Here is a 115,343-nt window from a genome sequence, read left to right on the forward strand (position 1 = left end):
AGATGTTCGTATAGATACCAGAATTGCAGGAAAGAAAACGACGATAAAAGGAGACTTAAACTTAAAAGCAGATTTATCCTTACGTGATAATATTACGATTATAAGAAGTCTTGATTTATTTAGTAATCAAGTAACTGCCGGACAAACATTGTGGTCTTTAAAATTTACAGCTGACTATGCATTAAGTAAAAACTTAACAGCATTATTTTACTACGATCATACGTTCTCTAAATTTGCCGTATCTACTGCGTTTCCACAAACAACAATACGATCAGGTTTCACACTCCGATACAATTTTGGAAATTAACAATAATTGGAGTTGAAAACTTAGAGATAAAGAATTACATTTGCTAACACCATAACAAAAAATATACATAGTAAAATGAATATACCAGCAGATTTAAAGTATACAAAAGACCACGAATGGGTAAAAGTTGAAGGTACTGTTGCTACCGTAGGAGTTACAGACTTTGCTCAAAGCGAATTAGGAGATATTGTATATGTTGATATAGATACATTAGATGAGGAAGTAGCCAAAGATGACGTTTTTGGAACAGTTGAAGCTGTAAAAACAGTTTCTGACTTATTTATGCCATTGTCTGGAGAAGTTGCTGAATTCAATGAAGAGTTAGAAGATGATCCAGAATTGGTAAATACTGACCCTTACGGAAAAGGTTGGATGATTAAAATCAACATTACTGATGAATCACAAGTTGATGATTTACTAAGTGCTGAAGCATATAAAGAATTGGTCGGTGCGTAAGTACTTATTTTCGATTTTGGCAATCGTTTGGACATTAATTATTACATTCTTAAGTTTAGCATCACTTAAAGGTGGTCCGAAACTACCATTTTCCTTTGCGGATAAAATTATACATGGAATCATCTATTTTACATTCGCAATAAGTTGGTTTATAGCATTTACAAAAGGAAAAACAACTCCTTTTTTATCTAAAAATGCAGTATTAATTAGCGTTCTATTTGCAATAGCATATGGAATTATCATGGAGTTGATGCAGGAGACACTAGTCGAAAACAGACAAGGAGATTGGCAAGATGCACTAGCAAATGCTGCAGGAGCAATTGTGGCAGGAATTTTGATAAAGTATTTCATATCAAACACTTTTAAATTAAAAACGAAAAATTAATTGTTTTTTTTGCTAATAAATAATTAAATTAGCAAACATTAAAACTTATATTATTATGGAAGCAAAGAAGAATCCAGATGTTGATTTAAGAAAAAACAGTTTTTTTTACCTTGCTTTAGGACTTGCGTTAGTAACGTTCCTAATGTGGCAAAGTATAGAATGGACTGCTTACGATAAAGTACAACAGCAAGAAACAGCAGAAATGCTTGAAGATGATGAGGAAGAAATGATCATGACTCAGCAATTACAACAACCGCCGCCACCGCCACCGCCACCAGCTCCAGAAATTATTGAAGTTGTAGAAGATGAAGAAGAAGTGGAAGAAACTGTAATTGAATCTACTGAAACAACTGAAGAAGAAGTGATTCAGGAAGTTGAAACTGTAGAAATAGAAGAAGAAGAAGAAGTAATTGAAGACGTACCATTCTCAATTATTGAAGATGCGCCTGTATTTCCAGGATGTGAAAAACATGCAAGTAAGGCAGCGCGAAAAAAATGTATGTCTGAAAAAGTACAAAAACACGTAAATAGAAAATTTAATACAGATTTAGCTTCTGACTTAGATTTAGAAGGTGTTCAGAAAATATATGTAGTATTTACAATTGATAAACAAGGAAATATTACAGGTGTACGTTCAAGAGCTCCACACCCAAGATTAGCAAAAGAAGCTGAAAAGGTAGTAAAGAGTTTACCAAGAATGAAGCCAGGAAAACAAAGAGGAAAAACTGTAAAAGTAACATACAACTTACCAATCGTTTTCAAGGTACAGTAACATAACAGTACACATACACAAAATAAAAAGGAAAGTCTGAGCAATTTGCTCGGACTTTCCTTTTTTGGTATGCTTCTTGTGATTAACACTTCATTAACATTAAAACCGATTTATTATGAACAAAGTTAATCACAGTGAAAATGTGAGCGGAAAAGGTGTACGCGAAAGTCACCTAGCAAAAAAGGACGATCTCCGCATTCAAAAAAATCCTTTTTTAAGATTCTCAGTTAGCCTCATGCTGAGTTTATTTTTAGTATACACAGTATTTCAAGTACAAGCAGCAGTTCCGGTAGCGGAAGTAGCTGACTCAACTCTAGTTCAAGATCCAGATACGTATGTAATGGAAGATTTTAGAGTAGAGCAAAAGCTAGTTGAAAAAATCAAAGAGCCAGAGCCAAAAGTGGAATCTAAGATTGTATATGATAAAGTTGATCCAGTGGATGATGATACTGAAATAAAAGAGGAAGTAATCAAAACACAGGAAGATGCTAAAGAAGTTACCAAGCTTGTGGATACTAGTAATGTGGATGTAGCAGATGATACTGAGGAGATTGAAGAAATTCCTTTTACGATGATTGAAGATGCACCAATATTCCCAGGTTGTGAAAAGTATAAGTCTTCTAAGGCAAAACTTAAAAAGTGTATGTCTGAAAAAATTCAGAAACATGTCAACAGAAAATTCAATAAAAGCTTAGTTGATGATTTGGATCTTGATGAAGGTAGAAAAAGAATCACAGTATTATTTACAATTGACGAAAATGGAGTTGTATCTGAAATTAAATCTCGTGGACCACATCCAAAACTTGAAAAAGAAGCAGAGCGCGTTGTAAAATTACTTCCTAAAATGCAACCAGGAAAACAAAGAAGAAAAAATGTGAAAGTGAAATATACATTGCCAATTAATTTCATAGTAAATTAAAGCAAAAATACAAAGTATACTAAAAAAGGAAAACCGAGTTATTAACTCGGTTTTTTAGGTATACTTTCTGTGACATATCATTACATTAACATTAAAACCGATTATTATGAAAAATGTCAACTTAAAGTCTTTTGTAAATGTTACCAAGACTTACAAAGACGGTTTAATCAAAAAGTATATTGCAAAAGTACGAAAAACTAACGGACTCCGCTTTTTAAACAGCTAATTTCTGCGTATTATCGTTATATATTCGCTTTTTTAAGACTAATTGTTTCCTTTTTTCTGCCTGATCTTGTGTAAATTACCTTTTTTAGACTTTCAATATGGTTAAAAAACGTATCTCTTTTTATGTTTACAGCATCATAAATAGAATCAATAGATCAATTTTTGTCAAAATATAGTATCTTTCCAGCTCATAAAACCTCAAATATGTACCGACTTAAAACGTCTCTATCTATACTTGTTTTTTTAGTAGTTCAAATTGCCATTGGGCAAAAATCTACTGACAATTATGAAAAATATCCAGTATTTCCTGAATGCGAGAATGAAGACATTGAAAATTTAGAAAATTGTTTCAATACTACTTTGCGCACATTCATTAATGAAAATTTCAAGCTTCCTGAAATTGTAACAACAGAAAACTACACTGGAGAAATGGTGTTGTTATTTGAAGTTACACAAGAAGGAAAGTTCAAAGTATTATATGTTGATGCTGTATATGATGATATCAAAAAAGAAATAAAACGTGTTTTTAGTTTGCTTCCTAAGATTAAACCATCCACATATAGTGGACGTGCAACATATTTGCAGTTTACAATGCAATTAAAAATTCCTTTGGAAAGTATTGAAGAAATAGAAGTTCCAAAAACATTAGAAGAAAAAGAAGATGAACTTCAGGCTGCAGCCAAAAAAGAATTTGACAATGTAAATGATTCATTAGACACATATAAAGACGAATTATACAATAGCAACCTTAACGTGCCTTTTTCACATGATATGTATGCATACTTTGATCAAGCTGTTAATTTGGTAGGAACTAATAGTCATACAGCTTCAAAGCCATATTTATACAATACGGTTGCTTCATATTATGATTTTAATGCGCAACAATCGAAATTAAAAAAGAATGTTTCTTCTTGGACAGGCCGTAAGCTCTGGAATGAACATATGGTAACGGTTAAAGGAAAAGATTATTGGTTTGTGCTCGATCCTATTTTAGATTTACAATTTGGGAAAAATACAGGTGGTGAAGTTGATTATACATATAATAATACCAGAGGAATTCAAGTGCAAGGAGGTTTGGGTAAAAACTTAAACTTTTCAGCAACTGTATTTGAAAGTCAAGGACGATTTGCAGATTACTTTAACAGATATGCAGAAAGTATAAAACCTTCTGGTGGAAACCCAGCGATCATTCCAGGACGTGGAATCGCAAAAGAATTTAAAACAGATGCGTATGATTATCCAGTTGCAGAAGGATATATATCGTATGCGCCAAACAAAATGTTCAACATACAATTAGGACACGGAAAAAACTTTATAGGTGATGGATATCGTTCATTATTTGTAAGTGATGCTGCAAGTCCGTATCCGTTTTTAAAACTAAATACTTCTTTTTGGAAAATAAAATATACCAATACATGGATGTGGTTGCGTGATGTGCGTCCAGAAGTAACGGAAGATGGTGCATTTTTAACCAAGTATATCGCAAATCATTACCTGAGTTGGAATGTTTCCAAAAAGCTAAACATAGGTTTGTTTGAATCTGTAGTTTGGAAAAATGATAACAATCGTGGATTCGATTTTAACTACGTAAATCCAATCATATTTTACAGAGCTATAGAATTTTCAACAGGTTCAAGAGCTGGTAATGCTATTGTTGGATTGAGTTCAAAATACAAATGGAATGACAATGTAAATTTCTATGGACAATTTATTTTGGATGAATTTTCATTAAATGATATCAAAGCAGGAAATAAAAGTTGGAAAAATAAATTTGGCTTTCAGCTTGGTGCGAAATATTACAATGCATTCAAAGTAGATAATTTATTATTACAATTTGAATACAATCAAGTGCGTCCGTATACATATTCACACAATGAAGTAGCAACAAACTACGGTCACAACAATCAATCGTTAGCACACTTATGGGGCGCAAACTTTAGAGAAGTTATCGGAATTGCACGTTACAATTACAATCGTTGGTATGGAAGTGCTAAAATGATTTACGGACAAAGAGGATTAGACTTTGACCCTACGACAGATACGGCAAGTTATGGAGGTAATATTTTTGTTGACAATGATGAAAGAGCAGGAGATACAGGAGTTGAATTACTGCAAGGAAATAAAACAAATGTGTTCTTGGCTGATTTAAATGCTGGTTATATTGTGAATCCAAAAACGAACTTGAAAATATTTGCAAACCTAACGTACAGAAGCTTTAATCCTGATGCAAATACAGTTGTAGATTTCAAAGAAAATACAACTTGGTTTTCAGTTGGACTTAGAACTGATATTTTTAATTGGTATTTAGATTTTTAATGTTGAAATTCTCAATTTTTTTATTAAATTTGTAAGTATAGCCTCGATAAATACTAAATTCATAAGATTTACTCTTGTGTAGCCACCAAAAACCTATTTAAAGAAAATGATTAAGCCATTCTTTATTTTCCTAGCCATAATACCTTTTGTATACTTAGGATACAAATCTCTTGACGTTTCAGTACACAAAAAACGCAGAGGATCCAATTACATTGTAAAAGAATACCCTGTGTTTTTATTAAGTTGTACTTTTTTTGTAATTGCAGGATTAATTTTAATTAATTTCAAAAACTTACTTGATTTTCTGTAGACTACGATAGAATGTTTTTCTTAAAACTTCTCCAGAAATAAACCAATCACCATAATTTAAGTCATCGTACTTTTTTGTAAGTGAAGTGTTTTTAGTGACTTCCCCTTCAGATTTCCCTGCTTTAATTTCAGCAAGGATATTTTTTTCAATCTCTTCAAGCATTTTTAAATAGGCTGTTAATGCTGCTTTATCTGAAACATTTCTATGACCAGGAATAATTTTAGTATCATCATTAATAAGAAGTAAGGCTTTTTTAATTGCAGCAATATATCCTTGAGTGCTTCCGCCAGAACCTAAATCTATAAAAGGATACTTTCCTTGAAAGTAAGTATCTCCCATGTGTAATACATTACTTTTAGTAAAATAAACCATCGCATCTCCGTCAGTATGTGCTTCATGAACATGAAAAATAAAAATATCTTCATCGTTAAAATGAAAAGAAACATCTTTTGAAAACGTAATCACGGGCAAGGCTTCTTTTGGTGAAGCAGGTGTCGTACGATTTCGTTCTTTATTAAACTGATCAACACTCATGCGTTTTCTAACATTTTCATGAGCTACAATAACAGCGCCTTCTTTTTGCATATTTTCATTTCCACCAGTATGATCGCCATGCCAATGTGTATTAATCAAAAACTTTACAGGTTTATCTGTGACACTTTTAATAGCAGCTAAAATTTTTGGAGTTAACGGAGCAAACTGATCATCAATCATAAAAACACCATCTTCTCCAACGGAAATTGCAATATTCCCACCTTGTCCGACAAGCATATATACGTTTTCAGCAACCTTATTTACTTTAATTTGCACTTCTTTTTGTTGCGCAAAACCAATAAATGAATACAGAAGAAAGGTGAATACGAGTGTAATTTTTTGAAATTTCATATGATATAAATTTTAGATAATAGTCGTTTGTAAATCATCATCCTTTCCAAAGATAAAAATAGAATTATGATATCTATTTAGAAAAGCTGTAAAACTGTTTGAAAATCATTGCATACGAAGGATTTCTAGTTTATCTTTGCAGGAATTTAGAAAGGTTGATGAAAACTGCATTGAATACATTCAAAGAAACATACTCATTTGCTTCAGCACTAGAAGATTTTAAACAACTTACAAAAGTAGGATTGGCAATAAGTGTTGTGTTTTCTTCCTTAGCGGGATATTTGCTTGGTGTAGGCGCTGAAGGCGTTGACTTTAAAGTACTAGCATTATTAGCAATAGGAGGATATTTTATGGTTGGAGCATCCAATGCATTCAATCAAATCATAGAACGTGATTTAGATGCATTAATGGATCGTACTAAAGATAGGCCAATTCCATCAGGGCGCATGTCTGTCAATGTAGCGTTTACAATCGCAGTTATTCTAACGGTATTAGGAATAGTGACATTATATATAGTCAATCCGAAAACAGCAATGTTTGGTGCTATTTCTATCTTTCTATACACTTGTGTGTATACACCGCTTAAAACAAAAACACCATTAGCCGTATTTATTGGAGCTTTACCAGGCGCAATTCCGTTTATGTTAGGATGGGTTGCAGCAACCAATGATTTTGGAATAGAACCAGGAACATTATTTATGATTCAATTCTTTTGGCAATTCCCACACTTTTGGGCAATAGGATGGTTTCTCTTCGATGACTACAAAAAAGGAGGCTTCTTTATGTTGCCAACAGGAAAGAAAAATAGAGCTACAGCTTTACAGATAATCATGTACACTATATGGTTGATTCTTGTTTCTGTATTTCCAGCAACAGGACTTACAGGAGCGTTAAGTTTGTCAATTCCTGCTGCAATAATCATATTCATTATTGGAGTTGGATTATTATACTATGGAGTGCAACTATACAAAAAAATGGACAACAAGGCTGCAAAAACACTAATGTTGGCAAGTGTAGCATACATTACATTAATACAAATAGTATTTGTAATAGATAAATTTATATAACAACAGATGGATTTAACGCAAGGAACATTTCAAGAAAAACAAGCGCGATCAAAGAAAATGATGCTGTGGTTTGCAATGGTAAGTATGTTTATGATGTTTGGAGGATTGACAAGTGCTTACATTGTAAGTAAAGAACGTCCAGATTGGTTGAATGATTTTTCAATTCCAAGTGCATTCTACATCAGTACAGTTGCTATTTTGATCAGTAGTGTTACATTTCATTTAGCAAAAAATGCAATTCAAAAAGGATTACAAGAAACAACAACAATATATTTATTAATAACATTAGCACTCGGATTAGTGTTTGTAATTTCGCAATTTGCGGGATTCTCACAAATCATAGAAAGTGGTTATCATTTTACAGGAAAAGGAAGTACAGTAACAACATCTTTCTTGTACATTGTAACGGTAACACACTTGGCACACGTGCTAGCTGGAATTTTAGTATTATTAGTTGTAATTTATAATCATTTTAAACAAAAGTATAAACAAGGACAAACACTTGGTTTAGAACTAGGTGCAATGTTTTGGCATTTCCTAGATTTTCTGTGGGTCTACTTGTTTTTATTTTTATATTTCTTTAGATAAGAAAAAAACGTAAATTTGAACAATTTTTTAAAAATGTATACTTTTTATGGAAGCTACTGTTTCAAATACAGGTACAGAAGGTAAAGTCTGGGGAGGCGGCAATGAGCCGTTAAAAGCCAGCTATGGAAAAATGATGATGTGGTTCTTTTTACTATCTGATGCACTAACATTCTCAGGATTTTTAGCAGCATATGGATTTTCAAGATTCAAATTCATTGACTCATGGCCAATTGCCGATGAAGTGTATAATCACTTTCCAGGTTCACATGGAGACAATCCTATGTACTTTGTTGCCTTAATGACATTTATATTAATTGCTTCTTCTGTGACAATGGTGCTAGCCGTAGATGCTGGTCACCATATGAATAAGAAGAAAGTAACTTTCTATATGTTCTTAACAATCATTGGAGGAGCGATATTCTTAGGTTCTCAAGCTTGGGAATGGACAAACTTTATCAAAGGTTCTTATGGAGCTTTAGAAACAAAAGGTGGTCAAATTCTTCAATTTGTGGACACACATATGGAAGAAGGCGATGAAAAAATGCATCGAGTTTCTGTAGAAGATTTTGCAACTGCTTCTCACAAAGAAAGAGTACAGCATGAAAGTAAAGCAGGACTTTGGTTTGTAACTGAGTCTGCATTGCCTGAATATTCTGTGCAAGATGTAATTACTGGATTTAATCACGGTGATCATTTAGCTGTAAGAACGCAAGAGTTAATGCCAAACATAGAAAGATTAAAAGCTTCTGGTGATGCCGCAGATGCCGCAAAAGCAGCTCGTTTTGAATCAATGTATGTAAATGCAGATAAAACTGGGCAAAAAGGAGTATTAACAAGAGCAGAATCTGAGAAAGCATTGAAAAATGCAGTTGTATATGTAAAAGGTGCAAACCTTATCCACAACGAATACGGAAACAGACTATTTGGAGATTTCTTCTTCTTTATTACAGGATTCCACGGATTCCACGTATTCTCAGGAGTATTAATCAATATCATTATTTTCTTCAACGTCATCTTAGGAACATACGATAGAAGAAAGAATAACTACGAAATGGTAGAGAAAGTTGGACTTTACTGGCACTTTGTAGATTTAGTTTGGGTATTTGTATTTACATTCTTCTACCTAGTTTAATTTTTTAAAGAAAGATCATCATAGTATCATGGGACACGATAACACACATAAATTAGCAATATTTAGAGGGACTTTAAAGTTTAAGTCGAACGTTCAAAAAATTTGGGGAGTACTTATCTTCTTATCTATAATAACAATTATAGAAGTAGGATTAGGTATTGTAAAACCTACAATGTTTGTTGAGAACTATTTCCTTGGAATGAAGTTGTTAAACTGGATTTTCATCATTCTTACATTAGTAAAAGCATATTATATTGCTTGGGACTTTATGCACTTACGTGATGAGGAAAGCTCAATGCGAAGAGCTATTGTTTGGACAGGAATATTCTTAGTAGCTTATTTAATATTTATCTTATTGCAAGAAGCAATATATATTGAAGGTATTAAAACTAATGGTTTCGTAAAATGGAATTTCTAAGACATTAAAAAATATATACTAAAAAAAGACGGTTTTTAAAACCGTCTTTTTTTATACCCAATAATTACGAAAAGACATCTTTGACTAAAGAGATAAAATGAAGTTGTTAATTCTTAATATAAAAGTGAACTAAAAGTAAAAAAAACGCAAAAATATAGCGTGTAATCGCTGTTTGATTTTTATTTTTGCAGTATCAAAAAAATAGTTTCAAAATACAGCCATAAGCGTTTATGTTTCAAGCTATTTTATAACACTCCAGAAGATGAAAAAGAAGTCAGTATTAGCAGTTTTATTCCTATTACCAGTTTCTATTGTACTTATTCTTCTTTTTACAACACACAATTACGATCCATTACCAGTAATAGGTAAGCATACTGTAGCGGAATTGGTGAACTATAAATCTATTGAAAAAAGCGATGTTATTCAATTTGATGGAAAGATTACAATTCTCGGGTTTCTTGGCTCCAATGTAAAAGATCGAAAAATAAATGTTTTAAACTTAAATCAAAAGATCTACAAACGATTCAGCGGTTTTAAACATTTCCAATTAGTGATGTTAGTGACACCAGGGCAAGAAGAAGAGATTAAAGACTTAAAGTATGAAATCAGCCGTTTTGCAGATGAATTAAAATCTTGGAATTTTGTTGTAGTCGATGAAAGAGAACTAAGACGAATATATGATGAGTTAGAATCTCCTTTAGTATTAGATGGATATAATAGTTCTGACTATGTATACATTATTGACAAAGATAGAAACCTTCGTGGACGCTTTGATGATAGATCTACATCCGAAATTAAGGAAAAGAAGAAACCATATATGCTTTATGGATATAATACAATTTTGATTTCAGAACTTTCAGGGAAAATGACGGATGATGTTCGAATTTTATTTGAAGAATATAGAGGTAAATCGAAAAAAGAACAATCGCAAGACAGAAGGAGTGAAGGCGTAGGAGTTGATAAAAAGAAGAAATAATATGAAAAAAAATTATTCATACATAGGAATTGCTTTAGTCATACTCGTTTTTGGAATCATATTCATTCCAAAAATTGTTGATCGAGTACAAGAAGAAAGTATTGTTGAAAAAGATAGAATGAATATCGAGGGAACAGAACGCAATACAAAACTAATGTATTTAAAAATTGACGGGAAAGCCCGTAGTGTTCCAGACTTTATATTCACGAATCAAGATAATTTGCAAATCTCAAATGAAGACTTCAAAGGAAAAGTAACGGTCATGGAATTTTTCTTTACAACATGTCCTACAATTTGTCCAGTAATGAATAGTAACATGCGATCATTAGATGAAGAGTTTCATGAAAGAGATGATTTTGCAATTGCATCATTTACAATTGACCCGAAAACGGATACACCAAAAGTGTTGAAAGAATATGCAGAACGCTATGGTGTGAAATCACTAAACTGGCATTTCTTAACAGGTGATATGGAAGACATACACAATCTTTCAAATGTAGGTTTCAATATCTTTACAGGAATCAATCCAGAAGTAGCAGGCGGGTTTGAGCATCAAGGGTTTTTTGCGTTAATTGATAAAAACGGATTCATAAGATCAAGGAAAGACAATCATGGAAATCCAAAAGTATACTATCAAGGAACGGATGAGGCAGAAGTGAAAATGCTAAAGCAAGACATTCAAAACTTATTTGACGAAGAATAAAAAGTATAAAATTGTATGGAAACTACAAACGATATTGAAAAGAAATACAAGGTATGGATCATTATTCTATCCATAGCAATTCCATTAGTGGTAGCTGCTCTATTTGGTGTAAAAATACCAGATGCAACGCCATTAACGTTTCTGCCGCCAATCTATGCAGCAATTAACGGAATTACAGCAGTTGTATTAATTGCAGCCGTAATTGCAATCAAGAATAAAAAAGTAAAGTTGCATGAAAACTTGATGAAAACATGTATCGGTTTATCGGTTGCTTTTTTAGGAATGTATGTAGCGTATCACATGACATCTAGTTCTACTAGTTTTGGTGGAGAAGGTACTATCAAATATATCTACTTCTTTATCTTAATAACACACATTGTTTTGAGTATTGCGATCATTCCATTGGTGTTAATCACATATGTAAAAGCATTAGCTAAACGTTTTGATAAGCATAAAAAAATTGCAAAAATTACGTTTCCAATTTGGTTGTATGTAGCCATCACAGGTGTTATAGTTTATGTAATGATTTCTCCTTATTATGCATAATAAAAAACTAACATATATCATACTCGTGCTATTTCTACTAAGTGTTATTCCGCTTGAAGCACAATGTGCCATGTGTAGAGCTGTCTTAGAATCAGAGTCCGATCCTTCACAAGCAGAAGGAATTAATAACGGTATCGTATATTTGATGGCAATTCCATATATATTGATAGCTACACTCGGAATTTATATCTACAAAACATACAATAAAAAAACAACTGCAAAAAAAATCTAATATTTTTTGTAACGAAATCATTCTTGGATAGTCTTATTAAAAATAAGATTAACACAATATTAATAATAGTTGCACTGACAAATATGTAATATTGTGCAAAACTAAACTAACCAATTATGATTCAAATTAATGAATTACACAAATCCTATCGTATGGGAAGCAACGAGCTTCACGTGCTTAAAGGAATAAACCTTGATATAAAAGAAGGAGAATTTGTTTCAATAATGGGTTCTTCAGGATCAGGAAAATCTACACTACTAAACATTATCGGAATGCTTGATGAAGCTGAGAAAGGTTCATACGTATTAGATAATGTTCCAATTAAAAATCTTAGCGAAAAAAAAGCGGCAGTATATCGTAATAAATTCTTAGGATTCATATTTCAATCATTCAACTTGATTAACTATAAAAATGCTGCTGAAAATGTTGCATTGCCTTTATACTATCAAGGTATTCCAAGAAAAATTAGAAAAGAAAAATCGCTGTACTACTTAGAAAAAGTAGGATTAGCAGATTGGGCACATCACTTGCCAAGTGAACTTTCGGGTGGACAAAAACAACGTGTAGCAATTGCACGTGCATTAGCTTCGGAACCAAAAGTGTTACTAGCAGATGAGCCAACAGGAGCGTTAGATACAACAACATCATACGAAGTGATGGACTTTCTTCAAAGTATCAATGATGAAGGAAAAACTATTTTAGTTGTAACACACGAGCCAGACATTGCAGACATGACAAAAAGAATTGTGATGCTAAAAGATGGTAAAATCTTAGAAGATAAAAAAGTAGAACAAGTAAGAGCTTCACAATATGTTTGATTTAGATCGTTGGCGAGAAATATTCCAAACCATCAACAAAAACAAGCTAAGAACTCTCTTAGCGGGTTTTACAGTAACGCTTGGAATTCTAATATTTACGGTATTATATGGAATGGGGAATGGACTCAAAAATACATTCTACGAATTCTTCCAAGATGATGCGCAAAACACGCTATTCATATCTCCAGGATTTGCCACAAAACCTTTCAAAGGATTCAAAGAAAATAGAAGAATTGAATTTGAAAATGAAGACTTAGAACTCATCAAAGAAAAATTTGGTGATCGAATAGAGTATACAACTGCAAGAATTTACAAAGGAATCACTGCAAAATACAAAAGTGAATACGGTTCGTATAGTGTAAGAGCTGTACATCCTGATCATCAGTTTTTAGAAAAAACAATCATTGACAAAGGAAGATATATCAATGAATACGACATTAAAAATGATGCACGTATTGCAGTTATTGGTCGCTTAGTAGAAAAAGACTTATTCGGAAAAGAAAACGCAGTCGGAAAATTTATATCGCTAAACAAAATCATCTATCGTGTTGTAGGTGTATTTAGTGATGCTGGTGGAGATAGAGAAGAGCGAAACATTTACATGCCAGTAAGTACAGTACAATTAATATACAAAAACACAGAAGTAATTGATCAAATCAATTTGTCATACAATATGGAATTAGGCGCAGCAGGCGCGCTAAGGCTATCAAATGATATTGAGAGATTCTTAAAAGACAGACATAATGTTGCGCCAAGTGACCAAAACGGAATCTACATTGGTAGTGTTATTGAAGATTTAGAACAAAACTTAGCAGTTGCCAACGTATTACAAATCATTGTTACTTGGATTGGATTCGGAACCTTATTAGCAGGTATTATAGGTATCAGTAACATTATGGTATACATCGTAAAAGAACGAACCAAAGAACTTGGAATTCGGAAAGCATTAGGTGCAACACCGAGTTCTGTAATTGGAATGATATTACAAGAAACACTCATAATCACCATGTTATTTGGGTATTTAGGAATTCTCTTAGGAAACTACATACTAAATTCCACAGGTGATAAATTAGAAGATTGGTTCATTACCGATCCAAATGTGAGTCAAGGAACCATTATTTTTGCAACAATAATCTTAATATTTGCAGGATTAATTGCAGGATATATTCCGGCAAGGAGAGCAGCTAAAGTAAAGCCAATAGTAGCACTAAGAGACGAATAACTTGAAAAGAAAACACAAATGAAATTTATATTCACAAGAGATACTTGGCAAGAAATATTTGGAGCTATTCGCAAAAACAAAATGCGAACGGCAATTACTATCATTGGTGTATTTTGGGGAATTTTACTCTTCATCGTATTACAAGGAGCTGCGAAAGGAATGGAAAATGGGTTTGATGATGCTTTCAAAGGAATGGCTACCAATAGTATATTTCTTTGGGGACAACAAACAGGAATGCCATATGGCGGTTTCAACAGAAACAGACGTATGCAAATAGAACTAAGTGATACGTACAGAATTGCAAACCAAATAGGAGGTGTTGATTTTGTAGCGCCACGAAACGCAAAAGGAGTTTTCGATGGAGCTCCACCATTAGTAGTAAACAATGTAAAGTCAGGAAATTACAAAGTTTTTGGAGATTATCCAACAATTGACAAAATAGCCAAAAAGAAAATACGTAAAGGGCGTTTCCTCAATGATAAAGATATCAAGGACAGTCGTAAAATATGTGTAATTGGTGAACGAGTTGAAAAAGAACTCTTTGAAAAAAATGAAAATCCTATTGGCCAATACATCAAAGTTAGTAATGTATACTTTCAAGTAGTTGGAGTTTACAAGCAAAATACAACTGATTTCTTTGAAGGAGATGATTCTGTATTCATTCCATTCACAACATTCAAAAAAATATACAACTCAGGAGACCGTATAGGTTGGATGGTGATTGCTGGATATCCAGATGAGGACATCGTTAAAATTGAAGAAAAAGCGAAAGCTTTACTAAAAAGAAGGTATTCAGTGCATCCAGAAGATGAACGTGCTTTTGGTTCTGCCAACTTTGGAGAAATGTTTGGTAAAATTACAGGATTTGTAAAAGGACTAAAATTTACAGCACTTGTCGTAGGAATCGCAACCATACTTGCGGGAGTTATTGCAATTGGAAACATTCTATTAATTACGGTAAAAGAGCGAACCAAGGAAATTGGAATTCGAAGAGCATTAGGAGCGAAACCAGGAGAAATCCGTGGACAAATCATATTAGAATCTGTATTTCTAACTTTATTAGCTGGAATATTAGGTATTACTACAGGAGGTATTACTTTAAGGATAATTAACGCGGTTACGAAGAATATAGACGATTTCCCATTCCTCAATCCAACAGTAAGTTTAGAATATATTGGAATGGCACTGTTAATTATGATTACGCTTGGGTCACTCATAGGACTCATACCAGCGCAAAGAGCAGTTAGTATCAAACCAATAGAAGCATTACGAGAAGAATAACTATAACATCAATCAATATTAAATTATAATTTAAGAGTCAAAAAAATGAAAAAATTTTTATTAATACTATTTCTATTTCTATTTGTTGTAGCAATAGTTGCCGCTGCAGGTTACTTTATTTCATCAAACAAAAAAAGTGTTGAAGTATTTGAAACAGAAAAACCTTTTAGAACTTCAATCGTTAGAAAAACGGTAGCTGCTGGAACAGTAATTCCAGAAGATGAAGTAGAAATAAAACCGCAAATTTCTGGAATCATTGAAAAAATGTTTGTAGAAGAAGGTGATAAAATCCAAACAGGAGATTTAATTGCTAGAATCAAAGTAGTACCAAATGAGCAATCATTAAACAGTGCTAGAAACGGAATCAAGAATTTACGAATTGTACTAGATAATTCAAAGATTCTTTTTGATAGAAATAAAACGCTTTTTGACAAAGGAATTATATCTTCACAAGAATTTGAAAATGCACAATTATCATATAATCAAGCAAAACAGAACTTACAAAATGCGCAAAGTGATTTGCAAATTATCAAAAAAGGTTCTGTAGGAGGTTCATCAGCAAATACAAATATTAGAGCCACTGTGTCTGGAACAATATTGGTAATTCCTGTAAAAGAAGGAGATCAAGTAATTGAAAGTAATACATTCAATGCTGGAACAAGTATCGCTACAATTGCAGATCTTGGAAAAATGATCTTTGAAGGAAAAGTTGATGAAGCTGAAGTTGGAAAACTAAGACCAAACTCTGAATTGAAAGTGAGTTTAGGAGCTATTGAAAACAAAGAATTTGATGCAAAACTTACATTTGTAGCACCAAAAGGTGTAGAAGAAAGTGGCGCTGTACAATTCAAAATAAAAGCTGATGTAGCACTTGATGATGAGTTTTTTATCAGAGCTGGATATAGCGCAAATGCTTCTATAGAACTAGAGAAAAAAGCAGATGTCTTAGTAATAGATGAAGCGTTATTACGTTTTGATTCTAGAAATGATGATAAGCCATATGTAGAAATCAAAACTGGAGATCAGGAATTTGATAAAAAATACATTGAACTTGGAATCTCTGATGGAAAAAACATTGAAATTCTTTCAGGAATAAAAGAAGGAGATGAAATCAAAGTTTGGAACGTAAAAGCGATCAAAAAAGAAGATAAGAAGGCGGAAACTGAGGGTGAAGAAAATGACGAAAGCGAAGAAGATGAAGCCAATGATTAAAACAAAAAAAATACATTAACGAAAATAAACATGAAAAAAATTTTAATATATATATTACTAATTACAAGTTCTATTACTGCGGTAAATGCGCAAAAGCAATGGACCTTAAAAGAGTGTGTAGATTATGCACTAGATAATAATATTGCTATAAAGCAAGCGCAACTAAATCAGGAAGATTCTGAACTGAATAAAAGTGATGCAAAAGGAGCTTTTTTACCTACACTTAATGCATCTGTTTCACATTCATGGAATATTGGTTTGAACCCAAACCCTGTAACTGGACAAAACGTTACAGCAACGACACAGAGTTCTAGTGGAGGATTAAACGCAAATGTTACTATTTATAATGGATTGCAAAATATAAATCGTTTACATAAAGCAAATCTTGCATTATTGGCAAATCAATATCAAATTGATGATATCAAAGACAATACTTCATTGCAGGTTGTACAAGGTTTTTTACAAGTTCTTTTTAATAAGGAATTCTTAAAAGTAAACAAAGCACAGTACGACGTAACACAAAAGCAACTAAATCGCACCAAAGAATTGGTAAATGAAGGTGTTGTAGCTAAAGGTGATTTATATGAAATAGAAGCAACTGCAGCGACGCAAGAACAACAAATTATTAATGCTGAAAATGCATTGCGTTTTTCTAAAATATCTCTAGCTCAATTATTATTAATTACGGATTATGAAAATTTTGATATTGCAGATGGTGATTACATGATTCCTGCAACAACAATCATGAATAATACGCCAAAGCAAATTTTTGAAAAATCATTAGAAGTTCGTAATAATGTAAAAATTGCACAATCAAATATTGAATTGGCAGAATATGATTTAAAAATTGCAAAAGGAGCTAGGTATCCAAGTCTTTCAGGATTTTATGGATTCAATACAAGATATTTTCAAACAGAGTTATTTAGCCCAGCACCATTCTTTGAGCAAGTATCAGATAACAAAGGTCACTCATTTGGATTAAGCTTAAATATTCCAATTTTAAATGGATTTAGAGCGCGAAACAATGTGCGACGTAATATTGTTAACATTGAAAGAACTAAATTCAGTTTAGAACAAACAAAAATTAATTTAGAAGCAACTGTAAACCAAGCATACAATGATGCTAAAGGAGCTTTAAAAGCGTATGAAGCTTCTGAAAAAACATTAAAGTCACGTAGAGAAGCACACAGAAACTCAACAGAACGTTTCAGTGAAGGAATGATGAATTCATTCGACTTTAGTCAATCACAACAACGTTTAGAAAGTGCAGAATCTGATGTGGTTCGAACAAAATTTGATTATATATTTAGATTAAAAATATTAGAATTCTACTTTGGACTTCCATTAACGAAAATCTAAATAACGTGAGTTCGATATAAATATCTAGAGTTGTTTTTTTCTTTTCCGAAGTATAGCAGGGATTTTTCGTTAAAAATTTTTGAAGCCTTGGAAAAAATTTAGAAAAATAATTGCGGTTTTAATTTTTCTCATAAAGAAAATTAAAAATACCTCTGGAAAAGCGCACTTTCTTTTGTTTCTTTTCTTTGTGCGAGCAAAGAAAATGAAAAAGCTGAATTTTATATATATTTATGTTGACTTATATTAAATAGTTTATAACAAAATCATATAAAAAAAGCATCAATACTTTCAAAAAGGTTGATGCTTTTTTACTTTTGCACAAAATACGTTGAAACTAGATGGCATTACAATTGTACATAGAAACAGCAACGACAAACTGTTCGGTTTGTATTGCTGATGATGATAAAGTTTTATATTTCAAGGAAGAAAATGATAAAAATTATTCACATTCAGAAAAATTGCATGTATTTATCAAAGAAGCCTGCGAAGTAGCTAAAATTACACCAAACGACCTAGCTGCAATAGTAGTTGGAAAAGGACCAGGATCATACACCGGATTACGTATCGGCGTTTCTACGGCAAAAGGATTATGCTTTGCTTCAGATGTACCATTAATTGCTATTGAAACACTAGAAATTTTAGCACAATCTATCAAAATTACGGATGGTGTAATTATCTCATTATTGGATGCGCGCCGTATGGAAGTCTACTCAGCTGTATTTGATGCATCATACAAACAAACTAGAGAAACGAAAGCAGAAGTCATAACAGAAGCTTCATTTGCTGAATACTTAGCAAAAGGTAATGTATACTTTATTGGAAATGGAGCAGAAAAATGTAAAGGAATCATCACGCATGAAAATGCAGTTTTCTTTGATGAAATTTACTTTCCATCTGCCAAACATATGATTCCACTTGGAATAGAAAAACAACGGAACAACGATTTTGAAGATGTTGCATACTTTGAACCTTATTACCTAAAAGATTTTGTAATTACAAAACCTAAGAAGAAATAACTTTTTAAGTTAGAAGTCTTATAAATAAAAACGCCAGATACATTTGTATCTGGCGTTTTTTATAATATCGTTAAAGTTAAATTTAACCTTTTTTCTGTATCTCAACAGCATGTGGGTAAGGAATTTCAATTCCAGCTGCATCAAGTGCAATTTTTGCATCTTCTAAAACATCAAAATACACATCCCAATAATCTGCTGTATTTGTCCAAGGACGCACTGCAAAGTTCACAGAGCTATCAGCCAATTCTGAAACGGTTACCGCTGGCGCAGGATCTTTCAGTACTTTAGGATTATTTTGCATGACTTTCATCAATACTTCTTTTGTTTGTTTAATGTCTGCATCGTATGAAACACCAATTACATGATCTACTCTTAAAATACCTTCGGCAGAATAGTTAATGATATTTCCATTAGATAACGAACCATTTGGAATAATTGCCAACTTATTTGTAGGTGTATTTAATTTAGTAGTGAAAATTTGAATTTCTTTTACGACACCAATAACACCTTGCGCTTCAATTAAATCTCCAATTTCAAATGGTTTGAAAATCATGATTAAAACACCACCTGCAAAGTTTGATAATGATCCTTGCAATGCAAGTCCAATAGCCAAACCAGCAGCACCAATAACAGCTGCAAACGAAGTTGTTTCAACACCTAATTTAGAAGCAACAATTACAAATAATAAAATTTTAAGAGTCCAACCAAGTAAACTACCTAAGAACTTTTGCAATGTTGCATCAATTCCTCGTTTTTTCATGATTCGTTTGGACAACTTTACCACCATATTGATAACAAAGAGCCCGATGATTAAAATAGCCAATGCGGCTATAACACTAGGAGCATACTCAATTACAACATCTTTAAGTTGTGTAAGCCAATCTTTTTCAGCGACTACTTCAGTAGCATTTATCTGCATAATTTTTTAGTTTTTAATTTTGAGCAAAAATAAAGAATCAAATAATTTTTAAATCAAATAAAAATGTAAAAATATATAGTTTCTTTAAACTACATAAAAAATCGATTAATCAACAATATAGCAAGTGTAATAAATGCCGGCGTTCCTTGTACAATTAAAATGCGGTTACTTTTGGTAGAATACGCGCCATACAAAGCTGCAATACAAACACAAATGATAAAAAATAAACTTACAGAAACATCACCTGTGTACAAAGACCAGAATAGTCCGGCAGCCAAAAAACCATTATACAGTCCTTGATTTGCAGCTAGTGTTTTGGTTTCTTCTGCAAACTCTTTCGATTTTAAACCAAATGTTTTCATGCCTTTTGGTTTGGTCCATAAAAACATTTCTATGTATAAAATGTAGACGTGTTCTATCGCGACAAGCGCAATTAAAATAGTTTGTAAAATTTTCATTTGATCAAGGTATGAAAAATCTATAAGTATAAAAAAAGCGTTGTCAAATACTGACAACGCTCTTTTATATATGATAGGTGTGTGTTTAGTTTACTTGAAACGTAAGTTTTAGGTTTACGCGGTATTCAACTACAGCTCCATTTTCAACAATTGCACTTTGATCTTGAACATATACAGATTTAATGTTCTTCACTGACTTAGATGCTTGTTTTACTGCTTTTGCAGTTGCATCTTCCCAGCTTTTCTTTGAGTTCGAAAGAACTTCGATTACTTTCATTACTGCCATAATATTATGTGTTTTTAAAGGTTAAATAATAATTTAGACCTTCAAATTACGGCAATTCTTTCAATTATAAAAACAAGATTTACCCGTTAATTGCAACAACTTCGTTAACCTGTCCTTTTAATAAGTTCTTTAACGTATTTTCAATTCCACTCTTTAAAGTCATTGTGGATGATGGACAACCACTACAAGCTCCTTGCAGTACAACTTTTACGACTTTAGTATTTGGATTATAGGAATCAAACATAATGTTTCCTCCATCACTTGCAACGGCAGGTTTAATATACTCTTCTAAAATATTGACAATTTCTTTTGAAATATCATCCAATGCTTCAAAACTCTCTTCTGATAATTCAATTTCTTTTTTCTGTTCAACAGGAATATCTTTTGAAATAACTTCTTTTCCTTCTTGAATATAGTTGCGGATAAATTCGCGAATTTCCATCGTAATATCATTCCATTCTACCATATCATACTTTGTGATAGAAATATAATTCTTGTCAAGAAATATTTCTTTTACAAACGGGAAATGAAATAATGCTTGTGCTAACGGTGCATATTTTGTTTCGTCAATGCTTTTAAATTCAAGCATGCGATCAATAATTTTCTTATTAGCAACAAATTTCATCACTGTCGGATTTGGCGTGCTTTCAGCATAAATTGTAACAGGAACTATTTTTTTAGGAGTTGCAGATTCGCTAATCACTTCTTTTCCTTCATTAATATATGTTTCAATTTGCTCAGCAACTTCTTCTTGTACATCTGACCATTCCACAATATTATAACGTTCAATTGCAATAAAATTTCCAGAAATAAAGATTGTTTTTACAAACGGCAGGTAAAATAATTGTTGTGCTAAAGGAGAATCTTTTGCATCATCTATATTCTTAAACTCGTAACTACTATGTCTTGTTAAAAACGTGCTTGCTTCAAACTTTATAATTGCAGGATTACTTGTTTTCTCTATATGTATTGTAATACCACTCATGGGGTTATTTTTTTTACAAAAGTAACCATTATCGTTGTATTGTGTAACCGTATTAGTGGAATTTATGCAGGTTTGTAGTATACTTTAGAATAAATTTATTTTTTATGTTAAAATAATTAAGAAATAAATACGTTTTTAATAAATTGGCACCTCAAAATTGCTTGTTAAAGAAAATCGTTTTGTTAAAATGATAATCTTAGTGCTAACATTGAGGAATAAATTGAGATAAGAATTACATTCTTATCAAATAATTTATATATTTGACCAAATGTGTAACATTTTAGGATGTAAAAACACCTATTTCATGGTAGTATTGCATACAACTGACTGAAACACAATATTTAAAGGCCTCGTTATCAAATAATAAGTTGCATTGAATGCTCGGTATAGAAAAGAATGCCGATCATTTTTTACACAAAAAGATAAACACTAATGAATTTTAAAAAATACTTAGCTATTGTTGCCATCGCATTATTTGGAATGCAATATTCCTTTTCTCAAGATGGACTTCCTGTTTATTCAGATTACCTTTCAGATAATTTATACTTGATTCACCCTTCAATGGCCGGAGCATCATCTGCAGCTAAATTGAGATTGACAGCAAGACAACAATGGTTTGATGTTGAAGATGCACCTTCATTACAAACATTGAGTTTTAACACTAGAGTTGGTGATAAAGTCGGTTTTGGAGCTATTGTGTATAATGATGCCAATGGTAACTTTTCTCAACAAGGAGCTTATTTGACATTTGCGTATCATTTATTATTATCAAGAAATAGAGTAGATTTAAATCAACTCTCTTTCGGGATTAGTACAGGTTTTACACAAGGAACATTAGATGAAACAGGTTTTGATATCATAAACAATCCTGATCCAATTATTTCTGGAACACAACAAAATGCTACATATTTCAATGTAGACTTTGGAGCATCTTATTATTTCCTAGACTTTTTTGCGCATGTAACAATTAAAAATGCATTGCCTACGAAAAGAGATTTATTTTCAGAACAATTTGAATCACAAAATCAACGTCGTTATTTAGCATCTACAGGATATGTATTCGGTGGATATGATAGCGATTGGAAATATGAGCCTTCAGTTATGTTTCAGTATACAGATGAAACAAAAGAGTCTTCATTTGATGCAAACATGAAAGTGTACAAAGATGTTGACTTTGGAACAATTTGGGGAGGATTATCATACAGAAGAAGTTTAGATGGAGCCGAATTTGTAAACGGAACACAAGTAGACAATCAAAAATTACAATACATTACACCATTTGTAGGTGTAAATTATAAGAAATTTATGTTTGCTTATACATACTCGTATCAATCAAACTCTTTAGTATTATCTAATGGAGGTTTCCACCAGATTACTTTAGGGTATGACTTCGGAGACAGAAGAGATCCTTACGATTGTAACTGTCCTGCGATTAACTAAGAAAGTTATAAAAAACACATATAAAAAAGGCTTGCAATTAATTGCAAGCCTTTTTCTTTTCTTATCATTTAGAGTGAAATTCTGGAAGAATTTAGTGTCGAATTATAATTTAAAATACGATCTGTACTCTAAAAGCGAAGCGATCTAACCTCTAACAGTGTAGCGGTCTAATATCTAATGTATTACCAAACATACCCTTTACGTGCAGCTTGTGTTTTAATAGCTTTGATAATAGCACTTTCTAAATCTGATTTCTTAGAATCATCCTTCTTTTGAAGCTTAATGTATGATTTACGCTTTGCATCTAATTCGCGTATTTTACCTTGAATCTCTTTTCGAGTCTCACTTTGTTTTTTTACATATGCAGTAATCTCTTCTTTTGATTTGTTCTTTAATTCTTTTGGTAGTTCAGATTTGCTCAATTCTTCGATTTTTACTTCGTCATTCTCAACAGCATCTACTAAATCCCAAGATGAATTTTTATACAGCGAAGAACTTTTAGAAACCGCTCTTTCTACCGCAATTTCTTCATCAACCGAAATTGCATTCACATCTTGAGCAGATTGACGTACCGTATTCACCGTTCCTAAATTACCATAACCAACATACGTTTTGTTCAATTTTGTATTGTATTGCATAATTTGCTGATCGTACGGCGTTTTTACATGTACAATACTTTGTGTGTGCGCAATGGTCATATAATCGCCTTTTCCTATTACAGCACCATCTTTCCACATTCCAGAAATTCCTTGTTCATAACCACCACAAAAAATAGTGTTTACAACAACGTCTTTTTCAAGTGCGTTAGTAATAGCATCTTTATAATTGATTCGTCCTTGTGTAAAAGGCTCGTTACCGGCGATAAAAAGAAGTTTCAAATCTTTTTTATTATTGCCCCAATCTAATTGATCCATGGATGTTTGAATTACATGTCCACAAAACTCACTTCCACCACGTGTAGTCAACGAAAATAATTTCTCTGATATTTCATCCAAATCACTACTAAAAGCCAATACTTGTCGTATATAACCTTCTGCGGAAGATAAATTGTCGTTTCCGTATTCATACAAAGCAATTTCCAAGTTAGGTTTTTCATTATCACATTTCGCATATGACAATTCATTTACAATTTCCCACAATTGTGCTTTTGCTTGATGAATTAATCCATCCATACTATTACTAGTATCCAATAACAAGGCAACTTTAATTGTATTACTTGTTTTAGTTTCTAAAACAGTTGTTTCAATAACTGTTTCCGTTGCAGTATTTTCTAGTAATGCAGCGTCTTTTTTTGAATTTCCTTTACAAGACATTGTCAATAACAATGCGCTTGCCAAGATTAAATTTAGTTTTTTCATCTCTTATTCGTTTTTAATTTTTAATTCAAATCTGGTTAAAACAGTGGTAGTTATGTTAATTATTTGTATTCAATTCTTTTACGTCAATTTTTCCATCTGGCGAAATCACATAATACTTGTGTTCCGTTTTAATCTCTGTTTTTGGTGTTTGTTTTTGCTCTTTTGGTTTTGGAGAATACACTAACTTTATTTGCATTCCAACTTGTACAACAGGTTCTAAAATGGCAGGATTCATTACGATGTCATAGTTTTCATATGAAATAGGTTGATAATAATATGAAGTTTGCTTTTTTGCTTTCGTCACGCCTTTGTTTTTATTTAAAGCTTCAAAAGAAATACTATTGAATGCTTGATAGCTTTTGTAAAAATCTTTTGGGAAATAACAATACTTATCATCTGCCATCACTACATTATAGTCTGTAAGGTCAAAACCTAAAAGCTTGTAATATTCTTTTTTCTCCTGAATCAATTTTATTAATTCATCTTGTAGTTTTTTATAGACTTGTTTTATGTTTTCGATGAAATAATCAACCTTCACCAAGTTGTAAATTTCGTTAGAAGCACACGCCGCTAATATTTTTTCAAATTGTTGTGTATTTTTAAATTGAATGTGAATGTTCTGTTGCAGTTCAAAACCTTTTGGAACTTCATTGTATTTTGTGCTAAAAAGCTTTTTGGTTACTTCAATTTCATACACAGGAATAAAAGAAATCACATCAATAACAATATCCGTTTCTTTAATTCCTATCGTCAGTAATTCTTTTTTAATATTCGTAATACGTTCGTTCATTAAAGAACTTGCTGCATCCGCAGATGGGCCAATTTGCGCTACATTAAAAATAGCGGTATACGAACTAGCTTTGGCATTAAAAAGTGCATGAACATCAATAGTAATTGCCGAACTTGGATTTACGTTTCTTCTAGGATTAGAAGTTTGTGGTCCATAACGTTGTGCATTTCCCATTTTGGTGGCAACAATATTTTGTCTGGAAATTTGTGTATTTACATCATAATTCCCTTTGTGTTGCGCTACAATAAATTGTGTTATAAGGAAACACAACAATACTAAACTTGTTTTTTTCATGACTACTTTTAAATTTCAGCTAAAATACTGGCAACAAAAGCCGTAAAAAATGAGCAATGAGTTAACAGGTGTTATGAATGAGTGTACTTGATACATTATTGAGAGAAGTGTTAAAAAATACACGAAAAATTGAGTGAAATAGCGGTTTTTAACAAGCTTGCATTTTAGTATATCATTGAAAGTACGTATGTTTATCATTCTTAAGCATAAAAAATGAAGCAACTCACATACATATTCTTACTAGTATGCCTCTTTTCATTTCAGGAATTTTCTGCACAAAATAAATCTGAAGACAAAAAAGAAAAGCGCACTACTATATTTACAGTTAGAGGTGAAGTGAGAGGCGAAAAAAATAGAACTCCAATTCCGAATGCTACTATTCAAATACTTGGAGGAGAAAAAACGAAAACAAATACGTACGGGCACTTTTCTATTCGCACAAAAATAGGAGATCAACTTATTATAGAACATCCAAGTTTTGGAAAAGAATTTCATACTATAATAAATGACGATAAGATAGAAGTTGTTGTTGAAGGATACGAAAAAGATTTACTAAGTAGTATTTCTAGAAAGAAAAGAAATGCAGAATTGCACGGTGTTTTACTAGATTCTGCTATTATGTTTAAGAAAAAAGATATTGACAAAAGTATTCAATACATTGAAAAGTCTTTAGAGAATTTATACGATAGTACAGACGATAAAAGATTGTCAGATTCGTACACAGTTTTAGGAGATATTTATGGATATTGGAAACAATACGACTTGGCAATTAGTAACTATCGTATTGCTTTAAACACCTATAGTACAACGCGTTTGTGGATTGCTATTGGGACTACACAATTATTAAATAAAGAATATGATGAAGCGATAGTTTCGTTTAATACTATTCTGAGAAACAACTTATCTCGTTATCAGCAAACTATTGTTTATGAAGGTTTAGGTGACGCTTATAAAGCGTTAAAGCAGTATGACAAAGCGCTTGAAAATTATAATAAAGGATTAGCAATAGCGCAGAAAGATTTAATCACACCTAAAATTACAGATTTAAATTCTAAAATTGCTGAAAATTATGCAGCACAAGGTGATGTGCAAAAAGCAAATAACTTATTTTCAAATTCGTTAAACCTTGCGCTCAAGCAGAATGAAAGTAGAGCAATTGTAGAGCAAAATAGAGTCGCAGATTTTTACAATAAAACGAATTCTTTTGATAAAGAAATTGAATTGCGAAAACAAAACTTAGTCGATTTAGAAAAATCTGGATTTGAGACAAAATCAATTGCTGGATTGGCAATAGATTCTAGCGCAATTACATCTCAAAAAATTAATTATAAAATTGGGAACGCCTTTTTGTTACAAGAAAAATATGATGAAGCCATTCCGTATTTTGAGAAAAGTATTTCTGAAGCAGATAAGAAGGAAGATTTAATCATTAAAAAAGATGCAACGCGAAAACTCTCTGAAAGTTTAGAAAACATTGGCGATTTTGATCAGGCAAAAAAAGTATTTGAAGATTATGTTGAAGTCGTAAACGAATTGGTGTTACGAAGAGAACAAGAAATTTCGCAAGCTAGCCGATTTGCCAAACGAATTCAAGATAATGAATTGCGCATTCGCAGTTTGAAAGCAGATAGTAAATTGCGCGAGACGCGAAATAAAAATAATATCATTCAAAAAGAATTTGCAGAAGAAAGCAACAGACGTCAGAAATACACTATTTATTCGTTAATTTTTGCTATGTCGTTGCTCGTTTTTACCATTTATTTACTCTACAGAAATAGTAAGCAACAAAAATTAGCAAACAACTTGTTGGCGTTAAAATCATTGCGAACGCAAATGAATCCGCATTTTATTTTCAATGCGTTGAATTCTGTAAATAATTATATCGCTATCAATGACGAGCGAAATGCAAACCGTTATTTATCTGAGTTTTCTACCTTAATGCGAACTGTTTTGGAAAACTCTGATGAGGATTTTATTCCACTAGCAAAAGAATTGGAATTGTTAGAACTGTATGTGCGATTAGAACATATGCGCTTTCAAGATAAATTTGAATACACAATTGATGTGGATGAAAAGGTAAAAGTGTCAGACTTTCAAATTCCGCCAATGTTGCTGCAACCGTATATTGAAAATGCTATATGGCATGGATTACGATATAAAGAAGAAAAAGGAATGCTAAACATTTCCATCTCTAAAAAAGATGATGAAACACTTCAAATTGTGATTGAAGATGATGGAATAGGGCGAAAGCGATCTATTGAATTAAAGACAAAAAATCAATTGCGTCAAAAATCAAAAGGAATGGGGAACATTAAAAAACGTATTGCCATTTTAAATGATATGTATAAAGATAAAGTAGATGTTACGATCGCTGATTTATCGGAAGACGGACAAGGTACAAAAGTAGTATTAACACTTAAAAAAGACTAAATGCAACTCCAAACTATTATTGTTGAAGACGAAGAAATTAGTAGAGAAATCCTCAAAAAATATGTTGGAAAATATTGTCCAAATGTTACTATTGTAGGGGAAGCATCAAACATTGAAGATGCGTTAGTGTTGATTCGAAATCATGAATTAGATTTGGTTTTTTTAGATGTAGAAATGCCTTTCGGAAATGCCTTTGATTTACTGGAAAAAGTAGGTGATCGTTCGTTTGAAACTATTTTTGTAACAGCGTATGATCATTATGCGATAGAAGCGCTCAATAGTCATGCTTCTTACTATTTATTGAAACCGATTTCTATTGATGAATTGATCAAAGCAGTTGATCATGTAACGGCAATAAAGACAAAAGAAGATAGTTTGTCTGATACAGTGCTTTCGCCAAAAATAGAAACGATTAATGGTAAAATAACCATTCCTCAACAAGATGGTTTTGAAGTGTTGAATGTTGCCGAAATTGTATATTGCAAAGCAGACGATAATTACACAGAAATCTACATTAACAATTCTAAAATTGTAGTGAGTAAAACATTAAAATATTTTGAAGAAGCGCTAAGTCAATATCCTTTTGCACGTGTGCACAAATCGTATTTAGTAAATGTAAACGAAGTTGTAAAATACAAAAAAGGAAAAGGCGGAAGCGTTGTTTTATCTAGCGGAAAAGAAGTAATGGTTTCATCTACCAAGAAAGCGAACCTATTATCGTATTTTAAGTAATACGATTCGTCAGATTGAGTGAATTTGTGAAACAAATTAGTATCGAAATCTATTATGAATTTCAAAGTTGTTCTCGATACAGTTTTCTTCATTTCATTACGAAAACCACTCGAACTGACATTTTGAATTAACAAAGGAGCAAAGCGACTAAAACCCAATAACCTAACACCCAAAAACCTATGATCATAAGACCTGTAAACGGAAAACATCCACAAATTGGAGAAGATTGTTTTATTGCTGAAAATGCTACTATTGTTGGAGAAGTAAGCATGGGAAATCAATGTAGTGTTTGGTTCAATGCAGTTTTGCGTGGCGATGTTCATTTCATTAAAATGGGCGATAAGGTCAATGTTCAAGATGGTGCTGTCATTCATGCTACGTATCAAAAATCACCTACGACAATAGGAAATAATGTGTCTATTGGACATAATGCAATTGTACATGGTTGCACGATTCATGACAATGTTTTAATCGGAATGGGAAGTATTGTAATGGATGATTGTATTGTAGAGAGCAATAGTATTATCGCTGCTGGCGCTGTTGTGACTAAAAACACACATGTTGAATCTGGAAGTATCTATGCTGGTGTTCCTGCGAAAAAAGTAAAAGATATTAGTAAAGAGTTAATCTCAGGCGAAATCAATCGGATTGCAGATAATTATGTTGAATATTCGAGTTGGTTTAAGGAAGACTAAAAATCTAATTTAGTTACTGGGAAATCATGCTGTAAAATATCAGTTAAAATCTCAGGATTTCCATTGCTATAGAATGTACATGTTCCTGATTCAGTTTCAGGACTTAATAAATCATGATGTTTTAAAACTGCTTCTGTTTGTTTGGCGGCGGCAATTCCTGAATCTATAATAGTTATATTTTCTGGAAGTAATTCCTTTAATTTTGGAATCAAATATGGATAATGACTGCATCCTAAAACCAAGTAGTCAATATTTGCAGCTAACATTGGTTGTAAATATGTGTTTAATAAATCTTCCATTTCTGGAGATTCAATTTGTCCATTTTCAATAAGCGGAACTAACCCTTCACCAACTTGCTCAATTATTTTCACGCCGTTAGCGTACAAATCAGACGTTTTGTGAAACAATTCGCTTGATAAGGTTCCTTTTGTTGCCAAAATGCCAATCGTGTTGGATTTCGTTTGTAAAGCCGCTGGTTTTATCGCTGGTTCAATTCCTATAAACGGAACATTGTAGGTATTTCTAAGATGTTTTATAGCATTTGTAGTTGCTGTATTGCAGGCAACAACAATAAGTTTGCAGTCTTTGGCAAGTAATAACTCTGTGTTTTTTATACTTAGCTCAGTAATTTTTTCTTTTCCTTTTGGTCCATATGGTGCATTTTGGCTGTCTGCCAAATAGATGGTGTTTTCGTATGGAAGCAATTTGTGAATTTCTTTCCAAATAGAAGTGCCACCAATTCCTGAATCAAATATGCCAATAGGAGAAGTATTCATAAGTGTAAAAATAGGGAAAAGTCAAAAAAGATCACGAATAAATAAAAGAATCTAAGCTTTTGAGTTTTAGAAATTATAATTGTTTGTAAAATCATGCAAAATGTACGAGCGCAGAAATTAATGTGTCTGTTATATTTGAAATAACATTAACCGCATAAACTTATACATCATGAAAAAAAAGAAATTGAGTAGTAAACTTTTATTGGGGAAAACAAGCGTTTCAAATTTAGGAGAAGTTACTGGAGGTTATATTACATTTTATTGTCCAACTAGAAATTGCGGCACTAATAATTGTGGAACATACAATTGTGGAACTGCAGCATGTGGAAGTAATAATTGTTTGACAAATAACCATCCATTAAGTGATCCTTTACATTGCCGTACGTGTCATGGTGGATGTTAATAACGTTTAGGTTTTAGGTGAAAACAAAAAAGCTTCCAATTTGGAAGCTTTTTTTATATTCTATAGTATTAGTAGTAATTACTGAATACCTAATTCTTTCTTTACAGCACTCATTAAGTTCGTTCCATCAGCAAGTAATAAACCTGAACCAGGAGTTTCATCTAGTACGTAAGCAAATCCTTGTGCTCTAGCAACTTTTTGAATAGCAGCTAATGCTTTTTCCTGAATAGGCTTTGTTAAGTCGATATACTTTTGCTCAGCAGTTTTTTGTGCAGCAGCTTGAGCTTCTTGAATTCTAGTTTCTAACTCAGCTAATTCCTTTTTTCTACTGTCGTTTTCTGCGTCAGTTTTTGTTGGTGCTTCGTTTGTGTACTGCGTTAATTTATTTCTGTATTCTGTAACTGAAGCTTGAATGTCAGCTCCTAAAGATTCTTGTAATTTGTCGAATTCTGTCTTAGCAGCTTTCATTTCCGGCATTGTGCTAATCAATTGTTGCGTGTTAATATGAGCAACTTTTGTTTGTGCATTTGTAAAACTTACTACTCCAAAAAATAAGACTGCTATAGCTATTAGCTTTTTCATTTCTCTCATGATTTCAATTATTTACTTTAAGTGTTATTTATATTAATTGTTATTATTTTCCATTTCCAGCGCCGCCGCTTTCATTTTCTTCTTCTTTATTCTCGTTCTTCTTTTCTTCTCGCTTCTTTTTCTTGTCTTCAGCTCGTTTTTTACGTTTTTCTTCTGCAGCTTTTTTCTTTGCTTCTCTATCAGCAATTAGCTTTTTACGTTTTTCTTCGTATGCTTTCTTTTTAGCTTCACGTTCATCTAAACGTTTTTGTTTACGTTCATCTAGTACTTTTTGACGTGCTTCCTTTTTCTGTGCAGCTTCTTCTTGTTTTGCTTCTACTGCTTCTTCTCTCGCTTTTTTCTTAGCTTCAGCTTCAGGGTTTACTGCTTTTTCACTGTCATCAAATTTAGACTTTTCACTTGCTTTTTTAAGCTTGTCTTTTTGTCCTTTTCGTTTTACTTCTCTATTAATAGTTCTTAAAACGAGGTCACTGATGTCAAATTTCTTAGCAGAATAAAGCATTACAACATCTGCTGATTTGTCAAATACGAAATCGTATCTTCTTTTCTTTGCAATATCTTGAACAGCGTTTAAAACTTGATCTTGAATTGGTTTTACTAAATTTTGACGTTGAATCATTAAGCTTCCATTAGGGCCAAAACGATCTTGCTGATATTTTACTAATTCTTCTTCTAAAATTTGTATTTCTTCCTCACGTTCATCTGCCAATTCTTTTGTAAGTAATACACGTTCGGCGCTGAGGTTTTTTTTCATTTGCTCAATCTCACCTTGCTTTTTTTGCATTTCTGTTTTCCAGCGTTGTGCTTTTGATTCCAATTGTGTATTTGCTTCTTTGTATGCGTCTACATTTTCTAATATGTACTCCATATCGATGTAGCCAACTCTTGCACCATTTACACGCTGCGCATGTACGGTTGATAGTGCTAGAAGCATTGTTAATAATAAAAGAACTTTAGTTTTCATACTGTGTCGGTTTGTTAATAGAAAATATCGTGCCAAAAATAAAATGACTTAAAATTGCTGCCCGATTATGAAATGTGTTTCCCATCCATTTCGTTGTGTTGTTCCTGGGATTGGATCAAATCCGTACCCAAAATCAATACCTAATAATCCGAAAGCTGGCATAAATATACGTAATCCTGCTCCAGCTGAGCGATTTAACTCAAACGGACTATATTCTTTAAACGAATTAAATGATCCACCAGCTTCCAAAAATGTCAATGCATAAATAGATGCAGTTTGTTTCAAAGTAATCGGATAACGTAACTCTAACGAAAATTTATTGTAAATAGTACCTCCATCTAAATCAGAAAGTGATTGATTTGGATATCCACGTAGTGCAATTGCCTCTCTACCATCCAAACTAAACGTTCCTAAACCATCTCCACCAACAAAGAATCGCTCAAAAGGAATGATTCCTCTGTCATTGTTATATGCGCCTAAGAAACCAAAGTTTGCTTCTGTTTTTAACACTAATTTATCTACGATGTTTTGATACCAAGCACCTTTAAATTTAATTTTATAGAATTCTAACCATTTAAATTTTTCTTGATCTATTTTTCCTCTGTCTGCAATTGATACTTCTCCATCATCTAATGTAGGACCTAAGTTTGCAGGTTCTCCAGGTTGTGCTGCATTTGCGTTTAAGAAGTTTCCGTTTGCATCTTTTAATTGATATTCATCTTCGTTTTCAAGGTTACCATAATCTACATTATTAAATAATGAGTATGGTAATGAAAGTTTTGCACTTATCGAAAAATCAGAACCAGACATTGGATAAATTGGGTTTGGACCTGATGAGTTTCTACTTAACGCAGCCGTGTACGAGAAGTTGTTTGAGAATCCATTACCAAATGTAAATAATCCAGTGTTATAATTTTTTAAGTTATAGTGTTGAAAACTTAATGCTTGCGATAATACAAAGTAATCATCTGGTTCAGCTAATCTTTTTGCTAATCCTACAGATAAACCTGTAATTAAGAAACGTCTGTCCTTATCTGCATTGTTTGTTTGTGGATTGAATAAGAATTGAACTGTATGTGATAACGATGTTGTAAACTGTACAGGTTTTTTTCCTCCTAACCATGGTTCTGTGAATGAGAAGCTAAATGTTTGGAAAAATCTACTTGCTTGTGCTCTTAATGCTAGTTTTTGTCCATCTCCAGTAGGAAGTGGTTTATAGGCATCACCATTAAATAAATTTCGAATAGAAAAGTTATTAAATGATAGTCCTAAGGTTCCAATGAAACCTCCACCACCATAACCACCTTGTAGTTCTATTTGACTTCCTCCACGTTCTGCAACTGCGAACTCTACATCAACAGTTCCACTATTTGGATCTGGGTTTTTAATTTCTGGCTTAATTTGTTCTGCATCAAAGAAACCTAATTGACCTAATTCACGAATTGTACGGATAATTTTGTCTTTACTATATAATTCTCCTGGTTTCGTTCTGATCTCACGATAGATTACGTGATCATTTGTTTTTTCGTTTCCTTTAACGGTAATGTTATTAAAATAAGCAGGTTTACCTTCTATTATACGAATTTCAAAGTCAATGGTATCATTCTTTGCAGAAACCTCAACTGGGTTAATGTTAGAGAATAAATACCCGTTGTTTTGATATTTATTTGTTAAATCATTTGCATCAGGATCTGTTTCGTCTGCAATACGCTTTTCAAGTAATACACCATTATAGGTGTCGCCTTTGTTAATTCCTAACAGTCTTTTTAGTTCATCATCTGTGTAGACAGAATTTCCTAAGAACGTAATGTCTCCAAAATAGTATTTTCTTCCTTCTTCAAGTGCAATGTCAACATTAATAGTATTATCATCATTCCAACTAATAGAATCTTTTGTTACTCTGGCATCACGAAATCCATTTTCTTTGTATTTAGCAATGATAGAGTTTAAATCTTCTTTGTAATCTTCAGGAATAAATTTTGAAGCTTTAAAGATACGTAGTAGGAATTTTTGCTTCGTATTTTTCATAGCTTTACGTAGCTTTCCATCTTTGAATTGCTCGTTTCCTGTAAAGCGAATTTTCTTCACCTTTACTTTTTTACCACGATCTACATTTACAATCATTTTCATTGCATTCTTAGATTCCGTATTTGTAGAATCTTGAATCGTAGTGATATCAACTTTAGTACTGTAGTATCCTAATTTCTTGTACTTATTTTGAATATAGTTTTTTGTATTTGCAATAAAACTTTCTGTAATCTTCTTCCCTTTTTTAAGTTCAGTTTCTTTGATAACAGTAGCTGCTTTGCTTTCTTTTAAACCTCTAACTTCCACTTCAGAAAGTGTTGGCAATTCTTTGATGTCTAACTCTAAGAATACTTTTCCATCTTCTACACGTTCTATGTAGAAATTGATATCGCTAAAAAGCTCTAGTCCCCAAAGTTTTTTGATGACAGCACTAATTTCTTCACCAGGAATTAAGATTTCCTGTCCTTCACGTAATTGAGTGTATGTTACAACGGTTTGCTCGCTGTAACTTTTTAGTCCCGTAACCTTAATGCCACCAATGGTGTATTTCTTTCCTTTATCAAAAGTCGTCTCCTGCGCATGTGTTGCGATACTGCAAAACAGTAGTGATACTAGTAAAAATAATTGTAAGTACTTTTTTTGCATTAAAATTCTAATTAATTTGTTCGCTTGTTTTTCCAAATCTTCGTTCTCTATTTTGATAATTAATCAACGCTTCGTATAAATGCTCTTTGCTAAAATCTGGCCATAATACATCTGTGAAATAAAGTTCAGCATACGCTATTTGCCATAACAAAAAATTACTTATACGATGCTCACCACTGGTGCGTATAAGTAAATCTACATCGGGTAAATTTTGCGTGTAAAGATGCTGATTAATAATTGATTCATCAATAGTTTCTAAAGAAATTATATTATTTTTAACTTTATGACATAATTCTTTAACAGCATTTTTTATTTCTTCTCTTGAACCATAGCTGAGCGCCAGTGTTAGCGTCATGCGCGTGTTATTTTTAGTCTTTTCAATGACTTCATATAACTCCTTTTGAGCTTTCTCAGGAAGCGAATCTAAGTTCCCGATAGCTTGTAATTTTATGTTGTTTTTAACAAGTTTTTTTAATTCTTTTCGCAATGAAGAGACTAGTAATCGCATTAATGCTTCTACTTCCAGTCGTGGACGATTCCAGTTTTCTGTAGAAAAAGCATATAAAGTTAAATGTGTAATACCGAGTTCACCACAGGCTTCAATAGTGCGAGCTACTGCTTTTGACCCGTTTTCATGCCCAAATACACGAAGCTTCCCTTTTTGTTTTGCCCAACGCCCATTTCCATCCATAATAATGGCTAAATGTTTTGGCAAAAAGTCTTTTTGTATTTGATCTACTAAATTCATTTCTATGTTTGCGTACTCTGCTAATAGCAGAAGCAGGGTTTTTTTCCAAAGGTATATGTTAGGGTAACCCCCATAAACATATACCAATCATTACTATTTATATTTCCAAACTTTAAATTATCAAAGTCTTTTTTATCTTTTACAGGATTACTTCCATCCAAATCATCTGTAAAGGTATAACGCGCGCCAACTTCTACACCTAAAATCATGCTAGGTGAAATTGTAGCTTTATATCCAATTACCATTGGAATGGCAAATGTACTATCATCTCCATAAGGAACAATGTTTCCATCGTCCAAAAATAATGTATCGTAGCTAAAATAAGAAATTCCAGAATACAAATATGGAGTTCCTTGCGGATCAAGGTCATGTAGGTTGAATTCCCAAAAAGTAAATTCCAATCCTACAGACAACTCTGTAATTGTATTTGTAAACTGTAATCCTCTTGCTTGTCTAGACGGATCATCCGAATTGATATCCTTTCCTTCTAGCATTGTTCTTGTAATAGAAGCTCTAAACGAATGTCTTTCACTTCTATTCCATTTGTAAATAACTCCATACGCCAAATGGTTTGGATTGATGTAGTTTGTTGAACCAACATCACCAATAAAATTACTGTACCCAACATACGCTCCAATTTCATGGAGTTGTGCATTAGCTGTGTGGGTTAAAGTAAAAGCAACCAACATTAAGACGAGTCTCTTCATAGTATCAAAAGTTTGCAAATATAGTATTCTCTTTTGTTATAGGCAATTGTAAAAATCAACCTATGGCATTTAAACATAATTTGCAGGGTTTTATTGCTTTTAATTTCGTTTATCTTCTCCCCAAAGGAGCTTTTTTCGGAGTGTTTTGAGGAAACTCTGTCCTTGAAGTTCTACAAGTTTAATTGTAAACGGCGCTTTTTTTACTGTAATTATAGTATTTATGTTCACAGTTGCAATCCTAGAATCTAACGAAATTAGGTGCTTATCTTCGCGTCCGGAAACTTCAAGTTGTATATTCATATGATCGGGAATTACTAACGGACGTGCATTTAAATTATGCGGAGCAATAGGTGTTAATACAAAATTATGACTATTTGGTGTAATAACTGGTCCGCCACAACTTAGTGAATACCCTGTAGAACCTGTAGGAGTTGCTACAATTAATCCATCTGCCCAATATGAATTTAAATATTCATCATTCAAATGCGTTTTTACTGTAATCATCGATGTTGTATCTTTTCGGGCAACCGTAACTTCATTTAAAGCAAAGTTCATGTTTTTGATGTCTTCATTTTCTGGCGAAGTTTCAACAGCTAATACACTTCGTTCAATTACTTTAAATTCTTTGCCTATGATTTTAGAAATGGCATCTTTTATTTCTTCTTTCTGAATTGTTGCCAAAAATCCAAGTCTTCCCGTGTTGATTCCTAAAATGGGAATATTTAAATCTTGCACAAGTGTAATGGTTCTCAAAATAGTTCCATCACCACCTAAACTCAAAAACAAATCATATGAATTGTCTAAATCTTCATAGGAGCTAAATGTTTCGTAAGTTTCTGTAATATTTAATTTGGAAGAAAAAATTTCGTAAAAACGTTGTTCAATATGAATTTCTATCCCAAATTGATGTAGCGCTTTTAGCAAATACATAATGTATTCGCCTGAATCTTTATGATAAAATTGACCGTAAATACCAACTTTCATGATTTCGTATACTATATATTAAGGTATTTGTCTAAATAGTCAGAACGTTCCTTTAAGTTTTGCATGTATGTATCTTCTGCAAATTCTGATACTATATTATAACTATATCTTCTGAACGATTGTACTATTTCATTCAATCCAGCATTGTTCAACTTAATGGTAACTTGAACAACATCGTTTTCAGTTTTGGAAATAAACGCACCTAACAATCGTGCATTATTCGATTCTACAATTTGACTAATTTCACTAAACGAATAATCTTTAATGCCTTTTTCAACAACTAAAACACTTCCAAGCTCATGCAAAAAAGGTGTGTCATTAAAAATATTGATAATATCATTCAATTCATAATAACCAACATAATCGTTCTTTTCGTTCAAAATTGGCATCACATTCGTAGAGTTTTGAGCAAATGCTTCCAGTACATCAATCCAATTGGTTTGTGTACGTACAAAAAATTGCTCTAAAACATAGCGGTATTCATCAATAGGTTTGTCTGCTTCAAAACAATGTGAATCCGTTTCAGACAAACAACCTATATATACTCCATCTTGTGTAATTGGAACGTGTGAAAATGTAAGTTGATTAAATACCAATTGCGCCTCTTTTACCTGATCTTTTACAGATAATGGAGTAACATCATTTAAAATGTATTGTGCAATATTCATAGAACAAATGATTTGTGGGCGCAAATTAATTAAAAATAACTACTTCTAAGCATGCTAACTTTGTATTTTTGCACTCAGTTTAAAAATATAACGCAATGACGACGAAACTTAGTGTAAACATTAATAAAATTGCCACATTACGAAATGCTAGAGGTGGCGATGTGCCCAATTTGGTAAAGTTTGCAAAAGATGTGCAAAATTTTGGAGCGCAAGGAATTACAATTCATCCACGACCAGACGAGCGACATATACGCTATCAAGATGCAAGAGACTTGAAGCCTGTTGTACATACCGAATATAATATTGAAGGAAATCCTATCAAAAAATTTATGGATTTAGTGTTAGAAGTAAAACCTACACAAGTAACATTAGTACCTGATGCTGTTGATGCCATAACATCAAATGCTGGTTGGGACACCATAAAACATAAAGACTTTTTAACTGAAGTGATTACGGAATTCAAAAACAATGGAATTCGAACTTCTATATTTGTAGATCCTGTGGTGGAAATGATTGATGGTGCCAAAGAAGTTGGAACTGATCGAATAGAATTATACACAGAAGAATTTGCACATCAATATAGTTTAGGGAATGAAAAAGCGATACAGCCGTACGTAGATTGCGCTGTTCGTGCCAATGAATTGGGAATTGGGATCAACGCTGGACACGATTTAAGTCTAGAAAATATAGCATTCTTCGCAAAAGAAATTCCAAGCTTACTAGAAGTATCTATTGGGCATGCATTAATTGCAGAGTCTATATATTTAGGAGTAGACAATGTTGTAAACATGTATTTAAACAAATTAAAATAATGATTTTACATTCAAATATTATTGGAGATGTTGGGAAACCGTTATTAATACTACATGGTTTCTTAGGAATGTCTGATAATTGGAAAACACTTGGGAAGAAATTTGCGAAGCAAGGATATCAAGTACATTTAATAGATCAACGAAATCATGGACGTAGTTTTCATTCGGATGAATTTAACTATGACGTGCTTGCGGACGATTTGAAACGCTATTGTGATCATCATATGTTGAATTCAATTTCGCTTATTGGTCATTCTATGGGAGGAAAAACGGCAATGTTATTTGCGATGAATCATTCTGAACTACTTGAAAAACTAGTCATTGTAGATATTGGACCTAAATTTTATCCAACACATCACGAACAAATATTAGCAGGTTTGTCTGCATTGGATGCGGAAATGCTTGCGAGTAGAAGTGATGCAGAGGATATTATGAAAAAATTTGTACCAGATGTTGGTACACGACAGTTTTTGCTGAAAAACTTATACTGGAAAAAAGATAAAACACTCGGTTTACGTGTCAATCTAAGTGTATTAATCGATACTGTAGAAGAAATTGGAGAAGCACTTTCAGGAAATACGATATATGAAAAAGAGACTTTATTTCTAAAGGGTGATAAATCTGAATATATTCAGGTTGGTGACGAAACATTAATTCATCAATATTTTTCAAAAGCAATTATTCAAGAAATTTCAAATTCGGGACACTGGTTGCATGCGGAAAATCCTACAGAGTTTTTGGAAAAAACGCTTTCTTTTTTGAATTCTTAAAAATTAATCCAAATTTACTATGAATGCATAATAAATTCGTTTAATTCTTGTGTTTATCATATTTTATGCTAATTTTGATGCACTGATTTTACAAATATTTAACCTTAAATCAACAATTTTTACAATTATGAAAAAACTTTTATTGGTATTGACCATCGCATTTTCGGCGTCGGTAATGTATGCTGGAGGATATAGAGTCGGAGTTCAAGGTCATAAACAATTAGCTATGGGGCATACGGGAGTTGCTGTAGTAACAAGTGCTGAATCAGCATTTTTCAATCCAGCTGGTTTAGTATACTTGGATGGAAAGCTAAATGTATCTTTAGGAGCTGCAGCCGTATTATCAAATACATCATATCAAAATAGAGAATTTGGATACAAAGCAGAAGCAGACAATCCGGTAGGAACACCTTTTTATGCGTATGGAGCATATAAAATAAATGACTGGTTATCTGTTGGTTTGGCAGTGTATACACCTTATGGAAGTAGAGTAGAGTGGCCAACAGATTGGGAAGGCTCTCACTTGGTTAATAATATTGAATTATCTGCAATCTTTATACAACCAACAGTTGCTATTAAAATTAATGATAAATTAAGTATTGGTGGTGGACCAATCTATGTTTCTGGAGCTGTAAACTTCAATAGAAACTTATCTAGAAGTTTAACAGATGAAACTGGAGCACGTTCTAATGTAACAATTGATGCGTCAGGAATCAACGCTTGGGGATATACTATAGGAGCAATGTTTCGTCCAACAAAAGACTTTAACATTGGTTTCAACTACCGTTCAAAAATTGACATGAATGTTGAAAGAGGAGATGGAACAGCAGATTTTGAAAACTTACCAGGAGCATTAGCGCCAGGTTTTGCTGATGGAGATTTCACAGCATCTTTACCTTTACCAGCAGAATTAACATTAGGAGCTTCTTACAAGCCATCTGAAAAATGGTTAGTTGCTTTTGATTATACAAGAACATTCTGGGATGCATATGAATCATTAGACGTTCAGTTCTTTAACTCAGCAGGTTTATCAAGAAACCCAAGAGCATACAAAAACTCTTCTATATACAAAATTGGAGCACAATATGAAGCAACTCAAAAAGTAACTGTAAGAGCAGGTTTCTACTTTGATGAGTCGCCAATTAGAGATGGATTCTTCGCGCCAGAAACGCCAAGACCAGATTCAGTAAACTTTACAGCAGGATTTTCATATAGTTTAAACAGTAAGTGGGCTATTGATGCTTCTGTGTTATATGTACATTCTAATGAAATTCAAAATTCGTATGACCATTTCAGAGAAGCTGGGCAACCATTAACTTTTGGAGGAGAATACAAGTCAAATGCTATTGTAGCAGGAATCGGAGTGTCTTACAAATTATAATATTAAAGAGCAGAAGAAAGATGAAAAACAATATAAAATATATAGCAATATTAGCTTTAGGATTATTTGCCTGTGAACCAGAATTTGATAATCCAATTGACGAAAGCGGAGCATACACAAGCGGATCAGCAGATTTTTCAACATACGTAGCTGTTGGAAATTCATTAACAGCTGGTTTCATGGATGGAACTGTATTTAGAAGCGGTCAGCAAAACTCATATCCTAACATCATGGCAGAAAAATTTGCTTTTGCAGGTGGAGGAACGTTTACACAACCATCTTATGAAGATGATGTAAATGATTCAGGAGGATTTTTATTAGGAGGTAATCCGTTACCAGGATTTGGAACGCGTTTAGTAATTGATGCAAGTGAAGGCGGACCAGAACCGTTAAATGTATCGCCTACTATGGAATTGTCAAATCTACAAGCGACAGCTTACAATAATATGGGAGTTCCAGGAGCAAAATCATTCCATTTAGGAGCACCAGGATATGGTAATATTGCAAACTTAGCAGTAGGAGCAGCAAACCCTTACTTTGTAAGACACGCAACAAGTCCTGACATTACAGTTATAGGAGATGCGGTTTCATTAAATCCTACATTCTTTACATTATGGATTGGAAACAATGATATCTTATCATATGCAACTTCAGGTGGAGTTGGAGTAGATAGAACAGGAAATCCAAATGTATTATCATACGGATTCAACGATATTACTGATCCAAGTGTATTTGCATTTACATACCAAGGTTTAGTAGATGCGTTAACAGCAAACGGAGCAAAAGGAGTTGTAGCTACATTACCAGATGTAACGTCTATTCCTTACTTTACAACAGTACCTTACAATCCAGTTCCTATGGATGCAGGAACAGCAGCCTTTGTAAACAATGCGTATGCAACATACAACGGAGGATTGCAATTTGCAGCGGGTAATGGTTTAATTACTGCGGCTGAAGTTGCGCAACGTACAATACAATTCTCAGCAGGTCAAAATGCAGTTGTAATTGTTGATGAGGATTTAACAGATCTTACAGGGTTTGGAATTCCAAATTACAGAATGACAACAGTAAATGACTTATTAGTATTGCCTTCTTCTGGATTTATCGGAACATTAGTAGATCAAAATGATCCTACAAGTGTAAACGGAGTAGCGGTACCTTTAGCAGATAACTGGGTTTTAACAGCTACAGAAATACAATTAGTAAGAAATGCTAGAACTGCATACAATAATGCAATTGTAGCGATCGCAACTGATAAAGATTTAGCAATTGCTGATATGGCTTCTACATTAGAAGTGTTAGTTTCTGGTTTGCGTACGGCTGATGGACAAATTTATACAAACAACTACTTTGATGGTTCTTCTGATGCTATCTCTACAACTGTATTCTCTTTAGATGGTGTACATCCAAACTCAAGAGGTTATGCAATTGTAGCTGGCGAATTTATTAGAGTAATTAATGAAAAGTATGGTTCTGATGTACCTGGAGTTACTGCTGGATATTATCCTGGTGTAACTGTAGTTCCAACAAACTAAACAACACAAAATATATTGAAAAAAGCACTGAGAAATCAGTGCTTTTTTTATGCAATAACATCTTGGAAACAAACAGTTTTAAAAGTAAAATCAATTATTCCAACTAAAATGACAATCAATTTCTGTAATTGCAGTAAAAAGAAACTGATACACAATTGATTAAATAACTTGATTCGTTTTTAAAAATAACGTACTTTTGCACTCCAATTTTCATATTACAAAACGAAGATGAATATAACTAGAGAGAATATAGACGAGTTAAACGCAGTGGTAACAGTAGAAATTGCGGAAGCAGACTACAGCGACAAAGTTGCTAAAATCTTAACAGACTATAGAAAAACAGCTAATATCCCAGGATTTAGAAAAGGTCATGTACCAATGGGATTAGTAAAGAAGCAGTACGGAAAAGCAGTGCTTGTTGATGAGGTAAATAAACTTTTACAAGAAGGATTAAACAAATATTTAGTAGAAGAAAAACTAGATATACTTGGAAATCCATTGCCAAGAATGCAAGAAGAATTCAACTGGGATGCTGAAAATTTCTCTTTTGAATTTGAATTAGGATTGGCTCCTGAGTTTAGTGTAGACTTAAAGGGAAATGCAATCACACAATACGATATTGTTGCAGATGACAAAATGATCGATGGTCAGGTTGAAAACATCAGAAAACAATACGGAAAATTAATCAGCCAAGATGAAGTTACTGAAGAAGCTGAGGTAACAGGAGTTTTTACAAATGAAGAGGCTGGAATTGAAAACAGTACAACATTTGGTTTAGACAAAATCAAAGGGAAAAGAAACCTTGGTAAATTTGTCGGAGCTAAAGCTGGAGATACACTTACGTTAAAAACAAAAGGATTATTCAATGATGATCATGATTTAGTGAACTTCCTTAAAGTTCCTCATGATGATGCACATGGTTTAGATATTGAAGTTTCTTTCAAAATTAATGAAGCAAATACAAGAGAATTAGCAGAATTGAACCAAGAATTATTTGATAAATTATTTGGTGAAGGAAATGTAAGTTCTTTAGAAGAAGTAAAAGAGAAGATCAAGGAAGATGCAGAAAAGCAATTTATGCAACAATCTGATCAACGTTTACTAAATGATGTTACAGAAGGATTAATTGAAAACACAAAATTCGATTTACCAGCTGGCTTCTTAAAAAAGTGGATTCAATCTGCTGGAGAGCAAGAATTAACTGTTGAACAAGCAGAAGAAGAATACGGGAAATCTGAAAAAGGATTACGTTACCAACTAATTCAAGACAAATTAGTAAAAGAAAACGAAGTTCAAGTTCAGTTTGAAGACTTAAAAGAATTTTCTAAGCAAATGATCAAAGTGCAAATGGCACAATTTGGACAAATGAATCCAAGTGATCAAGAGTTAGAAGATATCGCTGCAAGAATCTTATCAAACGAAGAAGAAGTTCGTAAATTAACAGATCAATTGTTAAGTCAAAAATTATTAGAACTTTTCAAAGAAAAAGCGAATCTTAAAAAGAAGGAAGTGACTTACGAAAACTTCGTTAAAGAAGTGTACGGAGATAGTCATTAAGAAATAAAATACTTATATTTAAGGCGTTAAAATCAACATTTTAACGCCTTTTTTAATCAAAAAATACTAAGACACGAAATGAATTATAAAAAAGAATTTCATAAATACGCGACTAAACATCACGGTATCAGTAATATGTACTACGACAAAATAGTAAGTCGTATGTCTCCTTCAACGTTTACGAACCCAGTAGGAATGACGCCTTACATCATTGAAGAACGTCAAATGAATGTTGCACAAATGGACGTATTCTCTCGATTAATGATGGATAGAATCATTTTCTTAGGAACTGGAATTGATGACCAAGTTGCAAACATTGTACAAGCGCAACTATTATTCATGGAAAGTGTAGATTCGTCTAAAGACATTCAAATCTATATCAACTCTCCAGGTGGTGGCGTATATGCAGGTTTGGGAATCTATGATACAATGCAATTTATCAAACCAGATGTAGCAACAATCTGTACAGGAATGGCAGCTTCTATGGGAGCCGTATTATTATGTGCCGGTCAAGCCGGAAAACGTTCTGGGCTAACGCATTCAAGAGTTATGATTCACCAACCATTAGGTGGCGCACAAGGACAAGCAAGTGATATTGAAATCACAGCAAGAGAAATCTTAATATTAAAAGAAGAATTATATAAAATCATTTCAAAACACTCTGGACAATCATACGAAAAAGTATATGACGATTCAGATAGAGATTATTGGATGAAAGCCGATAAAGCAAAAGAATACGGAATGATAGATGAAATACTTGTAAGAGAATAAAAAAATCTCCACAAGTAAAACTAATAAATAATGGCGAAAGAAGAATTAGAATGTTCATTCTGTGGTAGAAAAAAACCAGAAACAAATCTGTTAATTGCAGGTTTGGATGCACATATTTGCGACAGATGTATTGAACAAGCGCATGGAATTGTTTTAGAAGAATCAAAACAAGCAAATACTGATGAATTATCATCAGAATTGGTATTGCGCAAACCAAAACAAATCAAAGAATTCTTAGACGAATTCATCATTGGGCAAGGAGCTACAAAAAAAGTAATGTCGGTTGCTGTGTACAATCATTACAAACGATTATTACAACCACCATCAAATGATAGTATTGAAATTCAAAAAAGTAATATCATCATGGTTGGGCAAACTGGAACAGGAAAAACATTAATGGCAAAAACAATTGCTCGTATGTTAAACGTTCCGTTAGCAATTGTAGATGCAACTGTGCTAACTGAAGCTGGTTATGTAGGAGAAGATGTAGAAAGTATTCTAACACGCTTATTACAAGCAGCAGATTATAATCTAGAAAAAGCAGAACGAGGAATCGTTTTCATTGATGAAATAGATAAAATTGCGCGTAAAAGTGACAATCCATCTATAACACGTGATGTTTCTGGAGAAGGTGTGCAGCAAGCACTGTTAAAACTATTGGAAGGAACTGTTGTAAATGTTCCGCCAAAAGGTGGAAGAAAACATCCTGATCAAAAATTCATCGAAGTAAATACAGAAAACATCTTATTTATTGCTGGTGGAGCCTTTGATGGAATCAATAGAGTGATCACAAAACGATTAAACATGCAAGCGGTTGGTTACAGTGCTTCCAAAGAAGAAGAAGCATTTGACGCAGACAATCTATTACAATACATCATTCCAAAAGATTTAAAAGACTTTGGACTGATTCCTGAAATCATTGGTCGTTTGCCTGTATTAACGCACATGGATCCATTAGATGCAAATACGTTACGAGCAATCTTAACAGAACCTAAAAATGCAATCATCAAACAATACAAAAAATTATTCTCTATGGATAATATTGAGTTTGATATTACAGAAGGCGCATTAGAATTCATCGTAGAAAAAGCTATTGAATACAAACTTGGAGCACGTGGACTACGTTCATTATGTGAAACAATTTTAACAGATGCAATGTTTGATTTACCAGGCTCTGATGAAACAGAATTAAAAATCACTAAAGCATACGCTGAGAAAAAAATATCTAAATTAGCGATCAAGAAATTAAAGGCAGCATCTTAAATCATCGATAGTTAATGCAGATAAAAAGTTTTTATATCCAATCAATTCCGAAACAGTTATTGGTTGGATTTTTTATTGGACTTTGGTTATTTATGTTCTTTTTCTATGTGGAGCCGTTTGATATGTATCAACTTCCTATTGTTGAACGAAGGTTGGCAACATTTGGATACTCAATAGTTGGAGTATTAACCTATCTAATTACAATTCCAATACAAAGATTACTATACAATTATTCAAAAAAATGGACAATTATTGCCGAAGGGTTATTTACACTGGCTTTGGTATTAATTTCGGGTGGAATCGGATATGTTTTCTTCAAATTTATCTTGCTCGAGAATGATCCGTATGCGCATAGTTTCTCGTATTTCTTTCTGCAAAATGTAATTCCAACAGTATTGCTCATGCTACCAATGATGATCTTTTTACGTTGGATGTTTGGTGATAAAACTGTTTCAGAGACAATATCGGTCGAGCCGAAAGAAACAACCATTGTTATCAAAGGAGAAAACAAAGCAGAAGTATTACACATTAAAGCGTCCGAATTGGTTTTTGTTGAATCGGCAAATAACTATATAAAGGTTCATTACCTATTGCAAGACGAATTGAAAAATGAACTCTTCCGAAACAAAATATCTGTCTTGCAAAAAGAATTTCCTTTCTTGTTAAAAACACATCGTTCATTCTTAATAAATCCAACACACTTTTTAGAGTGGAAACGTGAATCTTCACAAACAATATTAATACTAAAGCCAAACGTAACAGAAATCCCTGTTTCTAAAACGTACAAAAAAGCATTGGTCGAAAAATTCATTAACCCCGCAGAATAAACAGTTCGCCAAAGCGAAAAAATTCTACCACTCAAACCGTTCCATTCGCCACAAATACTTGTAAACACTCACATAAAGTCGGAATATTGAATTGTCAAACACTAATAACAATTCAATATGAAAAAGTCACTATTTAAAGTATTCGCACTCACATTTATCGTAATTACTGCATTATATTGCGAAAGTTGCACCATGATTTATAGAACAGTTCGTCACAGGCAAGCAGACATTACAGATAATGAATGGCAGCCAAATGTTACGGTTGAAAAAGGAGCAGAAGATTTTATGTTTGCAGCAAAAACGGATACAGAATTAGCTTCATTCTTAGATGAAACTTTAGAAGGAACAAATACAAATGCTTTTATGGTCATCAAAAACGATACGATCATCTATGAGAAGTATTTCAATGAATACAATGAAAACTCATTACTAACGTCGTTCTCGGTAGCAAAATCGTTTGTATCTGCATTGGTCGGAATTGCACAAGAAGAAGGTCTATTAGATGAAAACGCGCCAATAACAACCTATCTGCCTGAATTATTAAAACAAGATAAAGACTTTGCAAAGATTACAGTAAAGCACTTGTTGAACATGCAAAGTGGAATCAAGTTTGACGAATATCCAAGGTTAAATCCATTTACTGGAATGGCGCGTTTATATTACGGAACCAATATTCGTGGAAAAATTACTAATGGGATGAAAATTGCAGAAGCGCCAGGGCGTTTCAACTACAGAAGTATTGATACGCAAGTATTAGGTGTTATCTTAGAGCGTGTTACAAAAATGCCTTTAGAAGAATACCTATCTCAAAAAATATGGAAACCGTTAGGAATGAAGTCTGATGCTACGTGGACAGTTGATAGCGAACGTAACAAAATGGTAAAAGCGTTCTGTTGTTTAAACGCCACTGCGGAAGACTTTGCAAAGTTTGGAAGATTATATTTAAACAACGGAAAATACAATGGAGTTCAGGTTGTGCCGGAAGCTTGGGTTGCTAAAACCAACAGCGGGAAAAAGATCAACAATCATTTTGGGTACAAAAACAAATGGTGGACAAGTTCACACTATGATATTTTTGATACTGCTGAAGAAGGAAAAGCATTTGCGAAAGCAAACAATAAAGAATATATAAAATCAAAAAAACTAAAAAGCGGTAGATATGTCTCATACTTTCAAGGAGACGATTACAACGCATTAGGGATCCTTGGGCAACATGTGTATGTAAACCCAGCAGAAAACATCGTAATAGTGCGTCTAGGAGATTCATGGAGAAACAAAAGGTTCTATCTTTCTGAGCTAATCTACACCTATGTTGGAAACGGACGTTACAAAAAAATGTTGAAGAAAGAAGCGAGTAGTAAATAATAGAAAAGCAATACTTATATATAACAGTCAAAAGTAATTAGTTCGCTATTGCTTTTGGCTGTTTGTTTTTAATCGTTTTTATCAAATAGTGTATCTTGAAATAAGATTCAGGTTTTATATCGTCTATAGAAAACACTTTCATTCACAAACAGATTAGGCATACTAATTGCACACATTTTAAAAATATCATTTCATGAAATTTCTTCTTTCTTTATTGTTGCTATTTTTTGTGTATACATCAAATGCGCAATTGTCCAAAAGTAAAATCACTAAGAATATTAAAAATTGGCAGGTTGAAAACGTTGAAAAATACGCTTTAAAGTTAGAAGGTGAAAATGTCTCTTCAATAATTACACGCTATCATCCAGAGCGACCTCAAGAACAAAACGATCTAATTGAAATTTCATATAAAGGCATGAAAATTCAATTAAAATTTACAAAGCCTATAAAAGAAATTACAACACACAAAGACAGTCTTCAAAAATACATTAGCTATGTATCCTTTGATAAAATCTACAACAATATATCTTCTAGTGGTTGGAATGTTTATCCAGAAACACCTTCAAGTAGTTTGCGAGGAAAAGGTGTTGTGTTTACATCTGAAAACGAAGAATTAAGTCTCGCGATTCATTGGTCTATATATGCAATCACTGGCTATAAGAATTCTAAAAAATGCAATGAAGAACAAGAAATGCAAGATATTGGTCTTTCAGAAGAATGTTATGTTCACAGTGCAAAAAAGATTCCGCTTGAAATTTCAATCACCAACGTATTTTTAGAGTAAAACGAATTACATATAAATTCTCTTTTGAATATTTCTTTTCTACTTCTATAAACATCTTTTTTTAAAATGTTAAGATAAAATAATTGGCTTTACTTGATGAAATGATTAGAATGTAAAGTAGTCTTAGAATATAGGCATAGGAAATCACATTGTTCAATTATAATAATTATCTTATATTTATATATGCTAAATAACAAATTTAGATGTTAGTTACAATATAAATAATATATGAAAGCACTTTATTCTGTAAATACGTGGCTTGCATTCAAAATTTCGGAAGTCTATTATCAAGATAGTCATTATGTTTGGTGTGCCCCATTTTTTAATGCTAATGGAGCTAATCCGCCATCTTCTGATCCTTCTAAGATATATAATATTATTGCTGAAGATGTATTAGGTAAAGATAAACATAGTTCAAAAATATCTCAAAATAGAGCAGGTTTAATAAAGGGTGCAGATTCTAAATTAAAAGAAGGAGTTATTAATGCAGAACAATATAAAGAAATTCTTGAAATAGCAAATAATGCAGAATTTCTTGACTTTAGACCGCTTGTTTATGTTATCCCATATTCTTTAGTCAAAGACGTTGCGAAACCAGCCTCAATAGAAATAAAAGCAAATTATTTCTCAAAAGAATTTATAATTGAAGATCTTAAACCTGAGCAATTTGATGTATTAGACCTAATGAAAATTTAAGAAAATGTATAAATCACTAATAAATAAGAGGATAGGTGTAAATGACCTGACTATTGTTGTTCATTATGTCATTGTAATACTGAATAAGTACAAAAGCAAAGAGAATAGTGAGATAGATATTAGAATGATCCATAATAAGCCGATAGGAAGTAATCTTAAAATTGCTGAAGAACTGTTCTTTGAAATAAATGCATCATCACTTATTAATAACAATCTAGAGTTAGATAAGCATATTAATAGTTTATATGATTATCTAAAGAGTGTTCTTGAGGAAAAATTAGATTTGGACAATGAAAAAGGAAAGTCTTTATTGAAGAAATTAAGAAATCAAGATGAAAATCCTTCGGATTTTGAAGAAGAAATAAGTATTACAGAAGTGTATTCGCCTCCAAAAAAAATGGAAGTCAATTTTGGTATGACACCAGTTTTTTCGGATCATTCAGATAATGTGATTAGCGGGACAGTGAAATTTTTTAATGACACTAAAGGTTTTGGATTCATAACAGAGGAAGGTACAAATACAGAGCATTTTGTGCACATCTCAGGATTGATTGACGAAGTACGTGAAGGTGATGAGGTTGAATTTTATTTAGAAGAAGGGAATAGAGGATTAAATGCGGTAAATGTAAAAGTTATTTAAAAATAACTATGGTAACCAAAAAAAGCGCCCGTTTTCACGAGCGCTTTTGGCAATATATCAGTTTATTACTAAGTACTACTCAACAATAACAAACTCAATTCTACGGTTTGTTTCATGTTGCGTTTCTGAACAGTTAGCACCACACTTTTCAATTGGTTGTGTTTCACCGTATCCTTTTGAAACTACACGACTTGCGTTAATTCCATTTTGTATTAAATATGCTTTTGCAGCAGCAGCTCTTTTGTTAGATAACTTATAGTTATAAGCATCTCTACCTCTTGAGTCTGTATGTGCATTAATTTCAATAATCATAGCTGGACTATCTTTTAATACGTCAATTACCTTGTTTAAAGATAATGTAGACTCATCTTTAAGTGTCCACTTTCCATAATCGAAATAGATGTTTTCTATTTTGATCATTAATTTTTCTTCAACTTCTACAATTTCAGCTTTAGCTTGTGGTAGTTTAATTGTTAACTTGTGTGTGAAATCATCACCTCTAAACGATTCGAAATCTTCGTCAGTTTCAATGAAACCATCTTTAGAAGCATGTAAAGTATAAGAATTGTAAGGAATCACGCTTGTTGTGAAAACTCCTTTATTGTTAGTTTTGATTTTATCAACAACACGACCATACGTATCAACTACTGTTACCGTAGCATTTGGTAATACCATGTTCGTTTTAAAATCTACAATTGTTCCTTGTAATTGTTGTAATGTCTTTTCTCTTTTGAAATAGTAAATATCATTTCCACCTTTTCCACCAGCTCTGTTTGATGTAAAGAATCCAGAGTTAGATTGATCCATTAAGAATCCAAAATCATCTTCAGGACTGTTTAAAGAACTTCCCATGTTTACAGGGAAATTGAATTTTCCGTCAATAACTTTACTTTCGAAGATGTCTAAACCTCCTAAGTTATAGTGTCCGTTTGAAGAAAAGTATAAAGCACTATTATCTCCCATGATGTATGGAAATCTTTCGTCTTTATGTGTATTAATTTCACTTCCTAAATTTTTAGGAGCTTCATATGTTCCGTCTTCGTTAATAGTTACAGAGAATAAATCATATCCACCTTTTGATCCAGGAATGTTTGAAGAAAAATAAATTGTCTTATCATCTGGAGATATAACTGGATTTTCAATTGAATATCCTACTTGATTGAATGGTAACATTTCAAAGTTTGTCCATTCGTAGTCAATCATTTCAGCTCTAAATATTTTTAAATTTGATTGTCCGTTTTCTTCAATACTTCTTGTGAAGTAAGCAACATCTTGTGCATCTGATAAAGAAACAGAACCTTCATGATTTTCTCTTGTATTGATTGCTCTTGAGAAATTTACTAAGTTTTTAATGTCTCCTTTTCCGTTTAAATCTCCACAATATAAATTGTAGAATCCATCTTTTTTACTGCTAAATGCTCCGATTCTTTTTGAAGAAGAAACAATTATCTTATCTCTAAAGAATGCTGTTGCATGCTCAGAGTATGGCGTATTGATGTTGAGGTTTTCAAAGTCATACATAAATCCATTAGGATCTAACGCTTTGATGGCTTTGTTTTCAAAATCTTTTGTATTGGTCGTTTCTGTGAAGAAAGTACTGTTATCAATCGCTTCTGCCGTTGGCCCTTGTGCAGTTACGAAAGTTACAGTAAATGTCGCTAATAAAAGCAACATTGTAGGTGTAAACTTTTTCATTTTAAATTTGGTATTGTACTCTAGTTAATAATCTGATAACCCAAATATAAAGCAGCAAATTAGTTACCTGTGTTTTATTGGTTAAAAGACGCGGAAATTCGATGAGTGGTAATATGGGTAAGTTAAATGAAATAAAAAACAGGTATTTTCCCCTGTAAAAAAAGCTAGTTAATTGATAGACAATATGCTAGTTTATTTTATTCATTTGAAGTAATTCGTCCAAATAGATACGTTGATTTGACAATCTTGGGATTTTATGTTGCCCGCCAAGCTTATCATTCTTCTTTAACCAATCGTAAAATAATTGTGGTCGTGCAACGTGTAATTTTAAATTATTTAACGTTAAATTATTAAAGCGTTTTGCTTCATAATCCGAATTTATATTCTGCAAAGCTTCATCTAATAAAAAGGCAAATTCACTAATATTTTCTGGTTCCTTTTTAAATTCAATGATCCATTCGTGCGCGCCTTTTTCTTTATTTTGCATGAAAATAGGACCAGCTGTATACTCTACAATTTCAGATTTTGTAGCAATACAAGTACGTTTTAATGCATCTTCTGCATTCTCAATAATCAACTCTTCGCCAAAAACATTAATATGATGTTTGGTGCGTCCGGTAACTTTAATTCGATATGGATTTGTAGATGTAAATCGAATAGTGTCGCCAATCATATATCGCCATAAACCTGCGTTTGTGGTAATAATAACAGCATAATTTCTTCCAACTTCAACGTCTGATAATGGTATTGTTTTTTGTTCTAATGTATGAAATGTTTCCATCGGAATAAATTCATAAAAAATACCATAATCAAGCATTAACAATAATTCATCAGAATCATTTCGATCTTGAATCGCAAAGAAACCTTCCGAAGCATTGTAAATTTCATAATATTTAAAATCTTGTTTTGGTAATAAGTTGCGATATTGTTCTTCGTACGGCACAAAACTTACGCCACCATGAAAATACACTTCCAAATTCTCCCAAACTTCAAACAAATGTTCTTTTTTCGTTTGCACGATGACTTCATTCAACAATACTAACATCCAAGAAGGAACACCAGCCAAACTCGTCACATTTTCTTTTAATGTTTCGGCAATAATAGCATCAATTTTTACTTCCCAATCACCCATTAAAGAAACCTTGTTGCTTGGTGTACTGCTAAATTCCGCCCAAAGCGGTAAATTATCTATTAAAATAGCCGATAAATCACCGAAAAATGTTCCGTTTTGTTCATACAATTCTTTGCTTCCGCCTAAGCGTAAACTTTTTCCATTAAACAATTGCGAACCTTCATTATTGTTCAAATACATACACAACAAATCTTTGCTAGCTGCATAATGACATAACTCTAAAGAATCATCACTTACGGGAATAAATTTACTTTTAGCATTTGTAGTTCCGCTCGATTTTGCAAACCAACGAATTGGTTTTGGCCAAAAAATATTGTTCTCTCCTCTACGTGAACGTTCAATCATTGGCTGAATTTCCTCATATCTAGTTACAGGAACTCGTTCGGTAAAGGTTTTGTAATTGGTAATCGTTGGAAAATCATATTGCTTACCGATTTCTGTTTTTTTGGCTGTTTCAATCAGCGACATTAATAATTCTAATTGTACTTCGTGTGGATTGTTCAAAAAAAGCTCTATTTGATAGATGCGTTTTTTTAAAAACCATGAAGCGATAGAATTAACTAATGGTATCGACATTATGTATGAATTATTCGGTTGTTTTTTAGTTGATAAAATATGGTTGCTAGTGAAAAGTTTTTTACTTTCGTTAACGATTCGCTTTTAAAGCAATCAGACTTTAAGTGAATAAAAATAGCAAAAAACTTTAATGATGTATCAAGGTGTTTTAACAAAAATGCAAACAGAGTTCGGAAAACCAATTCAATATTATCTAAATTTTGAAGATGATTTCCTGAATATGAATCAATTACTAAATAAAACACTCACATTAAATTTTGAAAAGTTTGAATGCTTAAATTGTCATTTAAATAAGCAAATTTACAGACAAGGATTTTGTAAAAGCTGTTTTTTTGAAATTCCAACTGCTGGCGATTGGATTATGCGTCCTGAACTAAGTACTGCACATTTAGGTATAGAAGATCGCGATTTGGAGTATGAGAAAAAAGTACAATTGAAACCACATATTGTATACTTGGCATTATCAAGTGAAGTAAAAGTTGGTGTAACGCGTAAAGGGCAAGTGCCAACACGTTGGATAGATCAAGGTGCTGTAAAAGCAGTGGAAATTGTAGAAGTTCCAAACAGATATTTAGCAGGAATTACGGAAGTTGCGTTAAAATCATTTGTATCTGATAAAACAAATTGGCGAAAAATGCTTCAAAACTTAAATGAAGATGCCGATTTATTAGCCAAAAAAGAAGAACTACAACAATTCATTCCAGAAGAAGCAAAAGAATATTATTTAGCGAATAGAGAAGTAGTAGAACTAGATTTTCCAGTACTTTCCTATCCTGAAAAAGTAAAAAGCTTGAACCTTTCCAAAACACCTAATTATTCAGGTGTTCTTAAAGGAATCAAAGGGCAATATTTAATTTTTGAAGACAATACGGTATTCAATGTTCGTGGAAATGAAGGCTTGGTTGTGAGTTTAGGAATTTCTTAATTTGAGAATTGTATTGTCATTCCTGCGGAGGCAGGAATCTATTTGCTGCATGAATGTTAAAATAAAGAAGTGAAAATTTCGTTCGTTTGTTATGACAAAAACAAGCTGCATACTCTTTTTTTTACTTCTTATAAACTATTCCTTTTCTCAAGACGTCAAGATAAAATTTCCAGTAAACAACTATATATATGCTAAGATTGATAATCCAATAGAAATAATTGGATGTGTTAATTTTAGTGACATTGAAGTGACTGCAAAAAACGCTGAAATCCTTGGAGAGAAAGGTGTATATATATTGAAAGCAAAAGAATCCGGAGTTGCTCATATAAATATCTATAATAAAAAGTCAAAAGCTACGCAATCCATGCCTTTAAGAGTCAGAGAATTTCCAATTCCTACAGTGCATTTAAATAGAAATTATGATGGACTTAATGATAAAATAGCCCTTCAGCGTTCTACACGGTTGAGAACTAAAAATAATGAATTAGGATGTTGGAATGTAAGTGAAGTTATTATTTTTGACTTAACCGTAATTCATTCAAATAAAGTATACGATTTTAAAGATCAAAAGAATAAATTTTCAAAAGACATTAAATCGTTGTTTGCTACTTTAGCAAAAGATGATTTAGTTGTTTTTTATAATGTTAGATTTAAAATGTTTGGAAGTGAAGATTTGATTTTGAGTGATTTAGTCTATAAGATTGAATAAAAAGTATGCTACGCTAACATGTATTTCACTAACTGAATACTTCCAATTGCAAACAATAATACGGCAATAACTTTATTAATCATGGCAGCGATATTTTGCACTTTATTTTTGATTAATATGCTAAATCTACTATATCCATAAAGCGTCAACAATTTGCCCAAATATACACCTGAGAAGAATACAAACAGAATGGTTAATGATGTATTCATGTTCAATTGAAAAGCGTTTTTATTCAAATATGTAATTATAAAAATCCAATACACTAAAACTGTCGGATTCAATAACCCTAAAAGTAAACCTGTAATGTACTTTGAGGTTTTGCGCTTTTTTTCGGATGCACCTTCTTTCTTCTTTTTGAAGAATAAAATTCCGCCAACTAGAAATAATAAAACGGCAATCGCAATTTGAATCCACTGATTCATATCTATAAAATCAGCAACCACCATACTGCAATGCAATGCATAGAATGATAGTATAATTTCGGCAATACCAGCTGTTAGTGCAATTTTCATCGCGTTACGTGCATCAACACGTAACGTTGTATTAATTACCGAAATATTGACTGTTCCTAAAGGAATAGCACCTAAAAAAGTAACCAAAACACCAACCGCAAAGTATATTAAAAATTCCATGAGGTATTGGTAGGAAGTTTTTCTAAATCATTACAAAATGTTGAAAATGAAATTGAAGCTGAAGAAATAAATTAACTAAAAACACATTAATTCACAGAATCCTTCTTCTTAACGTCTTTTTTCTTCTTACGATTTCCAAACAAATTTCCCAATCCACTTTTTATATCATCAATAGGAGAGTTTGGAGTTGTTACGGTAGAATCTTTCTTTGTATTACTTCCTTTAATCAAACCGCCTAAAATGTTGTCAACAGCTTCGTTTCCTGTTTTGATATTTCCTAGAGCTTCTTGTGCTTTCACCTTAGCTAGTTTAACCGCTAAATCTTTGGAAGCACTCGCCAAATCAGTAGTGAAATTTGGACTTGTAAAGTTTCCGGTAATCTGAGTAGATACAGGAACTGTAATGTTTTTTGCCTCTTCCGATTTTATCTGTGAAAGCAAGGTAGTTACTTCTGTTCCTAAATATTTTGCTGGAATTTGAAAAGTAGCATTGTAATTCAATGATTGATCAAAACCGTGACTTCCATCAACAATGATTTCAATATCTTTATAGTTGAATGAAAATGGTTTTACATTCACTTTTCCATTGTCAAAAGATAACTTTGTTTTAATATCATCAATATTTATCTTATTCAGATCGATAAAAGAAAGTTTGTCATTAATTGTATTGAAGAAATCTATATTTTGAGACTTCAATGTTGTCGTGATCAATTCTGCGAAAGCGTTCCCAGAAATCGTTTTTAAATTTGGTGTATAACTTTGGGTTAAATCGCCTTTTAAAGAAATAATTGAATTCAATTTTCCATCCAATGCTTTAGCAACAGGCGCAATAGTTTGAAGCAACTCTAATCCGTTAAATGATTTTGAAACATCAAACTCGTCCATATTTAAATCCATGGCAAACGTTGGCGTGTCTGTTTTGGTAGAAATTAATCCAGACATTTTTATTTTTCCATCAAATACTTCTGAACTTACATCTTTTAAAATTGCTTCTCCATCTTCTAATGATAAATTTCCTTTTACATTGTTTAATGTAATATTATCGTAATATACCATGTTTGAGTTTACATAAATATTACAATCTAAAAATGCAGGAATTTTTAATGCTTCTCCTTTTTCAACTTCCGTGTTTTCATTTTCGCTTCCTTCTTCGCTTGCCACCATAAAATCGCTTACGTAAAAGCTGTCTGAGTTTACTTTGAAATTTCCTTTTAGTTTATCTTCTTTAAATAAGAAACCAATTAAGTTTTCAATTGTTCCTGTAGCGTTAAAGTCACTTTTTCCGCTGGTAGCATCAAACTTTTTTAAAGTGATTCTTCCTGGAGTAAAATCAATTTTTGCTTCTGAAATTGCTAATGGATTTACAACATCTTTTGAAGAAAACAAAAAGTCAGAAATTTGAATGTTTCCATTATTTTTAACACGTTCATAATGTTCATTTTGAATGGAGTTCATGTCAAAATTTGTTGTCAAATTTGCATCTAAAATTCCGCTTAATTCTTTGTTCAATTCAATCGGATATGCTTTTGAAATATTTCCTAAGTTCAACTTACCAACAATTGAAGCATTTACTTTCGGATTGGTTGTTAATTGTGAAATAGTTCCGTTTCCACGAAATGAATCTTCATCGATTTTAAAAGCTAAATTTCCAATCTTTACATGTGTGTCTTTTACGTTTCCTGTGGTGTTTTTTAATTGCACATCAATATTAATATTCTGAACACTTTTTGGTAAATCAGGATATTTGAAAGACGCATTGTTTGACACAACTTTTATGTCAATTGTTGGAATGGTAGTTTCGGTTACAATTCCTTTAATTGCTCCAGAAACTTCAAAATTTCCAGATGTTTGTACGGTTGAAATATTCTTAGCATATGCTTTTGGAATTACACCTAAAAAGTTTTTAAAGTCAGAAGAAGGTGTTTGTAAGGTTACATCAACTTCTTGTGAATCTGGATTAATTTTTACAAAACCATCAAATTTCAATGGCAATTGATTGATTAATGCTTCGTTTTCTAAAAATGTATACTTTCCATTGGTTAAGTCCATTCCAATCAACGCTTCTAGTGCAATTTGTTGTTGCTCAACGTAATTCATACCATCAATTCCAAAAGAAACTAATGCATTTGTTGTGGTATTCAATTCGGATGCTGCTAATGAAAAATCGCCAAAACCTTCATGCTGTAAATTAGTTACCGTTAATTCTGTTTTGCTTTTTGCATCATAGTATTGAATGTCTGTATTAAGAATGTGATAATTGTCTATTTTAAACTTAAAGTCTGAAGTCTCCGAAACATTCTCTGCAGTTTGTGTGGTTTCACTAGGTTTTGCAATGTCGTAATTTGCGTTTCCATTTTCATCAACCTGAATGTTTAGCTTTGCAGTGTCGATTGTGAAACTATAAATTTGAATAGCTTCATTTGGACCTTTAAAAAGCTCGCCAATTGCTGTGGTGACTGCAACTTCTTTTCCATAAAATAACGTGTCATTTTCAAAAGGAGCATTATTAATTACTGAAATATCTTCTAAAACGATAGACGCTTTTGGAAAACTTCTAAAAAAACTCACATCGGCATCAGCAAAATCAACGCGTGCATTTACATTTTCATTGATGGTTTCTTTCACCATTGCAATGATTTTATCTTTAAATAAATAAGGCGCTGTAACTAATGCAATAATTAATACAAGGAGCGTTATTCCAGTTATTTTTAATACTTTTTTCACTTTCATGAGTTCCATTTTTTTGGATTACCTAATAACGTGAAATTTCAAAAAATCACTGTTAAGAAGATGATAAATTTTCGGGATATTCGTCTAAGTCTATCTCTTCTCCAATTTTTAAGCCAAAACGCTTTCTGAAGAAATAAACTATTAAATATAAAAATGGAGTATCAATAAAAGCAACGAGTATTTTAAAAATAACACCAGCAACTATTAAGCCGATATACTTATCCCAAGGTATGATTTCAAAAAAGCAGAGTAATGTAATTACTGAAACTGTATCTACAAACTGAGAAGCAAACGTAGAGAAGTTATTACGTAGCCATAAATGTTTTCCCTTTGTCAGTTTTTTCCAAAAATGATATAACTGAATATCTATAAATTGCGCAAAAAGGTATGCCAACATGGAAGCAATAACGGCCAAAGGTGCATTCCCAAACACATGTGTAAACGTAGAATCATTTACATGTGACCATGAAGTTGCAGGAACAGCTTTTGAAATATAAATAATTCCTAACGAAAAAATAGAAGCAAAAATTCCTGCAATTACAACCTGATTCGCCTTCTTTTTACCATAAATCTCTGAAATGGCATCTGTAATTAGAAAGGTAAGCGGATATGGTAAAAGCCCAACAGAAATTTCAAAAAGATTTTCGCCAAATATTTTCATATCAAACGGATACCAATAAAAGAATTTCTGGAAAATTAAATTTGAAACAACTAAAGAAGTAATAAAGAGCGCTGCTAAATATAGATATATTTTAGAAGCAAGTTTTTTGTCTGCGATGGTCATAATGTAAAGATACTAAACTTTCTTTTTACAACATTTTCTTTGTGATAAAATACATAAAACGAATTCATAAATACATAGTTTGAATTTATAAATGCAATGATAGACTGTTTTTTTAATCAATTAGTCATAAGTAGTTTAGCAGCATTAGAACATACCAAAATTAATTATTTATTAATAAATTAAAAACTTTATATCATGAAGAAAAAAACATTAAAAGGACTTTCGTTAAACAAGAAGTCAGTTTCAAATTTAAATCAAGAAACAGTTATTGGAGGAAGATTCTCAGAAGGTTGTACAGATGGTTGTACACCTTTTCAAACAGCTTTAAATTGTACAAATGGAAACTGTAGTCAAGATTGTGGTAATGGATCTAATGGTATCTGTGCACCAATTGACGCACCTTTAAACTAGTAGTATTTAATATGATTTTTTAAAATCGTGAGCCTTTCCTGTAGTATAGGAAAGGCTTTTTTTGAATTTAAATAAATCATACTCGCCATATATAAATAACGACTCGTGATTTATAAATGGTTGATTATAAGTGTTTTGATTTGGGTGGGAACTGAATTAGTTTAGCCTCAGTATTAACAATTAAAACTTTTATATTATGAAAAGACAAAAATTAAATTCATTAGTATTGAACAAAAACAAAGTTTCTAATTTGACTGAAGGACAATTATTAGGAGGTTCATCGTTACCAGCTACACATCTTTGTACGTATATAAGTGTAACATGTACTGCAGACACTCAACCAAAACCTACGGATGATGCGTGTAATATGAAGTAATTTTTCACTAATGTAATATATTATTACATAGTAGAGGCTGTCTATATTTTTTAGACAGCCTCTTTTTAATTTGGTGAAGCATCTTTAAAGGTTATTTAAACAGGTAATTCTCTTTGTCTTAAATTTTATTTAACCTCAATTCAATTAGCAGTCGGAATATATAAATAACGACTCGTTATTTATATATAGTTGATTATAAGCACTTTGTTTTTAGGCTTCTATAATTTAGCTTCAATATTAATAATTAAAACTTTTATATTATGAAGAAACAAAAATTAAGTTCATTCGCATTAAACAAGAACAAAGTTTCTAATTTGACAGAAGGATTATTATTAGGAGGAAGTACTTCTAGTGGAGCTAGTAACACAGGATATCCAACAAGTACTGCACTTTCAATATTAGGTTGTACGTTAGCATGTGGAGGAGGAACAACTGGTCCTGCACCTTCAGGAGAAGGAGCATGTAACAAAAAATAATGCTTAATTAAAAAATGAAAAGCCTTTCCATGAATAACGGAAAGGCTTTTTTAGTGATTAATAACTAACAAAATTATTTAATCTCTATTTCGTATGGTAACAATAATTGTGGTCCTTCCATTTGTGTCATTTTCTTCATTTTTTGCAACATCATATAATGTTTGTCACCTAATTCTTCTCTCATAATAGCTTCTTTTGACTGAATAAATCCACCTGTATATTGATCTAAGATATTTTGAAAGTCTTTTTCATAAATTGGTAATTCTTTAATACGATACTCTTCAATATCAGCTGCAGTTGCGGCTGCTTCGATTGCCATATCTAATCCTCCAATTTCATCTACTAACCCAATTTTAATAGCGTCATTTCCTGTCCAAACACGTCCTTGTCCAATAGAATCTACAGCGGCTTGCGTCATTCCACGTCCATCAGCAACACGTTGTGTAAACAAGTCATAAATATCTTCAATACCTTCTTTAATTAAGGCGCGTTGTTCGTCTGTCATTGGTTCAAAAACACTATAATCAACAGCGTTTTTATTGGTTCCAACTTGTTCAGCATTAATTCCTAAATCTTCAGCCAATTTGTGCATATTAGGAACAGTTCCAAAAACACCAATACTACCTGTAATTGTATTTGCTTCAGCAAAAATTTTGTCAGCATTACATGCGATGTAATATCCGCCAGAAGCGGCTAAATTCCCCATAGAAACAATCACGGGTTTTGTTTTCTTTGTCAATTCAATTTCTCTCCAAATCAATTCACTAGCCAAAGCACTTCCTCCAGGTGAGTTTACACGTAATACAATAGCCTTTACATCATCATTTTCACGAGCCTCTATTAATGCCTCGTTAATAACGCCTTGTCCAATAGTAGCTTCATCTCCTTTTCCATACATAATTTCACCTTGCGCATAAATAACTGCAATACGATCACTACTTTTTGATGATTTTGGCTTTTTACCAGCATATTCTGAATAATCATAAATGTCAATTTTATTTACATCACTATTTTGACCTAACGCATTTTGAATTCCAGCTTCATATTCGTCTTGGTATCCAATTTTATCTATTAATTTAGATGCTAATGCTAGTTTTGCAGTTCTTCCAGCTAATTCATCTGCCAATATATTTAACTCATCAGAAGATATGTTTCTGCTTTCCGAAATTTCTTTTCGCATTTCATCCCAAATTGAAGTTAAGAAAACAGAAATTTGCTCTCTATTAGCTTCACTCATTTCTTGATTTAAATATCCTTCAACAGCACTTTTATATTTTCCGTGACGAATCACTTCCATCTTTACACCGTATTTTTCTTGAAAATCTTTATAATACATACGTTCCATTCCCAATCCTTTAAAGTCTAAAGCGCCAACAGGATTTAAATAGATTGTATCAGCAACAGAGTTTAAGTAATAGTCTTTTTGTGATATATAATCTCCGTATGCAACAATAAATTTACCAGATTCTTTAAAATCAACTAACGCATCACGAATTGCTTTTGTTTGCGCCATTCCAGCGCTGATGCTATTATTTGAAATAGAAATTCCTTTAATCTTTGCATCATTTTTTGCATAGTGAATTGCATCAATAATATTGAACAAACCATCGTAGTTTGGTTCGTTTGGAAAAAATGTTAAATCTCCATAATCAAACTTTCCTGCATAATCATTAATAGGTTGATCTAAGTTTAATTCTAAGACAGTATTGCTCTTAACAACAACTGTATCTGAATCAGATCCGCCAGAAAGCGCAATTAAAATAATCAATAGAAAAAATGAAATTATGAAGAAAACTCCAATTCCAACAACAGTTGAAAGTACACGTTTTAAAAAATTCATAGTGTTTGTGTTTTGTAAATTTTTTGGTAAAAATATCAATTAATTGAATAACTATGAAGTAAGTGTGCTTTTATGACAAAACGTTACAGTTTTTTGTGGAATTAATGCATGTTGAAGTTTTCAAACAAAAAACCAAGCTAGTTTTTATAATCTCGAACACAATTAAAAAGATAGGTAATCATATATTTTTTCGTAATTCGATCCATATATTTTAATTATATTTGGCGGATCAATTTTGAGCATACAAAACCTTTATAATCTCATCCACATTTGTTACAAACTACATATATATCTATAGGAAGTAATGTTGGCGATAAACGTGCGCATTTGCAAAATGCTGTACAAAAGCTTTCTACGGAAATTGGGCGTGTTTTAAAAATATCGGCTATCTATGAAACGCCTTCTTGGGGTTTTGAAGGTGGCGATTTTTATAATGCTTGTTTGTGTATAAGTACCGAATTATCTCCTGCCGAAGTGATGACAAAAATTTTGGAAGTAGAAGTTTCGCTTGGACGTGTACGAAGTGACAAAAAAGGATATCAAGATCGTATTATTGACATTGATATAATTTTTTATGAACATATAACTATTGATTCAGATTTGGTCAAATTGCCACATCCATTAGCACATGAACGCAAATTTGTGATGCAACCATTGTGTGATATTGCACCAAGTAAAATTCATCCAACATTTAAAAAGACAGTTTCACAATTAAATGAAATACTTTCGTCTGACGGAATTGAAAAAAGTGATGAAACTTTACATAATCCTGATGCTCAACAAGATTTATCTCGATTCAATTACATTGCGATAGAAGGAAATATTGGTGCAGGAAAAACATCGTTAGCGACAAAAATTGCAGAAGATTTTAATGGAAAGTTGATTTTAGAGCGTTTTGCTGACAATCCGTTTTTGCCAAAATTCTATGAAGATAACAGTCGCTATGCATTTCCGTTAGAAATGTCGTTTTTGGCAGATCGGTATCAACAAATTTCTGACGATTTAGCACAATTAGATTTATTCAAAGATTTTATTGTGTCTGACTATGATATTTTCAAATCGTTGATATTTGCAAAAGTAACGCTGCAGCGCGAAGAATATAAGCTTTATAGAAAGCTGTTTGATATCATGTATAAGGAAATTCCAAAGCCCGATTTGTACGTATATCTCTATCAAAATACAGAACGTTTATTGCGAAACATTAAAAAACGTGGACGCGATTACGAACAAAAAATTCCTTCTGAATACTTAGACAAAATCAACAATGGATATTTGGAGTTTATCCGAACACACAAAGACTTAAACGTAAAAATCATTGATGTTTCTGATTTAGATTTTGTTGCCAACGCAAACGATTATCAGAAGATTATTTCTGAAATACATAAAGTTATAGTTTAGAGATCGCTTCGCATTTGGATCGCTTCGCATTTGGATCGCTTCGCATTTGGATCGCTTCGCATTTGGATCGCTTCGCATTTGGATCGCTTCGCATTTGGATCGCTTCGCATGGTTCTTAAAAATTCTAAAACCGTCAGTTCGCGTGAATTTGTGTAACAAATTTGTATCGAGAAGTACTTTGAAAATGATGTTGTCATTCCTGCGAAGGCAGGAATCTATTGATATAATCTAAAAATATTTTCTAAAAGTTGAATTGTTTTTTAATAGAATGACTAATAATAAAACTAACAATCCAAGGAGTCTAACGTTCTAACATTTCTAAAGATCCAACTTAGAAAATACATCCCAAATTACAACACCAGCACTTACTGAAATATTTAACGAATGTTTGGTGCCAAACTGTGGAATTTCAATCACATAATCACTTGCAGAAACTACATCTTGTTGCACGCCTTTAACTTCGTTTCCAAAAACTAATGCATACGTATTTGGCTTTTCAGGAGAAAACTTATTCAACATAATAGCTTCTTCAGCTTGTTCAATGGAAGCAACTTTTACGCCATTTCCTTGGAGCTCTTTTACCAATTCAAGCGTGTCTTCACGATGTTCCCAAGCAACGGATTCTGTCGCGCCTAAAGCTGTTCTGTGAATATCTTTATGTGGCGGTTTTGCTGTAATTCCACATAAATATACTTTCTCAATTAAAAAGGCATCACTTGTTCTAAAAACCGATCCAATATTATTTAAACTTCGAATATTATCCAAAATAATAATAATAGATGTCTTTTCGGATGATTTAAATTCATCAACGCTTAATCGGTTTAGTTCACTATTTTTAAGTTTTCTCATAGGTAATTCGTGAGATTTCCTTGAATTTATTTAAATTCGCAATTCAACAATTTCTGCAAAAATAACATTAAAAATAGCAAACATTGGCAAAAAGCACAGCGAAAAAAGTAACTCCTTTAATGAAGCAATACAATGGTATCAAAACTAAGTATCCAGATGCTTTGTTACTATTTAGGGTAGGAGATTTCTATGAAACTTTTGGTAAAGACGCTGTAAAAGCTGCCAATATTCTAGGAATTGTATTGACGCACCGAAATAATGGAGGCGAGAATGTAGAACTTGCAGGCTTTCCACATCACTCGTTAAATACGTACTTGCCGAAGCTTGTAAAAGCAGGTGAACGTGTTGCTATTTGTGATCAGTTAGAAGACCCAAAACAGACAAAAAAGATTGTAAAACGTGGTGTTACGGAATTGGTTACGCCAGGAGTTGCGTTTAATGATGAAGTGTTACAAGCCAAAACGAATAACTTTTTGTGTGCAATTCATTATGGAAAAAAACTCCTAGGAATTTCTTTTTTAGATGTTTCTACAGGAGAATTCATGACAACGCAAGGTTCGGAAGAATACATTGATAAAGTATTGCAAAACTTTAAGCCGAGCGAAATTTTAATTCCAAAACAAAAAAAGATAGCATTTGCAGATACTTTTGGAACCAATCACCATGTATTTTATTTAGATGATTGGGTTTTTAAAGATGATTTTGCGCAGGAAAAACTTATCAATCATTTTGATACAAGTTCGTTAAAAGGGTTTGGAGTTGAAGATTTACGCGAAGGAATTATTGCTTCAGGTGCAGTTTTACATTACTTATCTGAAACACGACATAATAAATTACAACACATTACATCTATTGCACGAATTGCAGAAGACGAATATGTTTGGATGGATCGTTTTACGGTTCGAAATCTAGAATTATACGCTTCTACATCGTTCAATGCAATTACATTAATTAACGTAATTGATAAAACCATTTCACCAATGGGCGGACGTTTATTAAAACGTTGGTTAGCGTTACCATTGAAGAATAGTCAAAAGATAAAACAACGACATGAAGTTGTAAATTATTTATTGCATCAAGGTGACGAATTAGGCAAAATTCAACAACACATTCGTCAGATAAGTGATATTGAACGTTTAATATCTAAAGTTGCCACGGGAAAAGTTTCGCCAAGAGAAGTTATTCAATTAAAAAACTCGTTGGAAGCCATTATTCCGATCAAGCAAATTACAAGTAATAGTAAAAATGAAGCATTAAAAGTAATTGGTGATACGATTCATGAATGTGAATTATTGCGTTCAAAAATTAAGGAAACTGTCAACGAAGAAGCACCTGTTAATATTTTAAAAGGAAACACTATTGCAAGTGGTTTTTCTGATAAGTTAGATGAATTGCGCGGAATTGCTTTTTCAGGAAAAGACTATTTAGACAAAATGTTAGAACGCGAATGTCAGGCAACTGGTATTCCGTCTTTAAAAATAGCTTCAAACAATGTATTTGGCTATTATATAGAAGTTAGAAATACGCACAAAGCGAAAGTGCCAGAAGCATGGACACGAAAGCAAACACTTGTAAATGCTGAGCGTTACATTACGGAAGAACTTAAAGAATACGAAACAAAGATTTTAGGCGCAGAAGAAAAAATAATGCAAATAGAGCAGGAGTTATTTGCAGATTTAGTCGTTTGGATCAATCAATACATAAAAGCAGTTCAGCAAAACGCAAACATTATTGCAAAGCTCGATTGCTTGTGCGGATTTGCGACTTTGGCAAAAGCAAACAAGTATATCTATCCTGAAATTGACGATTCATTTGATTTAGATATCAAAAATGGTCGTCATCCTGTAATTGAGCAACAATTGCCAATTGGTGAAAGCTATATTGCCAATGATGTGTATTTGGATAGAGATGGACAACAAATCATTATGATAACAGGTCCAAATATGAGTGGTAAGTCTGCTATATTGCGTCAAACAGCTTTAATTGTACTCTTGGCTCAAATGGGAAGTTTTGTGCCCGCAGAAACCGCTAGAATCGGTTTGGTTGATAAAATATTCACCAGAGTAGGCGCAAGTGATAATATTTCGATGGGAGAATCGACGTTTATGGTTGAAATGAACGAAACTGCTTCCATTTTGAATAATATTTCTGAACGTAGTTTGGTATTGTTGGATGAAATTGGACGTGGAACAAGTACCTATGATGGAATTTCGATTGCGTGGGCAATTTCAGAATACTTACATGAACATCCATCACGTGCAAAAACATTGTTTGCGACACATTATCATGAGTTGAATGAAATGACTGAGATTTTTGATCGTATCAAGAATTACAACGTTTCTGTAAAAGAATTAAAAGACAATGTATTATTCTTGCGTAAATTGGTAAAAGGTGGAAGTGAGCATAGTTTTGGAATTCACGTAGCTAAAATGGCCGGAATGCCGCAACAAGTAATTCACAAAGCGAATAAAATTTTAAAACGTTTAGAAAAATCACACTCAAGTGAAGAACTCGCAGATGATTTAAAAAGTGTAGAAAATGATATGCAATTGAGTTTCTTCAATATGGATGATCCATTATTGGAAGAAATAAAGCAAGAAATTCTCCTGACAGACATTGATACTTTAACACCAGTTGAGGCATTAATGAAGCTCAATGAGATAAAACGCATGTTACAACGTCAAAAAAAGTAATTGATTACGAGCGCATTAAAAAATAAATTATTCTTTTTCTTCAAAACGTTTTGGTATTTGAAGAAATGTTTTAAATTTGCATCCGCAATACAGTAGTAGTGTTGCACGTTCTTTAATAAAATTGCGAAAATAGCTCAGCTGGTAGAGCGTAACCTTGCCAAGGTTGAGGTCGCGGGTTCGAGCCCCGTTTTTCGCTCAATATAAAATCCACGCTCGAGTGGTGGAATTGGTAGACACGTTGGACTTAAAATCCAATGGCCCTTGGGCCGTGCGGGTTCAAGTCCCGCCTCGAGTACAAAAGCCCTTCTTAATCTTTTTGATTTTGAAGGGTTTTTTTATGCGTTAAAGTTTTCATGTTAGATAATATCTTGGTTATTTCGGGAAAATTTCAACATAGAAGATTTCTTCAGACTTATTTCTTACTCAATGCATGTTTGTTTTTTCTTTTGAATATTCAGATTTTTATTACTTTTAGATGAATTAGTTAGAAATCAATTATCATGTATGGAAGCCTAGAAAATTTACTTGCCTTAATTAGGAAGTTTTTTTTGAATTACGGAATAGAGATCGGAACTGTAGAAACGTTATCTGGATTGATAGCATTGATATCACTTTCATTTATTGCTATAAAAAGCATTATTAAAGGAATTAAACATATAAGTGATAAACGAAAGAATAAAATATTAGCAAGAGATTTACATCCATTTTACACGCCAGGAGAAATTGACAAGGCTACTAAATATTATATCAAGACTAATTTTCAAAATGTTCCACCTTCGGAAGATGATGAACCTGGAAGAAGTTATATCGCGGCTGCAAAACAACCATTAATACCTTTGTTTATTAATAAGGTTTTTGGAAATACTACAAATGATCATAAGTACTATTTAATCTTAGCAGATTCAGGAATGGGGAAAACTACATTCATGATTAACCTGTATTTATCATACAAATTTCATAAAAAATGGTTTAGGCAATTGCCCAAATATGATATTAAACTTTTCCCATTAGGAAATACTGAGACATACGAGAGAATCAATAAAATGGAAACTTCTGAAAAGGAGAATACTATTTTATTGTTAGATGCTTTCGATGAAGATAATGATGCAGTTATAGATTATGAAAAACGAATGACAGAACTTGTTGACTTGGTTTGGAATTTTAGATATGTTGTCATTACGTGTAGAACACAATTTTTTCCTTCTAGCAAAAGCGAACCAACAGAAACAGGTAAATTTAAATTTGGTCCCGACTCAGGAAGTTACCATTTTCAAAAATTATATGTTTCAATACTTTCTCAATCGGATATCAAAAAATATTTAAAAAAACGATTTAAACCTTTTCTTTTCTTTAAGAAAGAAAACTATAAAAAAGGACTTGAAATTGTGGCAAAAAGCCCTAATTTAATGATGCGACCAATGTTGTTGAGTCATATAGAAGATTTAACTTCAGAAGACTTTACTATTAAATATAGCTTTCAGATTTATGAAATTTTGATAGAAAAATGGTTGGAACGAGAATCTAATAAACCCGGAATTATAAAAAAATACGGAAGTGATTATAAGAAATTATTAGAAGATTTTTCAAGATCATTGGCACGTCATTTATATAAAAGAAGAGTTGAAAATGGAGAGCAATTTAAATTAGATGTTAATGAAATTATTGACAACCCTGATGGATTACAATTAGAAGATATTGAAGGAAATATTGTCAATATTGAGAAATATGACCAAGGAAGCAGGTCTTTATTAAATAGAAATGCTTTAGGAGAATATAAGTTTTCTCATAAGTCGGTGCTTGAATACTTTTTGGCGTATGAAGTAATTCATAATCTATCATTTAGAAAAGAATTTCAGTTAGATGCAGATTTAGATGCGACCAAAATGTTTATTATAGAAATGATAAAATCTCATAAATATAACATTGAAGGACTTTCAGCTTTTATGTTGTTAGATTTAAATTTATCAGTAAAAGAAATCATTGACTTGGTGAGAAGTTCTCCTAGATTAAAAAACCTTACGGGAGTTTTTACTTCGGATGCGTATTATAAAGATTATCGAAATGATATTAGTATCAGTTTTTATGATGATGATTCTGATTACGTAATTGTAGAAGAAGTAGTCAGTTTTATAGTTATAGCTAAGAAAGGACATGTTATTGAATTTGAAAATAAATTGAATCGAACTAGTGAAATAGATGAGGTAACAAGTTGTGACATTATGGTGATTAAATATATAGATAGTAAACCAATAAAGGTTATTGATTCTTCAGATGCTGATCAACTTCGCACTAGATATGCAATTACATCAAAACTTGGTTTTAAGATTATATCAGAAGAAGGAATTGGTTTCGTCACAATAAAGGCAAAGAAAATATTCTCATTAGAAGCAAACCCGCAGGCATTAAATTTCAAATTTGACAATATTATTGATAAGCTTAACTTTACAATTAATCATTCTAAAACAATAGGAATCGAAATTGACACTTCTTCATTAAACAAAGATTTATTGATAAATAAGGAAGATAGAATGCATGCTAATTCGTTACATGTAGAATATCAACATGCGATGTTGACGGGAAGTAGAATTCATCTAAAACTGAAAGATTTAAGAGAAAAGAATTTATAAATCTTGTGTATAAGTAGTTCTTTCAATCTTTTTGATTTTGAAGGTTTTTTTTATACTAACGATATTTTTTATTCAATACAGTGAAAACACCTTTTAATAGTAATGCATTCCCATACTTTGTATCTGATTTCTAATCTTACATTGGGGAATCTAAACTTTAAAAATAGAAACCATGAAAAAAAAGAGTCTAAAAAATTTAAGCTTAAACAAAAAGTTAGTGTCAAATCTAAATGATGCTGTAGGTGGAGCAGCAGGAAGCGGAAACATGATGTGTGTAACGAATGGTTGTCCTACAAACACATTAATCGCAGCTTGTTCAAACCACATGTGTGACTCTCGTTTAGGAGGTTGCCCTTCTTATTATTACTGTCCACCAGCACAACAAGCGCCAATGGAGCCAGGACATATGGAAGCTCCAGTTCAAATGGATTTTTAGTAAATTAACTAAAAAGTGAAAAATTTATCACATTTATATTAAGCGAGCTCTCATGCTCGCTTTTTCTATTTTGTATAATTACGGTTTTACCGTAATCGACAATTCCGTAATTAGTCAAATCGGGTCTATTTTTTAGCTAAAAAGGGAATATTTTATGAAATACATTCAAAAAAGAACTTTTTTTAGAATTTCAACTACCTGTTAGTTAGTGGTTTGTGGATTTTTAAGACTAAAACTTATTATAATTACGGTTTAACCGTAATACAAGTAGTGTTTATTCGTAGCGTGCTTTGTAGATATGTTTTTATTTTAGCATCAAACATATTGAGGTTTAGGGGAATCTCATTATAATAGTATTATTCTATTAGATAAAAGGGAGATCATTCTTGTGATTACTCCCTTTTTTTTAGTGTTGCTGAGGAAACTTAGAGAAATATAAAAGTTAGTTATATATTAAATTGAGAAATTAGGGGGTCTCATTTAGTAGTTAAAATAACTTCCTTAAACCTAAAAAGGGATTTCCCAAACTTTTGAAGTTTTGAAAATCCTCCTAAAATTTTCTACACAAAAATCAAACTGTTTTATTTAGATTAAATTTAAATAACTATATTTGCACTCGAAATATATTATATAACAGTCGTTTATGTCTTTATTAATTGATATAGAACAAATTCAGAGGAAATCAAAGAAACGCGCTATTAAGCCTGTTAAGAATTGCAAAAGTAAATGTTGCAAAAAATATAAAAAGGACAAACGTTGTAAACGCTGTCCTTTATTTGATTTATTAAAAAAAGCTTCTTAAAGCTTTGGTTTTTTTTATTTAAAAGCATTCAATCCAGTAACATCAAGTCCTGTAATTAATAAGTGAATATCGTGTGTTCCTTCATAGGTAATTACACTTTCTAAATTCATCATATGTCTCATGATTGAATATTCACCACTAATTCCCATTCCACCTAGCATTTGACGTGCTTCACGTGCAATTTTGATTGCCATTTCAACATTATTTCGTTTTGCCATAGAAATTTGTGCGGAAGTAGCTGTGCCATTTTCACGCATCACACCTAAGCGCCAAGCGAGTAATTGTGCTTTTGTAATTTCAGTAACCATTTCGGCTAATTTCTTTTGTTGTAATTGAAACTGACCAATTGGTTTCCCAAACTGAATACGTTCCTTGCTATAACGTAAAGCTGTATCGTAGCAATCCATAGCTGCTCCAATTGCTCCCCAAGCAATACCAAAACGCGCTGAATCTAAACATCCTAGTGGAGCACCAAGACCAGATTTGTTTGGTAATAAATTTTCTTTAGGAACTTTTACATTGTCAAAAATTAACTCTCCTGTTGCAGAAGCTCTCAATGACCATTTATTATGTGTCTCTGGTGTAGAAAACCCTTTCATACCACGTTCAACAATTAATCCATGAATTCTTCCTTCTTCATTTTTTGCCCAAACAACTGCGATTTGACAAAATGGAGAATTTGAAATCCACATTTTTGCACCATTTAAAAGATAATGATCGCCCATATCTTTAAAATTAGTTGTCATTCCACCAGGGTTTGATCCATGATCAGGTTCTGTAAGACCAAACGATCCAATCCATTCACCAGAAGCTAATTTTGGTAAATACTTTTGACGTTGTTCTTCATTTCCATATTTCCAAATAGGATACATTACTAAAGAAGATTGTACAGAAGCCGTAGAGCGAACTCCAGAATCTCCACGTTCAATTTCTTGCATAATTAGTCCGTAGCTAATTTGATCCAATCCAGCACCACCATATTCCTCTGGAATATAAGGTCCGAAAGCACCAATTCCTGCCAATCCATCTACAATTTGTTTTGGAAACTCAGCACGTTGTGCATATTCTTCAATAATTGGAGAAACGTCTCTTTTTACCCATTCGCGGGCAGCATCTCTCACTAATTTATGTTCGTCTGTTAAAAGCTCATCTAAATTGTAATAGTCTGGAGCTTGGAATAAATCTGGTTTCATTGATTGTAATTTAATAGCATTTTTTAATACCTAAATTTACGGAAAGTTCGTAAATCCAGATAACAAAAGTAACTAATGAAATCTCACAAAACAAAGACAAATTGTTATAATTTTAAATAAAAGTCTTTTGTCAATGAAATGTATGCTTCTGTGTATTGATGTCTTTTGGTTTCGATAACTAATTCTTCTGTAGTAATTTTAGTTTTTTCGAAAGAAAAGGATAGTAAGCTACGTTTAAAGTCTGCTGTCGGATTTCCTTTTACATGACATATTTTAGTTGGAAATAATCCATTGGCTTCCGCCAGATTAATAAAATGTTCCTGTTCTTTATAAGGAATAATAGTGCAAAATGTTCCAGTTGGCTCTAATAATTTTGAAACGCCATACACAAGTTCGTCAAAAGGAAGTGCGTCTGTAAAGCGAGCAGTATCACGTTGAGCATTATCTGTTTTGTAATTTTCGGTATAAAATGGTGGATTTGAAACAATTAAATCATACTGATCTTCAATTTCATCTACAAACTCATCCAAACCAGCGTGATAACAAAACAAGCGATCACTCCAAGGAGAGTTTTCAAAATTTTCTACGGCTTGTTCATATGCATTATCTTCAATTTCTATCGCATCAATAACTTCCGCTGCTGAACGTTGTGCTAATTGTAAAGCAATTAAACCTGTGCCAGCACCAATATCTAAAATTGCAAATGGATTGTTTTCTATGGAAGCCCAAGCGCCTAGTAAAACACCATCAGTACCAACTTTCATGGCGGTTCTATCTTGGTTAATTGTAAATTCTTTAAATCGAAAAGGTTTGCTCATAGTATTTAGTTGAGTATGTTGAAAACAAACAACTATTTTTTAATTATTTTCTGAACTTGTTTGTGATTTTCCGTAGTTGTGATTTCTAAAAAATAAATACCAAGCGATAAATTATGAAGACTTATTTGAGTGTTAGATATACTATTTTTTTGAGTAATTGATTTTATAAGTTTTCCGTTGATATCATAAATATCAATGCTATTTATAACGTTTTCTCCAACAATGTTTAGAATGTCACTACTTGGATTAGGGAAAACTGCAAAACTGTCTAATTGATTGTCTACTACAGATAAAACATCAACGATGGTTGTAGTTACAGTATTCGTAATTATTGGAGGATTAAAATCAAAATAAATATCAGCTGAGTTTTCAAATACATCTCCAAGCGCAGCATCATTTTTCGGTTTTATTTTATACGTAATATATCCATGAGAATTAGGTTCGTCAGAAGTGCTGTCAGATAAGTTAATATTATTAAAAATAAAATCTATTTTATTTCCATTTTTGATTTCTACGTGTCCTTCATGACTAAGACTTTCTAGTCTAAATGTGCTCCAATCTAGGTCAGTATCTAATACATTTGTAACATTCACATTAATTGCGCTTGCCGTTCCAGTATTTTGAAAACGAATAATATAATGTAAATATTCATCGGCATCTTCTACTAGAATCTCATCTCCTTCCAACACCTGAATATCATTTGGATCATACGATCCAATCACTATTTGGCTATAGTTAAAAATGTTATCTTCTGAAAAGGCATCACCAGAGATGGGATTTATGGTAGTCGTAAAGTTTAAAATATCATCAATATTTGTTGTTGGAGGCGGGAAAATATTAAAATCAACAATAATTGTTCTTGTTTCAAAAGGGATTAAATCTATATAGTTAAACGTTAGTGAATTACTCGTAGAACTACTTACGGTTCCGTTTGCAGTTAAAAATTGCATTTTACTATTGTCATATTCAAAAGTTATGTCGCCACTTTGTAAGGTTGTTCCTGTATTTTTATATACGATGGCATAGGAAATATCAAAACCAGGTCGAGCAGAAAATAAAGGGTAAATGCTAACGGATACATCATTAGTAGGTTGTATTGATGTTACACAAAAATCGGCAGTCTCCTCATTCCCAACACCAGTAAATGTTGAAGAAACACTTGAAGGGTTGATCAAAAATGAAGACGATAGTTCTGGCGCAATAAGTGTTGTTGTGTATGTTCCTGCTTCATCAATAGCAATCGAGAAGCTTCCGTTGGCTTGTGTAAAAGTACTATAGGTTGTTGTTCCGTCAGTTGCTCGAACCAATAAATTAGCGGCCGCGTAGGTGGAAGAATCACAGCCATTAGTATCAAAATCGTACACTATTGTTCCTGTGACTCTGTTAATAGTGCTACAGTCTACTGATACATCCTGAGGACCTACGCTGTAACATCCTGTAAATATTTCAGTCGTTCTTATATAAAAAGTTATAATTCCTTCTGCGTTTGCATCATTTACATTTGCAATATAGGCGCTAGGATTTGCTATTGGATTTGTTTCTGCTTCTGCATCAGGAAAATTTCCATAAACGACAAACGAAAGTGGTAAAAAAGGAGGTGGAAAATTTTGAGTTAAATCTACTAGAGAAAAACCATCCATGTCATCATCGCAAGCATAAATTATGGGATAACTTTCTGGACTTCCGGGTGTTGTTAATACTCTTATCGTTTGAGTGACGATTGTTTCGCAACCATCTATATTGGTAATTTTAATAAGAATGTTTTCAGGTGAAATTGTATTTTGGTATGCAGTTGGTGTTGCAATAGGAATGTCATTAGTTAAATCACTTGTATTTCTATAATATTCTGCAAGCAAACCACTATTTCCACCAATAATTAAATTGTAATTCGTTGTCAAATCAAATGTGGATATTCCATCATTTATGCTTCCACTGGCTTCATCGTCACACAATTCAAGAGCATCAGGCTGAGTTATCGTTGGATTTTGAGAAACAAAAATATCAAAACTAGTAGTATCAAATATTCCTGTAGATGAGTCTTCTATACGCGCAAATATAGTTTGCGGATTAGAAATATTGCAAAATCCTGTAACAGGAAGTGTAGCTGTACTTGTAATAGCATCTGTATTGGTTGCATGAAGAGTGACGACTAAACTAGAAGGGTCTTGAGTTCCTATAATTTCTAAAATTGAATTAGAAAAATCGAAATCACAAGAAATACCAGAATCATCAGCAGTACATGCGGAAACATTACTAGCTGGGTTAGCTATTTGCGCAATGCAAAAGTTTACAAAAAAGAAAAATAATAGAAGTGAGTACTTTTTTTTCATGGTTTGGTTTCAATGGTTACCATAAAAGTATCCTTTTTAACTTAAACGATACATATAAATAGATGAATCCTTTGGGAATTATTGCAAGAATTATTTTTTAGAGTTTTGACTTGTTGAATACAAACTCTTTAAATCGAAAAGGTTTGCTAATATGTTAAAAAAAATAAAACTCGGGTAACAAGCGATAAAAGTAAGAACTATAAAATATATAAATCTAAAAAACTTTAATATCATGAAAAAACAAATCAAGAAACTAACGTTAATAAAAGAGAAAATCTCAACACTAGACGCAGCTACTGTTTCTGGAGGAAGAGCGCCCGACAATGGAGGAGCTAATCCAGCAGGTCCAGATAAAGGGCCAGTAACATTTTTACATGAAGGTTGTGGACTTTCTGTTCATCGTCCAATGTGTGAAGCACAGGCTAGCGGAAGCGCACAAGATTATTAACAAAGAATTTTCTACTTAAAAAGTGATAAAAACAATAACCATTAAAAGTTTAATACCATGATAAAACAAATCAAAAAGTTAACATTAGTAAAAGAAAGAATTTCAACATTAGATGCGGCTACTATTTCTGGAGGAAAAGCACCAGATAATGGGTCAACTGTCCCAGCTGGTCCAGACAAAGGACCTGCTACTTTCTTAGTAGAAGGATGTGGGCTTTCTGTACATCGCTGTTAACTAGGTATTTGTGTTGAAAATTGAAAAAATATTTTTAAAAAAGAGTTCTTTGCAATGTAAGGTGTAAAGAACTTTTTTACTTCTTATAACTTGAGTGATTTCATGGAAGAAATTGTAATTCCATGTTGTGTAAGTGTATTGACTTTCTTCTCGTTATCTGTCAGCATTGTAATCGAATTTACTTCTAAAGCCTTTAAAATTTTGGCTGCAGCCGAAAAATCACGCGCATCTTTTTGAAAACCTGCTGCTTCATATGCTGCTGCTTGTGGCATGCCTTCGCGCTTAAAAGGAATACTTTTTAGCAATGCATAATGTCCATTTCCTTTTCCTTCTTGCTCTAGCCAAATAATAATTCCGCGACCTTCTTTCTGAATCATTTGTTGTGCAATTGCCATTTCTTCTCTGCATTCACATTCAATACTATTAAAAATATGTGCATGAATACATGAAGAATGTACTCTGCATAAAACATTTTCTTGATCAGAAATATCTCCCATATAAAAAGCAATTGCTTCTTTCTGTCCATCATAAAAAAGTACTTCATGGAAAGTTCCGTACTTCGTTTTCAAATCAATTTCTGCCATTTTTATCATTGCGAAATAGTTTTAGATTATTGTAAATACAACTCAATTAAACCTTCCGGTGCATCAATATGAATCGTTTTATTCTTACGATCTACCTTTTTAATAATAGCATCATTAATTGGAATCAAAATTTCAACAGTTTTACGCTCAATCTCAAACAAAGGTTGCGATGTAGTATCATTAACACCAGTAATTTTTCCAACGGTTCCAAAAGAAGCATCTTCAACTGTAAAACCAGTTATTTCATGGTAGTAAAACTTATTCCCTTCCAATTTTGGTAAAAATTCTAAAGGCAAATACAACTCGCACTTCAGCAATTGATCAGCTTCTTCTTCTGTATTAACATCTTCAAATTTCAATCGTAACAAATCTGATTTGTGTAATGATGATTTCTCGATAAAAAAAGGCAAAAAATTACGACCAAGTTTTATAAAAACAGCATCTAAATTATCGTACAAATCTGGCTGATCTGTATCTAACTTTGCTAACAATTCACCTTTAAAGCTATATTTCTTAACAATCTTTCCTAAATAAAAACAATCTTCAATTCTCATATCAATATCATAAAAAAAGCCTAGCAAATTTAGTATTTACTAGGCTAAAAATTATATGTAACAACTTATAATTTATTCTTCTTCACTTGCAGGAGTTTCTCCAGCATCTTCAGCAGCATCTTCTACAACAGGAGCATTAGCGGCAATACGAGCTTCGTTTACTGCTTTTTCTGCTTCAAAAGCTTTAGCTTTAGCGTCAGCATCTGCTTTTGCTAAATCCTCAACTTTACCTTGTACAAGTCCTTCTTTTTGCGCAGCCCAAGCATTGAATTTTTCATCAGCTTGTTCTTGTGTTAAAGCACCTTTACGAATACCACCAAGTAAGTGATTTTTGTACATAGCACCTTTGTAAGATAAAATAGCTCTCGCAGTATCAGTTGGTTGTGCACCATTTTGTAACCACTCTACAGTACCATCAAGGTTTAAGTCAATAGTTGCAGGGTTAGTGTTTGGATTGTAAGTACCTAATTTCTCTAAGTATTTACCATCTCTTTTTGCACGCGTATCAGCGGCAACAATCCAGTAAAAAGGTTTTCCTTTTTTACCGTGTCTCTGTAATCTAATTTTAACAGGCATAATAAATTAATTTGTGAGGTTCTCGACCTCTATTATTAATAAGGCTGCAAAGATACTACTATTTTTTAATTTTCAACATATTGTTTGCGCTGAAAATTAGATAATTACAAATAGATGCTTCTAAAAGAGTAAACATACAGGCGCAGTAGTTTCATAAGAGTGTAAAAAAGTGAGTTTTCCTGTGTCAGCGTCTATGCGAAAAACACTTATATTATTGCTGCGTTGATTGGCAGCGATTAAGAATTTTCCAGTTGGATCTAATGTGAAATTTCGAGGCCAATCACCTTGAACATTGATGTTTTGAATTTTCTCGAGCGTTCCATCTTTTGTATTTCTCTTAAAAACTACAATTGAATTTTCACCACGGTTTGAACCATATATAAAGCGCTCATCTTTAGATAAATGAATATCTGCGCAACTATTATCGTTTTTATAATCACTAGAAAGTGTTGTTTTTTGATCTATTCTTTGATAGCTATCTTTTGTTTTCTGAACAGAAGTGATTGAGTTTCCATATTCATTAATGATGTATAAAAATTTGCCGTTTTTAGTCATTGAAAAATGTCGTGGACCCATTTTTTCATCCATACTCACAATAGAAGTATCTTTTAAAATATATGATTCTTCATTAAATTGATAGTTGTAAACTGAATTTCTTCCTAAGTCAGCTACAAACAATTGATCTTTAAAAAACTGTGCTGAATGTGCGTGAGAAGGTTCATCTTTATGAGTGTGGTCAAACACTTGAGAAGCGTCGCTTAAACGACCATCATCTAATACAGAATAAATTGAAACAGTCCCGCTTGTATAGTTTGAAACGACAACTTTTTGACCAGATTCATTGATTGAAATGTGACATGGATGCGCACCATTTGCAGATACCTTATTTAAAGAAGACAATTGTCCGTTTTTTTCAACTTTAAAAGCAGATACCATTCCGTCTTTGTCTTCATTTACGGCGTATACGTATTTTTTATTTGGAGAATATGTTATGTAAGAAGGATTGCTAGTAGTTGCAACTAATTGTTTATTGCTCAATTTTCCTGTGTCGGTATTAAATGTAAACTGATAAATTCCGTCGCTATTTCCATTTGTATAAGTGCCTACGAGTAATGGAATTGTTGGTTTTGAGCAATCTAAAAAACTAAGTACAATCAATAATAAACTAATTTTAAATTTCATTTAAAAAACTTTAAGCTGCAAAATAGAGAAAAATTACGGATAAAGGCAACTTAAATATTGTTCATAACTGTTGATAAAAAGTAGGCTTGTAAAAGCCAATTATTATGTATTTTTATACTTTGAATTTCCTCTATACAAAAGCAACATATGTACTTAATATTTGATACCGAAACTACGGGATTACCAAAGCGATGGGACGCACCTATTTCTGATACGGACAATTGGCCTAGATGTATACAAATCGCTTGGCAATTGCATGATGAATTGGGTAACCTAATCGAACATCAAGATTATTTAGTACAGCCAAATGGTTTTAATATTCCATATGATGCAGAAAAAATTCATGGAATTTCTACTGAACTTGCTGCCGAACAAGGAATTTCGTTAGAAGAAGTATTAGAGAAGTTTAATGTTGCACTTTCCAAAACAAAATTCATTGTTGGTCAAAATGTTGGCTTTGATGTCAATATTATGGGCGCAGAATTCTACCGTGAAGATGTAGCGAATAAATTACAAGAATTACCAGTATTAGATACTTGTACAGAGGCAACGGCAAGTTTGTGTGAATTGCCAGGAGGACGATTTGGTAAATTCAAACTACCAACACTAACAGAATTACATCAATATCTTTTTGGAGTTGGTTTTGGTGAAGCGCACAACGCAACTGCCGATGTAGAGGCGACTACGCGTTGTTTTTTAGAATTAATTCGTAGAAAAGAATATACGACTGAGCAATTAGATGTATTGCCAGATTATTTTGAACGTTTCTCTGAAAAGAATCCGCAACCGATTCAAATGATCGGATTGAAACACATTAATCTGAAAGCGGCTTCTGAGAAAATTCGTAAACGTTTAGAAAAAGAACAAGGTGGAAGCGGTATTTCAAAAGAAGAAATTGCTGAAAACCTTCAAGCACTTCAAGATGCCGAATTTGTTCATTTACACAATCATTCACAATTCTCAGTATTACAATCGACTTCCAGTATTCCCGATTTAGTAAAAGCAGCTAGCAAATACAATATGCAAGCAATTTCCATTACGGATCATGCAAACATGATGGGAGCGTTTCACTTTGTAAAAGAAGTTGGAAACTATAATAAAGGTGTAAAGGCGCGTATCGCGGAAGCAGAAGAAAAGGGAGAAACGAGTACAGAGCAAATTTTAAAGCCTATTATTGGTTGCGAATTTTTCGTCTGTGAAGATCATTTAGACAAAACAAGAAAAGACAACGGATATCAAATTGTGTTACTTGCTAAAAATAAAAAAGGGTATCACAACTTGGCAAAAATGTCGTCAATTGCATACACAAAAGGATTTTACTACGTACCGCGAATTGACAAAAAAGTAATAGAAGAATATAAAGATGATTTAATGGTTTTAACGGGAAATCTCTATGGAGAAGTCCCAAACAAAGTATTAAACATTGGAGAAACACAAGCAGAAGAAGCATTAATTTGGTGGAAAGAAACCTTTCAGGATGATCTCTATATGGAAATTATGCGTCACGATCAAGAAGATGAAAACCGTGTAAATGGTGTCTTGGTTAAGCTTGCAAAAAAGCACGAGGTACAATTAGTTGCAACAAATAACACCTACTACATTGCGCAAGAAGATGCAAATGCACATGATATTTTATTATGTGTAAAAGATGGTGAAAAACAAGCAACGCCAATTGGACGCGGACGCGGATATCGTTATGGTTTGCCAAATCAGGAATACTACTTTAAGTCACCTGATGAAATGAAAACCTTGTTTAAAGATTTGCCAAACGCAATTCTTTCGATTCAAGAAATCATTGATAAAGTTGAGCCTTATGAGTTGGCGCGTGATGTATTATTACCTGCATTTAATATTCCAGAAGAATTTCAGTTTGAAGAAGATAAAGTTGACGGAGGAAAACGTGGAGAAAACAAATTCTTAAGACACTTAACGTACGAAGGAGCAAAAAAACGATACGGGGAAATAACACCAGAAATTGAGGAACGACTTGATTTTGAATTAGCAACGATTGAAAAAACAGGATATCCAGGATATTTCTTAATTGTAGAAGATTTTATTCGAGAAGCACGAAACATGGACGTTTCGGTTGGTCCAGGACGTGGATCTGCCGCAGGTTCGGTAGTTGCGTACTGTTTGTGGATTACGAATATTGATCCGATGCTATACGATTTACTTTTTGAGCGTTTCTTAAATCCTGATCGTGTATCCATGCCCGATATTGATATTGACTTTGATGATGAAGGACGAAGTCGTGTCATGGATTATGTAATTGATAAATATGGTTCCAATCAAGTAGCACAAATTATTACCTACGGAACAATGGCTGCAAAATCTTCCATTCGTGATACAGCGCGTGTATTAGATTTACCGTTGAGTGATGCGGACAGAATTGCTAAGTTGATTCCAAACACGAAACTGGCAAAGATTTTTGGAAAATCAGAAGCTGAACTCAAGCAAAAATTCCGTTCAGAAGAAGTGTTATTGATTAATGAATTAGTAAACATTTCGGAGGAAGATGATTTAGCAGCGGAAACTGTTAACATGGCGCGCGTTTTAGAAGGTTCTGTGCGTAATACCGGAATTCACGCGTGTGGAGTTATTATTACTCCAGACGATATTACAAAGTTCGTTCCTGTTGCGTTGGCGAAAGATTCAGAAATGTACTGTACACAATTTGATAACTCAGTTGTGGAAGATGCAGGTCTATTAAAAATGGATTTCTTAGGTCTGAAAACGCTAACTTTAATAAAAGATACCGTAAAGCTTGTAAAATATAAGCATGATGTTGATATCGATATTGAAAATATATCGCTAGAAGATGAAGAAACCTATGCATTATTCCAGCGTGGAGAAACCGTAGGAGTGTTCCAATATGAATCACCTGGAATGCAGAAGCACATGAAATCGCTCAAACCTACAACGTTTGCCGATCTTATTGCAATGAACGCATTGTATCGTCCGGGACCGATGGAATATATTCCAAGTTTCATTAGAAGAAAACACGGTGAAGAAGATATAGAATACGATTTAGATGCCTGTGAAGAATACTTAGAAGAAACGTACGGAATTACAGTATATCAGGAGCAAGTGATGTTGCTTTCGCAGAAATTGGCAGACTTTACAAAAGGTGAAGCCGATGTATTGCGTAAAGCAATGGGGAAAAAGCAGAAAGCTGTTCTTGATAAGATGAAGCCTAAGTTTATTAAGCAAGCATCTGAAAAAGGACATGCGGAAGATCGACTAGAGAAAATTTGGAAAGATTGGGAAGCATTTGCAGCCTATGCCTTTAACAAATCGCACTCTACATGTTATGCTTGGATTGCGTATCAAACGGCGTATTTAAAAGCACATTACCCTGCTGAATACATGGCGGCTGTACTTTCTAACAACATGAATGATATTAAAACGATTACCTTCTTTATGGAAGAATGTAAACGTATGAAATTGGATGTATTAGGTCCAGATGTAAACGAATCGTTCTATAAATTTACCGTAAATGATGAAGGCGCTGTTCGTTTTGGAATGGGCGCAATTAAAGGGGTTGGACATGGCGCAGTAAAGACAATTGTAAAAGAACGAACAGAAGGAAAATACAAGTCTGTATTCGATCTTGCAAAACGAATAGATCTTCGCGCAGCAAACAAAAAAGCTTTTGAAAATTTAGCCTTAGCTGGCGGATTTGACTCTTTTGGAGGAACACATCGTGCACAGTATTTTCACACCGAAAATGATACCATTACATTTTTAGAGAAAGCTGTAAAATATGGCTCAAAATTTCAAGAAAATCAAAACTCTTCGCAAGTTAGTTTATTTGGAGAATCAAGTGAAGTACAAATAGAAGAACCAAAAGTTCCGCCATGTGAAGAATGGGGAACTATGGAAAAATTAGCGCGTGAAAAAGAAGTTGTTGGAATCTATATTTCGGGGCATCCATTGGACGATTTCAAAGTAGAAATAAAATATTTCTGTAAAGGAGATTTGTCGTATTTCAATCAAATGGAAACGTATGTAAATCGTGAAATTCCTTTTGCAGGAGTTGTTACAGATGTACAGCACAGAGTTTCTAAAAACGGAAAAGGTTGGGCATTATTTACAGTTGAAGATTATTTAAATTCATATGAATTTCGAATTTTTGGAGAAGATTATTTAAAGTTCAGACACTTCTTTGTGCCAAATTCATTTGTGTACATCAAGGCATTCATTAAAGAAGGTTGGGTAAATAAAGATACCGGAAAACGTGGCGATCCTAGAATTCAGTTCAACTCGATGCAATTGTTGCAAGATGTTATGGAAACGACAGCTCGAAAGTTGACTATTCAATTAGATGTGAATAAATTAAAAGAACAAAATCTTGATTTTATTAGCGAAATTTTAGAAACGCATAAAGGAGAAAAATCATTGCATTTCACCTTATATGAAGCAAAGGAGAAAATAAAACTACAGGCGCCAAGTAAAAAACGAAAAGTAAATATTACACAAGAATTGTTAGATGCGTTGGAAGTTGAAAATGTAAGGTATCGGATTAATTAGGGAAAACTCTATTTTGAAAAGTGTTAAGGACGTCATTCTGAACTTGATTCAGAATCTCAGCATGTTGATTTTTAGGTATTATGTGAAACTGAATCAAGTTCAGTTTGACGAATTTCAGCAATTCAATAGCATAATTTTAAGTTATGAAAAAAGAAAACCTACTCGTTTTTGATATTGATGGAACCTTGCTTGATAGCGAAAATGTACATCAGACTGGGTTTGTAAACGCGTTACATGCAATTGGTGTAGAATTCGTGGATACCAATTGGGAAAGTTACACACATTTAACGGATAGTTATATCGCGAAAGTAAACTACGAAAGTGATGTGAATCGTGGATTTTCAAAAGAAATGTTGTTGCAGTTTGAAGCTGAATTTATGAAGTTGATTCATGATTGTAGCGTCGCGCAAATCGTGGGAGCAAATAGCTTTTTGCAGAAAATCATCACGGAAACTAATTACGCTGTTTGTTTTGCGACAGGTTCTATGTTGCAACCTGCAATTTTAAAATTGAATCGTGCTAAAATAGAATACAATCAGGAAGTGTTGGAAGCTTCAAACAATTATTTTACACGTGAAGAAATTGTAACTTCAGCAATCGCGAAAGCAAAAAACTACTTTAACGTCAACCAATTTAACCGAATCATTTCTCTTGGAGATGGAATTTGGGATGTAAAAACGGCACAAAATTTAGGCTTAGAATTTATAGGAATTGGGAAAGGAAATCGTGAAAAATTAGCTTCAAAAGGTGCAAAACATCACTTTGTTAATTATGATGAATTCGATATAAATTTATTGTAAATCAAAAAGATATCACGCTAAAAGTTGTAAATTGTATAAAAAATTGCATTCACTCAATCAAAGTGTACGTTTACTCAATGTAGTTTTTCTATGAAAATTTCTAATTATAGATTTGATAAAAATAAAATATTTAGCATTATGAAGACTCAATTCACAATTTCACAAAAATCATGGTATGTTGCCATGTTGTTGGTTGCTATTTTTGCGTTCAATCCAATGTATGGACAATCAAATACAGCAACTTCACAGAAAGGAAAAACCATTAAAGGTATTATTAGTAATGAAAGTGGACCTGTCCTTGGAGCAAATGTTACGCTAAAAGATTCCAATATGGGAGTTGTAACAGATGAAAAAGGAGAATTTACATTTCCTGTTGCGCTTAAAGTTGGTGACGTTTTACTAATTAGTTTTGTAGGTTATGAAAATAGAGAAGTGAAAATTAAAGAAAGTACTACGTTCATTAAACTAACAATTTATGAAGCAGTGTTTGAAATTACGGGAAGTTTAAATTCTAACAAGCGTTACAAATCTAAACGCAAGAATTAGTTGCTGATACCGTAATTACTTGATGAACATACTAAAATATATTTTTATATTCATTTTTGTATTTCAGGTCAATGCACAAATATCTGATTTTGAAAATATTAATTTTGAAAAAGCAGATGAAATTGTACTGAAATACAAAGGTGAAAACCTTTCCAATTTACCTAAATTAGCGTACAATCTTACTGCTGAGTTAACGACGGATGTAGAGCGTTTTAGAGCCATTTTTAAATGGGTTTGTGACAATGTCGGCAATGATTATAGTATGTATACCAGAAACATGCGAAAACGTCGACGTTACCAAAATGATTCTGTAAAACTTGCAGCTTGGAATGATAAATTTAGAAAAATTGCTTTCCGAAAACTCTTAAAAAAAAATAGAACCATTTGTACTGGTTATGCATATCTCATTAAAGAATTGGCAAACTTGGCTAATATTGAATGTGAAATGATATATGGACATGCGCGTACAAGCATGATAAATGTTGAACATTTAACTATTGATGCGCCAAATCATTCATGGAATGCTGTAAAATTAAACGGAAAATGGTATCTCTGTGATCCAACTTGGGCAAGTGGAATTCCAAATCCTATTACGTATCACTTTCAGTTTGAATTTAATGATGGATTCTTCTTATCTGATCCAAATATATTTTCAGTAAATCATTATCCCGTAGGTGAAAAATGGTTTTTGTTAGATGGTGAAAAACCAACATTTGATACATTTTTAGAAGCGCCTGTTATTTATGGAAAAGCCTATAAATATATTAGCAATCACATACAGCCCAGAAAATTAGACAATACTGTAAAAGAAGGTGAAGTTGTGACATTTCGTTATCAATTACTAGATGTTATTGATAAAAAAGATGTCTATTTTATTATTGAAAAAAATAAAGGCGAAAAGAAAATACATCCAAAACTGATTGCAATTCAGCAACAAAATTTAATAATAGATTACATGTTTGAATCCAAAGGATATTATGATGTTCATCTGTATATAAAAGATAATTTACTAGCTAGCTATTCATATAAGGTAGAAAAAATAGTTCGTTAACTATTTTTTGAATCTAAATAATTACCTAAATCTTGTAAAGAATCATCCCAGAATTGTTCATAAAACTTCAGCCACTTCGTTACTTCTTTTAGTGGATCTGTATGTACATTACAAAATCGTTCGCGACCTTTACTTTCAATCGAAACTAAACCAGCCTCTTCAAGCGTTTTAATGTGTTTTGTAATTCCTTGTCGTGTAATTTCAAATTGATTAGAAATCTGTGAAATTGATAACGCAGAACTTGCAATCACCAAGGCGTGAAAAATATCACGCCTTGTAGGATCTGCAATTGCTTTAAACAAGCGTGTAACTTTATCTTGCATGTATGTGTTCTTTTAAATGTGCTGCTAAATTAGTAATACAATTGTCCCATCCACCATTAAAACTTTCAAACATTGCAATGGCTGTTTCTCCTTTATAATTGGCAATACCTGAATGTTCTAAATGAAGTTTTGTTCCTTCTGCTATTGCTTCTAATTTCCAACTTACTGTGGTTTCAACATTTGTGTCAGCAACTTCCCAAGTGTAAATTAACGTGTAAGGAGTTGCACTTTTTATTTCGCCAGTAATAGCTTCACAACCTTTTTCTTCAGTAGGGAAGAAGGTGTAGTGAAATCCTTTTTCTGCTTTAAAATTAGTTTTAATAAACCAAGTAGATAATTCTTCTGCTTTTGTGATCGCATTCCAAACAACATCAATTGGATGTTGAAATACGGTTTCTTTCTGTAGTACGTCTTTCATGATAAGTGTAAATTTAATTAATATGCAACTAATGAGTTGCTAAAATACGAATTAAATTCAAACACGCAACTTTTTGGTTGCATATATTTTTTTATGATCCATGTATAATTTTTAAAAATTTATATAAAAGAGTTTAATTCAGTATCTTCGTCATCTATATGAGTTTAAAATAGATACATAAAAAAAACCAATTGTTGTATAGTCAAAACTAATACTTGTGGTGTAAGTTTTGGTAGAATATTTGACTAATATTGCATATTAACAAAAAAATAAATTAAAAAAGATAAATATTATGGCTTTAGAAATCACAGATGCTAACTTTGAGGAAATAGTAATGAATAGCGACAAACCAGTAATGGTTGACTTTTGGGCAGTTTGGTGTGGACCATGTAAAATGTTAGGTCCTGTAGTAAATCAAATCGCTGAAGAATATGAAGGGAAAGCTGTTGTTGGAAAGTTAGATGTTGATGCTAACCAAAAATATGCTGCTCAGTTTGGAGTTCGTAACATTCCAACGGTATTAGTTTTTCAAAACGGAGAATTGGTAGGACGTCAAGTTGGTGTTGCTCCAAAAAGCACATATACAGAAGTTATTGATAAGTTATTAGCTTAATAGTTAAAAAAATATACTTAGAATACAAAAGGTTTGGCAATGTGTCAAACCTTTTTTATTTTGTGTAAAATTCAAAAGTACTAACACGTAGTGCTTTACAACCTCATATGCTTTTGTGAAGAAAAGTGTATGTAACAAAAAGAAAAAACGCTTGTGAACTTACAACAAGAATTCAATAAGACTGCTGGGTTTAAAAATCTGGAATTACTTGCACAACAAGTAGTTGAAGGATTTATATCAGGAATGCATAAAAGTCCATTTCATGGATTTTCTGCAGAATTTGCTGAACATAAAATTTACAATTCAGGCGAAAGTACTAAACATATCGATTGGAAACTATTTGCGAAGACGGATAAATTATACACCAAAAAATATGAAGAAGAAACCAATTTACGATGTCACATCATTGTAGATAATTCATCTTCTATGCATTATCCAGAAGTAACTGAGCCAGCAATTGATAATCTAAATAAAATTGCATTTTCAGTATTGGGAACGGCTTCGTTGATGAATATTCTTAAAAAACAACGCGATGCTATTGGTTTAAGTATTTATTCTGATAATTACGATTTTTATGCACCTGAAAAAGGAAGTGAACGCCATCATCAATTGTTATTAAATGCATTGGATAAAACAATCACTACAAAGCAAATTAACAAGAAAACAGAAACATATACATATCTGCATCAAATTGCGGAAAAAATGCACCGTAGAAGCCTTATTTTCCTTTTTACGGATATGTTTCAAGATGGAGTAGAAGATGAAAAACTATTTGAAGCATTACAACATCTAAAATATAACAAGCATGAAGTTATTTTATTTCATGTATTTGATTCAGAAAAAGAATTAAACTTTGATTTTGACAACAAACCAAAACGATTTATTGATGTAGAATCTGGAGAGCATATCGATTTGTATGCAGATTCTGTTCAAGAAAATTATCAAAAGGCGGTTGAAGATTATTTTTCTCGATTAAAAATGAAATGCGCACAATATAAAATCAAGTATGTTGCTGCAGATATCACGAAAAATTTTGAAAAAATATTAGTCACGTATTTGGTTGAAAGACAAAAGTTTGCATAGTTTGATGAAAAAAAGTTTAATTTTTTATTAGAATATGTTTGCATAAATAGAATTGTGGTGTATATTTGCAACCGCAATAAAGCAACGGTTTGGTAGTTCAGCTGGTTAGAATACATGCCTGTCACGCATGGGGTCGCGGGTTCGAATCCCGTCCAGACCGCTAAAATTGCAAAAAAGCTTCTCTTTAGTTGAGAAGCTTTTTTTGGCAAAATGATTTAGTTGTGTTGTTTAAGGTAAGTCCTTGATTTACCTTTGGTTTAGTAGTTAAACCAATGAAAAGCTTTCCTTTTTTCTATATAGAAAATTGGGATGCTTTTTTATTTGAATGAAACTCACTTTTCAAAAATCCGAAGGATGCATAGAAAATTGTAAGTTGAATTCATCCCAACGTAGGTTGAGATCTTATCAAGTTTATCAAATAGATTTCAATTCTTCATAATTTCCTCAAAACTCACTTTTTCAAATCATAACTCTTCCACTTCTTGCAAATTCCAAATACTTGCCTGCGAATCCTCTTTTAGACTTTATAGTTACGGTATCTCAGCATATTTTTAGGTTTATTAATTTTTTAAATAGTAAACCATGAAAAACAAAAAAATGTCTCTAAAGAATTTAAAATTCAATAAAGAAAAAATCTCGAATCTAAATACCAAACAAATTATTGGTGGTACTGGATATACGTATAGTTGTAATACTTGTAATCCTATCTATTGCGATCATGGCGATATGTATCTTAGAACAAAACTTCTTAAAGATGAAGATGGTAATGTTAGTGGCTGTATTCCTAGGTCATACATTTTGGCAGAATGTGGAGAACCATCAAATACAAATCCTAGTGATACAGTATAAAATTTTGAATTGTATACGTATTAATCAATAACACCATAATAATACGGTATCAGTTGGAACAATAGTAGAAGAAACAAGTCCAGAAGCAGGTTGTTATCCTATATCATCTCCAGATGAAGCTTGTTAAGATGTGAAAATATTAGTTAGATATAAACGAAAGTCGATTTAAAAAATCGACTTTTTTTCGTTGTGATACTGCTACTTTCGATCCGTCTTTTAATATAATGTCGCCGCCTTTTCCTTTTACATATTCTTGCACATAACGTAAGTTGATGAGGTGACTTTGATGCACTCTGCAAAAATCTGATATACATAATTGTTTTTCAAAATCAGCTAATGGTTTGGTGACTACAAACTGTTTTTTATTCTCTAAAAAGATAATCGTGTAATTATTGCTAGCTTCACATCGGACAATTTCAGAAATAACTAATCGTTGATAACCACGTGAAGTAGGAATGTCAATAAAATCGTTAGAAGCTTTTTTAATTTGTACTTGATTTATTTTAGCTAATAAAACTTTCTGGACAGTATTTACAAATTCAAGCTCATTAATTGGCTTTAAAAGATAGTCTGTAGCGCTGTGTTTGATTGCTTCTATTCCATATTGATCATATGCAGTAATATATATTTTTGTGGCGTTAGAACGCTTTAAGAACTGTGATTGAAAAATAGTTTTGTTTTTTAATTGAATATCTAAAAACAAAATATCAACCGAATATTTTTTTAAAGCGACATCAACATCCAAAACTGATGCAGCTTCAAATACAATATCAATTTGTGGAAATTCATTTTTTAATAATAAGGCAATAAATTCGCGCCCATTGGCTTCGTCATCTACTATTCCAGCTTTAAATCGCATGTGTATTGTTTATTTTAAGTTGAACTTTGGTTCCCTTTTCATCATTTTCCATCAAATTGATAAGAGAAAGGGTAATAGAAATATTGAAAATTTGTTGATATAATTCTATTCGTCTACGAATTAAATCAATTCCTTTTGATTGTTTTTTTTGTATTGATTTTGAAAGATTTTCAATGCCAATACCATCATCTTGAATGGTAATTTCAATCGTTTCATCAGTGTATATTTGAAAATGAATACGTATCGTTCCTTTTTGAGAAGGCGTTTCTACAAAGGCATGTTTAATCGCATTCTCTACAAAAGGTTGCACTAAAAATGATGGGATTTTAAGATTTTCAATTGTAGAATCGTGCGTAATTATATAGTCGAATAGTTCTCCAAAACGTAATTTTTCTAGCTCTAAGTAATCATTGAGGTAGGTGATTTCGTCCTTAATTTTCACAAATGTATTATTGGAGTACATCATATTAAAACGCAACATTCTATTGAAGCGATCAATATAGAGTTGCGAATTGGCGTAATCTTTTTTGTAGTTTAAGAGTTTAATAGAGTTTAAACAATTGGATATAAAGTGCGGATTCATCTGCGATTTCATGACTTCCACTTCTAGCTCTGTTAGCTTTTTTTTAGTTTGAATTTTCTCTTGTTTTCGTTTCTTTCTATTGATATAAATACGTATTAGAATTGTATAAATCAATATGATTAACAACGCAAAAGCAATCATTTTGAACCACCAAGTTTGCCAAAGCATAGGAATAACTTCTATGGAAATAATTAAACAATCTTCACTAGGAATATGACTACTATTAAGCCCATAAATAGACAATGTATGTTTTCCAGGTTGTAAAGACGACAAAATGATCTCAGAAGCTTTAGTTACCGAATAGTGTTCTTGATTGTCAAGTTTGTATTTAAGTGATGTGTTTCCGTATGAATTGTAATCAGGATAACTCACATTTATAGTTATCGAATTTTTAGTATATGGAATTTTTATTTGTGTGTTTTTGAAAACAGAATCTTGATATTGAATATGATTTAAAACGAGTTTTGTATTTTTCTCTTGTTGCTTTTGTACTAATAAATCTGTTGTATTAAAAACTTCCAATCCTTTTGAAGTTGCTAGATACATAAAACCATTATATAAATAAAAATCGTTTAGCGTAGCTAGCGGAATTCCGTCAGCTTCTGTAAAAGAGTCAATTGTATATGTTTGATACTTATTTTCAAACATAATTCTATTGATTCCTCTATTTCCAATTGCCCAAAGAACAGTTGGCGATTCAAAAATTACTTTTGAAATAGAATTACTCAACAAACCATCTTTCTTCGTCAATTGTTGTTGTTTTTCATTATATACCATAAAAATTCCACCGGCGTTTGTGGCAAAAGCATAACAATTGTTCGAAGCTTTACTACCACTAAAAAATATATAATCTGGAATTATCTCTTTGTATTCTTTTGTGCGAACATTCACGTCAAATACACCTTTACCCGAACAAATAAAAGCATGGTTTTTATCTTTTGGAATTGCTGCATACGATCGTCCGTTAAAAATAGTTGTGAATTCAAGTGTTTTTTTATGAAGCAAAATGGCACTTCCAGAAATAGAGACAATAAGATGATTTGCGTCAAATTCGGATAGATTTTTTAACGCGCCAAGTATCATTATTTTATCAATTTTATTGAAGTGATTGTCGTAGACATGTATAGTGCTTATTGAAGCGAAAAATAATCGATCTTTTGAAGCAAGGATACTTATAATTCCGTTTAGCTCGTCTGTAGTATTAATTGTGAAATTGTATTGTGTTTTGTTATGTATTCTTCTAATTTTTGAAGCATTCATTCCAAAATAAAGACTGTCTTTCCTGCCATCAATACTCAAAATATTTTCTCCTTCAGTGGTTGTTTTACTTTTCTTTAGAAATCGCTGGTATTTTGCTTTTCTCCAAAAAAATAGCCCACGATCTCTAGTAGAAAACCATATGTTTTGATCTTTATCTTTAAAAAAGTCATTAATAATAAAATCGTTGAAAATTTCAGTTTTTTCTTTAGAGTTAATATTATAATGTATAATACCTCCAGTATGGTTTGTTAGCCAAATTTCGTTATCATTTTGAAAATAGATATTCTTAATAATTTTTTCATTTTGTATACGATCAAGAAATACCCAAGATGAATCGTTTTGGATTTTATAGACTTGCGCTTCATTTCTCGACGTGAAAATCACTTTCTTTTTTCCAAAAACAGCATTTTCAAAAAGCGAATTCGGGTTTTTGGTAGTTGCTATTTTTGTTTGAGTATTATGTTGTAAATCATACTTAAAAATATCACTTGTGTGATTTTGAAAATATATAATATCATCTCGATAGTTAATTATTTGTACAGAATCATTAAAAGTTGTTTTTTCGACTATACCTTTACTATATACATATACATCTTTTGTGTTTTGATGTTTAAAAATGGCTGCTTTTTTAGCAATTGTATCCTTTATAATCCGTGGAATACCTTTAAGTGTGATTTTTTTTAATTCAGGATTTTCTTTTTTTGTAATGAGCGTTCCATCTTTTAAATAGGCATAATTTTCATTCAAAGTAGTAACAAATATTTCATCGTCTATTGATATATTATTCAGTATTTCGGTATCTTTTAGTGCCAAACTTCCATCGTAAGGAGCAAAGGTTTTTCCATCAAAAGCATACAAACCGTAATCACTTCCAATCCAAATAATTCCATTTTGATCTTGTTCTAAATTATAAACGGCTTTACAAAACAAACCTTCATCACGATAGTAATTTTTTATATCCGATAGCTGTGAGAACGCAGTAAACGGAAGAAGAAATAAAAGGAGCTTACGAAGCATATTATGATTACTAATGAAATTCAATGTAAGAAGATACAACACTTTTGTTAATCTTAATTATAGATTGCAAATTCTTAGTATAGTAATGCGAATTCTCTTTTTAGCTTGTGTTTGTAATTACTGTGAATGAACTTCATGTCAGAAAACCAATAAAACAATCTGTAATCATGAAAAAAAAGAATCTTACATTAAAGAAGTTGAGCCTACGTAAAAAAAGCATTGCATATTTAGATGGAGTAAAAGGTGGAATTTGGGCAACACATACATGTGGAACAACATGCTTACCTGTTTTTGAAACCATCAATCCATTTGATGTAGAAGAAACAATTAGACAATTGAGTATGCCAGATGGATTTGATAATTGTAACTATTCTAGAGATTGTAGCGGTTCATGCGCATCCGTAGTTTTATATAATACCTGTGCTTATGGTGATGAGCCAAGTGGAGCATATCATGGACAAGGATAATAATACCCTTATTTAGTTAATGTAAAAGTCAATAACCTTTGTGTTGTTGGCTTTTTTTATTTTCTGTAAAGAATTAAAAAATAACACTTTTATACTCCCAAAAATCACTCATAAAAAAGCCGAAGTAAACAACTGCCACCATAAATTTTAGCAAGGTAGAGAATAAGAAGCCTAAAAATGATCCAAAGGCAGCTTTTAGCGCGGTATCTGTATCTTTATTAGCAAATACTAACTCTCCAATCAAAGCGCCAAAAAAAGGACCAATAATGATTCCCCAAGGTCCCATAAATATCAAACCAACAATTAAACCAATGGTTGTTCCGTAAATTCCATACTTGCTTCCGCCAAAACGTTTTGTGCCAATTGCGGGAATAATATAATCCATTATAAAGACAAAAATTGCAACTGCAAGTGTAATTCCTAAAAACGTCCAATTGTTCGGAACTGCATTTGTAAGATATAAGAATAGCAATCCAAACCAACTTGTTATTGGTCCAGGAATGACAGGGAAAAAGCTTCCAATAATACCAAGAAGCATTAAAAAGAAACCAAGTATCGTAAAGAAAATATCCATTGCGAGTGTTTTCTGTAAGACGCAAGCAATTAAAAAATGTTACACTTTTACAACTAAGAAATTAGTTTAAACTAAAATTTTAGTTATATTTGCTTTATAGAACTAAGAAATTAGTTGAAAAAATATATCCGAATATGAAACAATTAACGAAGGCAGAAGAGGAAATTATGCAAATCCTCTGGCAGCTTGAAAAGGCAAACGTAAAAACAATCATTGAAAATTTCAAAGGTTCAAAACCTGCGTACAATACCGTTTCTACAATTGTTCGGATTTTAGAAGGAAAAGGATTTGTTGGATATGAAAAAGTTGGAAAAGGGCATATTTATTTTCCATTATTAGCACAAACAGAATATAGCAATCAATCTATTTCGAAGTTGGTTAATGGTTATTTTCAAGGATCTTTTAAAAGTATGGTTTCGTTTTTCATGCAAAAAAATGATATCAGTACTTCAGAGTTAGAGGATATTCTCAAAGAAGTTGAAAAAAATAATAAGAAATCATGATACAATATCTCATTCAAGTTGTTGCGTTTCAATTATTATTTTTATTGGCGTATGATTTATTTCTAAAAAAAGAAACCTTCTTTAATTGGAACAGAGTGTACTTAATATGCTCGTCATTCATTTCGTTTGTAATACCTTTTATTAAAATTGAAAGCTTTCAAAATGCAGTTCCGCAAGAATATATAGAGATATTGCCAGAAATTGTACTAACTCCAGAAACAGCTGTAGAAGCCATAGCACCATCGTGGAATTGGTATCTTATTATAGGAATTACGATAAGTAGTTTATTATTTATCTATAAAATAGTACAATTACTTCGATTACGTTTCAAAGGACGTTTTGTAAAACGAGAAAATTATACGGCCATCATGGTTCCAAAAAGCACAATGGCTTTCTCTATCTTTAATTATGTGTTTATTGGTGATGATATTGATGCAATTAAATTAGAAGATATTCTTTCGCACGAATTGGTTCACATTCGAGAAAAACATTCTATAGACTTATTATATTTTGAACTTTTACGCATTTTATGTTGGTTCAATCCGTTAGTCTATATCTATCAAAAACGAATCTCAGAAGTACATGAATATATAGCAGATGCTTCTGTCGCAAACAAAAAAAATAAATCCGATTATTATGAAAAATTGCTGGCTGAGGTCTTTCAAACACAGCATTTTTCGTTTACCAATCAATTCTTTAAACATTCATTAATTAAAAAACGAATCATTATGTTAACAAAACAAAAATCCCGTCAAATTTTAAAGTTAAAGTATTTAGTATTAGTTCCAGTATTAATTGTTTCCTTATTCTATACTTCATGTAAAAATTCTACTATGCTTGATTCAGCAGAAAACATAGAAGCAGTTAATGAAATAGTAGAAAATAATGAATTTGATATATTCCAAACTGAGCCTATAGATTTTAAAATGGTTGATAGAGCACCTGTTTTTCCAAACTGTAAAGATGAAAAAACAGCAGAGAGTTTGAAAAAATGTTTTATTAGAAGTGTCCAAATACATGTTAATAAAACATTCAATACTAAATTAGCTAACGAACTAGGCTTAGAAGGAAAACGAATTAAACTTGAAGCAGAATTTGTTATTGATGAAAATGGAGAGGTTGCGGATATGAAAGTAGAAGCAGAAAACCCTGAATTTAAAACAGAAGTAAAGCGTGTGTTAAAGGCGTTGCCAAAATTAATGCCAGCAATGAAAGATGGAAATCCAGTTAGTGTAAAATACCTTTTACCTATTGTATTTAAAGTACATTAATTTTAGAATAACCAATGTTTAGTTGAATAATACAATTGAAGATGAAACAGTTAACGAAGGCAGAAGAAGAGATCATGCAGCTTCTATGGAAACTAGAAAAAGCAAATGTAAAAACCATCATAGAAAACTTTGAAGGTTCAAAACCTGCGTACAATACGGTTTCTACAATTGTGAGAATTTTAGAAAGCAAAGGATTTGTTGGATATGAAAAAGTCGGCAAAGGACATATTTATTTTCCATTAATGGAACAATCAGAATATAGTCATCAATCTATTTCTAAACTATTGAACGGTTATTTTGAAGGATCTTTTAAAAGTATGGTTTCGTTTTTTATGCAAAAAAATGATATCAGTACTTCAGAGTTAGAGAGTATTCTCAAAGAAGTTGAAAAAAATAAAAAGAAATCATGATACAATATCTCATACAAGTTGTTGCGTTTCAATTATTATTTTTATTGGCGTATGATTTATTTCTAAAAAAAGAAACCTTCTTTAATTGGAACAGAGTGTACTTAATATGCTCGTCATTCATTTCGTTTGTAATACCTTTTATTAAAATTGAAAGTTTTCAAAAAGCAGTTCCACAAGAATATATAATTCTGTTACCAGAAATTGTATTAACTCCGGAAATAGCTGTAGAAGCCATAGCGCCATCGTGGAATTGGTACCTTATTATAGGAATTACAGTTAGTAGTTTACTGTTTATATACAAAATAGTGCAATTGATTCGATTAAAGTTAAAAGGAATCATTACACATCGAGGAAGTTATAAAATCATTAAAATACCAAACAGTACGTTAGCATTTTCAATCTTTAACTATGTATTTATAGGAAATGATATCAACGAAGAAAAACTACAAGATGTTTTATCACATGAGTTGGTTCATATTCGTGAAAAGCATTCAATAGATCTACTGTATTTTGAGCTATTACGCATCTTGTGTTGGTTTAATCCGTTGGTTTATATCTATCAAAAACGAATTTCAGAATTACACGAATATATTGCCGATGCAGCAGTCGTCAAAAACAAAAATAAATCCGATTATTATGAAAAATTGTTAGCTGAAGTCTTTCAAACACAACATTTTTCGTTTACCAATCAATTCTTTAAACATTCATTAATTAAAAAGCGAATCATTATGTTAACAAAACAAAAATCTCGTCAAATTTTAAAGTTAAAGTACCTAGTCTTAGTTCCATTATTAATTGTTTCCTTATTATATACTTCTTGTGAAGATACAACTATTGTAGACACAGAAGATAATGTAGAAGCAGTAGATGAAGCAACTAAAAAAGCGCAACTTAAAGCTATAATGGAACAAGTTAGCGATATCTATAAGGAAGTAAAGCCAGGTGAAGTACTAACAAAAGAACAGTTTGCGAGGCAATCAGCATTGTATCAAAAAGCTTCAGGTTTAATAGGTAATGATGGTGAAGTTATAGTTCAAAACCAGTCTTATGAAGAGTATATAGCTGCTCGCAAAAAAAGTAAGGAAGAAGTGGCTGCTATGGACACCTTAGAAAAAGAAGCATATGATTTTAAATCTGTAGATAAAGTACCTGTTTTTCCAGGTTGTGACAGTTTTACAACACAAGAGAATATAAAAAATTGTCTTAATCAAGGTGTTCAAAGACATGTAAATCATAATTTTAATGTAGAAATGGCAACTAAACTTGGTTTAAAAGGTGTTAACAAAATCTATGCAAAGTTTATTATCAATAAAGAAGGTGTAGTTGATGAGGTTTTAGTAAGAGCACCACATCCAGATTTAGTAGTGGAAACAAAACGTGTATTGAAAACATTACCAAAATTGATTCCAGGAATGAAGAATAATGAACCTGTAAATATAAAATACATGTTACCAATCGTTTTTAAAATAAACTAATTTCACAGTATGAATAGAGTGCTAATTATATTCATCACGTTTATAATGATAAGCAAAGTCGGAGCGCAATCTTCGACTTTGTCTATTGCTGATAGTTTGTATCGTATAGGGAACTATTCAAAAGCAATAAAAGTGTATGAGAAAACAGATAACAAAGCCTACGCTACTAAGCAAATGGCAAAAGCATATAAAGCTTTAGGAAATAGTAAAAAAGCCACTGAATATTATGAACAATCATTACAAGCAGATTCATTAAATATGCTTGTGTTATATGATTATGGGAAATTATTGTTTATTACTGGAAAGCTAGAAAAGTCATTAACTATTTTTGAAAAATTAAAAGCCAAAGATACGCTCAATCCTAACTTTCATTACCAAGTTGGTTTGGCAAAAGAAGGCTTGAAATCAGAAGATTATGCTATATCATATAAAACAGCTTTTCAACTCGATTCACAGCACCAGAAAAGTATTCACAAACTAATTGTTTATCATTTACAATTAAAAGAGTTTGATGAAGTTAAAGAGATTATCAACGTTGGTTTAAAAAACAATCCAGAAGATTTAAAAGTTATTGGATTTAATGCCCAATTCTATTATGCTTTAAAGAAATATAGAAAAGCATTATATTGGTTTGAGAAGATAATCAAGCGTAAAAAAGCAACGCAATATGTATATGAGAAATCTGCTTTTGCAGCGTACAGGATTTCAAAAATTTTAAAAGCAATTGATTATTATCAAGAAGCTTTAAAACGTTCTCCAGAGAACTATTTTTATCATTCACAATTGGCAAAATTGTATTACCAAGATGGTATTATTGATAAAGCAGAATTTCATGCTTCGCAATCTATTGGAGCAAAAATGATTGATACTTCAGGCGATTATTATATTTTAGGTTTGGTGGCTTTTGATCGAAAAGATCATGCATCTGCTATGAAATTTTTTAAGATTGCATTAAAGGAAAATCCTGATTATGAAGCTGCACAATTTCAAATGGCGTTGTGTGCAGATAATTTATATGCAGACTTAAAGGAAAAGCTCAAAATGTATGAGCGTTTTTTGAAGAAGTTTCCCAATGCAAAATCCGATAAGACAAAAATTGTACGCACTCGAATTCGTGAGATTAAAGAGGAAATTCACTTAAAATCAGAATAATCGAACCAAAAATTGCTGCAAAATATCTAAAAGTCGTATTTTTCATGATATTTGCAGTAATGAAACACCTTTGGAAATATTGTCTATTGCTATTTGTATGTATTTCTTGTGAATACATCAATGGTTCTGTTGTAAAAGAAGAAACCATTGTAGCTGAAGAAAAGAAAAGTATCAATTTAGATACGGTTGATGAATTTCCATCTTTTGAAAGTTGTGATCATTTAGAAAAAGAAGCACAGAAAAACTGCTTTTTTCAAACACTTACAGATAAAATTTACGAGCGTTTATCCGTAAACGATTTAATGGTTTCCAAAACGATCCATGATACGATTCAAGTTTCTTTACAGATTGATACTTTAGGAATCATCAAGGTTGATGCGATTCAAAAAAGTGAACTTACAGTAAGTCAATTGCCAAAGTTAGACAGCTTGATTCACGCAAGTATTACGACATTGCCCAAAGCTTCTCCAGCGAATAAACGCGGAATTCCTGTAGCGACAAAATTTGTACTACCAATTATCTTAACGATTGAAGAGTGATTTTTGCTAGAAACGAATTGCTAATTTTCGTAATAATCTTAATACTTCTACATACAACCAAATAATAGTGACTAATAATCCCCAAGTGGCAAACCATTCATAAGATTTGTGAGCTTTTCCCATGTGTCGATCTATATAATCAAAATCGAGTAGTAAACTCAATGCAGCAAAAATTGCAGTAACGACATTAAAAGCAATGGCAAACCAAGAAGTACTTGATAAGAATGAAATATGAATGCCGAAAAAACTTAAAATAAACGCCACGATATAAATCATAAAAATTGTCGTTGTTACTGTAATTACGACACTTTTAAACTTCTGTGTAACTTTTATAATTTTTGTGATAAATAGGAGTAGCATTGTTATAAATGTTACTAAGGTAATTATGACAGCTTGTATTGGTAAATTTGGATAACTGGCGTGCATATAGGCGCTAAACCCGCCAACAAATAATCCTTTTGCTAATGCATATATAATGGTGAGCCAAATAACCCATTTACGACGCACAGAGATTAAAATACTACATACAATAGCAACAATAATTCCGCCAGTTGTATACCATGTAATATTGACACCGTCAAAATGTAGTTTCCAAGTAATAGCGGCAGTTGCACAGACAAGCAGTAAGCAAAATACAGATTTTAATACAATACCACCAAGTGTCATTTTCCTTTGTGCTCGTTTCGTTCCGGAAGCATTCCAGAAATAGCCTGTAAAAGCAGGATTTGAAGTTGATAACCCGAATAGACTCATGTGTTGATTTTTGTTAAAAATAATAAAAAAATGCAGTAATGGCTTTCAATCCGAAAAAATATTTGTAAATTTACGCATACTTATAGGTAAAAATACTAAATATGGAAGCATTAACCCTAACTAGTTATATAGATAACAGAAATGATTCTCCGCAAAATAAGCTAAAAATCATACATGCTACACGTACAGGAGTTACGCGTTCGCAATTAAAAAAATTTAGCATGCGAGTCGCATTACCCTTAACAAAGATATCAGAAATAGTTCCTGCATCCTATTCTACATTATCTAAAAAAAACAGTTACGACAAAGAAGTTAGCGAACGACTGTTTGAAATTGCAGAAGTATACTCAAAAGGGTTTGAAGTTTTTGGTGATGAAAAAAAATTCACACGATGGCTCAATAAAAAAAGTAAAGTTTTAGGAAGTCAAACTCCATTTTCACTACTTGATACAAGTTACGGTGTAAAATTAGTTATTGACGAAATTAGACGTATTGATTACGGAATTTTTGCTTAATGGTAGTATACAGAATAGACCGTGCAAAGCGTAAAAACGAGTTGCTTTCAGGAGTTGGTGCAGAAAAAATTGGTGGTCGATGGAATGAAATCGGAACGCGCGCTATATATACTTCACAACATATTTCCCTTTCTTATTTAGAAGTCGTAATGCATTTAGACATTACAGAAGACTTACCAAGTGATCGAATTTTAGTTCATATAGAAATCCCTGAAGATCTTACTATTTATGAGCTCAAAAAATTACCCAAAAATTGGAATACTTTTCCATACAACAGCAAAACACAAGAAATTTTCACCAAGTTTGTTGACGATAATAAATATGCTGTTTTAAAAGTTCCGTCTGCAATAGTTCGGGATGAATTTAACTATATACTCAATCCAAGACATATTGATTTCCATAAAATTAAAGTAGTGAAGGTTCAAAAATTCACCTTTGATTCACGTTTATATCATGATGTGTAATATTCCGTTACCGATTGTATGGATATTCATTAATCCAATGAAATCCTCTGTTCATTAATTTATATTTCTTTAAATCATATTGTTTTGCTAACAAATGGAATGATAGTTTTCCAAGTAATATCATCATAAAAGGTTGTAACGTCTGATAAAAAGTCAAAGGTGTCTAATGGAAAAGGTAAAATAAATAGTAAGCAATAGACAAAGAAAAATCTAAATCCAATTTTTTTAAGAAGTGTCCAGGTAGTGGTGGTTTCCATTTGGTAATTTTCATTGGTTATAGCTTAAAAGTAGCATGTTTTTTTGAAAGAAGTAATGCTAAATGCTAGTTTTTGAGTTTTTTAACGTCTTTGAAATTACATTTTAAACTTTCTATTTTTCCAAGTATAGGATTTGAATAATGATTTTAAGAATACAAATACAGTGAAAAACGGATATAAAATTGTGCTAATTATGAAATGTAGAAAGTGAAATTTTTGTTCAGTAAATTTGAAAGTTTGAAACAGTAAAATACCATCAACAATAAATTTTGAAAATAATGCAAATACAATCAAATGTCTAGAAACATTTGTGAAAAATAGTAAAAAAGGGAGTGTGCAAAATAGTATATTCATTAACATTACAACAACTCCAATAAATTTTCCTCGCACCAAACTATAATTTGCACTTTTGGAAGCCCAACGCACACGTTGTGCAATTAATTCTTGAAATGAGTTTACAGGAAAAGTAGTAATGATCGCATCTTTTGATTTTAAATATTGAACTCTATTTGGCCATTTTTTGATAAACTTTTCAAGTAAAAAAACATCGTCACCGCTTGCGATAGTATCATTTCCTGCAAATCCTTGTACTTCTAAAAAGGCTTCTTTTTGGTACGCCAAATTAGCGCCATTGCACATAAAAGGAATTTGCAAACCGTAACTTCCAATAGTCGCTCCTTGTAAACTTAAAAAATCGAGTAATTGAAAATATTCAAAAAATGATGATGTATTTGTATACGTTACTGGAGCAGCAATCATTCTTGGGCGTTTTAAGAAAATCTCCTGATTAAATAGTTGTAACCAATTTGATGGAAACATACAATCTGCATCTGTTGTAATAATCCAATTGCTTTTAATTTGCCTGATAGCTGTTCGAATTGCATCTTTTTTAGGCGAATTTGAAACGCGTTTATTATTTAAAATTGAAATCTGAATTTCTGGATGTTGCTCATTAAATTTTTGAATAACGTCACTTGAATCATCTTCTGAGTCATCATCAATAAACCAAAAAGTAACCTTTGTTGTCGGATAGTGTAATTGTGTAATTGAAGTTAGTAATGCTGGTAAGCGCTCACTTTCATTTCTAAAAGGAATAATCACAGAAAAATCCACTACCGGATTTATATGCTGTTGTGTAATTGTTGGTTGTTTCCAAAAACCAAACACAAAACCAATAATCATAACAATGTACACAGCAATAATGCAACACAAAAGAATATCTATCATATTGATATTGCATTATCTTCTGAAAATGAAGGATTAAAATTTAATACAAAGTAGCTTCCAATAGTACTTGGAATTACAAAATTCAAAACCCACATTGAGGCAACAACACTCAAAATCTGTAATTCTGTAATTTGTAAGTAACCAAACAGCCAAACAGCAACACTTCCTTTTACAATAACATCAAAAATAAAAAGCATTGGAATAATTGAAGTAATCAAATACATGGCTGTAATTGCACTCATTGCAGTTATATACGATGTTTCAGCACCAAAAAGATGTAATAAAAAGTAAAATTGATGTGAAAAAATTAAATATCTACCAATAGAAAAAACTAGATTTTTTAAGTGAATATTACGTGAAATACTTCGAATGAAATTTTTCAAGCTTCCCCACGAATATCCTTTTATTTGTAAATGTTTCTGTCTTGTGCCTAAGAAAAAAAATAAACCAAACATTCCGAAGAAAATACTCATTCGGGCAATCTTATACCAAGGCAGTTCAATATGAAATTGAGCTACAAAAAAAGAAAATCCAAATACACCAAAAAGTAATGTAGTACAAAGTTGTGCTGAGTTTCCAAGAAAATTTAAACCTACAACATGTTTCCGTTTCGATTTTTTAAAATATAAAGCTTTAGCGCCATATTCACCAACTCTATTAGGTGTGAACAAAGACGTGGTAAGGCTACCTAATGACTGTGCAGTACTTTCCCAAATAGAAATTCGTTTTATATGAGAAACGAGTGTTTTCCATTTTAAAATTTCTAAAAACCAATTGCAAAATGTTGCTAAAAAAAGTATCAATATAACAGATGGATTAATAAGGTTTGATGCTTTCAATTGCATGACAAATGTATCAAAATCTAATTGTTCGTTATGAATCAACTTGTTATATATAAAATAAGCTGCTCCAATAACTATGGCGAGTTTTATGACCAAAGCAAAGAATTGCTTAGATTTGTGAGATACCGTAGTGCGCATGCTGCAAAGAAAAGCATTTCGTTACATAAATTTACATAATCATTAACTTTTACTGAGCGAAACTGAATGCAGGGTAAAACTAGTAAATTTGTAGGAAAAATAATTAGTTTTTAAAAAAATATTCTAAAAAAAGTAATTGAAGGAAGAAAAAATCATATTAGGAATTGATCCAGGAACCACAATTATGGGGTTTGGATTGATAAAAGTAGTAGGGAAGAACATGCAGTTTTTACAACTCAATGAACTTCAATTACAAAAATACAGCGATCATTATTTAAAGTTAAAATTAATCTTTGAACGAACAATTGAGTTAATTGATACATATCATCCAGATGAAATTGCGATTGAGGCACCTTTCTTTGGAAAAAATGTACAATCAATGCTAAAACTAGGTCGTGCGCAAGGAGTTGCGATGGCTGCAGGTTTATCGCGAGAGGTTTCTATAACGGAATATGCTCCGAAAAAAATAAAAATGGCAATTACTGGAAATGGAAATGCAAGTAAAGAGCAAGTTGCCAAAATGCTACAAAGCTTATTAGGACTAAAAACACTTCCTAAAAACTTAGACTCTATGGACGGTTTGGCTGCGGCTGTTTGTCATTTCTACAATCAAGGAAGAGTAGAAGTTGGAAAAAGCTATTCAGGTTGGGCAAGTTTTGTAAAGCAAAATGAAAAAAGAGTGAAAAAGTAGATTGAAATTTTAACAATTATTAAATGATTTCGTTAGATTCGCTTTTAACATTAACCAAAATATATGAGTCACCAATTAGAATTCTGTAAAAAATGTGTAAATAAATCCTTTTCTTCTTCTCAAGGAATTGTATGTGGATTAACGAGTGAAAAACCAACATTTCTCTCTACATGTCCTGATTTTGTAAAAGATGTAAAAGAAGAACGAAAAATAGCGGAGCGACAAGCAGCAGTAGCAGAAAGTGACTATGTAGATGAAAGCGGAAAATCAGTTCCTGGTTGGCGTATCGCATTAAGTGTTATCATCTTTATAGTTGCCATAATCCGTATTGCGGTGCGTTGCTCAAATAACTAACGTATATGTAATGTTTAAAACGACTTCGCTTCATACCTGTAAAAATTGCGATGTTCCAATTGATGGAAATTATTGCACACTATGTGGACAGAAGTCAACGGTTTCAAAAATTACCATTAAAGAAACGTTTCAGGAAATTATAAATATGTTTTTTTCTGTAGATGCACCTTTAATACTCACATTAAAATATTTATGTATAAATCCAGGGAAACTATTTAGAGAATTTATTCAAGGAAAACGAAAAAAGTACTATAAACCAGTTCCGTTTTTTATACTCATGACAGTTTTGTATGTTGTAATGAGTACGCTATTAGATTCAGATGCTATAAAAAGTGAAATGCTAAAAAGTGTTTCGGAAAGCACCGAAAAGTTATCGTATAAAGCAGGTGAATTTATGTTCAGTAATATCACAAACTTTCTATTCTTATTTGTGTTTTCTCTTGGTCTTTCATTGAAGCTTTTTTTTAGGAAGCGCTACTCTTTAGCAGAATATTTTACAATTGCTTTTTACTTAATAGGAATGTATACCTTACTAGTAACCTGTTTTATGTACTTTATAAATAAATTGCCCCTAAACTTGCGTTCGATTCCATTACTAATCATGTTGATTTATTTCATCTATGCGATTCTTTCACTTTATCAGAAAGCATATATAAAGACTTTTTTTAAAGGTGTTTTTGCGTATATGTTTGCTGTATTTATGTTCATGCTTTGTAGTTTTGGATTATCAGTATTAATTGTATCTTTTTAATGTAAAATGGCAGGGATTTATATACACATACCATTTTGTAAGCAAGCATGTCATTACTGTGACTTTCACTTTTCAACGTCATTGGCAAAGAAAGACACAATGCTTGAAGCAATTCAGAAAGAATTACAACTTCGTAAAAATGAATTGAAAAATACTTCCTTAGAAACCATTTATTTTGGTGGTGGAACACCGAGTTTGTTGTCATTAGCTGAATTAAACAAAATTTTAGAGGTTGTTCAGAAAAACTATACTGTTGTTGAAACCCCTGAAATTACGCTAGAAGCAAACCCAGATGATTTATCTGAAGAAAAAATAAAAGAATTAGCAGCATCTCCAATCAATCGATTAAGTATCGGAATTCAATCGTTTTTCCAAAATGATTTACAGCTTATGAATCGTGCACATAAAGCGGATGAAGCCAAAAAATGCTTAGAAATTGCCACACAATATTTTGACAATATCACCATTGATCTTATTTACGGTGTGCCGAATATGAGTATGAAACAATGGAAAGAAAACCTTCAAATAGCATTTGACTTCGGAATTAAGCATATATCAAGTTATGCACTTACAGTAGAGCCAAAAACTGCATTAGAAAAATTTATCCGACAAGGAACGTATCCAAATATTTCTGAAGAAGAAGCATTAGCACATTTTACTGTTCTGGTAGCCGAAACAGCCAAACAAGGATTTGTACATTATGAAATTTCTAACTTCGGAAAGCCGAATCATTTCTCAAAACATAACACTTCGTATTGGAAAGGCGCAACATACATTGGAGTTGGTCCAAGCGCACATTCTTTTAACAAAACAACACGAAGTTGGAATGTAGCTAACAATGCAATCTACATCAAAAACATACAACAAGAAAAATTACCATTAACCAAAGAAACACTTTCGTTAGATGATCAATATAACGAATACATCATGACAGGTTTGCGAACGATTTGGGGAATTTCGATATCCTACATTCAAAAAGAATTTGGAGAAGCTTACAAATTGCATACGCTAAAATGTGCAACGGAACATGTGCAACAACAAACAATAACACAAGATTCAGACATCATAAAAACCACGCAAAAAGGAAAATTTTTATGTGATGGAATTGCTGCAGATTTTTTTAAGGTATAATCTAACTTTTTAACGTAATTTTGGAAGAGAAACCAAAGCCTGTAAAAATGATCTGTACCATACAACGTAAAACAACAAAGCATCAAGTTGATTTATCAAAACCCTTAGATATTTCAATTCCGCTACATGCTTCAAAAGACAATGTAAATGCTTGGTATGTGGACGAACCTAAAATTTTTCCTGTACGAACAGATGAATGGGTTGGAAGCGTAAAAGAAGGTGGCGATGTGAACTTTAACAACATTCATTTCAATCCACACGCGCATGGTACACATACAGAATGTGTTGGTCATATTACAGAAGAAATACATTCAATAAATAAACACTTAAAAACATTTTTCTTCTATGCTGAGGTAATTACTGTAGTTCCTGAGAAGCATGGTGAAGACTTTATTATTTCTAAAAAGCAATTGCAATTTGCCATTGGAAATAAAAAACGTGAAGCAATAATTATTAGAACACTTCCAAACTTTACGGACAAAAACAGTATGCAATATTCGAATACAAATCCACCGTATTTATTAGAAGATGCAGCAATATATCTACGAGAAAAAGGAATTGATCATTTATTGATTGACCTTCCAAGTATTGATAAAGAGAAAGATGGAGGAGAATTATTAGCACACAATGCTTTTTGGAATACAAATGGAAACATTCGATTCAATGCAACTATTACAGAATTTATTTATGTTGCAAATAGTATTGATGATGGAGCGTATTACTTAAACTTACAAATTGCACCTTTTGAAAATGATGCATCTCCAAGTAAACCAATCTTATACAAGATTGAAAAGTAATTACTTGCCTTTCAAGTTCTTTTGAATTTCTAGACTTATTTGTTCTAGTGTTGGAAAATTTTCAAGCTTATCACTAAACTCCTTAAACTGTTGTTCTACGATACGCTTTATTTTATTTTCGATAATTTCATCAATAGAATTACCATAATCAGGAAGTGGTTCGTCTGTTATTTTCTTTGGATCAATAACCATATCTCCTTCACCTGTAACTAACCAAAGTGGACTTAAATCAGGATATTTTTCAATAATTCTTTCCAAAACATCACTTCCTACAGAAGCTTTAGTTTTAGCTTGTTTACTAGTATAACCATTACCTACGCCAATTGAATTATCAAATGCGCGCATGCTCAGATTTTTATGTTTTATGAATTTTACAATTCGATCTATTATTTTCATAATGTAGAAATTAGGTCATAAAAAAATCTATTTTTATAGAAAATAAGATTTGATATATGCTATAAGTTATATTAACTGACAGTAAAACAGCACAAATATAACAATTTATAAATATACATAATTCGTTTAGATATATACTAAAGCTATAAGTTTTATACTGTAGTTGCAGTATTCTGTATGTTAACTAGAGAAGTTTTGAGAATGAAAATCAGCTTATTTCCCTTTTAAATTTTTCTGAATTTCTCTGCTAATTTGATCAAGTGTTGGGAAGTTTTCGAGTTTATCACTAAATTCTTTAAGTTGTTCGCGAACGATACGTTTAATTTTGTTTTCTAAAATTTCATCAATAGATGTTCCGTATTTTGGAAGTGGTTCTTCAGACGTATTAATATTAAGAATCATGTCTCCTTTTCCTGAAATTAACCAAAGTGGATTTAAGTCTGGATACACATCGATTATTCTCTCCAAAACATCGCTGCCTACAGAAGCGCCTGATTTTGATTGCTTACTTGTGTATCCATTTCCCACGCCTATAGAGATATCGAACGCACGCATGCTCAAGTTTTTATGTCGAATAAAGAGGATAATTCTGTCGATTATTTTCATTATAATTAGAAATTATGCTACAAAATGTTTTATTTTATAGAAAATAGTTTGTAATATTATACTGTCAGCTGCATATTTCGTCATTAAATCAACAGCAAAGCAACAATCAGTAAATATATGCATTAATTCATGAACTCGAAATGATCCATAAAGAACAAAGAAGAAAACTCAAAGAAATTTTGGGATATCACTATACAGAAGGTGTATTAAAAATCTTAAAAGAAAAGAAAATTACAAGCAGAAGTGGAAAACCCTATGGATCTTCTATGATTCGGAATGTGTTTAATGGACTCAATGAAAATGAAGACATTGAAAATGCAATTATAGTACTATTCATTCGCACACAAGAAGAAGAAAAAGAAACTGTAGAAGAACGAAATAGAATACTCGGTATTTAATTCATCAACTGGTATTTTAATACAAAATATAGCCCTTTCTTACGATTGCATAAAATTAGTGTAAATTTGTTTCTCAATAACTAAGGTATGGTTATTGTAAATGCTAGCATTGTATGGATATATTTTTAGCACTATTGCTTGGAGGCGTTGTCTCGTATTTTGTTTATAATTACTTAGGGAAAAAACAAACTGAAAAATTGACAACACGTCAATCGCACTTATTATTAGATAAAATAAAAAGTGTTTGTAAGCTTACAACTGTAGAAGGTGACTTTAGTGAAATTTATCACTATGAAGATAAGTCAGAACACTTTCTAAAATTGATTTCTAGTAAAAAACGAGCGCTTGTTGTCATCAAAGCACGAGCCAGTGTTGGTTATGATTTAAAGAAACTACGTTTGAAAGCAGACAAAGAAAAAAAACAAGTTCGAATTCTTCATTTTCCACAACCTGAAATTTTAACGGTAGAAACAGACTTTACTTATTACGACAAAAAAGATGGTTTATTGAATAAATTTGGAGCAGAAGATTTAACAACATTAAACAAAGAAGCAAAGCAACATATTGTTGATAAAGTTCCACAAAGTGGATTGCTTCAAACGGCCAAAAAAGAAGCATTAGATGCAATACTTATCATTGAAAAAATAGTAGAAACGATTGGATGGGAATTAGATTATTCTGAATTGGAACTTCCTGATGACGATCTCTCTTATTTAAAAACACACTAACTCAAAATTATACTGTTAAAATCACGTATATTTTATGTTGATTTAAAGTTGAGATAACTAATACTTAAAGAATCTCGTTGTATATTTGCTGAAAATTCTAAAGAATAGAAAAGATGACTATAGTTGATAAAGTAGTTTACTATCTAAATGATGTTCTTGTAAGTTTGGATATTGCGCCAATTCAAAAGGTTGAAGCAACATCAAAAAAAGAAAACACTCCTACAGAAACAGATTCAATATCTAAATAATTTCTTCATATTACCGTTTTCAAAGGTTTTTTATATCTTGTATACAAATCAATTGTATGAATATTGAATTACTTCGTGATTACTGTATTTCAAAACCTGCTGTTACAGAACACTTCCCATTTGATCAAGATACATTAGTATTTAAAGTCCTTGGAAAAATGTTTGCATTAACCTCATTAAAAAAATGGGAGCAAGGATTGGCTGCTGTAAATCTAAAATGTGATCCTGAAAAATCAATAGAACTTCGTGAAACATACGAAAGCATCATACCAGGATTTCATATGAGTAAAAAACATTGGAATACGATAGAATTATTCCAAAACGAACTTTCTAATGAATTTGTACAGCAATTAATTGATCATTCGTATGAGTTAGTAATCAAAGGCATGACAAAAAAGCAACAAGCCGAATTGAAAAATTATTAATTCATCAAAAGGAAAGATTTTAGAAATTAAACCAAATTGTGAACATTGTAACAAAGATTTACCTTTTGATGCTACTAACGTATTTATTTGTACATTTGAATGTACATATTGTGAAGAATGCGTGATGACAATTTTGAAGAACACATGTCCAAATTGTGGCGGAAATTTTACCAAACGTCCAATTCGACCAAAACGATTGTTAGCCAAATATTCGCCAAGTTTAAAACGTATTCATAATCCTACAGATTTAGTGAGACATTATGAGAACGTCACTAAAAACAAGACGTAATCGACGAAAAACACATAATTTCCAAAACCATTAGTCTAACTAAAAACGTCATTCAACCTATCTAGAATCTAGTTTAATCGAAAGTTGTTTTCATTCTAACATATAAACAAGAAATTTACGTTGTGATTGGAGATATAACATTAACGCCAATGGTAGAAAATCTTTCGTTTTTATTTATCGAGGATGATGAGATTGAAGTGATGAAGTTTAAAAGATCTTTAAAAAAGCTCGGTTTTAAACATCGTATACTTGAAGCTAAAAATGGAGAAGAAGCACTTGCTGTTTTGAAAAAAAAGGAAGAGCTTCCAAACGTCATTTTGCTCGATTTAAACATGCCAAAAATGAATGGACTTGAATTCTTAAAAGAACTCAAGCAGGACGAACATTTGCGTTATATTCCAGCAATTATTGTAACAACTTCTAACAATCATAAAGATATGTTGGAAAGTTACAAACTAGGAATTGCAGGTTACATCATTAAGCCATTACGATACGAAGATTACATTGTTAAAATTCAACGTGTTATCGATTATTGGATGGTGAATGAGGTAATTACTTTTTAAATCACACTTCTTTTCTAACAGATTATAACTACTACATGCTTTACAACAAAAGTGTGCAACTTGTCGGTTAATTAGGTCAAACGTCTGATAATTATACGGAATTTAGTATATTCAACGCGAAATACGAATCAATTATAGATTTGCGTTTAATGAAAGACCCAATCCAAACCCTAAAACTAGCACTTCAAAACGAAAAAAAAGCGCGCGAAAAGGCTGAAGCAATATTGCTAAACCGTACAGGCGAACTTTTAGAAGTTAAAGAAGCATTGAAGAAAAAAACGATCGAATTTGATGGTGTTTTTCAAAACATTCTCGACTCTTTTATCTTGATGGATATTATGGGAAATGTCATTAAAATGAATGAAGCAGCTGTGAAACTTTTTGGTTATGATATCAAAAAAGAAGAACTCAATGTTTTAAATATTATTTATAAGAAGGACTTTGAATATGCAATGAATTCTTTTGCAAAACTTATAGAAGATGGTTCTTTTGAAAATTACGAAGCCAGAATTTACACAAAACAGAAAGAAATAAAATGGGTTCAAATTAATTCGAGCCTTATATATAATGAAGAAGGCCGCATCATTGCAGCACAAGGAATTGTACGCGACATTACACAGGCAAAACTCAGCACGACCATATTTGATGAACAACAAGAGCAATTAGCTGCGATTGTTGACAATTCGTTAGCTGGAATTGTACTAGCTGAAGATCGAAAAATCATTAAAACGAACAAAGCATTTCAAAAATTCACACAATATACTGAAGAAGAATTGTTTGATGTTTCTGTGGAAGATTTATCATATCAGGAAGCACATGAAGAATCTAGAATGTATTACGATCAAATGATTACGGGTGAAATAGACCGTTATGATCTTACTGAAAAATACAAACGCAAAGACGGAACTTCTTTTTTGTCAAAAACAAATGTTACTGCAATCAGAGATGCTTCAGGAAGTATAAAATATCAATTAGCATTTGTGCAAGATATTACCGAAAAGCACAAAAGACGTTTAATGTTGAATACGCTCAATAACTTAACACGTTCATTTATTGGAAAACTAAACATACACGATATTGCATGGGAAATAGCAAATGTAATTGCACGTGATTTAGAGTTTGAAGATTGTGTTGTATATCTTGTAAATAAAGAAAATAAAGTACTAGAGCAAATTGCTGGTTATGGAGCTAAAGTTGATGAAAATAAAGAAATCATCAATAAAATATTTATACCATTTGGAAAAGGAATGGTTGGGTATGTTGCAGAAAGTGGAAAAGCAGAACTCATTCATGATACCAGTAAAGATGAACGATATGTTGTAGATGACAAAAGACGATATTCTGAAATTACAGTACCAATACTTGTAGATGGGGAAGTAATTGGAGTTATTGATTCTGAAAATTCTGCAAAAAAATTCTTCACCAAACAACACTTGCGTTTACTAAAAAATGTTGCCGATTTAGTGTCAATTCAACTTACAAATACGGCGAACTTAGAACGTACTATTGAAGCTGAAAGTCAAAATAAAGAATTACTTGAAACTCTAAAGAAAAGTAACAAAGAACTTCAAGATTTTGCTCATATTGTTTCACATGATTTAAAATCACCTTTGCGAAGTATAAATGCATTAATATCTTGGTTTCAAGAAGATTATGAAGAAGTACTGGATGATAATGCTAGCGAAACTTTTGATAAACTCAACAATAAATTAGAACAAATGGATTCACTTATTGATGGTATATTGCGGTATTCTACCATAAGTGATAAAAATGTTATTTCTACAAAAGATGTAGTTGTAAAAGAAGTTTTAGAAGAGATTGAAACTATCTTATATATTCCGGATCATATTAAATTTATATATCCAGATACATTACCTACGATACAAGCTGACAAAACAAGAATCAAACAATTATTTCAAAACTTAATCAGTAATGCAGTTAATTATGTTGATAAAGAAGAAGGTAGAATAGAGGTGAAATTTGAAGAGCAAAAAAAATATTGGAAGTTTTCGGTAGCTGATAATGGAGTAGGTATTGCTGAAAATTATCATGATAAAATATTCAAAATATTCCAAACACTTGATGAAAAAGGAAAATCAACAGGAATTGGTTTATCTATCGTAAAAAAAATTATAGAACTCTACAACGGAGAAATTTACTTAGAATCAGAAGAGCAAAAAGGAACCACATTCTTTTTTACAATAAAGAAATAATATGCAATTAGATATTCCAAACTTATCATATATACAGATGCTTTCCGATGGTGATGAAGAATTTGAAGCAAGCATGATTGCAATCTTAAAAAAAGAGCTTCCAACAGAAAAAGAGGCTTTTGTTCAAAGCATAGATCGTAAAAACTATCAAAATTCCGCTGAACTTGTGCATAAGATTAAACATAAAATTAGTATTTTGGGACTTGAAAAAAGCTATGGGTTTGCTGTTTCGTTTGAAGAAGCATTAAAAAAAGATGATTCAAGTGGGTATGATACCTTCATGAAAATTTTGCAAAACATGGAAGAATTTTTAACCAAAATTTAAGCCTACCTACTTATGAAGTGTATAATTGTTGATGATGAAGCAACAGCAAGAGCAATTACTAGACAGCTCTGTAAAAAGATAGAAGAACTTGTTATTGAAGAAGAATTTGATAATGCAATTGATGCTATTAAATACTTAAATTCTGAAACGGTTGACCTTATCTTTTTAGATATACATATGCCTACATTTTCTGGATTTGATTTTATTCAAACCTTAAAAGATCCACCACAAATTATATTAACAACATCTGATAAAAACTTTGCATTGGACGCTTTTGAGTACGATTGTGTAGTTGATTATTTAGTAAAGCCAATTACGCCAGAACGCTTTATAAAAGCGGTTGATCGTATGAAAGATAGAGCTGTTTCAAAACCTGAAGAGCCAATACTTTCAGCTTCTGATGATGCGGCAAGTGTTGGAAATGACTTATATGTAAACATTGATCGTCGTTTGGTAAAAATAAATATTCCAGATATCTGTGTTATAGAAGCCAAAGGTGATTACATCAAAATTAAAGCAGAAGACAAAAACTATATTGTACATTCTACACTTAAAAAAATAGAAGAAAAACTTCCAAATACTTTATTCCTAAAAGTACATCGCTCCTATATAATTAATACTACAAAAATTGTAGATATTGAAGATAATAGTGTATTGATAAAGCAAGATGTAATTCCTGTTAGTAGAGCAAATAAAAAAGAGCTTATGCAACGTTTGAACCTTTTGTAGTTTAGAACAACTTATCGGGCGATAATGTCTATCTAACTAACTTTCAGAACATTTAACGTCAGTAATTTCGATTATTTGCAATATTTTTCTTATTTTTTCCATTCCCAAAAATAGCCTATTGTAAAAATGAGATGGAAAGGAGATAAAAAATATAAAGAAGTCATCACTGAAGATGGCTATCATTTAAAAGCAGAATATATCCAAGACAGCAAATATTGGTGGATCGTTTACAAAAACGGTGAAATGCTTTTTCATGCAGTTTCTGAAAGCGAATTTGCCAAAAGTTTACAAATTGCGCAAGCAAAAGCTCAGCAGCGAATGATTCGACATTTAAAAAGTATGACTATATAATTGTTTTAAAATTGTTTCTTCTGTAAATTGAAAAAAGCATCTGCTTGTAATTTCATCAATTCACGTGCTTTATTTCGTTTGTGTGTGTACAACTCATCTTCCTCCGCAATATCAGTATATACTTTATTGTTTAAAGCCATATCGGTTTGTAGCAACGTCTTTCTTTGATGCACTTTCTGATCTACCCAAATTTTTACAGCATCTTCAGCATCTTGCAGTTTCAAATCATACTCGCCTTTTGAGGTAAATAGTTTTGCGAAAATCGGTGACGTTTCTACCGCTAGGAATAATAAGAAGATAAAAAAGGAAGGAAGCCAAGGCAGTTCTCCTAAAGCATTTACACGTGCCATTAATCCGTCAAAACCGTCAATAA

119 protein-coding genes and 3 tRNA genes (2 of these 122 running past the window's edge) are annotated in these 115,343 nt (G+C 32.1%); 82 read left to right on the forward strand and 40 right to left on the reverse strand.

The window, feature by feature from the left end:
• The 6 genes from sov to ACUUYC_RS10730 form a co-directional block, all read left to right on the forward strand.
• Positions 1–307, forward strand: partial view of a T9SS outer membrane translocon Sov/SprA gene (gene sov / locus ACUUYC_RS10705; RefSeq protein ID WP_474265801.1) — the 3' end only. The gene continues 6,935 nt to the left of window position 1, outside the view; only the last 307 of its 7,242 coding nucleotides appear in the window; its start codon lies off the left edge, out of view; it ends in the stop codon at positions 305–307.
• A 75-nt stretch (positions 308–382) separates the two neighbouring features.
• A complete protein-coding gene (gene gcvH, locus ACUUYC_RS10710; RefSeq protein ID WP_474265802.1) occupies positions 383–763 on the forward strand; it encodes a glycine cleavage system protein GcvH in 381 nt (126 codons plus the stop codon).
• Positions 756–1,148 carry a VanZ family protein gene (locus ACUUYC_RS10715; protein ID WP_474265803.1) on the forward strand — a complete coding sequence of 131 codons (393 nt, stop codon included), beginning with the start codon at positions 756–758 and terminating at the stop codon, positions 1,146–1,148. The genes gcvH and ACUUYC_RS10715 overlap by 8 nt, the downstream gene beginning before the upstream one ends.
• Positions 1,149–1,203: 55 nt before the next feature.
• On the forward strand, positions 1,204–1,920 hold the full coding sequence (locus ACUUYC_RS10720; protein ID WP_474265804.1) for an energy transducer TonB: 717 nt from the start codon (positions 1,204–1,206) through the stop codon (positions 1,918–1,920).
• Positions 1,921–2,035: 115 nt separating this feature from the next.
• Entirely contained in the window at positions 2,036–2,839 is an 804-nt protein-coding gene (locus tag ACUUYC_RS10725; protein WP_474265805.1) for an energy transducer TonB, read from the forward strand.
• Between the two features lie 429 nt (positions 2,840–3,268).
• Positions 3,269–5,380, forward strand: a complete 2,112-nt coding sequence (locus ACUUYC_RS10730) for a gliding motility protein RemB (protein WP_474265806.1) — start codon at positions 3,269–3,271, stop codon at positions 5,378–5,380.
• A 292-nt stretch (positions 5,381–5,672) separates the two neighbouring features.
• Here ACUUYC_RS10730 and ACUUYC_RS10735 read toward each other — a convergent pair whose 3' ends face one another.
• A complete protein-coding gene (locus ACUUYC_RS10735; protein WP_474265807.1) occupies positions 5,673–6,575 on the reverse strand; it encodes an MBL fold metallo-hydrolase in 903 nt (300 codons plus the stop codon).
• Positions 6,576–6,733: 158 nt separating this feature from the next.
• On the opposite strand from ACUUYC_RS10735, the gene cyoE reads away from it, so the two are divergent.
• The 14 genes from cyoE (at position 6,734) to tsaB (ending at position 19,145) form a co-directional block, all read left to right on the forward strand.
• On the forward strand, positions 6,734–7,642 hold the full coding sequence (gene cyoE, locus ACUUYC_RS10740) for a heme o synthase (protein WP_474265808.1): 909 nt from the start codon (positions 6,734–6,736) through the stop codon (positions 7,640–7,642).
• A 6-nt stretch (positions 7,643–7,648) separates the two neighbouring features.
• Positions 7,649–8,230: a cytochrome c oxidase subunit 3 gene (locus ACUUYC_RS10745; RefSeq protein ID WP_474265809.1), complete on the forward strand. Its 582-nt coding sequence runs from the start codon at positions 7,649–7,651 to the stop codon at positions 8,228–8,230.
• A gap of 46 nt (positions 8,231–8,276) precedes the next feature.
• Positions 8,277–9,362: a cytochrome c oxidase subunit 3 gene (locus ACUUYC_RS10750; protein WP_474265810.1), complete on the forward strand. Its 1,086-nt coding sequence runs from the start codon at positions 8,277–8,279 to the stop codon at positions 9,360–9,362.
• A gap of 28 nt (positions 9,363–9,390) precedes the next feature.
• Positions 9,391–9,780, forward strand: coding sequence for a cytochrome C oxidase subunit IV family protein (locus ACUUYC_RS10755; RefSeq protein ID WP_474265811.1), 390 nt, complete (start codon positions 9,391–9,393; stop codon positions 9,778–9,780).
• Between the two features lie 262 nt (positions 9,781–10,042).
• Complete coding sequence (locus ACUUYC_RS10760) at positions 10,043–10,756, forward strand: hypothetical protein (protein WP_474265812.1); 714 nt, start codon at positions 10,043–10,045, stop codon at positions 10,754–10,756.
• Position 10,757: 1 nt separating this feature from the next.
• Positions 10,758–11,459 (forward strand): SCO family protein, encoded by a 702-nt coding sequence (locus ACUUYC_RS10765; RefSeq protein ID WP_474265813.1) that lies wholly within the window; start codon positions 10,758–10,760, stop codon positions 11,457–11,459.
• A gap of 15 nt (positions 11,460–11,474) precedes the next feature.
• The gene (locus tag ACUUYC_RS10770) at positions 11,475–12,005 is read left to right on the forward strand and encodes a DUF420 domain-containing protein (protein WP_474265814.1); all 531 of its coding nucleotides are present in this window, start codon (positions 11,475–11,477) and stop codon (positions 12,003–12,005) included.
• Positions 12,006–12,030: 25 nt separating this feature from the next.
• On the forward strand, positions 12,031–12,237 hold the full coding sequence (locus ACUUYC_RS10775; RefSeq protein WP_474265815.1) for a hypothetical protein: 207 nt from the start codon (positions 12,031–12,033) through the stop codon (positions 12,235–12,237).
• Between the two features lie 116 nt (positions 12,238–12,353).
• A complete protein-coding gene (locus tag ACUUYC_RS10780) occupies positions 12,354–13,055 on the forward strand; it encodes an ABC transporter ATP-binding protein (protein WP_474265816.1) in 702 nt (233 codons plus the stop codon).
• Positions 13,048–14,277 (forward strand): ABC transporter permease, encoded by a 1,230-nt coding sequence (locus ACUUYC_RS10785; RefSeq protein ID WP_474265817.1) that lies wholly within the window; start codon positions 13,048–13,050, stop codon positions 14,275–14,277. The genes ACUUYC_RS10780 and ACUUYC_RS10785 overlap by 8 nt, the downstream gene beginning before the upstream one ends.
• Positions 14,278–14,295: 18 nt before the next feature.
• Positions 14,296–15,558, forward strand: coding sequence for an ABC transporter permease (locus tag ACUUYC_RS10790; RefSeq protein ID WP_474265818.1), 1,263 nt, complete (start codon positions 14,296–14,298; stop codon positions 15,556–15,558).
• A gap of 45 nt (positions 15,559–15,603) precedes the next feature.
• A complete protein-coding gene (locus tag ACUUYC_RS10795) occupies positions 15,604–16,770 on the forward strand; it encodes an efflux RND transporter periplasmic adaptor subunit (RefSeq protein WP_474265819.1) in 1,167 nt (388 codons plus the stop codon).
• 30 nt (positions 16,771–16,800) lie between these two features.
• Positions 16,801–18,129 (forward strand): TolC family protein, encoded by a 1,329-nt coding sequence (locus ACUUYC_RS10800; RefSeq protein ID WP_474265820.1) that lies wholly within the window; start codon positions 16,801–16,803, stop codon positions 18,127–18,129.
• A 338-nt stretch (positions 18,130–18,467) separates the two neighbouring features.
• Positions 18,468–19,145, forward strand: coding sequence for a tRNA (adenosine(37)-N6)-threonylcarbamoyltransferase complex dimerization subunit type 1 TsaB (tsaB, locus tag ACUUYC_RS10805; RefSeq protein WP_474265821.1), 678 nt, complete (start codon positions 18,468–18,470; stop codon positions 19,143–19,145).
• A gap of 82 nt (positions 19,146–19,227) precedes the next feature.
• Here the strand turns inward: tsaB and ACUUYC_RS10810 are convergent, their stop codons facing one another.
• From ACUUYC_RS10810 to ACUUYC_RS10825, 4 genes are all read right to left on the reverse strand, one after another.
• Positions 19,228–20,064, reverse strand: coding sequence for a mechanosensitive ion channel family protein (locus ACUUYC_RS10810; protein ID WP_474265822.1), 837 nt, complete (start codon positions 20,062–20,064; stop codon positions 19,228–19,230).
• A gap of 89 nt (positions 20,065–20,153) precedes the next feature.
• Positions 20,154–20,522: a DUF1304 domain-containing protein gene (locus tag ACUUYC_RS10815; RefSeq protein ID WP_474265823.1), complete on the reverse strand. Its 369-nt coding sequence runs from the start codon at positions 20,520–20,522 to the stop codon at positions 20,154–20,156.
• An 85-nt stretch (positions 20,523–20,607) separates the two neighbouring features.
• Entirely contained in the window at positions 20,608–20,808 is a 201-nt protein-coding gene (locus ACUUYC_RS10820) for a dodecin family protein (protein WP_431368224.1), read from the reverse strand.
• A 79-nt stretch (positions 20,809–20,887) separates the two neighbouring features.
• On the reverse strand, positions 20,888–21,793 hold the full coding sequence (locus ACUUYC_RS10825) for a NifU family protein (protein ID WP_474265824.1): 906 nt from the start codon (positions 21,791–21,793) through the stop codon (positions 20,888–20,890).
• Positions 21,794–22,225: 432 nt separating this feature from the next.
• On the opposite strand from ACUUYC_RS10825, the gene ACUUYC_RS10830 reads away from it, so the two are divergent.
• Positions 22,226–23,233 carry a PorP/SprF family type IX secretion system membrane protein gene (locus tag ACUUYC_RS10830; protein WP_474265825.1) on the forward strand — a complete coding sequence of 336 codons (1,008 nt, stop codon included), beginning with the start codon at positions 22,226–22,228 and terminating at the stop codon, positions 23,231–23,233.
• A gap of 182 nt (positions 23,234–23,415) precedes the next feature.
• Here ACUUYC_RS10830 and ACUUYC_RS10835 read toward each other — a convergent pair whose 3' ends face one another.
• Positions 23,416–24,591 carry a vWA domain-containing protein gene (locus ACUUYC_RS10835; RefSeq protein ID WP_474265826.1) on the reverse strand — a complete coding sequence of 392 codons (1,176 nt, stop codon included), beginning with the start codon at positions 24,589–24,591 and terminating at the stop codon, positions 23,416–23,418.
• A 55-nt stretch (positions 24,592–24,646) separates the two neighbouring features.
• Positions 24,647–25,675 carry an SIMPL domain-containing protein gene (locus tag ACUUYC_RS10840; protein WP_474265827.1) on the reverse strand — a complete coding sequence of 343 codons (1,029 nt, stop codon included), beginning with the start codon at positions 25,673–25,675 and terminating at the stop codon, positions 24,647–24,649.
• A gap of 213 nt (positions 25,676–25,888) precedes the next feature.
• Here ACUUYC_RS10840 and ACUUYC_RS10845 point away from each other — a divergent pair, with 213 nt between their 5' ends.
• From ACUUYC_RS10845 to ACUUYC_RS10855, 3 genes are all read left to right on the forward strand, one after another.
• Positions 25,889–28,105 carry a histidine kinase gene (locus ACUUYC_RS10845; protein WP_474265828.1) on the forward strand — a complete coding sequence of 739 codons (2,217 nt, stop codon included), beginning with the start codon at positions 25,889–25,891 and terminating at the stop codon, positions 28,103–28,105.
• Positions 28,106–28,837, forward strand: coding sequence for a LytR/AlgR family response regulator transcription factor (locus ACUUYC_RS10850; protein WP_474265830.1), 732 nt, complete (start codon positions 28,106–28,108; stop codon positions 28,835–28,837).
• Positions 28,838–29,016: 179 nt separating this feature from the next.
• On the forward strand, positions 29,017–29,532 hold the full coding sequence (locus ACUUYC_RS10855; protein WP_474265831.1) for a gamma carbonic anhydrase family protein: 516 nt from the start codon (positions 29,017–29,019) through the stop codon (positions 29,530–29,532).
• Here ACUUYC_RS10855 and murI read toward each other — a convergent pair.
• Positions 29,529–30,308, reverse strand: coding sequence for a glutamate racemase (gene murI, locus ACUUYC_RS10860; protein ID WP_474265832.1), 780 nt, complete (start codon positions 30,306–30,308; stop codon positions 29,529–29,531). The two genes, ACUUYC_RS10855 and murI, sit on opposite strands and share 4 nt — an antisense overlap.
• A 169-nt stretch (positions 30,309–30,477) precedes the next feature.
• Between murI and ACUUYC_RS10865 the strand changes: the two genes are divergently transcribed.
• Positions 30,478–30,711, forward strand: a complete 234-nt coding sequence (locus ACUUYC_RS10865) for a hypothetical protein (protein WP_474265833.1) — start codon at positions 30,478–30,480, stop codon at positions 30,709–30,711.
• Positions 30,712–30,789: 78 nt separating this feature from the next.
• Here the strand turns inward: ACUUYC_RS10865 and ACUUYC_RS10870 are convergent, their stop codons facing one another.
• The 7 genes from ACUUYC_RS10870 to ACUUYC_RS10900 all read right to left on the reverse strand — a co-directional run bounded on the left by ACUUYC_RS10870 (position 30,790) and on the right by ACUUYC_RS10900 (position 38,046).
• Positions 30,790–31,293 (reverse strand): OmpH/Skp family outer membrane protein, encoded by a 504-nt coding sequence (locus ACUUYC_RS10870; RefSeq protein WP_474265834.1) that lies wholly within the window; start codon positions 31,291–31,293, stop codon positions 30,790–30,792.
• A gap of 52 nt (positions 31,294–31,345) precedes the next feature.
• The gene (locus ACUUYC_RS10875; RefSeq protein WP_474265835.1) at positions 31,346–32,266 is read right to left on the reverse strand and encodes an OmpH/Skp family outer membrane protein; all 921 of its coding nucleotides are present in this window, start codon (positions 32,264–32,266) and stop codon (positions 31,346–31,348) included.
• Between the two features lie 48 nt (positions 32,267–32,314).
• Positions 32,315–34,939: an outer membrane protein assembly factor BamA gene (bamA, locus tag ACUUYC_RS10880; protein WP_474265836.1), complete on the reverse strand. Its 2,625-nt coding sequence runs from the start codon at positions 34,937–34,939 to the stop codon at positions 32,315–32,317.
• 7 nt (positions 34,940–34,946) lie between these two features.
• Positions 34,947–35,687: an isoprenyl transferase gene (locus ACUUYC_RS10885; protein WP_474265837.1), complete on the reverse strand. Its 741-nt coding sequence runs from the start codon at positions 35,685–35,687 to the stop codon at positions 34,947–34,949.
• 20 nt (positions 35,688–35,707) lie between these two features.
• Positions 35,708–36,394: a type IX secretion system protein PorG gene (gene porG, locus ACUUYC_RS10890; RefSeq protein ID WP_474265838.1), complete on the reverse strand. Its 687-nt coding sequence runs from the start codon at positions 36,392–36,394 to the stop codon at positions 35,708–35,710.
• Between the two features lie 99 nt (positions 36,395–36,493).
• Positions 36,494–37,378, reverse strand: coding sequence for an NAD kinase (locus ACUUYC_RS10895; protein ID WP_474265839.1), 885 nt, complete (start codon positions 37,376–37,378; stop codon positions 36,494–36,496).
• An 11-nt stretch (positions 37,379–37,389) separates the two neighbouring features.
• Positions 37,390–38,046 carry a CBS domain-containing protein gene (locus ACUUYC_RS10900; protein WP_474265840.1) on the reverse strand — a complete coding sequence of 219 codons (657 nt, stop codon included), beginning with the start codon at positions 38,044–38,046 and terminating at the stop codon, positions 37,390–37,392.
• A 95-nt stretch (positions 38,047–38,141) separates the two neighbouring features.
• Between ACUUYC_RS10900 and ACUUYC_RS10905 the strand changes: the two genes are divergently transcribed.
• The 12 genes from ACUUYC_RS10905 (at position 38,142) to ACUUYC_RS10960 (ending at position 50,447) form a co-directional block, all read left to right on the forward strand.
• A complete protein-coding gene (locus ACUUYC_RS10905) occupies positions 38,142–38,858 on the forward strand; it encodes a pyridoxine 5'-phosphate synthase (RefSeq protein WP_474265841.1) in 717 nt (238 codons plus the stop codon).
• Entirely contained in the window at positions 38,858–39,628 is a 771-nt protein-coding gene (locus ACUUYC_RS10910) for an alpha/beta fold hydrolase (protein WP_474265843.1), read from the forward strand. The genes ACUUYC_RS10905 and ACUUYC_RS10910 overlap by 1 nt, the downstream gene beginning before the upstream one ends.
• Positions 39,629–39,755: 127 nt before the next feature.
• Positions 39,756–41,009 (forward strand): OmpP1/FadL family transporter, encoded by a 1,254-nt coding sequence (locus ACUUYC_RS10915; RefSeq protein ID WP_474265844.1) that lies wholly within the window; start codon positions 39,756–39,758, stop codon positions 41,007–41,009.
• A 20-nt stretch (positions 41,010–41,029) separates the two neighbouring features.
• A complete protein-coding gene (locus tag ACUUYC_RS10920) occupies positions 41,030–42,544 on the forward strand; it encodes an SGNH/GDSL hydrolase family protein (RefSeq protein ID WP_474265845.1) in 1,515 nt (504 codons plus the stop codon).
• Positions 42,545–42,772: 228 nt separating this feature from the next.
• The gene (tig, locus tag ACUUYC_RS10925; RefSeq protein ID WP_474265846.1) at positions 42,773–44,101 is read left to right on the forward strand and encodes a trigger factor; all 1,329 of its coding nucleotides are present in this window, start codon (positions 42,773–42,775) and stop codon (positions 44,099–44,101) included.
• Positions 44,102–44,179: 78 nt separating this feature from the next.
• On the forward strand, positions 44,180–44,872 hold the full coding sequence (clpP, locus tag ACUUYC_RS10930; protein ID WP_474265847.1) for an ATP-dependent Clp endopeptidase proteolytic subunit ClpP: 693 nt from the start codon (positions 44,180–44,182) through the stop codon (positions 44,870–44,872).
• A 30-nt stretch (positions 44,873–44,902) separates the two neighbouring features.
• Positions 44,903–46,135 (forward strand): ATP-dependent Clp protease ATP-binding subunit ClpX, encoded by a 1,233-nt coding sequence (gene clpX, locus ACUUYC_RS10935; protein WP_474265848.1) that lies wholly within the window; start codon positions 44,903–44,905, stop codon positions 46,133–46,135.
• 14 nt (positions 46,136–46,149) lie between these two features.
• The gene (locus ACUUYC_RS10940) at positions 46,150–46,962 is read left to right on the forward strand and encodes a LytTR family DNA-binding domain-containing protein (protein WP_474265849.1); all 813 of its coding nucleotides are present in this window, start codon (positions 46,150–46,152) and stop codon (positions 46,960–46,962) included.
• Between the two features lie 117 nt (positions 46,963–47,079).
• Positions 47,080–48,327, forward strand: coding sequence for a serine hydrolase domain-containing protein (locus ACUUYC_RS10945; RefSeq protein ID WP_474265850.1), 1,248 nt, complete (start codon positions 47,080–47,082; stop codon positions 48,325–48,327).
• 193 nt (positions 48,328–48,520) lie between these two features.
• Positions 48,521–49,111 (forward strand): hypothetical protein, encoded by a 591-nt coding sequence (locus ACUUYC_RS10950; protein ID WP_474265851.1) that lies wholly within the window; start codon positions 48,521–48,523, stop codon positions 49,109–49,111.
• 228 nt (positions 49,112–49,339) lie between these two features.
• Positions 49,340–49,807: a hypothetical protein gene (locus tag ACUUYC_RS10955; protein WP_474265852.1), complete on the forward strand. Its 468-nt coding sequence runs from the start codon at positions 49,340–49,342 to the stop codon at positions 49,805–49,807.
• A 448-nt stretch (positions 49,808–50,255) separates the two neighbouring features.
• Positions 50,256–50,447, forward strand: coding sequence for a cold-shock protein (locus tag ACUUYC_RS10960; protein ID WP_474266375.1), 192 nt, complete (start codon positions 50,256–50,258; stop codon positions 50,445–50,447).
• 75 nt (positions 50,448–50,522) lie between these two features.
• Here the strand turns inward: ACUUYC_RS10960 and ACUUYC_RS10965 are convergent, their stop codons facing one another.
• Complete coding sequence (locus ACUUYC_RS10965; protein WP_474265853.1) at positions 50,523–52,142, reverse strand: OmpA family protein; 1,620 nt, start codon at positions 52,140–52,142, stop codon at positions 50,523–50,525.
• A gap of 187 nt (positions 52,143–52,329) precedes the next feature.
• Positions 52,330–53,850 (reverse strand): GH3 auxin-responsive promoter family protein, encoded by a 1,521-nt coding sequence (locus ACUUYC_RS10970; RefSeq protein ID WP_474265854.1) that lies wholly within the window; start codon positions 53,848–53,850, stop codon positions 52,330–52,332.
• A 130-nt stretch (positions 53,851–53,980) separates the two neighbouring features.
• Between ACUUYC_RS10970 and ACUUYC_RS10975 the strand changes: the two genes are divergently transcribed.
• Positions 53,981–54,775, forward strand: coding sequence for a DUF2797 domain-containing protein (locus ACUUYC_RS10975; RefSeq protein WP_474265855.1), 795 nt, complete (start codon positions 53,981–53,983; stop codon positions 54,773–54,775).
• Positions 54,776–54,866: 91 nt separating this feature from the next.
• Positions 54,867–55,484 (forward strand): hypothetical protein, encoded by a 618-nt coding sequence (locus ACUUYC_RS10980; RefSeq protein WP_474265856.1) that lies wholly within the window; start codon positions 54,867–54,869, stop codon positions 55,482–55,484.
• A gap of 8 nt (positions 55,485–55,492) precedes the next feature.
• Here ACUUYC_RS10980 and ACUUYC_RS10985 read toward each other — a convergent pair whose 3' ends face one another.
• The 3 genes from ACUUYC_RS10985 to ACUUYC_RS10995 all read right to left on the reverse strand — a co-directional run bounded on the left by ACUUYC_RS10985 (position 55,493) and on the right by ACUUYC_RS10995 (position 59,629).
• Complete coding sequence (locus tag ACUUYC_RS10985) at positions 55,493–56,116, reverse strand: LysE family transporter (RefSeq protein ID WP_474265857.1); 624 nt, start codon at positions 56,114–56,116, stop codon at positions 55,493–55,495.
• A gap of 86 nt (positions 56,117–56,202) precedes the next feature.
• On the reverse strand, positions 56,203–58,845 hold the full coding sequence (locus ACUUYC_RS10990; RefSeq protein WP_474265858.1) for an AsmA family protein: 2,643 nt from the start codon (positions 58,843–58,845) through the stop codon (positions 56,203–56,205).
• A 52-nt stretch (positions 58,846–58,897) separates the two neighbouring features.
• Positions 58,898–59,629: a queuosine precursor transporter gene (locus ACUUYC_RS10995; protein WP_474265859.1), complete on the reverse strand. Its 732-nt coding sequence runs from the start codon at positions 59,627–59,629 to the stop codon at positions 58,898–58,900.
• A 195-nt stretch (positions 59,630–59,824) separates the two neighbouring features.
• Here ACUUYC_RS10995 and ACUUYC_RS11000 point away from each other — a divergent pair, with 195 nt between their 5' ends.
• From ACUUYC_RS11000 to ACUUYC_RS11010, 3 genes are all read left to right on the forward strand, one after another.
• Positions 59,825–60,040 carry a class I lanthipeptide gene (locus tag ACUUYC_RS11000; protein WP_474265860.1) on the forward strand — a complete coding sequence of 72 codons (216 nt, stop codon included), beginning with the start codon at positions 59,825–59,827 and terminating at the stop codon, positions 60,038–60,040.
• A 196-nt stretch (positions 60,041–60,236) separates the two neighbouring features.
• Entirely contained in the window at positions 60,237–60,416 is a 180-nt protein-coding gene (locus tag ACUUYC_RS11005) for a hypothetical protein (RefSeq protein ID WP_474265861.1), read from the forward strand.
• 260 nt (positions 60,417–60,676) lie between these two features.
• Positions 60,677–60,892, forward strand: a complete 216-nt coding sequence (locus ACUUYC_RS11010; protein ID WP_474265862.1) for a hypothetical protein — start codon at positions 60,677–60,679, stop codon at positions 60,890–60,892.
• 73 nt (positions 60,893–60,965) lie between these two features.
• Here the strand turns inward: ACUUYC_RS11010 and sppA are convergent, their stop codons facing one another.
• Complete coding sequence (gene sppA / locus ACUUYC_RS11015; protein WP_474265863.1) at positions 60,966–62,732, reverse strand: signal peptide peptidase SppA; 1,767 nt, start codon at positions 62,730–62,732, stop codon at positions 60,966–60,968.
• 270 nt (positions 62,733–63,002) lie between these two features.
• Here sppA and folK point away from each other — a divergent pair, with 270 nt between their 5' ends.
• Positions 63,003–64,130: a 2-amino-4-hydroxy-6-hydroxymethyldihydropteridine diphosphokinase gene (gene folK, locus ACUUYC_RS11020; protein WP_474265864.1), complete on the forward strand. Its 1,128-nt coding sequence runs from the start codon at positions 63,003–63,005 to the stop codon at positions 64,128–64,130.
• Positions 64,131–64,448: 318 nt separating this feature from the next.
• Here the strand turns inward: folK and ACUUYC_RS11025 are convergent, their stop codons facing one another.
• On the reverse strand, positions 64,449–64,979 hold the full coding sequence (locus tag ACUUYC_RS11025; RefSeq protein WP_474265865.1) for an RNA methyltransferase: 531 nt from the start codon (positions 64,977–64,979) through the stop codon (positions 64,449–64,451).
• A gap of 83 nt (positions 64,980–65,062) precedes the next feature.
• On the opposite strand from ACUUYC_RS11025, the gene mutS reads away from it, so the two are divergent.
• From mutS to ACUUYC_RS11050, 5 genes are all read left to right on the forward strand, one after another.
• Positions 65,063–67,672, forward strand: coding sequence for a DNA mismatch repair protein MutS (gene mutS / locus ACUUYC_RS11030; protein WP_474265866.1), 2,610 nt, complete (start codon positions 65,063–65,065; stop codon positions 67,670–67,672).
• A 123-nt stretch (positions 67,673–67,795) separates the two neighbouring features.
• Positions 67,796–67,868, forward strand: a tRNA-Gly gene (locus tag ACUUYC_RS11035).
• Positions 67,869–67,883: 15 nt separating this feature from the next.
• Positions 67,884–67,967, forward strand: a tRNA-Leu gene (locus tag ACUUYC_RS11040).
• Positions 67,968–68,172: 205 nt separating this feature from the next.
• Positions 68,173–70,299 (forward strand): NACHT domain-containing protein, encoded by a 2,127-nt coding sequence (locus ACUUYC_RS11045; protein WP_474265867.1) that lies wholly within the window; start codon positions 68,173–68,175, stop codon positions 70,297–70,299.
• A gap of 172 nt (positions 70,300–70,471) precedes the next feature.
• The gene (locus ACUUYC_RS11050; RefSeq protein ID WP_474265868.1) at positions 70,472–70,735 is read left to right on the forward strand and encodes a hypothetical protein; all 264 of its coding nucleotides are present in this window, start codon (positions 70,472–70,474) and stop codon (positions 70,733–70,735) included.
• Between the two features lie 816 nt (positions 70,736–71,551).
• Here the strand turns inward: ACUUYC_RS11050 and ACUUYC_RS11055 are convergent.
• From ACUUYC_RS11055 to ACUUYC_RS11065, 3 genes are all read right to left on the reverse strand, one after another.
• A complete protein-coding gene (locus ACUUYC_RS11055; RefSeq protein WP_474265869.1) occupies positions 71,552–72,730 on the reverse strand; it encodes an acyl-CoA dehydrogenase family protein in 1,179 nt (392 codons plus the stop codon).
• Positions 72,731–72,834: 104 nt separating this feature from the next.
• Positions 72,835–73,548 carry a tRNA1(Val) (adenine(37)-N6)-methyltransferase gene (locus ACUUYC_RS11060; RefSeq protein WP_474265870.1) on the reverse strand — a complete coding sequence of 238 codons (714 nt, stop codon included), beginning with the start codon at positions 73,546–73,548 and terminating at the stop codon, positions 72,835–72,837.
• 32 nt (positions 73,549–73,580) lie between these two features.
• Entirely contained in the window at positions 73,581–75,878 is a 2,298-nt protein-coding gene (locus tag ACUUYC_RS11065) for a T9SS type A sorting domain-containing protein (protein WP_474265871.1), read from the reverse strand.
• Positions 75,879–76,110: 232 nt separating this feature from the next.
• Here ACUUYC_RS11065 and ACUUYC_RS11070 point away from each other — a divergent pair, with 232 nt between their 5' ends.
• Both ACUUYC_RS11070 and ACUUYC_RS11075 read left to right on the forward strand, forming a co-directional pair.
• Positions 76,111–76,326 carry a hypothetical protein gene (locus tag ACUUYC_RS11070; protein WP_474265872.1) on the forward strand — a complete coding sequence of 72 codons (216 nt, stop codon included), beginning with the start codon at positions 76,111–76,113 and terminating at the stop codon, positions 76,324–76,326.
• A gap of 57 nt (positions 76,327–76,383) precedes the next feature.
• A complete protein-coding gene (locus ACUUYC_RS11075; RefSeq protein ID WP_474265873.1) occupies positions 76,384–76,560 on the forward strand; it encodes a hypothetical protein in 177 nt (58 codons plus the stop codon).
• An 83-nt stretch (positions 76,561–76,643) separates the two neighbouring features.
• On the opposite strand, the gene ACUUYC_RS11080 is transcribed toward ACUUYC_RS11075, so the two are convergent.
• The 4 genes from ACUUYC_RS11080 to ACUUYC_RS11095 form a co-directional block, all read right to left on the reverse strand.
• Positions 76,644–77,153, reverse strand: coding sequence for a GTP cyclohydrolase II (locus ACUUYC_RS11080; RefSeq protein ID WP_474265874.1), 510 nt, complete (start codon positions 77,151–77,153; stop codon positions 76,644–76,646).
• A gap of 17 nt (positions 77,154–77,170) precedes the next feature.
• The gene (gene rimM, locus ACUUYC_RS11085) at positions 77,171–77,698 is read right to left on the reverse strand and encodes a ribosome maturation factor RimM (RefSeq protein ID WP_474265875.1); all 528 of its coding nucleotides are present in this window, start codon (positions 77,696–77,698) and stop codon (positions 77,171–77,173) included.
• A gap of 72 nt (positions 77,699–77,770) precedes the next feature.
• Positions 77,771–78,274 (reverse strand): 30S ribosomal protein S16, encoded by a 504-nt coding sequence (locus ACUUYC_RS11090; protein ID WP_474265876.1) that lies wholly within the window; start codon positions 78,272–78,274, stop codon positions 77,771–77,773.
• A gap of 120 nt (positions 78,275–78,394) precedes the next feature.
• Positions 78,395–79,456: a lactonase family protein gene (locus ACUUYC_RS11095; protein WP_474265877.1), complete on the reverse strand. Its 1,062-nt coding sequence runs from the start codon at positions 79,454–79,456 to the stop codon at positions 78,395–78,397.
• A 147-nt stretch (positions 79,457–79,603) separates the two neighbouring features.
• On the opposite strand from ACUUYC_RS11095, the gene dnaE reads away from it, so the two are divergent.
• The 4 genes from dnaE to ACUUYC_RS11115 all read left to right on the forward strand — a co-directional run bounded on the left by dnaE (position 79,604) and on the right by ACUUYC_RS11115 (position 86,383).
• The gene (gene dnaE / locus ACUUYC_RS11100; protein WP_474265878.1) at positions 79,604–83,986 is read left to right on the forward strand and encodes a DNA polymerase III subunit alpha; all 4,383 of its coding nucleotides are present in this window, start codon (positions 79,604–79,606) and stop codon (positions 83,984–83,986) included.
• Between the two features lie 143 nt (positions 83,987–84,129).
• Positions 84,130–84,786 (forward strand): HAD family hydrolase, encoded by a 657-nt coding sequence (locus ACUUYC_RS11105; protein ID WP_474265879.1) that lies wholly within the window; start codon positions 84,130–84,132, stop codon positions 84,784–84,786.
• 138 nt (positions 84,787–84,924) lie between these two features.
• On the forward strand, positions 84,925–85,332 hold the full coding sequence (locus ACUUYC_RS11110; RefSeq protein ID WP_474265880.1) for a carboxypeptidase-like regulatory domain-containing protein: 408 nt from the start codon (positions 84,925–84,927) through the stop codon (positions 85,330–85,332).
• Positions 85,333–85,354: 22 nt separating this feature from the next.
• Complete coding sequence (locus ACUUYC_RS11115) at positions 85,355–86,383, forward strand: transglutaminase domain-containing protein (RefSeq protein WP_474265881.1); 1,029 nt, start codon at positions 85,355–85,357, stop codon at positions 86,381–86,383.
• Here the strand turns inward: ACUUYC_RS11115 and ACUUYC_RS11120 are convergent.
• Positions 86,380–86,706 (reverse strand): ArsR/SmtB family transcription factor, encoded by a 327-nt coding sequence (locus ACUUYC_RS11120; protein ID WP_474265882.1) that lies wholly within the window; start codon positions 86,704–86,706, stop codon positions 86,380–86,382. The genes ACUUYC_RS11115 and ACUUYC_RS11120 overlap by 4 nt on opposite strands.
• Complete coding sequence (locus ACUUYC_RS11125) at positions 86,696–87,124, reverse strand: SRPBCC family protein (protein WP_474265883.1); 429 nt, start codon at positions 87,122–87,124, stop codon at positions 86,696–86,698. Before ACUUYC_RS11125 ends, ACUUYC_RS11120 begins: the two co-directional genes overlap by 11 nt.
• Positions 87,125–87,416: 292 nt before the next feature.
• On the opposite strand from ACUUYC_RS11125, the gene trxA reads away from it, so the two are divergent.
• The 4 genes from trxA to ACUUYC_RS11145 all read left to right on the forward strand — a co-directional run bounded on the left by trxA (position 87,417) and on the right by ACUUYC_RS11145 (position 89,669).
• Positions 87,417–87,737, forward strand: a complete 321-nt coding sequence (gene trxA, locus ACUUYC_RS11130; RefSeq protein ID WP_474265884.1) for a thioredoxin — start codon at positions 87,417–87,419, stop codon at positions 87,735–87,737.
• Positions 87,738–87,890: 153 nt separating this feature from the next.
• Positions 87,891–88,820, forward strand: coding sequence for a DUF58 domain-containing protein (locus ACUUYC_RS11135; RefSeq protein ID WP_474265885.1), 930 nt, complete (start codon positions 87,891–87,893; stop codon positions 88,818–88,820).
• Positions 88,821–88,906: 86 nt separating this feature from the next.
• A tRNA-Asp gene (locus tag ACUUYC_RS11140) sits at positions 88,907–88,980 on the forward strand.
• Between the two features lie 422 nt (positions 88,981–89,402).
• On the forward strand, positions 89,403–89,669 hold the full coding sequence (locus tag ACUUYC_RS11145; RefSeq protein WP_474265887.1) for a hypothetical protein: 267 nt from the start codon (positions 89,403–89,405) through the stop codon (positions 89,667–89,669).
• Positions 89,670–89,808: 139 nt separating this feature from the next.
• On the opposite strand, the gene ACUUYC_RS11150 is transcribed toward ACUUYC_RS11145, so the two are convergent.
• Positions 89,809–90,528, reverse strand: a complete 720-nt coding sequence (locus ACUUYC_RS11150) for a LytR/AlgR family response regulator transcription factor (RefSeq protein ID WP_474265889.1) — start codon at positions 90,526–90,528, stop codon at positions 89,809–89,811.
• The gene (locus tag ACUUYC_RS11155; RefSeq protein WP_474265891.1) at positions 90,518–93,388 is read right to left on the reverse strand and encodes a sensor histidine kinase; all 2,871 of its coding nucleotides are present in this window, start codon (positions 93,386–93,388) and stop codon (positions 90,518–90,520) included. The genes ACUUYC_RS11150 and ACUUYC_RS11155 overlap by 11 nt, the downstream gene beginning before the upstream one ends.
• A gap of 167 nt (positions 93,389–93,555) precedes the next feature.
• Between ACUUYC_RS11155 and ACUUYC_RS11160 the strand changes: the two genes are divergently transcribed.
• Positions 93,556–93,855: a hypothetical protein gene (locus ACUUYC_RS11160; RefSeq protein WP_474265893.1), complete on the forward strand. Its 300-nt coding sequence runs from the start codon at positions 93,556–93,558 to the stop codon at positions 93,853–93,855.
• A 73-nt stretch (positions 93,856–93,928) separates the two neighbouring features.
• Here the strand turns inward: ACUUYC_RS11160 and ACUUYC_RS11165 are convergent, their stop codons facing one another.
• Complete coding sequence (locus ACUUYC_RS11165) at positions 93,929–94,429, reverse strand: DUF456 domain-containing protein (RefSeq protein WP_474265895.1); 501 nt, start codon at positions 94,427–94,429, stop codon at positions 93,929–93,931.
• 134 nt (positions 94,430–94,563) lie between these two features.
• Between ACUUYC_RS11165 and ACUUYC_RS11170 the strand changes: the two genes are divergently transcribed.
• The 6 genes from ACUUYC_RS11170 to ACUUYC_RS11195 are packed head-to-tail and all read left to right on the forward strand — an operon-like array spanning position 94,564 to position 99,779.
• Complete coding sequence (locus ACUUYC_RS11170; protein ID WP_474265897.1) at positions 94,564–94,932, forward strand: BlaI/MecI/CopY family transcriptional regulator; 369 nt, start codon at positions 94,564–94,566, stop codon at positions 94,930–94,932.
• A complete protein-coding gene (locus ACUUYC_RS11175) occupies positions 94,929–96,203 on the forward strand; it encodes a M56 family metallopeptidase (protein ID WP_474265899.1) in 1,275 nt (424 codons plus the stop codon). Before ACUUYC_RS11170 ends, ACUUYC_RS11175 begins: the two co-directional genes overlap by 4 nt.
• A gap of 41 nt (positions 96,204–96,244) precedes the next feature.
• The gene (locus tag ACUUYC_RS11180; protein ID WP_474265901.1) at positions 96,245–96,613 is read left to right on the forward strand and encodes a BlaI/MecI/CopY family transcriptional regulator; all 369 of its coding nucleotides are present in this window, start codon (positions 96,245–96,247) and stop codon (positions 96,611–96,613) included.
• Positions 96,610–98,088, forward strand: coding sequence for a M56 family metallopeptidase (locus ACUUYC_RS11185; protein WP_474265903.1), 1,479 nt, complete (start codon positions 96,610–96,612; stop codon positions 98,086–98,088). The genes ACUUYC_RS11180 and ACUUYC_RS11185 overlap by 4 nt, the downstream gene beginning before the upstream one ends.
• 45 nt (positions 98,089–98,133) lie before the next feature.
• A complete protein-coding gene (locus tag ACUUYC_RS11190) occupies positions 98,134–99,240 on the forward strand; it encodes a tetratricopeptide repeat protein (protein WP_474265905.1) in 1,107 nt (368 codons plus the stop codon).
• A gap of 44 nt (positions 99,241–99,284) precedes the next feature.
• The gene (locus ACUUYC_RS11195; protein ID WP_474265907.1) at positions 99,285–99,779 is read left to right on the forward strand and encodes a hypothetical protein; all 495 of its coding nucleotides are present in this window, start codon (positions 99,285–99,287) and stop codon (positions 99,777–99,779) included.
• Between the two features lie 6 nt (positions 99,780–99,785).
• Here the strand turns inward: ACUUYC_RS11195 and ACUUYC_RS11200 are convergent, their stop codons facing one another.
• Entirely contained in the window at positions 99,786–100,532 is a 747-nt protein-coding gene (locus ACUUYC_RS11200) for a Bax inhibitor-1/YccA family protein (protein ID WP_474265909.1), read from the reverse strand.
• 101 nt (positions 100,533–100,633) lie between these two features.
• Between ACUUYC_RS11200 and parS the strand changes: the two genes are divergently transcribed.
• Both parS and ACUUYC_RS11210 read left to right on the forward strand, forming a co-directional pair.
• On the forward strand, positions 100,634–101,047 hold the full coding sequence (parS, locus tag ACUUYC_RS11205) for a type II RES/Xre toxin-antitoxin system antitoxin (RefSeq protein ID WP_474265911.1): 414 nt from the start codon (positions 100,634–100,636) through the stop codon (positions 101,045–101,047).
• A complete protein-coding gene (locus tag ACUUYC_RS11210; RefSeq protein WP_474265913.1) occupies positions 101,047–101,511 on the forward strand; it encodes an RES family NAD+ phosphorylase in 465 nt (154 codons plus the stop codon). Before parS ends, ACUUYC_RS11210 begins: the two co-directional genes overlap by 1 nt.
• Before the next feature lie 353 nt (positions 101,512–101,864).
• Here ACUUYC_RS11210 and ACUUYC_RS11215 read toward each other — a convergent pair whose 3' ends face one another.
• Entirely contained in the window at positions 101,865–102,995 is a 1,131-nt protein-coding gene (locus tag ACUUYC_RS11215; protein WP_474265915.1) for a glycosyltransferase family 2 protein, read from the reverse strand.
• Positions 102,992–103,933, reverse strand: a complete 942-nt coding sequence (locus ACUUYC_RS11220) for a lysylphosphatidylglycerol synthase domain-containing protein (protein WP_474265917.1) — start codon at positions 103,931–103,933, stop codon at positions 102,992–102,994. Before ACUUYC_RS11220 ends, ACUUYC_RS11215 begins: the two co-directional genes overlap by 4 nt.
• 178 nt (positions 103,934–104,111) lie before the next feature.
• Here ACUUYC_RS11220 and ruvC point away from each other — a divergent pair, with 178 nt between their 5' ends.
• The 5 genes from ruvC to ACUUYC_RS11245 all read left to right on the forward strand — a co-directional run bounded on the left by ruvC (position 104,112) and on the right by ACUUYC_RS11245 (position 107,699).
• Positions 104,112–104,666, forward strand: a complete 555-nt coding sequence (gene ruvC, locus ACUUYC_RS11225; protein ID WP_474265919.1) for a crossover junction endodeoxyribonuclease RuvC — start codon at positions 104,112–104,114, stop codon at positions 104,664–104,666.
• Positions 104,667–104,729: 63 nt separating this feature from the next.
• Entirely contained in the window at positions 104,730–105,020 is a 291-nt protein-coding gene (locus ACUUYC_RS11230) for a hypothetical protein (protein ID WP_474265921.1), read from the forward strand.
• A 10-nt stretch (positions 105,021–105,030) separates the two neighbouring features.
• On the forward strand, positions 105,031–105,771 hold the full coding sequence (locus ACUUYC_RS11235; RefSeq protein ID WP_474265923.1) for a DUF3667 domain-containing protein: 741 nt from the start codon (positions 105,031–105,033) through the stop codon (positions 105,769–105,771).
• A gap of 6 nt (positions 105,772–105,777) precedes the next feature.
• Complete coding sequence (gene hemW / locus ACUUYC_RS11240; protein WP_474265925.1) at positions 105,778–106,902, forward strand: radical SAM family heme chaperone HemW; 1,125 nt, start codon at positions 105,778–105,780, stop codon at positions 106,900–106,902.
• Between the two features lie 47 nt (positions 106,903–106,949).
• The gene (locus tag ACUUYC_RS11245) at positions 106,950–107,699 is read left to right on the forward strand and encodes a cyclase family protein (protein WP_474265927.1); all 750 of its coding nucleotides are present in this window, start codon (positions 106,950–106,952) and stop codon (positions 107,697–107,699) included.
• Here ACUUYC_RS11245 and ACUUYC_RS11250 read toward each other — a convergent pair whose 3' ends face one another.
• Together ACUUYC_RS11250 and ACUUYC_RS11255 are read right to left on the reverse strand one after the other, a co-directional pair.
• Positions 107,700–108,044, reverse strand: coding sequence for a hypothetical protein (locus ACUUYC_RS11250; RefSeq protein ID WP_474265928.1), 345 nt, complete (start codon positions 108,042–108,044; stop codon positions 107,700–107,702).
• 264 nt (positions 108,045–108,308) lie between these two features.
• Positions 108,309–108,650 (reverse strand): hypothetical protein, encoded by a 342-nt coding sequence (locus tag ACUUYC_RS11255; protein ID WP_474265929.1) that lies wholly within the window; start codon positions 108,648–108,650, stop codon positions 108,309–108,311.
• 191 nt (positions 108,651–108,841) lie between these two features.
• Between ACUUYC_RS11255 and ACUUYC_RS11260 the strand changes: the two genes are divergently transcribed.
• The 10 genes from ACUUYC_RS11260 (at position 108,842) to ACUUYC_RS11305 (ending at position 114,970) form a co-directional block, all read left to right on the forward strand.
• Positions 108,842–109,099 carry a hypothetical protein gene (locus tag ACUUYC_RS11260; RefSeq protein ID WP_474265930.1) on the forward strand — a complete coding sequence of 86 codons (258 nt, stop codon included), beginning with the start codon at positions 108,842–108,844 and terminating at the stop codon, positions 109,097–109,099.
• 113 nt (positions 109,100–109,212) lie between these two features.
• Positions 109,213–109,827 (forward strand): DUF4230 domain-containing protein, encoded by a 615-nt coding sequence (locus ACUUYC_RS11265; RefSeq protein ID WP_474265932.1) that lies wholly within the window; start codon positions 109,213–109,215, stop codon positions 109,825–109,827.
• Between the two features lie 113 nt (positions 109,828–109,940).
• Positions 109,941–110,075, forward strand: coding sequence for a hypothetical protein (locus ACUUYC_RS11270; protein WP_474265934.1), 135 nt, complete (start codon positions 109,941–109,943; stop codon positions 110,073–110,075).
• A 56-nt stretch (positions 110,076–110,131) separates the two neighbouring features.
• The gene (locus tag ACUUYC_RS11275) at positions 110,132–110,500 is read left to right on the forward strand and encodes an MmcQ/YjbR family DNA-binding protein (protein ID WP_474265935.1); all 369 of its coding nucleotides are present in this window, start codon (positions 110,132–110,134) and stop codon (positions 110,498–110,500) included.
• 25 nt (positions 110,501–110,525) lie between these two features.
• Complete coding sequence (locus ACUUYC_RS11280; RefSeq protein ID WP_474266376.1) at positions 110,526–110,789, forward strand: DUF1272 domain-containing protein; 264 nt, start codon at positions 110,526–110,528, stop codon at positions 110,787–110,789.
• 149 nt (positions 110,790–110,938) lie between these two features.
• Entirely contained in the window at positions 110,939–111,352 is a 414-nt protein-coding gene (locus ACUUYC_RS11285) for a response regulator (RefSeq protein WP_474266377.1), read from the forward strand.
• 149 nt (positions 111,353–111,501) lie between these two features.
• On the forward strand, positions 111,502–113,565 hold the full coding sequence (locus tag ACUUYC_RS11290) for a PAS domain-containing sensor histidine kinase (RefSeq protein ID WP_474265936.1): 2,064 nt from the start codon (positions 111,502–111,504) through the stop codon (positions 113,563–113,565).
• A gap of 1 nt (position 113,566) precedes the next feature.
• Entirely contained in the window at positions 113,567–113,890 is a 324-nt protein-coding gene (locus ACUUYC_RS11295) for an Hpt domain-containing protein (RefSeq protein WP_474265937.1), read from the forward strand.
• Positions 113,891–113,902: 12 nt separating this feature from the next.
• On the forward strand, positions 113,903–114,619 hold the full coding sequence (locus ACUUYC_RS11300) for a LytR/AlgR family response regulator transcription factor (protein ID WP_474265938.1): 717 nt from the start codon (positions 113,903–113,905) through the stop codon (positions 114,617–114,619).
• A 126-nt stretch (positions 114,620–114,745) separates the two neighbouring features.
• On the forward strand, positions 114,746–114,970 hold the full coding sequence (locus ACUUYC_RS11305) for a hypothetical protein (RefSeq protein WP_474265939.1): 225 nt from the start codon (positions 114,746–114,748) through the stop codon (positions 114,968–114,970).
• 5 nt (positions 114,971–114,975) lie between these two features.
• Here the strand turns inward: ACUUYC_RS11305 and ACUUYC_RS11310 are convergent, their stop codons facing one another.
• Positions 114,976–115,343: the 3' end of a DUF4407 domain-containing protein gene (locus ACUUYC_RS11310; protein WP_474265940.1), read on the reverse strand. The gene runs 733 nt beyond the window's last position; only the last 368 of its 1,101 coding nucleotides appear in the window; its start codon lies off the right edge, out of view; it ends in the stop codon at positions 114,976–114,978.

It is taken from the genome of Kordia sp. E, assembly GCF_056033805.1.

Bases quoted from the DNA above. Each gene is read 5' to 3' on its own strand.
- ACUUYC_RS10800 (WP_474265820.1), top strand. From the start codon at position 16,801: ATGAAAAAAATTTTAATATATATATTACTAATTACAAGTTCTATTACT.
- ACUUYC_RS10720 (WP_474265804.1), top strand. From the start codon at position 1,204: ATGGAAGCAAAGAAGAATCCAGATGTTGATTTAAGAAAAAACAGTTTT.
- ACUUYC_RS11090 (WP_474265876.1), bottom strand. From the start codon at position 78,274: ATGCCTGTTAAAATTAGATTACAGAGACACGGTAAAAAAGGAAAACCT.
- ACUUYC_RS11215 (WP_474265915.1), bottom strand. From the start codon at position 102,995: ATGATAGATATTCTTTTGTGTTGCATTATTGCTGTGTACATTGTTATG.
- ACUUYC_RS10990 (WP_474265858.1), bottom strand. From the start codon at position 58,845: ATGAAAGTGAAAAAAGTATTAAAAATAACTGGAATAACGCTCCTTGTA.
- ACUUYC_RS11145 (WP_474265887.1), top strand. From the start codon at position 89,403: ATGAAAAACAAAAAAATGTCTCTAAAGAATTTAAAATTCAATAAAGAA.
- ACUUYC_RS10865 (WP_474265833.1), top strand. From the start codon at position 30,478: ATGAAAAAAAAGAAATTGAGTAGTAAACTTTTATTGGGGAAAACAAGC.
- porG (WP_474265838.1), bottom strand. From the start codon at position 36,394: ATGAAGAGACTCGTCTTAATGTTGGTTGCTTTTACTTTAACCCACACA.
- ACUUYC_RS10820 (WP_431368224.1), bottom strand. From the start codon at position 20,808: ATGGCAGTAATGAAAGTAATCGAAGTTCTTTCGAACTCAAAGAAAAGC.
- ACUUYC_RS10810 (WP_474265822.1), bottom strand. From the start codon at position 20,064: ATGCAGATAAATGCTACTGAAGTAGTCGCTGAAAAAGATTGGCTTACA.
- ACUUYC_RS11095 (WP_474265877.1), bottom strand. From the start codon at position 79,456: ATGAAATTTAAAATTAGTTTATTATTGATTGTACTTAGTTTTTTAGAT.
- ACUUYC_RS10915 (WP_474265844.1), top strand. From the start codon at position 39,756: ATGAAAAAACTTTTATTGGTATTGACCATCGCATTTTCGGCGTCGGTA.
- ACUUYC_RS11150 (WP_474265889.1), bottom strand. From the start codon at position 90,528: ATGCGATTTAAAGCTGGAATAGTAGATGACGAAGCCAATGGGCGCGAA.
- ACUUYC_RS10975 (WP_474265855.1), top strand. From the start codon at position 53,981: ATGATGTATCAAGGTGTTTTAACAAAAATGCAAACAGAGTTCGGAAAA.
- ACUUYC_RS11260 (WP_474265930.1), top strand. From the start codon at position 108,842: ATGATCCATAAAGAACAAAGAAGAAAACTCAAAGAAATTTTGGGATAT.
- ACUUYC_RS10900 (WP_474265840.1), bottom strand. From the start codon at position 38,046: ATGAATATTGCACAATACATTTTAAATGATGTTACTCCATTATCTGTA.
- ACUUYC_RS11115 (WP_474265881.1), top strand. From the start codon at position 85,355: ATGAACATACTAAAATATATTTTTATATTCATTTTTGTATTTCAGGTC.
- ACUUYC_RS10870 (WP_474265834.1), bottom strand. From the start codon at position 31,293: ATGAAAAAGCTAATAGCTATAGCAGTCTTATTTTTTGGAGTAGTAAGT.
- ACUUYC_RS10885 (WP_474265837.1), bottom strand. From the start codon at position 35,687: ATGAATTTAGTAGATCAAATACAAAAAGACTTTTTGCCAAAACATTTA.
- ACUUYC_RS10760 (WP_474265812.1), top strand. From the start codon at position 10,043: ATGAAAAAGAAGTCAGTATTAGCAGTTTTATTCCTATTACCAGTTTCT.
- ACUUYC_RS10815 (WP_474265823.1), bottom strand. From the start codon at position 20,522: ATGAAAATTTTACAAACTATTTTAATTGCGCTTGTCGCGATAGAACAC.
- ACUUYC_RS11210 (WP_474265913.1), top strand. From the start codon at position 101,047: ATGGTAGTATACAGAATAGACCGTGCAAAGCGTAAAAACGAGTTGCTT.
- ACUUYC_RS11235 (WP_474265923.1), top strand. From the start codon at position 105,031: ATGTTTAAAACGACTTCGCTTCATACCTGTAAAAATTGCGATGTTCCA.
- ACUUYC_RS10840 (WP_474265827.1), bottom strand. From the start codon at position 25,675: ATGAAAAAAACAAGTTTAGTATTGTTGTGTTTCCTTATAACACAATTT.
- ACUUYC_RS10835 (WP_474265826.1), bottom strand. From the start codon at position 24,591: ATGAAAAAACTAAATTTAATCTTGGCAAGCGCATTGTTATTGACAATG.
- ACUUYC_RS11125 (WP_474265883.1), bottom strand. From the start codon at position 87,124: ATGAAAGACGTACTACAGAAAGAAACCGTATTTCAACATCCAATTGAT.
- ACUUYC_RS11170 (WP_474265897.1), top strand. From the start codon at position 94,564: ATGAAACAATTAACGAAGGCAGAAGAGGAAATTATGCAAATCCTCTGG.
- ACUUYC_RS11265 (WP_474265932.1), top strand. From the start codon at position 109,213: ATGGATATATTTTTAGCACTATTGCTTGGAGGCGTTGTCTCGTATTTT.
- ACUUYC_RS10745 (WP_474265809.1), top strand. From the start codon at position 7,649: ATGGATTTAACGCAAGGAACATTTCAAGAAAAACAAGCGCGATCAAAG.
- ACUUYC_RS10825 (WP_474265824.1), bottom strand. From the start codon at position 21,793: ATGAGTGGTATTACAATACATATAGAGAAAACAAGTAATCCTGCAATT.
- ACUUYC_RS11300 (WP_474265938.1), top strand. From the start codon at position 113,903: ATGAAGTGTATAATTGTTGATGATGAAGCAACAGCAAGAGCAATTACT.
- ACUUYC_RS10945 (WP_474265850.1), top strand. From the start codon at position 47,080: ATGAAAAAGTCACTATTTAAAGTATTCGCACTCACATTTATCGTAATT.
- ACUUYC_RS11200 (WP_474265909.1), bottom strand. From the start codon at position 100,532: ATGAGTCTATTCGGGTTATCAACTTCAAATCCTGCTTTTACAGGCTAT.
- ACUUYC_RS10965 (WP_474265853.1), bottom strand. From the start codon at position 52,142: ATGAAAAAGTTTACACCTACAATGTTGCTTTTATTAGCGACATTTACT.
- ACUUYC_RS10855 (WP_474265831.1), top strand. From the start codon at position 29,017: ATGATCATAAGACCTGTAAACGGAAAACATCCACAAATTGGAGAAGAT.
- ACUUYC_RS10850 (WP_474265830.1), top strand. From the start codon at position 28,106: ATGCAACTCCAAACTATTATTGTTGAAGACGAAGAAATTAGTAGAGAA.
- ACUUYC_RS11000 (WP_474265860.1), top strand. From the start codon at position 59,825: ATGAAGAAAAAAACATTAAAAGGACTTTCGTTAAACAAGAAGTCAGTT.
- ACUUYC_RS11105 (WP_474265879.1), top strand. From the start codon at position 84,130: ATGAAAAAAGAAAACCTACTCGTTTTTGATATTGATGGAACCTTGCTT.
- ACUUYC_RS11175 (WP_474265899.1), top strand. From the start codon at position 94,929: ATGATACAATATCTCATTCAAGTTGTTGCGTTTCAATTATTATTTTTA.
- clpX (WP_474265848.1), top strand. From the start codon at position 44,903: ATGGCGAAAGAAGAATTAGAATGTTCATTCTGTGGTAGAAAAAAACCA.
- trxA (WP_474265884.1), top strand. From the start codon at position 87,417: ATGGCTTTAGAAATCACAGATGCTAACTTTGAGGAAATAGTAATGAAT.
- ACUUYC_RS11010 (WP_474265862.1), top strand. From the start codon at position 60,677: ATGAAGAAACAAAAATTAAGTTCATTCGCATTAAACAAGAACAAAGTT.
- ACUUYC_RS11060 (WP_474265870.1), bottom strand. From the start codon at position 73,548: ATGAGCAAACCTTTTCGATTTAAAGAATTTACAATTAACCAAGATAGA.
- hemW (WP_474265925.1), top strand. From the start codon at position 105,778: ATGGCAGGGATTTATATACACATACCATTTTGTAAGCAAGCATGTCAT.
- ACUUYC_RS10920 (WP_474265845.1), top strand. From the start codon at position 41,030: ATGAAAAACAATATAAAATATATAGCAATATTAGCTTTAGGATTATTT.
- dnaE (WP_474265878.1), top strand. From the start codon at position 79,604: ATGTACTTAATATTTGATACCGAAACTACGGGATTACCAAAGCGATGG.
- ACUUYC_RS10780 (WP_474265816.1), top strand. From the start codon at position 12,354: ATGATTCAAATTAATGAATTACACAAATCCTATCGTATGGGAAGCAAC.
- ACUUYC_RS11245 (WP_474265927.1), top strand. From the start codon at position 106,950: ATGATCTGTACCATACAACGTAAAACAACAAAGCATCAAGTTGATTTA.
- ACUUYC_RS10985 (WP_474265857.1), bottom strand. From the start codon at position 56,116: ATGGAATTTTTAATATACTTTGCGGTTGGTGTTTTGGTTACTTTTTTA.
- parS (WP_474265911.1), top strand. From the start codon at position 100,634: ATGGAAGCATTAACCCTAACTAGTTATATAGATAACAGAAATGATTCT.
- ACUUYC_RS11075 (WP_474265873.1), top strand. From the start codon at position 76,384: ATGATAAAACAAATCAAAAAGTTAACATTAGTAAAAGAAAGAATTTCA.
- ACUUYC_RS11050 (WP_474265868.1), top strand. From the start codon at position 70,472: ATGAAAAAAAAGAGTCTAAAAAATTTAAGCTTAAACAAAAAGTTAGTG.
- ACUUYC_RS11080 (WP_474265874.1), bottom strand. From the start codon at position 77,153: ATGATAAAAATGGCAGAAATTGATTTGAAAACGAAGTACGGAACTTTC.
- ACUUYC_RS11110 (WP_474265880.1), top strand. From the start codon at position 84,925: ATGAAGACTCAATTCACAATTTCACAAAAATCATGGTATGTTGCCATG.
- ACUUYC_RS11190 (WP_474265905.1), top strand. From the start codon at position 98,134: ATGATAAGCAAAGTCGGAGCGCAATCTTCGACTTTGTCTATTGCTGAT.
- cyoE (WP_474265808.1), top strand. From the start codon at position 6,734: ATGAAAACTGCATTGAATACATTCAAAGAAACATACTCATTTGCTTCA.
- ACUUYC_RS10735 (WP_474265807.1), bottom strand. From the start codon at position 6,575: ATGAAATTTCAAAAAATTACACTCGTATTCACCTTTCTTCTGTATTCA.
- ACUUYC_RS10845 (WP_474265828.1), top strand. From the start codon at position 25,889: ATGAAGCAACTCACATACATATTCTTACTAGTATGCCTCTTTTCATTT.
- ACUUYC_RS11180 (WP_474265901.1), top strand. From the start codon at position 96,245: ATGAAACAGTTAACGAAGGCAGAAGAAGAGATCATGCAGCTTCTATGG.
- ACUUYC_RS11285 (WP_474266377.1), top strand. From the start codon at position 110,939: ATGGTAGAAAATCTTTCGTTTTTATTTATCGAGGATGATGAGATTGAA.
- ACUUYC_RS11290 (WP_474265936.1), top strand. From the start codon at position 111,502: ATGAAAGACCCAATCCAAACCCTAAAACTAGCACTTCAAAACGAAAAA.
- ACUUYC_RS11185 (WP_474265903.1), top strand. From the start codon at position 96,610: ATGATACAATATCTCATACAAGTTGTTGCGTTTCAATTATTATTTTTA.
- ACUUYC_RS10980 (WP_474265856.1), top strand. From the start codon at position 54,867: ATGACAAAAACAAGCTGCATACTCTTTTTTTTACTTCTTATAAACTAT.
- ACUUYC_RS11295 (WP_474265937.1), top strand. From the start codon at position 113,567: ATGCAATTAGATATTCCAAACTTATCATATATACAGATGCTTTCCGAT.
- ACUUYC_RS10765 (WP_474265813.1), top strand. From the start codon at position 10,758: ATGAAAAAAAATTATTCATACATAGGAATTGCTTTAGTCATACTCGTT.
- ACUUYC_RS10970 (WP_474265854.1), bottom strand. From the start codon at position 53,850: ATGTCGATACCATTAGTTAATTCTATCGCTTCATGGTTTTTAAAAAAA.
- ACUUYC_RS10795 (WP_474265819.1), top strand. From the start codon at position 15,604: ATGAAAAAATTTTTATTAATACTATTTCTATTTCTATTTGTTGTAGCA.
- ACUUYC_RS10790 (WP_474265818.1), top strand. From the start codon at position 14,296: ATGAAATTTATATTCACAAGAGATACTTGGCAAGAAATATTTGGAGCT.
- ACUUYC_RS11160 (WP_474265893.1), top strand. From the start codon at position 93,556: ATGAAAAAAAAGAATCTTACATTAAAGAAGTTGAGCCTACGTAAAAAA.
- ACUUYC_RS11025 (WP_474265865.1), bottom strand. From the start codon at position 64,979: ATGAGAAAACTTAAAAATAGTGAACTAAACCGATTAAGCGTTGATGAA.
- ACUUYC_RS10875 (WP_474265835.1), bottom strand. From the start codon at position 32,266: ATGAAAACTAAAGTTCTTTTATTATTAACAATGCTTCTAGCACTATCA.
- ACUUYC_RS10995 (WP_474265859.1), bottom strand. From the start codon at position 59,629: ATGACCATCGCAGACAAAAAACTTGCTTCTAAAATATATCTATATTTA.
- ACUUYC_RS11055 (WP_474265869.1), bottom strand. From the start codon at position 72,730: ATGAAACCAGATTTATTCCAAGCTCCAGACTATTACAATTTAGATGAG.
- ACUUYC_RS10770 (WP_474265814.1), top strand. From the start codon at position 11,475: ATGGAAACTACAAACGATATTGAAAAGAAATACAAGGTATGGATCATT.
- ACUUYC_RS11155 (WP_474265891.1), bottom strand. From the start codon at position 93,388: ATGCTTCGTAAGCTCCTTTTATTTCTTCTTCCGTTTACTGCGTTCTCA.
- ACUUYC_RS10785 (WP_474265817.1), top strand. From the start codon at position 13,048: ATGTTTGATTTAGATCGTTGGCGAGAAATATTCCAAACCATCAACAAA.
- ACUUYC_RS11250 (WP_474265928.1), bottom strand. From the start codon at position 108,044: ATGCGCGCATTTGATAATTCAATTGGCGTAGGTAATGGTTATACTAGT.
- ACUUYC_RS11065 (WP_474265871.1), bottom strand. From the start codon at position 75,878: ATGAAAAAAAAGTACTCACTTCTATTATTTTTCTTTTTTGTAAACTTT.
- clpP (WP_474265847.1), top strand. From the start codon at position 44,180: ATGAATTATAAAAAAGAATTTCATAAATACGCGACTAAACATCACGGT.
- ACUUYC_RS10955 (WP_474265852.1), top strand. From the start codon at position 49,340: ATGAAAGCACTTTATTCTGTAAATACGTGGCTTGCATTCAAAATTTCG.
- sppA (WP_474265863.1), bottom strand. From the start codon at position 62,732: ATGAATTTTTTAAAACGTGTACTTTCAACTGTTGTTGGAATTGGAGTT.
- ACUUYC_RS10750 (WP_474265810.1), top strand. From the start codon at position 8,277: ATGGAAGCTACTGTTTCAAATACAGGTACAGAAGGTAAAGTCTGGGGA.
- ACUUYC_RS11045 (WP_474265867.1), top strand. From the start codon at position 68,173: ATGTATGGAAGCCTAGAAAATTTACTTGCCTTAATTAGGAAGTTTTTT.
- ACUUYC_RS11275 (WP_474265935.1), top strand. From the start codon at position 110,132: ATGAATATTGAATTACTTCGTGATTACTGTATTTCAAAACCTGCTGTT.
- ACUUYC_RS11120 (WP_474265882.1), bottom strand. From the start codon at position 86,706: ATGCAAGATAAAGTTACACGCTTGTTTAAAGCAATTGCAGATCCTACA.
- ACUUYC_RS10895 (WP_474265839.1), bottom strand. From the start codon at position 37,378: ATGAAAGTTGGTATTTACGGTCAATTTTATCATAAAGATTCAGGCGAA.
- ACUUYC_RS11070 (WP_474265872.1), top strand. From the start codon at position 76,111: ATGAAAAAACAAATCAAGAAACTAACGTTAATAAAAGAGAAAATCTCA.
- ACUUYC_RS11005 (WP_474265861.1), top strand. From the start codon at position 60,237: ATGAAAAGACAAAAATTAAATTCATTAGTATTGAACAAAAACAAAGTT.
- ACUUYC_RS11270 (WP_474265934.1), top strand. From the start codon at position 109,941: ATGACTATAGTTGATAAAGTAGTTTACTATCTAAATGATGTTCTTGTA.
- bamA (WP_474265836.1), bottom strand. From the start codon at position 34,939: ATGCAAAAAAAGTACTTACAATTATTTTTACTAGTATCACTACTGTTT.
- ACUUYC_RS11305 (WP_474265939.1), top strand. From the start codon at position 114,746: ATGAGATGGAAAGGAGATAAAAAATATAAAGAAGTCATCACTGAAGAT.
- ACUUYC_RS11165 (WP_474265895.1), bottom strand. From the start codon at position 94,429: ATGGATATTTTCTTTACGATACTTGGTTTCTTTTTAATGCTTCTTGGT.
- rimM (WP_474265875.1), bottom strand. From the start codon at position 77,698: ATGAGAATTGAAGATTGTTTTTATTTAGGAAAGATTGTTAAGAAATAT.
- ACUUYC_RS10940 (WP_474265849.1), top strand. From the start codon at position 46,150: ATGCAGATAAAAAGTTTTTATATCCAATCAATTCCGAAACAGTTATTG.
- gcvH (WP_474265802.1), top strand. From the start codon at position 383: ATGAATATACCAGCAGATTTAAAGTATACAAAAGACCACGAATGGGTA.
- ACUUYC_RS10905 (WP_474265841.1), top strand. From the start codon at position 38,142: ATGACGACGAAACTTAGTGTAAACATTAATAAAATTGCCACATTACGA.
- ACUUYC_RS10725 (WP_474265805.1), top strand. From the start codon at position 2,036: ATGAACAAAGTTAATCACAGTGAAAATGTGAGCGGAAAAGGTGTACGC.
- ACUUYC_RS10910 (WP_474265843.1), top strand. From the start codon at position 38,858: ATGATTTTACATTCAAATATTATTGGAGATGTTGGGAAACCGTTATTA.
- ACUUYC_RS11195 (WP_474265907.1), top strand. From the start codon at position 99,285: ATGATATTTGCAGTAATGAAACACCTTTGGAAATATTGTCTATTGCTA.
- murI (WP_474265832.1), bottom strand. From the start codon at position 30,308: ATGAATACTTCTCCTATTGGCATATTTGATTCAGGAATTGGTGGCACT.
- ACUUYC_RS10755 (WP_474265811.1), top strand. From the start codon at position 9,391: ATGGGACACGATAACACACATAAATTAGCAATATTTAGAGGGACTTTA.
- tig (WP_474265846.1), top strand. From the start codon at position 42,773: ATGAATATAACTAGAGAGAATATAGACGAGTTAAACGCAGTGGTAACA.
- ACUUYC_RS11255 (WP_474265929.1), bottom strand. From the start codon at position 108,650: ATGCGTGCGTTCGATATCTCTATAGGCGTGGGAAATGGATACACAAGT.
- ACUUYC_RS10950 (WP_474265851.1), top strand. From the start codon at position 48,521: ATGAAATTTCTTCTTTCTTTATTGTTGCTATTTTTTGTGTATACATCA.
- ACUUYC_RS10730 (WP_474265806.1), top strand. From the start codon at position 3,269: ATGTACCGACTTAAAACGTCTCTATCTATACTTGTTTTTTTAGTAGTT.
- tsaB (WP_474265821.1), top strand. From the start codon at position 18,468: ATGGCATTACAATTGTACATAGAAACAGCAACGACAAACTGTTCGGTT.
- ACUUYC_RS11230 (WP_474265921.1), top strand. From the start codon at position 104,730: ATGAGTCACCAATTAGAATTCTGTAAAAAATGTGTAAATAAATCCTTT.
- ACUUYC_RS10830 (WP_474265825.1), top strand. From the start codon at position 22,226: ATGAATTTTAAAAAATACTTAGCTATTGTTGCCATCGCATTATTTGGA.